Here is a 109989-nt window from a genome sequence, read left to right on the forward strand (position 1 = left end):
TACTGGCTGGCCGGCAGCGTCTTGGGCGGGCTGTCCGAGTCCTGCACCTGCACCGCCGAGACGTTTTGCATCGTGAGCGGATAGAGGTGCCCCGGCGTGACCGGGTTGGGCAAGGCTTCGCCGGTGACCGTGCCTGGCGTGACTTGAGTGCTGTGCCCGTAGAGCGCCAGCGCCAGGTTGACCGGGATGAGTTCCTCCAGCGTGCAGGCGAACTCGCCCTTCTTGGTCTTGATGAGCTGCAGGTCGGTCAGGCGCTGGCCGGACTGCGCCTCCTGGTGCTCGATGGTGTCCACCGACAGCGACACCTTCAGTTCCGGCACGTTGCCGACGAAGGTGAGGCCGGCCGGATTGCCGGCCGCATCGCGCGCGCCGATGTAGACGCGTCCCTGTCCAGAGAAGTAGGCCATGGTCAGTCTCCCGTGGAGCTTGCCGCGGCGGCAGGACCGTCACGGCGCGAGGATTTGAGGGATGGGATCGAGGACTCCGGCGTGACGAGCCGGGCCACGCCCTGGGCGATCAGCCAGCGGGCGCTGGTCTCGGGCAGGTCCAGCCGCGCGCCAGCGGGCAGGCGTTGGCCTGCGTGGGTGTGGGGTTGGAGCAGTTCGATGGAGAGATTGGGCATAAGGGGGTCATCCTGTCTGGGTGAGGTCGAGGGCATGGGTGCGGTAGCGGATTTCGTAACGGGCGGGCAGCGCGACGGCCCCGGCGTCGGCTTCGTCGAACTCCCATTCGCAGTCGATCTCGCGCACGGCGATGGCCAAACCGCCCAAATTCGGGTCGGCGAGCATGGCCGCGTGCGCCGCGGTGAGCAGCCGGTCGGCCACGTCGAAGGCATCCGCGCCGCGCGCCACCACGGCAAGCCGGACAGACAGCTGCCGGTCGACGAGATGGTTGGCGTGGGCCGTGATGCTGTCGCCCTCGACGAACAGCAGCAGCGCCGGACTGGCCTCGCGGGTAACCGGCACGGCCGGCATGCGCAGCACCGGGATCGGTGCAATCGCCGATGACAAGCGTGCGACGACCTCCCGCAAGAGGCGCTCGCGGATGGAGTTCATGGGGCATTCCTCAGAGCTGGGAGAGAAAGGCGCGATGCTCGGCGCCGTCGCCGATGGCGCGCACGTCGCGCACCTGATAGCTGCTGCCCGCCACCTCGACCGTGTCCCCGACGGCCAGCGTCATCCAAGACGCCGGGTAGTCGATCTGATAGTCCCGCGACAGTGCCAGCCCGTCGAGCACCGTCTCGTCCGGGGCGCGGAAGGCGCAATGCACCGTGGTGCCCGCGACCGTGACGACGGTCAGCAGTCCGGCATTGCGTGCCGCTTCGTACAGCGTTTCAACGTCCATCAGGACGCCAGCACCTTCACCAACACGGCCGGGCGATGGCACATCGGCAGTGGGTTGGACTGGGTGTGGATGTCGGTGCCGCGGTCGAACTTGCGCGGCTCCTGCTTGGCGTACAGCGGCTGGCCCAGCGTGTTGGCCGTCTCGTTGAAGTCGGCCGGCGCGAAGTAGGTGGCGAAGGTGTCCACCGTGCCCAGCGGGAAGGCGTGGCCCTCGCCGGCGGCGATGAAGCGGCGCGTGGTGTCGCCGTCGCTGGCCTCGCCCGAATATTCCTCGAAGGTGATGCCAGCGAAGGTAAAGCCCGCGCGCATGTCCGAGCGCAGGGCCAGGCTGTCCTGCCAGCGGTCGTAGGCGGCGACGACCTTCTCATGGCTGGTCAGCGCATCGAAGAACTCCTCGGACACCAGGCAGTGGATGCCGGTCATGCGCTCGCCCATGAGGTTCTTTTCCATGTAGCGCTTGAGCTCGAGACACTTCTTCTTGACGTCGGTGCCCGGGTTGCCGAGCTGAAAGTTGATGACCTTGGGCGAGATCTCGAACAAGTCGAACAGGTTGTAGAGCTCGGTGCCGTCGGCATCGAGGATGCTGCCTTTCAAGGCACCCATGCGCAGATGCTCCAGGGTGATGGCGTGCTTGTTGCGCATTGCCTGCAGGTGCTCGGCCATCACCGCCGCCACGGTCTGCACCTCGGTCTCCGAACCGAAGGCGCGGATGCCCTGCACTTCCTCGGGCAGCACCACGTCGTCGTGCGGGATGTGCGGGATGCCGAACGAGCGCAGCTTGCGCTTGCCGCGCTTGGCCACCGTGCCGGGCGAGCCCACCGGCATCGTCGGCAGCAGGGTGAGCACGCCGTTCTTCTCCTCCACGGCGACCGAGCGAAAGCGAACCGGCTTGGCTGGGAACAGACCCATCTCTTCCAGGCGGCCGTAGTTGTTGGGCAGGATGTTGATGGCGGCGGTCAGCGCCGACATCGAGAAGGCGGGGTTCTCGAAGGGGTTGTTCATCGTCAGACTCCTTTGCGCACGAGGATGCCCAGGCTCTTGAGCTGCGCGATGGCAGCCTGCTTTTCCGAGGCGGTGATGGCGGCGGGCCACGCCAGGGCGTGATCGGCGACGATGGCGTGGCGGGCCAGCATCAGCCCGTCCTCGCGGTCGATGAGCGTGGCGTCCACGGCTTGCATCAGCACGCCGGCGGCCACCTGGCTGCCATCGGTGGCCGATGGGTCGAGTCTCTTGACCTTGCCGGTGGCGGTGACCAAGCCGACGACCGCGCCCAGGGGCAAGTTCTGGCCCGCGCCGACCGTGACCTGGTCGCGGGAATAGAGATTGGGCGCTTCGTACTTCAGAAGATCGCCCAGGTTCAGTCCTTCGGTGATGGCGGGCATGTCACTTCTCCTTGCCGGCGCGGGCGCGGGCCGCCTGCACCAGGGGGTTGTCGTGGAGGGATGGGGGATTCGGCTTGGCCGCATCCGGCGCGATGTGGCTGTGGATCTCCTGCCCGCTGGCGCGGACAGCCAGCAGCTGGCTGCGCACCTGGGCGGGTGGCGTGCGTGCGGCGAGGTAAGCGGCGATGCGCTCGGGGCAGCCCGCCAGCGCGCACAGTTCGGCGATCTCCTGTGCGTCATCGATGCTCATCGGCGGATGCGCGCCAACAGCGCGATCAGGATCAGCACCAAGCCCAGGGTCAGCAGGGGTTCCGGGTTCATTCATGACATGCTCCAGTCGTGGTGAGTGAAGGTGTCCCGGCGGCGCGAAGGCACGCGTCGCCGGCGGTGAAAGTGCCGCGGTCAAATCGGCCAGCAGGTCGTCGAAGGTGCCGATGGCATCGGCCAGCCCTGCCGCGACGGCGTCCTGTCCGAAGAACACGCCGGCTTCGGTGGCACGCACCGCGTCCGCGCTCAAGCCGCGATGGCGGGCCACGGTGTCGACAAACAGGCCGTAGATCCGATCCACCTCGCGCTTGAGCAAGGCGTGGGCTTCGTCCGAGATCGGCTCGTGCGGGTTGAGGTCGTTCTTGCGTGCGCCGGCGAACACGGTCGTGTACCGGATGCCATCCTGGGCATCGCGCACCGACTGATCCGCGTGCATGGCGATGACGCCAATCGAGCCAACGCCTGCGGTCCGGGTAACCACGAGGCGGCTGGCAGCCGAGCCGATGGCGTAGGCCGCCGAGTAGGCCATGTCGTTGGCCAGCGCCCAGACTGGCTTGATCTGTGCGGCCGCACGCACGCGGTCGGCCAGGTCGAACACGCCACCGGACTCGCCGCCGGGTGAGTCGATGTCCAGCACGATGGCCGCGACCGCTGGGTCGGCGATCGCCGCATCCAGCTGCGCGGCGATGTCCTGGTAGCTGGTCAGCCCTGAGGCGGCTTCCAGCCCGCCAGTGCGCCGCACCAACGTGCCGTGGATCGGCAAGACGGCGATGCCCGCCTTGGCGGCAGGCGGGCTGCGCAGAGCGGGTGGCGGTAGCGTCGCTCCTCTATCCGCCAAACCGATGCGCGGCCCCAGCACGGCCAGGATGACCTCAAGTTTCGGGCGATGGATCAGCAGCGGCGCGCCAAATAGACGCGCCGCCAGATGCGGCAACGGGATCATGCGGGTTCCTTCAGGCGGCCGGCGCAGGGCTATCGGCGGCCTGTGCGTTGGGTTCGGCGCTGCCGCCGCCCTTGGTCGTGCGGCGCGGATCGGAGTCGAAGATCAGGCCGAGGTCATCGGCACGCTGGTTGTCGGCGGCGATCTCGCGGTCCACATCCTCGGCGTCGTAGCCAAAGGCCGAGATCGCTTCCGAGCGGCTCATGAGGCCCGCGCGGATCGCCAGCAGCATCGCCTTGAACTCTTTTTCGGGGTCGACCCACTGCCAGCCCTGGGGAATCCATTTGCAGGCCAGATACTCCCGCCGGCGGCGGGCATAGCCGGGCGCCGTGAGGCCGCCGGCCAGCACGGCCTGATCGAGCCAGGCGTTCCACACCGGGCGGCACAGCTGGTGCACCAGCACGCCGTGCTGGATCGCCTCGGTGCGGCGGCGGAATTCCAAGAGCCCCGCGCGGATGGAGGAGTAGTTCACGCCGGAGAGGTCTCCGGTCAATTGCTCGTAGGTCACGCCGATGGCCGCGGCGACCGCGCGAAACTGCGCGCGCAGGAACTCGCCGTAGCTGCCGCCCACATCGGCCGGATCGGAGAACTTCACGTCCTCGCCCGGCTCCAAAATCTGCAAGGTTCCGGGCTCCATCCCCGCCAGCGCGATGCCGGCATCGTTGGCCACGCCTTCGCCCATCAGGTTGTCCTCGGGAGCAAGCCGCGTGATGAAGCCGGCGAACATCGCCGCGGTTTTCTTGCGCACGAGCTCGGCGTCGTCGTACTGGTCCAGCTCGTTGAGCTTGACCAGCGCGCGCGCGAGCCACGGCTCGCCGCGGATCTGGCCAGGGCGCAGCACGCGGTAGAGGTGCATGATCTCGGTTGCCGGAACTCGCACCGTCTCCTGCCCGCCCTGGCCCGACATGGGCGCAAGCCGCCCATCTTCGGGGTGGGAGCGATACAGGTGGTAGGCCACGCGCCGCCCCAGGCTGTCGAACTCGATGCCGGCGCGCACGACGTTGCCCGAGGGCAGTTCCGTGTTGAGATGCAGCGGCAGATGCTCGGCTTCGAGAAGCTGCAATTGCAGCGGCACGATCAGGCCGTCCTCCGGACGCCGCCAGCGCAGCCGGATCAGGCACTCGCCCCCCTCGAGCATGGCCCGGCAGGCCAGCGCCTGCAGGCCGTAGAAATCGGTTTGCCCGGTGGTGTCGGCCACCTCCGTCCAGTCGCGCCACAGCGCCTGCACGTCGGCGCGGAAGGCTTCATCCTCGGCCATCGACTGCGGTTTGATGCCGGTGCCCACCGCGTTGGCGACGAACGCCTCGATACCGGCATTGGCCCAGGCGTTGCGCCGCACCAGGTCGCGGCTCTTGGTGCGCAGTTCGGCGCTCGTGGCCAGCATCGCCGCCACCGCGCCGGGGTTACCGGGCATCCACGCCAAGGAGCGACGGCCACGGCCGGCGGCCTCGTGCACCGGCGGCCCGCCGAACAGACTGCGGATCTTCGCGTACCAGGCCATCAGAACCCCTTGCTCGTGGTGATGCGGATCTGCCGCGGCGCCCCCGGCCACAGCCCCGTGGCCACGGCCTGCTCGAACAGGTCGCGCTTGACCGCCGCGATCGCAGCCTGCAGTTCCTCGACACTGCGGTACTCGACGGTCTTGTCGCCGAAGGTCACGCGTTTTTCGCCTTTGGCCAGCGCCGCTTCCAAGGCTTCGAGGTGGGCTTGGGTATAGGCCATCAGCGGTAGACCACGAGGTTGATTTCGGTGGAGTCGGCGAAGGACGCCGCGGTGGTCGCGCAGCCCACATCGACGTGCGTCGGCGTCTTCTCATCCAAGGTCGAGCGCACGATCAGCAGCCGCTGCGTGCCCGTGTTGGTGTTGCTGCGGGCCACACCCACCCAGCAGTAGTTCGCATCCGGCAGCGGGCTGGCGAAGCTCACGCGGTAGCGGCCGGCTGCGGTGCGGGTCACCGCGGCGACGTTGTGCGCGGCCCGCACGACGATCTGGCCGCCGACATGGCCAAAGCACACCCAGGCCCGCGCCAGCCCCGGATGGCCGGCATCGATCTTGGTCTGGACCTCGATCCCGATGCGGCTGGCCAAGGCGCCGATGCGCGAGGCCAGGCTCATCAGAGCAGCGCCCCTTCGAACACGGCGACGAAGTCGGCGTCGGTGTCGCCCACATCGCTGGCGGCCACCGCGCCGATGTTGCTGCGCGCCTGCGCGGCTTCGGCCGAGGTGAGCGTCTGCGCCGCATCGAAGCGCACCCGGTTGTTCACCGCCGCCAGCAAGGCATCCAGGCCGCTGGTGCCGTTTTGCAGCAGTTGCTGGATTTCCAGCAGGGTGTCATAGGCGGCATCGGCCCCGCCCAGGATCTCGGCTTTGAGCGCATCGAGCAGCGTGACGATCTTGCTCGACGAGTAGGTGCTGGTGGTGGCGACCTGGCTGTCGTCGATCGCGCCCGAGGCCAGCACCGCGGCCTTCAGTTCGTTGATGGCCGCCACCAGGCTGGATTTGTCGGTGGTGGTGAGGTTGGCGAGATTCCCGGCCTTGGCGCGGACGTCGTTGAACTCCTGCGCGACGCGGATGACCAGGCTTTCGAGGCGGGTGGCCAGACTCATGGGTTCTCCTTGCGGCGTCAGATCGGCCAGCGGGGATCAGCGCAGCCAGGGGCTGCGGATCACACGCCGGCCGGTGTTTCGGGTTGCAGAAACAGCGAGGCCACCTCGATGGGTGGCCTCGGGAGGTCGTTCGATGGGCATTTCGTTCGACGGCATGGACTCGCCGGGCGGCGGCAGCCCCAGTTGCCGCTCCAACTCGCGCCAGTGGCGCTCCTCGAAGCGGTCCAGCCCGGCGGCGCTGGCCGCCGCGCGGGCATAGACGTAGCAGTCCAGGGCTTCGTTGCGCTCGCGCATCTTCTGCCACTCGCGCACCGGGTAGCCGTTGCGGTCGCGGCGGGTGACGAGTTGCTCGGCGCAGAGCTGCTGGATGAACTCGGCGTCGATCTTGGGCAGGTGGACGTATCCGGCCGGATAGACCGGGGTCGCGCCGTCCTCGGCCACCTCAGGCATCTTCCGCAGGTTGTTGTAGAGCTCCAGCTTGGCCAGCCCTACCGCCACCGAATACACCTTGATGCCCCGGCGCAGCTTCTTGCCGGCGAGCGAGACGTCCACCGCGGTGGGCGTGCCGATCAAGGCTGCTCCGCGCGATACGCCTTTGACCGCCATCACACGCGGATCGCGGCAGGCGCGCACGAAGGCGTAGGCCTCCTGGGTCGCAAAGCCGGTATCCAGCGCGAAGCGGGCCAGCGGCATCGCCGCGCCCGAGGCGTGGGTCCAGGTCTCGGCGACCAGCTCGGCCAGGCGCTGCCACACCGCATCGCGGGCCGTATCGCCCATCAGCACCCGGTGCTCGACGAGCCAGCATTCCTTGCCGCGCCCGAAGGCCCAGATCGAGGCCTCGATGCGATCCTTCTGCACGTCGGCGCCGCCGACCAGCAGCAGGCCGCCTGCGGGCACCGTGCCGATGCGGTAATCCTCGCGCCGTTCCAGCAGGCGCTGCCAGTCGGGGGCTTCGCCTTCCTCGACCCAGGTCTCACCCAGTTCGGTGTTCTTGAAGGTCTTGATCGCCGCAGCCGACCCGGTTTCCTTGCTGACCGCCGCCTCCCAGGCCGCGGCGATGTCGCGCCAGGCGCGCCAGCCCAGCGGGCTGTACAGGGACGACAGGTGAAAGCCCGCCGTCTTGCCCTGCGCCGTCGCGCGCCACTGGCCGTGCTCGAGCATCCAGGTCTTGTGGTGCTCGGCAATGGGCGCCTCGCAGGATTCGCAGACGTAGGCCGCCGTCTCCGGACGGCCCTTCTCCCAGCGCAGCCGATCGAAACGCAGCCATTGCCGGTGGCCGCAGTGCGGACAGGGCACGAAGTAGCGGCGCTGGTCGCTGGCCTCGTACTCGCGTTCGATGGCCGAGGACCCCGCGATGGTGGGCGTCGAGACGATGAAGATCTTGCGTCGGGCAAAGGTGCGGGTGCGCGCCTCGGCGAGCGAGATCGCATCGCCTTCACCCTCGACATCGAGCGGATAGCCGTCCACCTCGTCGAGGAACAGATACCGCACCGGCATCGAGCGCAGGCCCACCGCGCTGTTGGCCCCGGTCATCACCAGCACGCCGCCGCGAAACTCCTTGGCCAGGATCGTGTTGCCCGAATCCCGGCTGCGTGCCGGTGCGATGAGTTCGGAGAGCACCGGCGACTCCTCGATCAGCGGGTCGATGCGCTGCTTGGAGTTGCGCTTGGCCATTTCCACCGTCGGCCACACCGCCATCATCGGCCCGGGGGCATGGTGGATCACGTAGCCGATCCAGTTCGAGCCCATCTCGGTCGCGCCGAGTTGGGCCGCCTTCATGAACACCACCCGCTCGACCGGCGAGGTCGGCGACAGGCAATCCATGATCGCCTTCAGGTACGGCGTGCGGCTGGTGCGCCAGCGCCCCGGCTCGCTCGAGGCCTTGCTGGACAGCACCCGGTGGCGGTCGGCCCACTCGGAGACCGTCAGCGGCGGATCGGGCGTGAGCCCTTCGCGCCAGGCGCGCTCGATCGCGTCGGCGCCGTCGTACTCGATCATCGTCAGTCCACGCGTGGCCGCAGTTCGCCCAGTTCCTGCAGGTGCTCGCGCACGGCCGCATCCAGCGCCACGTGCAGCGCGTGGGGATCGACGCCAAGCCGTGCGGCCATCTGCGCCGAGATGCGCGCCGGCCAGTTCAGCCACGCATCGCGCTCGCTGCGCGCGAGCTTGAACACATGCGCCACCGCCTGCGCGCGGTCGACGAGCTCGCCCTTGCGCTGCGCCAGCTCCACCTTGTGGAGCTGGGCCTTGAGCACCTCGTTGACCGTGCGCGCCTGCAGCAACGACGTGCCGCCGCTGGGCAACGGCGGGGGGACGGGGTCGGGGATCTCGCGCTCGGGCCGGGCCTGCGGCTTCTTGGTATCGAACTTCTGCGCTTCAGGCGTTCGCCGAGGCTGCACGGTGTTGCGCGCCCACTGCGCGTCGGCCGTCTCGGGGTCGATCGTGCCGTCGGGCAGCGGCGTGATCCGGCCGGTGTCGATGGCCTTTTTCACGGCCACGTGCGACACGCCCCGGTGGCGCGCGTAGGCGCGAATGGAAAGTCCCATCGTTGCCTTCTTCGATCATTTGTTCGTCATTCCTGCAGATCGAGCTTGGCTTCCATCGGGAACAGCGCGTTCATCACGTCACGCCAACCCACCATCGAAAGGATCCCCGATGAACGCCAACACTCTCGATACCCTGGCCACGAAGCTGGCCGAAGCGGCGCTGACCATCCTGGTGCGCAGCTGCCGCACCGAGGTGGCGGCCGCCAGCCGCGACGACCTGGAGGCCGCCTGCGCGGCGATGCGCGCCAAGGCCAGGCCGGTCATCGACCAGTTGCTCGACGACGCCCGCGCCGCCCCCTGGATCGGCGAGATGGCGTTCCATGCCGCGGCCTTGGAACTCGCGCAAGCCGGCATCGCGGTGCTGCGCAAGGCCTGACTCATCGCGTGAAGCCAAGCAGAAAGCGCTTGGCTTCACTGCCGAACAGCGCGTTCATCACGTCACGCCAACCACACCGAGAGGAACCCGCCATGCACCCCATCGACACCCTCCTGACCCAGATCGCCCAGCAGCATCTCGGCATCGAGACCTTGCAAACCCGCCACTCGGACAGCCTGGATTTCCACGACCTGGCGGTGTGGTGCCTCAAGGACGCACTGGAAGCGGCCTTCCAGGCAGGAGTCGAAGCCGGGACGTCTCGCCACAAAGCCTCGGGACCGGACGTCGCCCAGGACTGACCGGAAGGCGGCGAAGCCAAGCACGAAACGCTTGGCTTGGGCCCCGAACAGCGCGTTCATCCCGTCACCCGATCCACCCCTGCGAAGGAGCAAGCCCATGACCACCATCGCCCTGACCCCGACCCAGCACGCCATCCTGGCCTACGCCATCGAGCACAGCGGCGGCAAGATCGACTGGTTCCCCGAGCACATCAAGGGCGGCGCCCGCCAGAAGGTGCTGGACGGCCTCGCCAACCGTGCCCTGATCGCCCCCGCGGGGACCGACTGGTTCGTCGCCGCCGAGGGCTACGCCGTCCTGGGGCTGCCACGCCCGGGCGCGAAGACATCGCGCGTGGGCTCGTTCGAAGCCCAGCTCGATCGGATCATCGCCAACGCGGAGCAGGCAACCGCTGCGAGCGATCCCGAGCTGGAGGCGGCCGTGACCGCTGCCGAAGCCACGTGGACGCAGGCGAAGGACGATGCGCCGCGCCGCACCCGCGCCGACAGCAAGCAGGCGCAGGTGATCGCGATGCTGCGACGTCCTGGGGGCGCCACGATTCGTCAGATCATGGACGTCACCGGCTGGCAGGCGCACACCGTGCGCGGCGCCCTGGCCGGAGCGCTCAAGAAGAAACTGGGCCTGAGCATCGCGTCGGACAAGCCCCAGGGCGGCGAGCGCGTCTACAGGATCATCGAGCAGGACGCCGCCTGATCGAACGCCACGCCATCCGCCTCGCGGGTGGCTTGCTGGCCGGTGAAGTCCTCCCACCGGCGCACGATCACGTCCACGTACTTCGGATCGAGCTCGATCAGCCTGGCGATGCGGCCGGACTTTTCCGCGGCGATCAGCGTCGTGCCCGAGCCACCGAAGGGGTCCAGTACGACATCACCAGGGCGGCTCGAGTTTCGGATCGCCCGCTCGACGAGTTCCACCGGCTTCATCGTTGGGTGCAAGTCGTTCTTCTGCGGCTTCTTGATCTGCCACACATCGCCCTGGTCGCGGTCGCCGCACCAGTGGCGACTCGCCCCTTCCGGCCAGCCGTAGAGGATCGGCTCGTACTGGCGCTGGTAGTCGGAGCGGCCCAGCGTGAAGGTGTGCTTGGCCCAGATGATGAAGGTGGACCAGTGGCCGCCGGCGGCGCGAAAGGCCGATTGCAGCACGTCCAGCTCGCTGGAGGACATGGCCACATAGATCGCGCCGCGGCAGTGAGCGATGGTGGGCCTCAAGGCCGCCAGCAGGAAGTCGTGGAAGCCGTCACCCAGGTTGTCGTTGAGGATGGCGCGGTCCTTGCCGCGCAGCTTGTCTTTCGCTGAGTTCGCGTAGTTGACGTTGTATGGCGGATCGGTGAACACCATGTCCGCCACCGCGCCTTGCATCAGCCGCTCAAAGCTCTCGGCCAGGGTCGCGTCGCCGCACAGCAGCCGGTGCGGGCCCATGATCCAGACATCGCCGGGGCGTGAGATGGGCGTCTCGCCGACCTCGGGCACCGCGTCCTCATCGGTCTGGCCCTCAAAGTCTGGCTCGTCGCCCGCGATCAGTTCGGCCAGCGCGTCGGCGTCGAAGCCGGTCAGGTCCAGATCGAAGCCCTCGGCCTGCAGGTCTTGCAGCTCGATGCGCAGCAGTTGCTCGTCCCAGCCGGCGTTCTCCGCGATGCGGTTGTCGGCGATCACGAGCGCCCGGCGCTGGGTCGGCGTCAGATGATCGAGCACGACCACCGGCACCCGCTCCAGCCCGAGCTTGCGGGCGGCCGCGAGCCGCCCGTGTCCGGCGACGATCACCCCGTCGCTGCCTACCAGGATCGGATTGGTGAAGCCGAACTCGGCGATGGAAGCCGCAATCTGCGCCACCTGCTCCTCGGAGTGGGTGCGCGCATTGCGGGCGTAGGGGATGAGCTGGGCGGTCGGCCACTGCTCGATCCGCTCGGCCAGCCACGACGCGCTCATGCCGGGACTGCCTCCGTCGCCCGCCGCTCGGCCGCCACTTCCTCGAAGGACTGGCCGGTGGCGGCCAGCGTCACCGGCACGCCAGGGTGGTTCTGCCGGAAGCGCTCGATGGCCACGTCCACGTACTCCGGCGCGATCTCCACGCTGCGGCAGACGCGGCCGGTGCGCTCGGCGGCCAGCATCGTCGTGCCGCTGCCGCCAAAGGGCTCGAACACGACGTCGCCGGGATCCGTGTACGCCTCGATCACGAATTGCGGCAGCGCCACCGGGAACACGGCCGGGTGGTCGATGCCCTGGCCAATCCTGCCCTTGTGGCGCATCAGGCGAATCACCGAGTCGGGGATGCGCTTGTCCTGCGTGGGCTGGCCGGCATGGGTCCAGCCGCCCACTTCGCCGTCTTTGCCGCGCATCGCCGTCGATGACCCATCGGCGCGCAGGTGGGTCTCTTGCCCGGCGAACTTGCACGGCACGATCTTGTTCGGTTTGCGGCTGGTGCGGTTGAAGTGAAAGACGAACTCGAAGGCAGGCGCCAGCCGCCCCTGCCAGTCGCCGGGCATCCCCGGACCTTGATCCCAGACGTACCACGCGAAGCGCCGCCAGCCCTGCTGGCGCATCCAGGCCATCCACCCGTCCCAGTACGGGATCACTTCGTTGTCGCGGTGGATCAGGCCGAGGTTCACCAGCACCTGGCCGTCGTCTGCCATCGGCAGATGGGCGAAGACGCCGCGCATCAGGCCGTCCCAATCGGCAATGCCGCCGGTGGTGTAGTCGCGCTGGTTGCCGTAGGGCGGCGAGGTGAAGCACAACGCAGCCGTCTCGCCCTGCATCAGCGCAGCCACCACGTCCCGGTCGGTGGCATCGCCGCAGATGAGGCGGTGCTGGCCGAGCACCCAGAGGTCGCCGGTGCGGGAGACCGGCACGATCGGGGCCTCGGGTACGTCGTCTGCAGCGTCCGGCGACTCGGCTTCGGGCTCAGATTGGTCATCGACCGCCGCCTCGGCGAGCATCGCTTCGATCTCGGATCCGTCGAACCCGGTGAGCGCCAGGTCGTAGCCGGCTTCCGACAACTCGGCCAGTTCCAGCGCGAGCAGTTCCTCGTCCCAGCCCGCATCGAGCGCCAGGCGGTTGTCGGCCAAGACGAGGGCGCGCTTTTGCGCCGGGGTCAGGTGCGCCAGTTCGATGACCGGAACTTCGGTCATCCCCAGCTTGCGCGCAGCCAGCACTCGGCCGTGGCCGGCGATGATGCCGTTTGCGCCATCGACCAGGATCGGGTTGGTGAAGCCGAACTCCGCGATGGAAGCGGCGATCTTGGCGATCTGCGCCTCGGTGTGCGTGCGCGGGTTGCGCGCGTAGGGAATCAGCGCCTCGACCTTGCGGTACTCGACGTGCAGCGTGTTCAAGGGAGAAGTCCAAAAGCAAAACCCGCCGGGCCTTGCCGCCGGGCGGGTCATGTGAGTTCGGGTTCGGGTGAGGCGGTGACCGTTCTGCGGGGTGGTAACCGGGACCGGTAACCTGGCCGGGTGGTAACCTGCTTGGCGCCCTGACGCTAGGGCGATGCCGCGCTCGCGCCCCCCGCATCGCGCTTGGGCCAGGAAGGACCCGTGGATGTCCGGGCGGCTTCCTCGACCGTCACTGCTGTCCAGAAGATAGCTGAAATACTACCCCTGATCGGCCTGCGTTGTTGCAGGGGCAAAAGTCGCTGCTGGTTGCCAATGGCAGCGCATGACAGCCTATCCACGCCCATTCGCGTTCAAACACGATCCCTTGACGATGTGGCGGTTGAGATGGTCGGCTACTGTCTGCAAGGCCTTCTGCCACCGCCGCCATGCAGTCGTCCTGTCGCAGGCAAAGCGGATTGTGATGTCGCGCCAGCCGTAGCGCTTGGCCCGCATCCAAACCAGGTGGCGCTGCTCGACTTCCAGCCACTGCACCCAGCGCATCGTCTCCAGCATCCGGTCGATGGCCTCGGGGCTCGGTGGGTACGCGCGGTAGACCTTCTCGTCGGCTGCGAATGCCTCCCACTCTTGGCGGACGAAGGCCGGCCAAGTGTTGAAATAGCCTTGTACCCGCACCGGGGGCAGGCGTCGCCCAGTGCTGGCGGCCTCTTCGAAGCGGGCTGCCACGTCCTCAATCGTCCAGTGGTTGCGGGCCACATCACACCTCCTGACCAACGTCGTGGTGATGGACAGCCCAGGACAGCAGGGCCAGCGCGTCGGCTTCGTTGTCGTTGGCCGGGGCATGACCGCGAGCACGGGCGGACGCCACCATCTCGTCCTTGTTCGCGTTGCCCTTGCCGGTGGCGTGCTTCTTGATCGTGCCCACCGGGACGCCTTGGTACGGGATCTGGTGGTGCTCGCACCATGCGGTGAGGTGAGCCATGAACCCGCCGTAGGTGTGTGCCGCATCAACCCCGGCATGACGACGGACCTCCTCGAAGTACACGGCGTCGATACCGTCACAGGATTGCTTGATCTCGGTGAGCCAGCGTTTGAAGCGCAGAAAGCGCATGCCGCCGCCCTCGAAACGTTGTGGCCGGAAACTTTCCGATCCGCTGGTGATGTGGCCGTCGCTGCCGCGCAGCGCCCAGCCGGTGGTGGTGCCCAGATCGAGGGCAAGGATGGTCGTGGTCATAAGGTCAGTCCCGGTTTCTTGCCGATCTGACGCAACTGGCGCAGTCGCACATAACTTCTCTACACGTGCGTGCGCGCGCGTGTAGAGCGATTTAGTGCAAATGTGTCGGTTGTGTCAGGCGGCATGGTTTTCAGAGGAGTCATTCGTCCGCATAGGGCGTATAGGCAGGCATCGGCGGATGCTTGAGGCCAATGCCCCGGAATCCGCGCACGCCCATGCCGTTGCGCCACTTCTCGATTCCGCGGGTGATCAGCAGATCGGAGAAACGTCGCTGCGAGCCAATGAACTCGCCCGATGCCTCGGCCCACTGCTTCCAATCCGTGAACAGCTCTGCGGTCAGTGACTTGGCGTTGACCTCCCGCACACAGCGCTCGTCGATCCAGCGGCCCAGCGCGTCCTCGGACTCGAAATACTCCTCGGTCGCGGCTTGCACGCTGGCGGGCGGCTTCAATCCCTCGCGCTGCCAGGCAAGGCATCCGGCCACGGCCCATGCGAGGATGCCGTCCCGTTCGGCCAGCAGCTTTTCCGTCAAGCGCGGATCGCGCCGATCCGGCGGGATCGTCACCGTGAACGGAATCATGTGCAGCCGCCTGCGCATTGCCTCATCGATGTTGCGAATGGCGGGCTTGTGGTTGCCCACGATCACGGGCTTGAATTGCGGCGTGTATTCGAAGAAGTCCTTGTGCATGAAGCGCGCGGAGATCTTGTCGCCGCCGGTGATGGCCTTGACCTTGGATTCGTTCAGGCGTCGGCCTTGCTCGGTCTCGATGGCGGTCACGAAGCGCGCGCCACGTAGGCCTGCCAGATCGGTCGGATGGCGGTCTCCACGGGTTTCGACGAAAGTCTCCATCGATGCCGTGGCGGCGTAATTGCCGAGGATGGTGCTGATGACGTTGGCGAACACACTCTTGCCATTGGCTCCCGTGCCGTACAGGAAGAACAGCGCGTGGGCGCTGGTCACGCCGGTCAGGCAATAGCCGACCATGCGCTGCAAATACGACTGCAGATCAACATCGCCGCCCGTGATGTCGGACAGGAATGCCATCCACTGCGAACATTCGCCGTCCGGGGTGGCCGTGGTGATCTTGGTCATCCGGTCAGAGCGCTCATTTGGCCGCTTGCGTCCGGTCTTGAGATCGACCACGCCACCGGGCGTATTGAGCAGCCACGGATCGGCATCCCACTCGTCGGTGGTGGCCGCATGCCTGCGGTCGGCACGCGCCAGTCGCTCGACGCCGCCAACCGTGCTGGCGCTGGCCAACTTGGCCGCGATCTTGGGGTTGTCGGCGCGCACGGCGGTCTGGCGGCAGACGTTGCGGATCAGATCGGTGGCGGCCAGCGTGTCCTCGGTGCGCCAGCGTTGACCATCCCACACCAGCCAGCGGCCCCATGCCGCGACGTAGCGCCAATCCCGGTGGTAGCGGCGCGTGAAGGCCAGCGCCAGCGCATCCTCCGTACCCCAGACGGACTCGTCGCTGCCGACCACCGGCTCGTCGACATCGGCCACGTCGTGCATCTGCAGGCGCGGGCCGTGGGTGAGAAAGCTGGCGACGTCGAAGCTTTCGGCGATGGCGTCCGCCGCATCCCAACCTTCCGGCGCCTCCTCGGGCGGATAGAGGATGTGGCAGGACTTGGCCCCGGCGGCGAGTGCGGCCTGCGCGGCCGCCATCGCATACTCCCAGCCCGGCTTGTCGCGGTCGGGCCAGATCAGGACTGCCTTGCCCGCCAGCGGTGACCAGTCGGTCTTGTCGATGGGGGCGTTCGCACCGTGCATCGCGGTGGTGGCAGTGATGCCCGCATCAATCAATGCCTGCGCGCATTTCTCGCCCTCGACCAGTACCACCTGAGCGGCGCTGATCATCCCCGGCTGGTTGTACAGCGGGCGCGGCTCGGGCGGCGTCATCTTGCGCCGCTTGGCGTCCCAGGGCCGGAACTCCTTCTTGCGTCCCGGTGGGTCGTAGCGGTAGACGACGGCGATGAGACGGCCCGCCTCATCGAGGTAATCCCACTTGGCGGTGGCTGGGCCGAGTTCGTCCACCGGCGCATCCTTCTTGCGGGATCGGCGTACTGGCATCTCGCGGGCGCGACCGAGCAGATCAGCAGCCGCACCCAGAACAAGACTGAACTCGGTATGGATATTGAGGCCAGAATGCCCGGCGATTAGCGAAAAGATGTCGCCGCCATCGCCCGTCGCGCGATCCGTCCACAGTCCGGCCTTCTCGCCATCGAGCACCACCTCGAGGCTATCGCCAGGACTGCCCAGCACATCACCGATCAGGAATTTGCCACGGCGCTTCTTACCCGCCGGGAACAAGGTGGTCAGAACGGATTCAAGACGCGCGAGCAGTTCGGCACGCAGTTCTTCGCGTTTGCTGTCATCAAGGATGCGCGTGGGCTCGACTGGTTTTGGGGTGTCATTGAAGTCAAGCATCGGCAGCACCTCCGATCACATCGGCGACACCGGCCAGCTCCTGCGGGATGCGAGATTCGTGACGCAACTTGCGCAGTGCCTTCCCCTCGATCTGGCGGACGCGCTCGCGCGTAACCTTCATCTTCTCGGCGATCTCGTCGAGCGACGCTCCGGCAAAGAAGCGCTCGCGGATCACGTCCGCCTCACGCGGCGTTAGCGAATCGATGGCATCCTGAATGATGCGGCCTGCCTGCGCGTGGCTGGCCAGCCGCAGCGGGTCGGCAGACGCCGTTCCACAGGTCAGGGCTTGCACGCTGTCTGCATCCAGATCGATGCTGGAATGGTTCTTTTCCAGCGGCTGGAGCTGTGCATCCGACCACAGATCGGAGGGAGATGCATTCAGGAAGTCGCACAAAGCCCATGCGCACTCCCGCAACAGCCCATCCGGTGTCAGCGGAGAGCGCGTGAGATTGAGGTAGGGCAGCAGTGCGCCGTAGTAGCTGATGCCAACGGCAGCGGCGAACCGCGCGCCTGGTCGGTAGCCTGCCTGCTCGATGGCGCGCAATAGACGGGCATTGCGTACGGAGATGCGCACACGGTAGTCAGTCATGGGCTCCTCCTTCTGCCGCTGCCCACGCGGTGAGCTCTGACATTCGGAACCGAACCATCTGGCCGATCCGATAGTGCGGAATGCGCTTGGAGGCGCGGCACCGTGGCTTGGTGAAGTAGTACGTGGGCAGATTGAGCAAACGGGCGGCTTGCCGTGCCCCTACCATCGGTTCCGCCTCTGGTGCGTGTGATTCGATATGGTTCATTGCGTCCTCCAGCACCGGTCCTGCCAGGGGCACATCCGGCATTCGAAGTGGGTCGGATCGACAAAGGCGCGCGGCAGCAATTCGCCTGTTTCAGTCGCGGTGATGACTTTCACCGCCCGGTCGGACATGCGCTGCGCAAGCCCAGCGTCGAACGGCACCCGCTCGGCGTAGATCTCCATCGTGTCGGCGTTGAGCGCCGTGAAGATCGCCGGATGCTCGTGCAGTTCGAGATAGGCTTGGTAAATCGCCACTTGCGCGGCATAGATGGGCTTGGCGATGGCCAAGCCCTTTTTCTCCAGCTCGCGCCAGGACTTGTTGCTTAAGGCTTTGCACTCCCAGAGCGCTGGATAGGCAAAGCCCTCGGGGCCAGCGACGATGACGCCGTCGATGTGGCCCTGCAGTCGGCCATCGGCCACCGAGAAGCCGAACTGCTCGCCGTCCGCCTTGCGTGTGCGCAGGTCGAAGCCTGCGCCCCGCAGCCACGCGACCATGCAGTCCTCCATGACGTGGCCACGTTCGAAGATGCGCAGCATCCGGCCATCGGACTCGCGGCCCTGGTCGACGGGTGCTTGCGCGTACTCGAACTGCAGCGCGCGCTCACAGGCCACCCCGAGGCGCGAGGCCCCGAGGTACTGGCGCTCAGACTGGCGGGCGCGGGCCAACTGCAACCCGGCGTCGACCAGGGCGGTGACCTGGCCCGCGATACTCGATGAGGAATTGAAGTCGATCATGGCTTCTTCCCCTTCGGTTCATCCCAAGGCAGGTCGTCCTCCAGATCCGCGAAGGGATTGGCGGCATCAGGTGACAACGGATCAGGCGTGGGCGGCAAGCCCCGCACGGGCGGAAACTTGGTTTCCTCGTGGTGCGCGACCATTGCGTCCGACCAGCAAGTGACGATGGCGTCGATTACCCGCAGAGCTTCGGCTTCGGAGTAGTCGCCCAGCGGCTTGGTGAAGCCGATCTCGCTCGCTGCCTCGCCGAAGGCCTTGAGGCAATGACGCATTGCGGCCAGTTCGACATCAGACGGATCAATCATGGCGACCTCCGTCTTGTCGATGCGACCTTCCTTGGCCCGCTGCCAGTTGCCGTACAGCGCGTGAAATGCGTCCTGGCAGCGACGCGAGCAGAACACCCAGTCGATGGGATAGCGCCGGGGATCGCCCACACTGTGGCGGTTGTCGGTGTGGCCGTAGCCCCGGGCCTGTCGTTTGCAGACCCAGCATTTCATGCCCCCTCCTCGAGTTCATCGAGCAGCAGGCCCAACTGCAGGGCAGCGCCAGCAAAGGCGGCCTCGCAGCGGCGCTTGAAGTCGGGATAGCTCATCGAGCTGCGCGCAATCGCCGTGACCGCGTGAATCTGCGATTCCAAATGCGCGAGTCCCTGATCGGACAGCCACTGGTGATGCTTCTGCGAGATGCCCTTGCGATTGCGGATCTCATCCAGCAGCTCCTCTGGCAGCACCGGCCCGTAGACCCAGCGCAGCGTGATCTGGCCAACGACGTGCGGTGGGTTCTGGTCGTGGCCCTGGTACTTCCAGCCGAACAACCGATAGATGGCGCGGTAGTAGTCCGGGTGGAAGCGGCGCTCCCACGATGCGCAGGACTGGCGCAGCAACTTGGAGATCAGCTCCTGCAGCGCGTCCGGCGCACGGTGGTGCTGGTAGCCCGTGGCCTCGTCGATGAGAGCGACTTCGCCGGTGGTGGCCAGCGCCGAGAGAATCTTTCGGCAGTTGGGGATGATGTGCTGCCGCTTGGCATGCAAACGCCCCTGCAGCGCCGCGTCGATGATGCCCAGCGCCACATCGCTCAGGATGCCCGCCGGGAAGAACGTGCCGATCTGGCCGGACGGCAGGCGCACCTTTGCGTACCCTTTTTTTTCGAATACTGACAATGAGTTAGCGGAAAATTCGCGGATCAAAGCGCCGATTTGCGTACCCGGACTTTTGTCCCGCAGACCCAAGGCACGCGCCAGTTGGCGCTGGACATAGCCGCGCTCGCCGGTGGTGAGCACGACCGCCTCGCAGTCGAGATCTCCGAAATGCACGACGCCGTAGTGGCTGGCAGTGAGCATGGATGCGTTCATGACGGCCTCCCTCACTGTGCCCAGGACGGTTTGCCCGTCACGGGTGCGCGTTGCGTAGCCGAGGTCTGATACGCGGGTGCTGCCTGCGCCGGAGCGCCCGAGGTGCCGCCGCCGGTCTTGGCCTTGGGCGGCACGCCCATGAGCTTGGCGTACTCGGGGTGGTCGGGTTCGACCGCGAGCTTGACCACGTTGCGGTCCTGGCCCTTGGCGTCCTTATCGATGTCCACGCGGGCCAGAAACTCGATGCCGTCCAGTTCATGGAAGCCCTGGATGCGCCGCGCGGCGGCGGCCTGCGGACTCATGTCCTGCGGGTGGACGTTGCGCGCGCTGTTGAGCACGGCGCGGATGAAGCTGCGGCCCATCTGGCCCCAGGTCGGGCCCTTCTTGGAGTGCAGGCCGATGTTCGACCACATCTTGCGCTTGGCGTAGTCGCCTGCCGTGACCACGAACTCGGCGGCGAGGTAGATCGAGCCGGTCTCGAAGGATTCGGTGGCGTAGCCGCCCGTCCATCCCTGCGACGGGTCGTCATAACCGCCTGGCTTGAGAGTCATGCGCACCGGCACCAGCGTGCCCTTGGGAATGAGGTCGAAGCCCTGTTGCTGTTCCGCATCGTTGAAGTCGTTCCAGTTGGTGGTCATGGCGATTACTCCTGAGATTCGATAGGGGTGGCGGCGCGTGCAGGCGTGGCGGTTGCGCCCGCGCACTTGGCGATCAGCGCGCCGAGATGCGGCGGCTCCAGCAGGTCGAGGCGACCACTGCGGTCTTTGGCCGGAAAGCCGTAGGGGTTGACGGTGTGGGTGACGAACGCGCGGTAGGCGCTACCGTCCTCGGCCTTGATCTCGGCCAGCGTCACGACCTCATCGACGATGCCGGGCAGTTCGAGGGCGGTCTTGCTGCCCTCGATCTGGGGCACGAACACCTTGCGGTTGTAGTCATCGAGGCGTTCGTCGAGGATGGCCACGAACACCACGTTCTTGCCGCGTGCGTGCTGAAGGTGGGTCAGCGCGGCGATCATTTCCTGACCAAGCAGGCCATAGGCTGCGCGCAGGTCTGTCTTGCCGGTGCGGTCGCTGACGGAGCCCGGCTGCGTCTTGCACCACGCGAAGCACTGACGCGAGAGCTGCGTGATCGAGTCGAGGAAGAAGGTCTGGTAGCGGTCGAGTTGCGCCGGGTCGCCAAACTTCTCGACGACGTGGTCGTAGTGCGCCTGCGAGAACGCGGCCTCCGGCGGCAGCGACTTGTCGGGACCCGCGAGGAACACGAAGAAGTCGCGGCTCTCCGGCCACGATGCCGGGCGGATGGTGTCGCCCGGCCAGTCAGCCACGGCAAGATCGCCCGCCTCGATGTCGAGGAACAGCGTGGTGGCCGGGTCGAGGTCCTTGAGCCGGGTGGTCTTGCCAATGCCGGACTTGCCCAGCATCAGCAGCTTCACGCCCTTGCGCTCGGCCATCCGCTCGATAGCGGACACGATAGGGAGCTTCTTCATGCGGCCCCCCCATCGAGCGTCAGGGTGATGACCGGCTTGCCTTCCTCGACCGTGCGGGCAGCCGCGAACTGCTGCTGCAAGGCCTGCGGCCAGTTGCTGTAGCGGGTCTCGGACACCGAAAGCTTGATGTCGATGTAGTCCTCGACCTTGTCGCCCGCAGCGACGATGCGCTCGGCCATCTCCTTGAGGATGATCTGGTTCCAGGTCACCCTTTTGGGGAGTTCGTACTTGATGTGCAGCGCCCCGTCGCGAATGTGGGCGGTGCCGAAATCGCGGCCAGATGCGCGCAGGGCCGCTCGAGCCTGCTCGCCGTACCGCTGGAGCTTGGCGGCATCCAGCTTGGCGCGCAGGTTCTTGAGGTAAGCGACGGCCTCATCGACATTTCGTTCGGCTGCGACGAAGTCGCTGATCGGTAGCGCCGCCAACTGGGGCGTGCTCATGGCCGCGAGGTCGGCTGGGTAGAGGGTCAGTTCTTTCATGACTGACCTCCCTTCACCGGCACACGTTCGGACGTCGAGGCGTAGACGTGGCGTTTCTCGTAATCGAGCACCCCGTTCTCGCCATCGAGGGGGTAGGCCACCTTCTTCGAGAACTTGACGAAAAAGGGGCCCTTTCCCATCCCGCGCCACCTGGTGAGGGTCTTGGGGGACATGCCCCAGCGATTGGCGAGTTCGACCTCGCTCAGGAATCGCCGCTGGGACAGCGCCGTGGTTTCAGGGGTAGGCGTCGAACTGAAGCCGACGCCGGAATTGAGGCCCGGTGTACTACCGGAGCCTCCAGCCAGTGCCAATGAATAGGCCATTGCCGTGCTCCTTCCCGTTCAGGGATTGGGGCGCGACCGGTGGCCAGTCCTGTACTGGCCGTTGATGACCGATGCACGCCTTCATCGGGGAAGGCGCTACATCTGGCGTAGCAACAGCTACATTTGGCGTAGCGGAAAATTTTTTTGCTGGACCCTCCGCTACCCGAGGGAAGTGATCAAACGGCGTTGCTCATTCCAGTCCAAGGGCACCTTGGCACGCAGCAGGGCTTCCAAGGACACCGCCCGGGGCAGGCGTCCTTCGTAGGCGGCCTGGACAATGTCGGGGGCGAGAAGCGCCAGCCGCAGCAGATCGTTGACCGTGGAACGGTGGATGCGCTCCCGTTCGGCAATCTCGGCGCTGCTGGCCACCGTTCCGTTGTCGATCAACTGCTGCCAGTAGATACCGCGCCCCAGCGCCTTGAGCAGTGGGCGATCCTGTTCGGGGGTCAGTACCGGGGTATTGGTGATGGCAATTGGCTGGGTGACGCCTTCCGGGGCAACGATTACCTTTTTGATACCGCGCTTCTTGAAATGGAGGGGCACGAAAGTCGTGATCCGGACACCTCCCCCCTCCAGCGGATGGCGGCGCTCGTGGGGTATGCCATCGCCGATCAGCTTCTTGGACGTGCGGTTCATGGGGTCATCTCCATTTCCAGCAGTTCGCCGCCGATGCTGTCCGCCTGCAACTCACCGGCCAGTTCCCGCCATCCCGACTCGCGCCAGACGATATCGACGCCATCGGAGAGAAGCTGGACGCGCTCGATCAGCAGATTGACCAGCCGCACCTGCTCAGCGGGGAACAAGGCTTTCCAGACCTCTCCGAGACGGCGCATGGCCAGCAAGGTCGTGGGCTCGTCGATCTCCGGGTACTTGCTGCGCACCGCGTTCCAGACTCCCTGGATGCTTTCTGGCGACTGGAGCGCCCCCACAATCAGGTTCACCACCACCTCCTCGATTTGGTCGGCCGGGATCATCCCGGTGGCGCTGCTGCGGTAGCCGTAACGGCTGTCTGCCTTGGGGATGTAGTAGCGGTACTTCTTGCCGGATGGCTTCTTGCTGTAAGTGATGTGGTATTTGCCGCCATCAGGGCCGAACATCAGGCCACGCAACAAGGCATCGGTCTTGTGCCGGGTCTGGGTCTTGCCCATGCGCTGATGGGCATCTTCGGCAAGGATGGCCTGCACTCGGTCCCACAGCTGGCGCGTGATGATGGGCTCGTGTTGCCCGGCAAACACCGCTCCCTTGTGGCGAATTTCGCCGACGTAGATCGGGTTGCGCAGTACCTTGGAGATGTACTTCTTGTCCATTGGCGTGCCGTTACGCACGCGGCCATCCTTCAGGCGGTTGGGCTTGGTGGTGATTCCCTCCAAGGCCATTTCGCGGACGATGTCTGTGATGGAGCGTGTCTCGGTAAATCGCATGAAGATTCGCCGGATGACCTCCGCATCTTTTTCCACAACAACGAGCTTGCGGTCTCTGACCTCGTAGCCCAGCGGCGTGTATCCCCCCATCCATAGACCCTTGCGCTTGCTGGCGGCGATCTTGTCGCGGATGCGCTCGCCGGTGACCTCGCGCTCGAACTGGGCGAAGGACAGCAAGATGTTCAGCATCAGCCGCCCCATCGACGTGGTGGTGTTGAATTGCTGTGTCACCGACACGAACGACACCTTGTGGCGCTCGAAGAGCTCCACCAGCTTGGCGAAGTCGGCCAGGCTGCGTGTCAAGCGGTCGATCTTGTAGACGACCACAATGTCGATCTGGTCGGCCATGATGTCGGCCATCAGCCGTTTCAATGCCGGGCGTTCCATGTTGCCGCCTGAGTAGCCGCCGTCGTCGTAGTCATCGGCGACCGGCAACCAGCCCTCGGCACGCTGGCTCACGATGTAGGCATGGCCTGCTTCGCGCTGGGCATCAAGAGAGTTGAAGGATTGATCCAGGCGCTCGTCGGTGGAGACACGGGTGTAGACGGCGCAGCGCTTTTTGGTCACAACGCTATTCATTTCCCGCCTCCTCGCCGCTTGTTCTTGATAAGCCCAAAAAACAGGGGGCCCGACCACTGGGTGCCGGTGATGTGGCGGGCAACGGCTGACAGGCTTTTGAACCGGCGGCCTTCGTATTCGAAAGATCCGTCTGCCAGCGCGGTGACGCGATGTTCGCGGCTGTCAAACTCCCGCACCAACACAGTGCCGGGGATGACCTGAACTTCGACGCCGCGCTGCGTCTTGATCTTGGATTGGGCTTCGCCAATCCGCGCCATTTGTTTTTGGACAAGTAGCGTAGTGCACAGCGCTTCCTCTTGAATTTTGTAGGCGACGCGGCCTTCGACATAAGCCCGGTTATGGTGCGGCGGTCGCTGCGGGAAATACTTGTCCCAGATAGCCCACAGAGCTTTCATGGGCAGCTTCGGCAGATTAGCGATTTGCGCCGCCAGCGAGAGGGGTGTTGCGGGTGCGTTCATTTCAAAACTCCTTTTGTAGAGGGGTTCGTATGAACGCGCTCGGGTGCCGAGAAGCCAAGAGGAATGTCGCCATCTTTGGGGCGCGTGGAATGCAAGCGCGCGATGGCGGTTGCGATGATTTCCGCGGCCTCGCGCGCCCGTTGGCGAGGGGACATCAATTCAGGGAGTGTTTGTTCGACGGTCATTTCGGTAGCCAGTAAAGTTGTCAGACCGTTACGAAGAATATGCACACAGGGCGGTCGGGGTATCCCGTTTCAGCGTGCATCAGATAGGGAGAGCGAGATTTCGAGGAGATTTTTCTGGGCGACGTTGATCGCCCTGGCTGCGTGGAGTGCCAGCGCGGAGACCATCACGGGCAGAGTGGTTGGCGTGGCCGACGGGGACACGGTCACCGTGCTTGATGCTGATAGGACGCAGCACAAGATCAGGGTGGCTGGGATCGATGCGCCGGAGAAGAATCAGGCGTTCGGGCAGAGATCCAAGGCGTCAATGTCCGACCTCGTATTCGGCAAAGACGTCGTCGTGATGAGCAGCAAGCGCGACCGCTACGGGCGGCTCGTGGGCAAGGTGCTAGTCGCCGACCCCTCCTGCGCCGCAAGCACGTGTCCGAAGACACTCGACGCAGGGCTGGCCCAGATCACAGCTGGGATGGCTTGGTGGTACCGGCAGTACGCACAGGAGCAGTCCGCCGAGGATGCCGGTGCCTACGAGTTCGCCGAACAGGAGGCGCGCGGCCGCCACGCCGGACTGTGGCGCGATGCCGATCCGATAGCTCCTTGGGACTGGCGCCGCGCCTCGCGCCCGTAGTCAGACCAGAGATTTTCTGCGTTGGGTCGCCTCCATTGACCTGATGTTCATCAGGTCATATATTCTGCAAATCGGCAAGGAGCAATGCCATGAGCAAGCGAAAGACCGAAGGCATTACTGAGCCGCAGACCAGAACGCTGAGGGCGATTTGCCAAATCTTCGACAGCACAGGCCTGCCGCCTACCGTCAAGGAGTTGGCCCAGGCGCTGGGCATCAGCCACGCCAGCGCTCATGAACAAATCGCGCAGTTGGTACGCAAGGGGTATTTGAGAAAAGAAGAAAAAAAAGCCCGGAGCATCGTGATCGTGACACGGCACGAGTGATCGCGATGCACTGATCTCAACAAGGGGAATCCTGAATGGGGCACGTTCGGCTCGGGGTACTGCCAAGGACGAAAGCATGGAAGGAGGTCGTCGGCCTGATCGCCTCTGGCGCAGACGTGTCCCAAGTTGCCAACGCCACCATCGCCGCCGCAGAAAAGGCGTTCTCGTTCGTGATGGATGACAAGGGGTACACGGAGGCCGTGTGGCTGATGACGCAATTGGCCATTGCCGCCAAGAAGAATGATCTCTACGCCCATCTTCGATCCGTCGGCATTTCCTTGCCGGACGACGCAACACTGCCCGATGTGACGGCGAGCCTCACCGAGGCCTTGGATCGTGCCGTCGACCATTCTCGCAGGCGCTCCGATCTTGCCGAGATCGCCGGACGCGCGCTGGTCGGCGCGGTGGCCGACGCGCTTCAGCCCCACTTTAACGGTCTATTCCCAAACGACAAGGACACGATGCGCGCGGCGCTTTCCAAACTCGGAACGCAAAAGGAATTCGGCGATCTGTCGCGTTCGTTCTTCGACCGGCTGGCCAACCAGAGCCTCCAATATTTCCTGTCCAAGACGCTGGCGACCCATGTGGGTGAAGGAATGCGCTTTGCGACGATGAACCAGAAAGCGCTTTTCGATCACGCGCTGAGCACGCATACGTGGGAAGCATCGGTGATCGTTCGAGATTTCTCGTCCCAATGGTTTTCCAAACACCGCTACGAGGAAGGCGGTGACATTTCAAGAAAATCGTCCGACGGCTTTGCTGGCTTCGCGCTGAAGAAGATGAAGGATGAATTGAAGTTGGGGGCGCGCACCAGTGCAAACTAAGAAATTCGTCATTTGCGGAAACGCCTCGGCCAAGGGAATCAGCGACGATCCGAAGAACGAAATTCGCCTTCGGCTCTCTGGCGTGAAAGGAGAAGGCAACGTCACGCTGCGCATCGAGGACATCCACAGCAAGATGTTCGGCAGCGTGCCGACCAGGTTCCACGACCTGCTGGAGATCGCTACCTACGTCTACAGCGCCGATCAGGTGATTCTGCGCGGTGCGGACGATGTCGATAGCTTCGGCGATGGCTGGCGGCGCGACCTGCATTTCGTCGTGCCGGTGCGCAATCCGGATTTCTGGAACGGCGAGGAGGTGAAGAACGCGCTCACCTCGACGCTGGACTTCCTCTCGGACGACAACTACGCGTTCAGCTTCGTCAAGCTGGAACAGGATCATTCGTTCCAGGACTACCTGGAGTTCAACGACGCACAGACCATGTATGGCAAACCGGAGCAGGTGGTGATGTTTTCCGGTGGTTTGGACTCACTGGCAGGCGCGCTGGACGAAGTGCTGGGCCAGAGGCGGCGTGTGGTGCTGGTCACGCACAAGGCCACGCCCAAGCTCAACACCCGGCACAAGACGCTTCAAGAGCTGCTGGCGCAGAAAGCGGGAGACAACGCGCCGCATCAGATCAGCGTGCGCGTTCACAAGAAGAAGCCGCTGAACCGGGAATACACGCAGCGCAGCCGCTCGTTCCTGTTCGTCTCGATTGGCGCGACCATCGCCAAGATGCTCGGCCTGAGCAGCGTGCGCTTCTACGAAAATGGCGTGATCAGCCTGAATCTGCCGGTGTGCGCTCAAGTGGTCGGCGGCCGCGCCACCCGGACAACGCACCCCAAGGTGATGAAGGGTTTCCAGGACATCATCACACTGGTGGCTGAAGCGCCATTCACGGTCGAGAACCCGTATATCTGGAAGACCAAGGCCGAAGTCGTCGAACAGATCGTCAAGCTGGGCTGCGCCGACCTCATCAAGCACTCGATGACCTGCACCCACACGTGGGAGATGACGAATCAGCACACCCACTGCGGCCTATGCTCGCAATGCATCGACCGGCGTTTTGCGGTCATCGCCGCCAAGGCCGACCAGTACGATCCGATTGAGCATTACAAGACGGACGTGTTCACGCAGAGCCGGAACAAGGACGACGACAAGATCATGTCCGCATCCTACTTGGAGCGGGCCAACCAAGTGAGCTCGCTGGAGAACGTAGGGCAGTTCCTCGCCAAATACGCCGAGGTGAATCGGGTGCTGCGCTTCCTTGGCGGAAGCACTGCACAGGCTGCCCAGCTCGTTTTCGATCTCTACAAGCGGCACGCCAGCGAGGTGAACGCCGCGTTAGACGAGATGGTTCGCCGCCATGCCACGGCGATCCGGGAGCGCACCATGCCGGGCGATGCCTTGCTGCGCACCGTACATGAATCCGCATCGGTGATCTCGGTGCCAACGGTGTCGCCGAAGGAAAAGCAGCCAGATAACTTCTTTCGCAAGCGCGGAGGCGGTTGGGAGGCTCGGTTCAATCGAGGGAACACGATCAATATCATAGGCGTGGACAAGGGCGCGGAATACATCAACCTGCTGCTGGCGCATCCGGATCGGGAGGCATCTGTCTATGAAGTCGTTTGCGGCTATGCGCTGGGCGTCGCCGATCACGCGAATTCCGGGCTGGAGCACGATGACATTGAAGATGGTTTTCAGGTGACGACCGGAGCACCGCTGGGCAACGCGGGAGTCGTGGTGGACAGGAAGGCAGTCGAGCAATATCGAGCCAAGTACCAGTCGCTGGTTACCGAGAAGGCGGAAGCCGAGCAAGACGGCGATCACCAGCGTGTGGAGGAAATTGAGGACGAGATGGCCCAGATCGCTGATGCGATCACGGCAGGTGTCGGCAAGGGCGGCAAGCTTCGCAAGGCTGGCGACAAACGGAAAAACGTCCGGGACGCCTTCCGCAACGCCGTCAACCGGGCGATCAAGCAGATTGAGAAATGGGACAAGCCGCTGGCTGAACACCTGAAGGCCAGCATCAAATTTGGCAACGAGGTCGTCTACCGGCCCGGGGTGCCCATCACCTGGGATGTCCGCCCCATTGTGAATGAGTAGCCCTGTCCGGGGCGGGTCGCCTGCGTGAAGGCGGCTTCCGTGCCGAACAGGCCGCCGCAAACCCGCGCCAATGCAGGGCCGGGTGCGAAGTCCCCCTTCGCAGAAACAGAGAATAGGCGGGCACTGAGAACGAAAAACCACCCGAAACGGGGCTGTCCAGGCCGGTGGCGTCCGTCGCAGCGAGGCGCGAACCCGCGCCAAAACTGGCGTTCCGGGCAGAAAAAAACCCAACCGAGAGCGGTTGGGTTTTGAGTAAGTGGTGGAGCCGGCGGGAATCGAACCCGCGTCCGCAAGCCATCAACGGACAGTTCTACATGCTTAGCTGGCTGATTTGGATCTCGCGGAGCGGTCGCGCAGCAGCACTCTACTCACCCCGCCAGTCACGTGGTCTCGTTCGCCGCCGTGTGACCCAGCGACGAACCAGCCGATGTGCATGACCTCTCAGCCCTTGCGGGCCCGGCCCATCGGCCAACCGTTGAGAGGCTCACCGATGTTTAAGCGGCGAGAGCGAAACGTTCGTCGTTCGCAGTTAATTTGTTCCAGTGGATTTACGAGCGAACTGGTGCTCGACATGCCCTGTTCCGAATCCGCACCCACGTCGAAACCAGGTCGGCCCCGGGAATTGGGATCACTATTGTAGCCGGTATGTCGGGGGGCATTCGGCGGATTTCAAGACCGGCCCTCGATCACAGCCGCAACAGCTCGAGCAGTTGCAGCGGATGGGTGACGATGTGATCGGCCGACCAAGCGGCCACGTCCCCCTGTTCGCCGAGATAGCCGTAGGCAGCCGCCACACTGGGCATGCAGGCGGCTCGGGCCGCTTGGATGTCGCGCAGATCATCGCCCACATACACCGCACTCGCCGGGCTCATCTCCAAACGTCGACACGCCTCGAGCAAGGGCTCGGGATGCGGCTTGGCGTAAGGCGTGGTGTCGCCGGCAATGACCACCGCAGCGCGCTGCGACAAGCCCAGCCCCTCGAGCACAGGGCCCGTGAATCGCATGGCCTTGTTGGTCACGATGCCCCAGGGCAGCTCAGCCGCATCCAAGCGATCGAGCAGTTGCGGCACGCCCTCGAACAGGCGGGTCTCGATGTCGAGCGCTGCAGCATACTCGGCGAGAAATTCGTCTCGCAGAGCCTCGAAATCCGGGTCTGCGGGGCGGACCTCCAGCGCCACGCCGATCATGCCGCGCGCGCCTGCCGAAGCCACGGGCCGCAAACGTTCCACCGGCAAAGGGGGCAGCCCCCGGCGCTGGCGCATGCGGTTGGCCGCTCCTGCGAGATCGGGCGCCGTGTCGGCCAGAGTGCCGTCCAGGTCGAACAGCACCGCACGCACGCCTAGCAAAGTCGATGTCACGGCTTGCGACACCCGAACATGTAGTTGACGCTGATGTCACCCGACAACCAGTAGCGTCCGGTCAAGGGGTTGTACTCCAGCCCCCGGCTGGAGACCACATCGAGCCCCGCATCACGACACCACTGCGCCAGCTCGCGCGGCCGGATGAAGCGAGCGTATTCATGGGTGCCGCGCGGCAGCAGCTTGAGGACGTACTCCGCCCCGACGATGGCAAACAGGAAGGACTTGGGATTGCGGTTGATGGTGGAGAAAAACACCCAGCCGCCAGGCCGGGCCAAGGTGGCGGCGGCCCGGATGACGGAAGCCGGATCGGGCACGTGCTCGAGCATTTCCATGCACGTGACCACGTCGTACTGCCCTGGTTGCTCGGCCGCCAGGGCCTCGGCGGAGATTTCGCGATACTCAATGTTGGCGGTGCCGACTTCCAGTGCATGCAATTGGGCCACACGCAGCGGTTTGGCGGCCAAGTCGATGCCCAGCACATGCGCCCCCCGCCGGGCCATGGCGTCGCTAAGGATGCCGCCGCCGCACCCGATGTCCAGCACGCGCTTGCCTTTCAAGCCGGCCTGAGCCTCGATCCAGTCCAGCCGCAAAGGATTGATCTGGTGCAATGGCTTGAACTCGCTGTTCGGATCCCACCAACGGTGGGCCAGCTCACTGAACTTGGCCAGTTCTTGAGGGTCGGCATTGACGGTGGTGTCGCTCATGAAGCGCATTGTGCAGCACCGCGACGAGATCGGGTAGAAGACGCGGTCATGCCCCGGGTCGTCGTCCCAGGCCACCGGACGTGCGCTTCGCATCCGGCGGTTCATGTTCCACACGGCAAGCGCCGCAGAGCATCGACCAGCGACGTGCGCCCTGCCGGGCGCACCCAAGAAAAAACCCCGCCGAGGCGGGGTTTCGATGGCAGACCTCGAAGCTTCAGCGCTTGATGGTACGAGTGCCCACCACCTCGATCTCGACGCGACGGTTCTTCGCGCGGCCTTCGCGGGTGCTGTTGTCGGCCACGGGCTGCTTCTCACCCTTGCCTTCGGTGTAGACACGGTTTTGCTCGACGCCCTTGGACACCAGATAAGCCTTCACGGCTTCGGCGCGGCGCACCGACAGGCGCTGGTTGTAAGCGTCGTTACCGACGGAGTCGGTATGACCCACGGCAATGATGACCTCGAGGTTGATGCCCTTGATCTTGTCGACCAGGTCATCCAGACGGGCACGGCCTTCGGGCTTGAGCACGGCCTTGTCGAAGTCGAAGAACGCATCGGCCGCGAACGTCACCTTCTCACTGGTGGGGGCGGGGGCCGGAGCCGGGGCAGGGGCCGGGGCCGGTGCGGGGGCCGGAGCCGGGGCCGGTGCGGGGGCCGGAGCCGGGGCGGGAGCCGGCGCCGCGGGCTTCAACGCGCCGTCGCACTGCTGAACTGCCGTGGCCGGCGTCCAGCCGGCATCACGCCAGCACAGCTCGTTCGTGCCGTTCTTCCAGGCCGTGCCATCCGTGGCACGCCAGTTGTCGACCGTCTGGGCCAGCGCACCGGAGGCCAGAGCGGCCGATGCAAAAAGCGCCGCCACTTTGTTCAGTTTGTTCATGTTTCTCCTCGCAAGAAAAGCCGCAGACTGGCTGCGAAAAGTCCACCAAAACCAAAACGCATCAAGGAAACCCGCGGTAACGACGGGTTTTCACTATCGACGGTCGATTGTGCCATAGCGTGTCACTTGAACAAGTTTTTGTCGTCCGCCTTCCGACGCGCCTCAGCAGTTGTTGCGCCAGTGCGACATTTCCGCGCCAGTAGAATGCCTCCTTGTCGGACGTTGTCTGACATCTTCCCCCAACAACCGCCCGGTTGTCCCGCCGTTTCAGGGATCGCATGACTCAGTTCGCCAAAGAAACCCTCCCCGTCAGCCTCGAAGAGGAAATGCGGCGGTCGTATCTCGATTACGCGATGAGCGTGATCGTCGGCCGTGCCCTGCCCGACGCCCGTGATGGCCTCAAGCCCGTGCATCGGCGCGTGCTGTACGCCATGCACGAGCTCCACAACGACTGGAACCGGCCTTACAAGAAGTCGGCCCGTATCGTCGGCGACGTGATCGGTAAGTACCACCCGCACGGTGACTCTGCGGTGTACGACACCATCGTGCGCATGGCGCAGGATTTCTCACTGCGTCACATGCTAGTCGACGGCCAAGGCAACTTCGGTTCGGTCGATGGCGACAACGCCGCGGCCATGCGCTACACCGAGATCCGCCTGGCCAAGATCGCCCATGAAATGCTGGCCGACATCGACAAGGAAACCGTCGACTTCGGCCCCAATTACGACGGCTCCGAGAAAGAGCCGCTGGTGCTGCCCACGCGGCTGCCCAATCTGCTGGTCAATGGGTCGGCCGGCATTGCCGTGGGCATGGCCACGAACATCCCGCCGCACAACCTCAACGAGGTGGTCGATGCCTGCCTGCATCTGCTGAAGCACCCTCAGGCCAGCGTCGACGAATTGATGGAAATCATCCCGGCGCCCGATTTCCCCACCGCCGGCATCATCTACGGGCTGTCGGGCGTGCGGGATGGCTACCGCACCGGCCGCGGCAAGGTGGTCATGCGTGCACGCTGCCACTTCGAGGACATCGACAAGGGCACGCGCCAGGCCATCATCGTCGATGAGATTCCGTACCAGGTGAACAAGAAAAACCTGCTGGAGCGCATCGCCGAGCTGGTTCACGAGAAGAAGATCGAAGGCATCAGCCACATCCAAGACGAGTCGGACAAATCCGGCATGCGGGTGGTGATCGAGCTCAAGCGTGGCGAAGTGCCCGAAGTGGTGCTCAACAACCTGTACAAGCAGACCCAGCTGCAAGACACCTTCGGCATGAACATGGTCGCCCTGGTGGACGGCCAGCCCAAGCTGTGCAATCTGAAGGATCTGCTGGAAATCTTCCTGGAGCACCGCCGCGAGGTGGTGACCCGCCGCACGGTGTTCGAGTTGCGCAAGGCGCGTGAACGCGGCCATGTGCTCGAAGGTCTGGCCGTGGCGCTGGCCAATATCGACGAGTTCATCGCCATCATCAAAAACTCGCCCACACCGCCCATCGCCAAGCAAGAGCTGATGGCTCGCTCCTGGGACTCCTCACTGGTGCGCGAGATGTTGTCGCGCGCCGAGAGCCAGACCGTCGGCGGCCGTGCGGCCTACCGCCCTGAAGGATTGCCCCAGCACTACGGTTTGCAGCCCGATGGGCTGTACCGCCTGTCGGACGACCAAGCCAGCGAAATCCTTCAGATGCGGCTGCAACGCTTGACCGGCCTGGAGCAGGACAAGATCATCGGCGAATACAAGGACGTGATGGCCCAGATCGCCGATTTGCTGGACATCCTGGCCAAGCCCGAGCGGGTGACGGTCATCATCGGCGAGGAACTCACCGCGCTGAAGCAGGAATTCGGTCAGACCAAGGTGGGTGCACGCCGCAGCCAGATCGAGCACAACGCCCAGGAACTGGACACCGAAGACTTGATCACCCCGCAGGACATGGTGGTCACGCTCAGCCATGCGGGCTACATCAAGAGCCAGCCGCTGGCGGAATACCGCGCTCAGCGCCGCGGCGGCCGCGGCAAGCAGGCCACCGTGACGAAGGAAGACGACTGGATCGACCAGCTCTTCATTGCCAACACGCACGACTACATCTTGTGCTTCTCCAACCGCGGCCGGGTCTATTGGCTCAAGGTTTGGGAAGTGCCCCAAGGGGGGCGGGCCTCGCGGGGCAAACCCATCGTCAACATGTTCCCGCTGCAGCCGGGCGAGAAGATCAACGTCGTGTTGCCGCTCACCGGTGAGTTCCGCAGCTTCCCGGCCGATCACTATGTCTTCATGGCCACGGCCCAAGGCACGGTCAAGAAGACCGCACTGGACGAATTCAGCAACCCGCGCAAAGCCGGCATCATCGCGGTGGACCTGGACGAAGGCGACTACCTCGTCGGCGCAGCCCTGACCGATGGACATCACGACGTGATGCTCTTTTCCGATGGCGGCAAGGCCGTGCGCTTCGACGAAAACGACGTGCGGCCGATGGGCCGCCAGGCACGTGGCGTGCGCGGCATGATGCTGGAAGACGGTCAAAGCGTCATCGCGATGTTGGTGGCCGAAGACGAAACGCAAAGTGTGCTGACCGCCACCGAAAACGGCTATGGCAAACGCACGCCGATCACCGAGTACACGCGCCACGGTCGCGGCACCAAGGGCATGATCGCCATCCAGCAAAGCGAGCGCAACGGCAAGGTCGTCGCTGCCACGCTGGTGCGTCCCGAGGATGAAATCATGCTCATCACCGACCGCGGCGTGCTGGTGCGCACCCGCGTGGCCGAGATCCGCGAGCTGGGCCGCGCCACGCAAGGCGTCACCCTGATCGCCCTGGACGATGGGGCCAAGCTCTCGGGCCTGCAGCGCATCGTCGAAAACGATGCGGCCGAACGCGATGGCAGCGACGGCGACGCCAATCATTCCCAGGACGCATCCGACCCAAGCCCGTAATGCCCCCCGGCAGGCCTGCGCCTGCCGATGCGACCCTTGCCACCCCCGCCGACATGAAACGCCCCTACAACTTCTCCGCCGGCCCGGCGGCCTTGCCGCAGCCGGTGCTCGAACAGGCTGCCGCTGACATGCTGGACTGGCATGGCAGCGGCATGAGCGTGATGGAGATGAGCCACCGTGGCCGCGAGTTTGGCGACATCATCGACCGGGCCGAAGCCGATTTGCGTGAGCTGCTGAACGTGCCGGCGCATTTCAAGGTGCTGTTCATGCAAGGCGGCGGCCTGGCCGAAAACGCCATCGTGCCGCTGAACCTCTCCCGCGGCGGCGCCGTGGACTTCGTCGTCACCGGCGCCTGGTCGGCCAAGTCGTTCAAGGAAGCGGCTCGCTACTGCCACCCGGCGCTGGCCGCCAGCAATGAGTCCGACGGCCACACCCGCATACCGCCCCCCGCCTCATGGCAGCTGCGCCGCGATGCGGCTTATGTGCACATCTGCAGCAACGAAACGATCCACGGCGTGGAATACCACGAGCTGCCCGACCTGCAAGCCCTGGGCTGCGACGCCCCGCTGGTGATCGACTGCTCTTCGCACATCGCCTCGCGGCCGGTGGACTGGTCACGCGTGGGCCTGGCATTTGCCGGCGCGCAAAAGAACATCGGCCCAGCGGGACTGACGCTGGTCATCGTGCGCGAAGACCTGCTCGGCCGCGCCCTGCCCACTTGCCCCAGCGCCTTCGATTACCGCGTGGTGGCCGAGCATCGCTCGATGTACAACACGCCGCCCACCTACGCGATCTACATCGCCGGCCTGGTCTTTCAATGGATCAAGCGCGAGGGCGGCGTGGCCGAAATGGAGCGCCGTGCCATCGAGCGTGCCAAGCTGGTCTATGACTACATCGACGCCTCGGGCTGGTATGTCAACAAGGTCGATCCGGCCTGCCGCTCGCGCATGAACCTGCCATTTTTCCTGCCCGACGATCGGCTCAACGAAGCCTTCCTGGCCGGCGCCCGTGAGCGCGGGCTGCTGCAGCTCAAGGGCCACAAGAGCGTGGGTGGCATGCGCGCCAGCCTGTACAACGCGATGCCCGTGGAGGGCGCGCGCGCCTTGGTGGACTACATGCGAGAATTTGCCGCAAGCCATGGCTGAGACCCCAACCCCCGACGAGCTGCTGGCGCTGCGCAACCAGATCGACGCCGTCGATCGCGAGCTGCTGGCCCTGCTCAACCGCCGCGCCGGCCTGGCCCAGGCGGTGGGCGAACTCAAGAAAAAAGAAGGCTCGGTGGTATTTCGCCCCGAGCGCGAGGCCCAGGTCATCGATGGCCTGAAGGCCATCAATCCCGGCCCGCTGAAATCCGAATCGGTCGCCCCGATTTGGCGTGAAATCATGTCGGCCTGTCGTGCGCTGGAGACGCCCACCCGGGTGGCGTACCTCGGCCCGGCAGGCACCTTCAGCGAGTTGGCCGCTCTGGGCTACTTTGGCTCGTCGATCCAACGCGTGCCCTGCGCCAGCATCGACGAAGTGTTCCGCACCACGACGGCAGGGGCTGCCGACTTCGGTGTGGTGCCCGTCGAAAACTCCACCGAAGGCGTGGTGGCCCGTTCGCTCGACTTGTTCCTGACCACGCCGCTGTTCATCATCGGCGAAACCAGCCTGTTCGTGCGCCACAACCTGTTGCGCAAGGACAATTCGCTCGAAGGCATCGAAGCCGTGTGCGCCCATCCGCAGGCGCTGGCCCAATGCCATTTGTGGCTGAGCAACCATCTGCCCCATGTCGAACGTCGGCCCGTGGCCAGCAATGCCGAGGGCGCCCGCCTGGCCAGCGAGAATCCGCGCCTGGCCGCAATCGCCAGCGAGCGGGCGGCCAGCGAATACGGGTTGCATGTGGTCGCTCCGGCCATTCAAGACGATCCGCACAACCGCACGCGGTTTGCCATCGTCACCCACCCCGACCGCCACCCCCAGCCCAAGGCCTCGGGCCACGATTGCACCAGCTTGGTGGTGTCGGTGCTCAACCGCCCCGGCGCCGTGCACGACATGCTCGTGCCACTCAAGCAGTACGGCGTGTCGATGACGCGCTTCGAGTCCCGGCCGGCGCGCTCGGGCCAGTGGGAGTATTACTTCTACATCGACATCCAAGGCCACCCAGACCAGCCCCACGTGGCCCAAGCGCTGAAAGAGCTGCGCGACGCCTGCGCCTTCTTCAAGCTGTTGGGCACCTACCCGATCGACGTGCACTGACGCCGGCCAGGAGCCTATCGACTCATGTTCAACCAACTCGGTGTGATCGGCTGCGGCTTGATGGGCGGCTCGTTCGCCTTGGCGCTCAAGCGCGCCGGCCTGGTCAAGCGGGTCATCGGCTATAGCAAATCGCCCTCGACCACCGAAAAAGCGCGCCGTCTGGGGGTGATCGACCTCGCGGCCGAGTCCGCACTGCTGGCGGTCTCGGGCTCGGACATCGTGCTGATTGCCGTGCCGGTGGCCGCCACGGAAGCCACCTTCAAGGCCATCCGCCACCTGGTCGAGCCCGGCGTGCTCTTCATGGACGTGGGATCGACCAAGCGCGACGTGGTCGATGCGGCGCGACGCGTGCTGAAAGAACGCGTCGGCGCCTTCGTACCCGCGCACCCCATCGCAGGCAAGGAAGTCTCCGGCGTGGAGCATGCCGACGCCCAGCTCTACAGTGGGCGCCAAGTCATTCTCACGCCCCTGAAGCAGACCGACGCGGCGCTCATCCAGAAAGCCACCGATGTGTGGTCGGCCATCGGCGCGCAGGTGCTGCGCATGACGCCCGAAAACCATGATGCTGCCTTTGCCGCCGTCAGCCACCTGCCCCACTTGCTGGCCTTTGCCTACTTCAACGCCGTGCACAAACAGCCCGCCGGGGCCGATTTCCTCTCGTTGGCCGGCCCAGGCTTTCGCGACTTCACCCGCATTGCCGCCAGCGATCCGGCCGTCTGGCGTGACATCCTGCTGGCCAACCGGGAAGAAGTCCTCAAGCAATCACTGCGCTTCCGGCACACCCTGGATGCGCTGGAACACGTGATGAGAACCGGCAATGCGCAGGCCCTGGAAGACTTGATCCGCAGCGCCTCCGAAGCCCGCGCGAGCTGGCAGATGTCCACCCCCAAGCCCGCGGGCGGGCGCTGAGCCCCCCGCTCACATTGGCGCATGTACACCACCGCCTTCCTCGATCTGCCCCCACTGCGCTCGGCCGCCGGCACCGTGCGGCTGCCTGGGTCCAAAAGCATATCCAACCGCGTGCTGCTGTTGGCCGGCCTGTGCCAGGGCCGCACGCGCGTGTACGACCTGCTCGACTCCGACGACACGCGGGTAATGTTGGAGGCGCTGCGCCAGTTGGGTTGCGGCATCGAGCGCGAAGCAGACGCACTGGTGATCCACGGCCTGGGCGGCCGCTTGGCAGTGCATGAGGCCCAACTCTTTCTGGGCAATGCCGGCACCGCGATGCGGCCGCTGGTGGCCACGCTGGCCGTGCTCAGCGGCCTGCAAGGCGGATGCTTCGAGCTCAGCGGAGTGCCGCGCATGCACGAACGGCCGATCGGCGACCTGGTCGACGCACTGCGCGACCTGGGCTGCCAAATCGACTACCTCGGGCAAGCAGGCTACCCGCCCCTGCGGCTGACGGGCGGCCACCCTCGCGTCGATGCGCCGATCCGCGTGCGCGGCGATGTCTCCAGTCAGTTCCTCACCGCCTTGTTGATGGCCGCACCGCTGCTGTGTGCGCAAGCCCCTGTGCGCATCGAGGTCGTGGGCGAACTCATCTCCAAACCCTACATCGAGATCACGCTGCAGCTGCTGGCGCGCTTTGGCGTGCAAGTGCAGCGTGAGGGCTGGCGCGCCTTCACCATCGCCCAAGGGGCGACCTATCGGTCCCCTGGCGAGATCCATGTCGAGGCCGACGCCTCCTCGGCCTCGTACTTCATCGCGCTGGGCGCGCTGGCGGCCTCTGCGCAGGCGCCCGTGCGCATCGAAGGGGTGGGGGCCCACTCCATCCAAGGCGACATTCGCTTCATCGACGCCGCACAGGCCATGGGGGCCGTCGTGCAACAGGGCCCGAATTGGCTCGAAGTCCACCGCGGCCGCTGGCCGCTGCGAGCGATAGACCTGGACTGCAATCACATCCCGGATGCGGCAATGACCTTGGCCATCATGGCCTTGTATGCCGATGGCCCGTCCACCTTGCGCAACATCGCCAGCTGGCGCGTGAAGGAAACCGACCGCATTGCCGCCATGGCCACCGAGCTGCGCAAGCTTGGCGCCGAGGTGATCGAGGCCGCCGACAGCCTCACGGTGTACCCGCTGCGCCAAGTGCGTGCCGCGGCGATCCACACCTATGACGACCACCGGGTGGCCATGTGCTTTTCGCTGGCGGCCTTCCATGGTCTGATCGATGGCCTGTCGGCGCCGCAGCCCTTGCGCATCCTGGAGCCGCGCTGTGTGGCCAAGACCTTCCCCGATTACTTCGAAACTCTGTTCAGCGTGGCCCGCGCCGAGGTGGCCGACATCCCCGTGCTGACGATCGATGGCCCGACCGCCTCGGGCAAGGGCACTTTGGCCGCCGAAGTGGCCAAAGCCCTGGGGTATCACCTGCTCGACTCGGGCGCGCTGTACCGAGCCGCGGCCTTGGCGGCCCAGGAAGCCGGCCTGGACGCGCAAGACGAAGCCGCGCTGGCCGCCTTGGCCGCCCAGTTGCCGCTGCGCTTCGAGCCGGGCCGCATCTGGCTGGGGGACCGTGACGTGAGCGAGGCCGTGCGCCGCGAAGACATCGGGGCCCTGGCCTCGCAGATCTCGGCCCATGCGGCCGTGCGCGACGCCCTGCGCCAGCGCCAACTCGAGTTTCGCCGTCTGCCGGGCCTGGTGGCCGACGGCCGCGACATGGGCACCGTGATTTTCCCGGATGCCACCTTGAAGGTCTTCCTCACCGCCAGCGCCGAAACACGCGCCCAGCGACGGCATAAGCAATTGATTTCCAAGGGAATTTCTGCTAACCTTGATACCCTTTTGCAGGCCTTGAAGGCGCGCGATGCGCGAGACCAGAGTCGCCGCACAGCGCCATTGAGGCCTGCACAAGATGCGCAGTTGCTCGACAACTCAGCACTTTCCATCGAGGCTTCGGTGCAGCAGGTGTTGGTGTGGTGGGCACAGCGCCGGCCGTTTAAGTGAACGGCCAAAAACCCTGACCGGTCCTGCGAGCCGGCCAGGGTGGTGGGCCCGGTTTTCTCCCTCCTGTGCCGTGCAGGCACGCTGGAAGGCCGGATTCGTCAACCCAACCCGCGGTCGTCCCGGCCGCGCTTTGCCGGTCGCAGGTCGGCACCAGGAATCTTTTCATGTCTGAAACCGCTGCTGCCGCCTCTCAAGGCCAGGAATCCTTCGCCGCTCTGTTCGAAGAGTCTCTCAAGCGCTCGGAAATGCGCGCTGGCGAAGTGATCACCGCCGAAGTCGTTCGTATCGACTACAACTTCGTCGTCGTGAACGCCGGGCTCAAGTCCGAGGCTTACATCCCCATCGAGGAATTCAAGAACGACCAAGGCGAACTCGAAGTCCAAGTCGGCGACTTCGTGGCAGTGGCCATCGACGCCGTCGAAAACGGCTATGGCGACACCATTCTGTCGCGCGACAAGGCCAAGCGTCTGGCCTCTTGGCTGCAGCTGGAGCGCGCCCTCGAGTCGGGCGACTTCGTCACGGGCACCGTCTCCGGCAAGGTCAAGGGCGGCCTGACCGTGCTGGTCAACGGCATCCGCGCCTTCCTGCCGGGCTCCCTGATCGACACCCGTCCGGTCAAGGACATGAGCCCGTACGAGGGCAAGACGATGGAGTTCAAGGTCATCAAGCTCGACCGCAAGCGCAACAACGTGGTGCTCAGCCGCCGCGCGGTCATCGAGGCGTCGATGGGCGAAGAACGCGCCAAGCTGCTCGAGACCTTGCACGAAGGCGCCATCGTCGATGGCGTGGTCAAGAACATCACCGAGTACGGCGCTTTCGTCGACCTGGGCGGCATCGACGGTCTGCTGCACATCACCGACATGGCCTGGCGTCGTGTGCGCCATCCTTCCGAAGTGGTCAGTGTCGGCCAAGAAGTGCGCGCCAAGGTGCTGAAGTTCGACGCCGAGAAGAACCGTGTCTCGCTGGGCCTGAAGCAATTGGGCGACGATCCCTGGGTGGGCGTGGCGCGCCGCTACCCGGCTGGCACCCGCCTGTTCGGCAAGATCACCAACATCGCCGACTACGGCGCCTTCGTCGAGATCGAGCCGGGCATCGAAGGCCTGGTGCACGTCTCCGAAATGGATTGGACCAACAAGAACGTCGCCCCCAGCAAGATCGTCGCGCTGGGCGACGAAGTCGAGGTCATGGTCCTGGAGATCGACGAGGACAAGCGTCGCATCTCCTTGGGCATGAAGCAGTGCAAGCCCAATCCCTGGGAAGAGTTTGCTCAGAATTACAAGCGTGGCGACAAGGTCAAGGGGCCTGTCAAGTCGATCACCGACTTTGGTGTCTTCATCGGCCTGGCCTCCGGCATCGATGGGCTGGTGCATCTGTCCGACCTGTCGTGGAACGAGCCGGGCGAAACCGCCGTGCGCAACTACAAGAAAGGCCAGGAAGTCGAAGCCGTCGTGCTGGCCATCGACGTGGAGCGCGAGCGCATTTCGCTGGGCATCAAGCAACTCGATGCCGATCCGTTCAGCAACTACACCGCAGTGCATGACCGTGGTGCGACCGTCACCGGCACGGTCAAGAGCGTGGACGCCCGCGGCGCCGAGATCCAGCTCGCCGACGATGTGGTGGGTTACCTGCGGGCCTCGGAAATTTCCCGCGACCGTGTGGAAGACGCCCGCAACGTGTTGAAGGAAGGCGACGAAGTCACCGCGCTCATCATCAATGTCGACCGCAAGGCCCGCAGCATCCAGCTGTCGATCAAGGCCAAGGACAGCGCCGAGCAGCAAGAAGCGCTGCAGCGCCTGTCGGCCGAGAGCGCCGGCAATGCCGGCACGACCAGCCTGGGCGCCCTGCTCAAGGCCAAGCTCGACACCCAAAACAGCAACAACGGCTGATGCCAAGGTCGGCGTCCTGGCGGGCCCGCCAGGACGCCGCACGCAACCCCGCGGGGTTGTGGTGAGGGGCCGCCGGCATCGCTGCCCTTCATCCCAGCCTCGAGCCCGTGCACCCAGGACGAGCGCACCATGACCCGATCCGATCTCGTGAACCAGTTGGCCGAGCGTTTCAGCCAGCTCACCCATCGCGACACCGAGTTTGCGGTCAAGACCATGCTCGACGCCATGGCCGAGGCCCTGGCACGCGGCCACCGCATCGAGATCCGCGGCTTCGGCAGCTTCTCGATCAACCGCCGCCCGCCGCGCATGGGTCGCAACCCGCGCTCGGGCGAGCAGGTGCTGATCCCCGAAAAACTCGTGCCGCACTTCAAGCCCGGCAAAGCCCTGCGTGAGGCCGTGGACCGCCAGCCGATCGACGCCCCGGATACGCCCACCCCCCAAGAGCCCACGGCCGTTTGAGACCTTGGCGGCGGCCGCTGCGGCGCCGATAGAATCTGGTCGATGCGAGCCCTGACCTGGCTGTTCCGAGCCTTCCTCTTCTTCGTTCTGTTCGCCTTCGCGCTCAACAACCAGCACGAGGTGGAACTGAAATGGTTTTTCGGCCACGAGACACGCGCCCCGATGGTGCTCGTCGTGCTTGCGGCCTTCGTGCTGGGCTGCGTGTTCGGCGTGCTGGCGATGGTGCCGAGTTGGTGGCGCCAGCGCCGGGCAGCGCGGGCCTCGCGTCCGGTGGCTGCCGAGCTGGCCTCAGCGGCGCCTTCTGCCCACTCGTCGGCCACGGCCGAGAGCCTGCGCCTGACCCATCCGCCGCGCGATGGAATTTGACTACCAGTGGTTGCTGCTGGGGCTGCCCCTGGTCTTTGGCCTGGGTTGGCTGGCCTCTCGTCTGGATCTGCGCCAATGGCGTCGTGAGCAGCAATCTTCACCCAAAGCCTATTTCAAGGGCCTGAACCTGCTGCTCAATGAGCAGCAGGACAAGGCCATCGATGCCTTCATCGAGGCCGTCCAGCACGATCCGGACACCACGGACCTGCATTTCGCCTTGGGCAATCTCTTCCGTCGCCGGGGGGAATACGAGCGCGCGGTGCGCGTGCACGAACACTTGCTCAGCCGCGCGGACTTGCCGCGTGCCGAGCGCGAGCGCGCCCAATACGCCTTGGCCCAGGATTTCATGAAAGCCGGTCTGTTCGATCGGGCCGAGGCAGCCTATCGGGCGCTCGAGAACACCGCCTTCGCCACCGAAGCCCGACTGGCGCTGCTGGCGCTGTACGAACGCTCGCGGGACTGGCCCGCCGCCATCGAGACGGCCACCAAGCTCGAGGCCGCCGCCACGGGTTCCTTCGCGCAGCGCATCGCCCACTACCATTGTGAGCTGGCCCATGAAGCCGATGCGCGCGGAGACAGTGCCGCGGCCGAGCAGGCCCTGGCCCGCGCACGTCAAGCGGCCGCGCATGCGGCGCGGCCCATCGTGATGCAAGGCGAACGCCTGGCCCGCCAGGGGCGACATGAGGACGCCCTGGCCACCTGGGGGGATCTGATGGCCGTGCAGCCAGAGCGTTTCGCGCTGGTGGCCCAGGCTTACGCCACCAGCGCCCAGGCCGCCGGCCAAGTACCGCAGGCACTGCGCCGATTGCAGACGCTGTACGACCAGCAGCCGAGCACGGCCCTGCTGCGCGCGCTGCTGCAACTCGATGCCGATCCGGCGGCACGGCGCCGGCGGCTGGCCGAGCATCTGGAGCGTCAGGCATCGGTGGGCGCCGCGGCCGGACTGGTGGAGGAATGCCTGCACCGACAAGACGTCTTGAGCCCGCAGGAGCTGCAGTCGATGCACAAAGTGCTGGCCGCCACCGCCCGTCCGCTGCAACGCTACCGCTGCGCCGCGTGTGGCTTCGAGGCCCAGCACTACTTCTGGCAATGCCCCGGCTGCCACAGCTGGGACAGCTACCCGCCGCGCCATCTCGATGAACTATGACTGAACCCGCTCGCCCCAGCCCGCGCGACTCGGACCGCGTGATCCTGTGCATGAAGTGGGGCACGAAGTACGGTCCTGAGTACGTCAACCGGCTCTATGGGATGGTGCGCCGTCACCTGAGCGGGGATTTCCGCTTCGTCTGCCTCACCGACGACCCGCAGGGGCTGCGGGCCGAGGTGGAATGTCACCCCATCCCGGAGCTGGCGCTGCCCGCAGGCATTCCCGAGCGCGGCTGGAAAAAGCTCACCACCTTCGAGCCGGACCTGTACGGGCTGAGGGGCACGGCCCTGTTCCTGGATGTCGATGTGGTGATCGTCGGTTCGCTCGATGCCTTCTTCGAGCACCCCGGCGAGTTCCTGATCATTCACGACTGGAAGCGCCCTTGGCGCATCACGGGCAACTCTTCGGTGTACCGTTTCCGGCTGGGCCAACTGGGAGGGGTGCTGTCTCACTTCCGCGCCCATCAGGCCGACATCCGCCGCCGCTACCGCAATGAACAGGCCTATCTCTCGGCCTATCTGCACGAGCGCGGCCTGTTGGCCTATTGGCCGCGCCAGTGGTGCGCGAGCTACAAGTACCATTGCCTGCCCCGCTGGCCCAGCAACTATTGGCGCCAGCCGCAAGCGCCCGCCGATGCGCGGGTCTTGGTGTTCCACGGCACGATCAACCCGCCTGACGCGATCGTCGGCACCCCGTGGCGCTGGCGCCGCTATGCCCGCCCCGCGCCCTGGGTGGCCGAGCATTGGCGGGAGTGAACCGCCCTGCCCCCGCGGCGCGACGCGCACCAGAGACTCGCTGCGCCTGGCGCCCCCCCTTTTCGCGGGAAGACGCCAAGGTCTTCCCTCCTTAGACTTTGCCCCGTACGCGCCGGCACGGACCGGCGGCGACCGCTTCGGGAGGATGTCATGCGCACTGGCTGGACTGGCGCGCTGATGGCGCTTTGCTTGACCCTGCTTTCCCCTGGCGCCCATGCCGTGGGCGACGTCAATCGGCTCGATGCCACCGGCTTGCAGTCGGTCAAGGGCATCGGCCCGAAGTTGGCCGAGCGCATCGTCACGGAACGGCGCCGCTCGCCGTTTCGCGATTGGGACGACTTCATCGATCGCATGCCCGGCGTGGGCGAGCGCAAGGCACGTCAGTGGTCGGCCCAAGGACTGACAGTCAATGGCGTGAGCCTGGCACAGCATCAGGCCCTTGGGCGCCGGCTGGACCCGCCAGCTCGGGCCGCCGCGCGTTGATCTGCCCCCGACGGCCGGGTTCAAATCGCCGCCTCGGAGGCCTGCGCGCCCGCCAGCCCGAGGAAATGCTCCACCTCGGCGCGGCGCGCCAGTGTGTCCTGGCGGCCCAGTTCCATCAACGCGTGCACATAGCCCGGTTCAAACAATAGGTAGCTGACCAGTGCCGCCCCTTCCCCTGGCGACTGCCCATCGCTGTGCACGCCCAAGGCCCGCAGCAAGGCGCGGATCGGAGCGGGCAGCTCGGCCACGTGGCCGGCGGCCAGATCGTCCAGGCGCTGGCTTGGAGCGATCACCAGCAGGTCCAAGGGACGCAGGCTGGTGCGCTCACGGGCCTCGGGGCTGAGCAAGGACAGTGTGTGATTGATGCGGCGCGCGCGCTCCACATCCACCGCCAACGCATCGAGAAAGATGTTCGACAGCGCATGGCCGGCGATCTGGGCCAGCGAAGGATAGTCGCCACAGACGGCCCGCGGCCCCGGGGGCTCCTGCAGGCGCCCTGCGCCAATCACGAGGATGCGCTGCGCCCCGAGGTGCACGGCCGGCGAGATGGGGGCGGTCTGGCGCATCGAGCCATCGCCGAAGTATTCCCGCTGCCCCTGCACCTGCAAAGGCACCGCCGGAAAGACGAAGGGAATGGCCGCAGAGGCCAGCAGATGCGAGTGCGTCAGGCGTGTGGATTCGGCCAGGCGCTGCGAGCGGGACCAGGGCTCGATCGGACGGCAGGCCTGGTAGAAGGTGACATGCTGGCCCGAGGAATAGCTCGACGCCGTCACGGCCAGGGCATGCAAATGATGATGACGCAAGGCCCAGTCGATGCGACGCAGGTCCAGGCGGCGATGCAACAGCGCGGCCAGCGGCCGGTTGTCCAGCAGGCTGCGGGGACGCTGGCGCCACCAGCGGGTCAGCAACCAGCCCAGCGAAAGCAGCGTCAGCCAGCGCGCCCCGCTACGAATGACCCCGAGGGAATCGGCCCGAAACACCTGCTCGACCCGCAGCTGCGACCACACCGCGGCCAACTCTTCGACCGCAGCCACGAAATCGGCCGCCCCGCAGGCCAGCGCGCTGGCATTGATGGCACCGGCCGAGGTGCCCACCACGATGGGAAAGGGAGTGCGGCGAGCCGCGTTGCGTTCTTTCAGCAGGCCCGCCATGGCTTGCAGCACGCCGACTTGATAGGCCGCACGGGCGCCTCCGCCCATCAGCACGAGGCCGGCCAGGGAACTTGACCTCATGCACCGCAGTGTAGGGCGGCCGGGGCCGCGCGTGCACGCAGGCCCCGGCGTCCGCCGCGCGAACTCAGTCGCGGCCGCGCCCCGGGTGGTCGGGCCGGCCGTGCCCGCCCTTGTGCTCGTGGCCGCCCTTGTGCTTGTGCTTCTTCTTCTCTTCCCAGTAGCGGCGCTCACGGTCCTCGTCGTACTTCACGAAGTACACCGGGGTGCTGCAAGCGTTGTATTCGTGGCAGTGCTTGTGCCAATGCTTCGCATGCCCCGGCGGCACCCGCAGGTAAATGGGCCGCTGAGGCACCACCACGGCCGGCGGCGCAATGAGGACCGGTTGCGGATAAATCACCGCCGGCGGCGGCCCATGACCGATGTCGACGCGACCGTAGAAGCCCGGCTCGTGGATGCTGACCGACACCCCCACGCTGGTGCTGCCGGCTGCGGCCAAGACAGGGGCGGCAGCCAGGACGGCGGCCGCCAGGCCAGGACGTGCTTTCATGAGGAACGACTCCTTGAAGCCCGGGGCCGAAGCGCCCCCAAGGCTCCCTGATGGAACGGAATTCTCATCCTAGCGGGAATGCTGGCCCGAAAATGGGAAACGTTGCCAGATGTGCATCAATTTCTGACACTCCGTCGCCCAAACCGCGGGGCGCAGCTGCCGACCCTTACAAAGAGTTACAAACACCGCGGCTGCGTGGAGGCGTGGGCTCAGTCATACACGATGCTCGCCTGCCCTTCATGGGCTCCGCGTCGCCAGTGCTCGAGGGCTTCGTCGGTGGGATAGAAGCGCGCGGCATCGCCCAGGTCGATCTCGCCATAGGCCCGCGGGCGGTGCACGGCCAGGCGCACCGACAGCCCTTGCACCAGCTCGCCATGTTCGGTGAGCAGGCGTCGCGGTGGATGGGCTTGTAGCAGTTCACGCACGGGCAAGGCCTGACCGTTGACGGCCACGCGCAGGTAGCGGCCGAAACGGCAGCGCGCGGCCGCCAGATCCCAGACCTGCTGCACGTTCAGGCGCAGCCCGCCGGAGAAACGGTCGGGCTGGACCTTGCCTTGCACGATGAGCAGTTCGTCGTCCTGCAGCCATTCACGGTGGGCTTCGAGCAATTCCTCGTTGACCACGGCCTCGATGACCTCGGTCTTGTCGTCGAGCTTGAAAATCGCCACCCGGCCGCGCTGGCCGTTGACCACGCGCAGCTCGCTGACGATGCCCGCGAGCAATTGGGGCTCGCGGCTGTCTTGCACGTCGGCGATGCGTTGCCGTACGAAGCGGCGCACTTCGGGGGCGTATTCATCGAACAGGTGGCCCGACAGATAAAAGCCGATGGCCGGCTTTTCGTGCATCAGACGCGCCTTGATGCTCCATGGCTCGACATTCACGAGCGCGGGTTCCTGCATGGACGAACCATGGGTGTCGCCAAAGTCGAACAAGCCGCCTTGGTCGGCATGCGCAGCCTGGGTGTCGGCATATTCGAAGCCCAGGGACACGCTGGCCAGCAAGGCGGCACGGTTGGGCTCGATGCCATCGAAGGCACCGGCTTTGATGAGGGCCTCGACCACGCGCTTGTTGATGCGTGACCGATCCACGCGCGCGCAGAAATCGAAAAAGCTCTTGAAACGCCCGCCGGCCTGCCGGGCCTGGACGATGGCCTCGATGGCGCCTTGGCCCGTGCCCTTGATGGCGCCCAGGCCATAGCGCACGCGGCGATCCCCGATGGGCTCGAAGCGGTAGACGCCGGTGTTGACATCGGGCATCTCGAAACTGATCCCAAAGTTCTGCACCGCGTCGTCGAAGAAGACTTTGAGCTTGTCGGTGTCGTCGATGGACACGCTCATGTTGGCCGCGAAAAACTCGGCCGGGTAATGCACTTTGAGCCAAGCGGTGTGATAGGCCAGCAGCGCGTAGGCCGCAGCATGCGACTTGTTGAAGCCGTAGCCGGCGAACTTCTCCATCAAGTCGAAAATCTCGTTGGCCTTGGCCGCGTCGATGCCGTTTTTGGCCGCCCCCTCGGCGAAGATGACGCGGTGTTTGGCCATCTCCTCGGGCTTTTTCTTGCCCATGGCACGGCGCAGCAAGTCGGCGCCACCGAGCGAGTAGCCGCCGACGATCTGAGCCACCTGCATCACCTGCTCTTGGTAGACCATGATGCCGTAGGTCTCCTTGAGCACGCTTTCCATCAGCGGGTGGGGATACTCCACCGGCTCGCGCCCGTGCTTGCGCGCGCAGAACGAGGGGATGAGATCCATCGGCCCCGGTCGGTACAAGGCCACCAGCGCAATGATGTCTTCGAACACGCTGGGCTTGGCATCGCGCAGCATGCCCTGCATGCCACGCGATTCCAGCTGGAACACGGCCACCGTCTTGCCTTCGGACAGCAGCTCGTAGGCGGCCTTGTCGTCCAACGGGATCTTGGCGAAATCGAAATCCTTCTGGTCGGGATGGCGCGCGACGATGAATTCCTTGGCCATCTCCAGGATGGTCAGCGTGGCCAGGCCCAGGAAGTCGAACTTGACCAGACCGATGGCTTCCACATCGTCTTTGTCGTATTGGGACACCGCCGCATCGCTGCCTGGCTGCATGTACAGCGGACAAAAATCGGTGATCTTGCCCGGGGCGATCAGCACGCCGCCGGCATGCATGCCGATGTTGCGCACCAGGCCTTCGACCCGTTCGGCCAAGGCCAGCAGTTCGGCCACTTCTTCTTCGTTCTTCTCGCGCTCTTCCAGCTCGGGCGCTTCCTTGCGGGCATAGATCAGGTTCGGGTCGGGCTTGTCGCCAGGGCGCTTGAGCGTGACGGTCTTGCCCGGCGGTGCCGGCACGAGCTTGGCGATGCCGTCCACATGGCCGTAGCCCATGCCCAGCACGCGGCCCACGTCGCGCAGCGCAGCTTTGGCGGCCATGGTGCCGAAGGTGGCGATTTGTGAGACCGCCTCGCGTCCGTAGCGCTCCTTCACGTAGTCGATGACGCGGTCACGGTTGGCCTGGCAGAAGTCGATGTCGAAGTCGGGCATCGACACACGTTCGGGGTTCAGGAAGCGCTCGAACAGCAGGTTGTAGCGCAGCGGGTCGAGGTCGGTGATTTTCAACGCATAGGCCACCAGCGACCCGGCCCCCGAGCCGCGCCCCGGACCGACCGGGCAGCCGTTGTTCTTGGCCCAGTTGATGAAATCGGCCACGATGAGAAAGTAGCCCGGAAAACCCATCTTCAAGATGGTGTCGATCTCGAAGTCGAGTCGTTGCACATAGGCCGGGCGTTGCCGCTGTCGCTCGGTCTCATCCGGGTAGAGGTGGGCCAACCGTTCTTCCAGTCCGGCGAGCGAGACCTGCCGGAAGTACTGCGCCATCGTCAGCCCCTCGGGGATGGGGAAGTCGGGCAGCTGCGGCTTGCCCAGCACCAAACTCAGGTTGCAACGCTTGGCAATCTCCACCGAGTTGGCCAGCGCCGAGGGAATGTCGGCGAACAAGGCTTCCATCTCGGCCTGGGTCTTGAAATACTGCTCTCGCGTGAAGCGTTTGATGCGCCTTGGGTTGGTGAGCGTTTCGCCTTCGGCGATGCACACGCGGGCTTCGTGCGCCTCGAAATCCTCCGGGCTGAGGAACTGCACCGGATGGGTGGCCACCACCGGCAGTCCCAACTCGGCTGCCAGAGGCACTGCTGAACGCACATGGGCTTCATGGCCGGGCAAGCCGGCACGTTGCAGCTCCAGATAGAAGCGCGCGGGAAACAGCGCGGCCAGACGTTGCGCAGCCGCTTTGGCGCGCGGCAGGTCGCCAGCCAGCAAGGCCTGACCGACCAAGCCTTGGTCGGCCCCGGACAGCGCGATGAGCCCTTCGCCCAGGGACTCCAGCCACTCCCAGCGCAGCCACGCCTGCGCGCGCTGCACGTTGCGGGTCCAGCCGCGCGCCAGCAACTCGCACAGATTCAGATAGCCCTGACGGTTCTGGATCAGCAGCAACAGTCGGCTGGGCTGGCGATCATGACCCAGGCCAGCCAGCGGCTCGATCCACACGTCGGCCCCGAGGATGGGTTTGACACCCGCCTCGCGGGCGGCTTTGTAGAACTTGATCGCGCCAAAGAGGTTGGACAAGTCCGTGATCGCGACTGCGGCTTGTCCATCGGACACGGCGGCCTGGACCATGTCATCGATGCGCAAAGTGCCATCGACGACGGAGTATTCGGTGTGGGTGCGCAGGTGGATGAAGGCCATGCGGGTCATTTTAGGCAGCCGCCTGCCTACAATCCGGCGCCGTGAGCTCCATACTGAACATTTCGGCTTATCGCTTCGTCGCGTTGGACGACTGCCAGCGCCTGCGCGAGCGCATCCACGCGCATGCCAGCGGTCTGGGGCTGCGCGGCACCGTGCTGCTGGCCGAGGAGGGCATCAACCTCTTTCTGGCCGGCCCCGTGCAGGCCGTGCGCGACTTCGTGCAATGGCTGCGCTCGGACGACCGCTTCGCAGACCTGAACCCCAAGGAAAGCCTGTCGGACGGCGTGCCCTTCCGGCGGCTGAAGGTGAAGGTCAAGCGCGAAATCATCCGCATGAACCAACCCACCATCCGTCCGCACCAAGGCCGCGCCCCAGCGGTGGATGCCCCCACGCTGGCTCGCTGGCTGGAGGCAGGCCACGATGACCAGGGGCGCCCGGTGGTGACGCTGGACACCCGCAATACCTTCGAGGTGGACCACGGCACGTTCGACGGGGCGATCGATTGGCGGCTGGCAAAGTTCAGCGACTTTCCCAAGGCGGCGAAGGCCCATCGAGACGAGCTCGTCGGCAAGACGGTGGTCAGCTTTTGTACCGGCGGTATTCGCTGCGAAAAAGCCGCGCTCTACCTGCGTGAGTGCGGGCTGGAGCACATCTACCAGCTCGATGGTGGCATTTTGAAATACTTCGAGCTGATGGGCTCGCGCCATTTCCACGGCGGCTGCTTCGTCTTCGACGAGCGCCAGGTGCTGGCTGCGGACCTGCAACCCCTCAAGACTTGAGCACGGCCAGCACGTCGGAGCGGAATTCGCGCTGGTACAAGACCCAGATCACGCCGGCGGTGAGCACCGCAAACACCAGGGGTGAGAAAAACCAGCCGATCAGTGCAAACGCCATGTAGTAGGCCCGCAAACCGTCGTTGAAGGTTTCGGCCGCCAGCCCCACGACACGACCGGCCCGCTGCGCGAACTCCTGGCGTGCGGCTTCATCTTTGGCGAACTCGCGATAGTCGGGCGCCGAGGCGATCATCAAGGCCCCGAAGGTGTATTGACGCAGCGACCAGGTGAAGCGAAAAAAGGCGAACACGAACACGCCCGTGAGCACCAAGACCTTCAGGTCGAACACCAGCACCGAGGTGCGCGCCGCAAAGGGAATCTCGGCCACCAGCTCGGTGGCCTTCTCGCTGGTTCCCAGCACGGCCAGCAAGCCGCCGATGATCAGGATGGTGGTGGATGCGAAAAATGACGGGCTGCTGGACAGGCTCTGGATCACGATGCCATCGATCACGCGCACGTCGCGATGGGTGGTCTGCAGCATCCATTGGCGGCGCAGCCGGTTGGTCACCCCCAGCACGGTCATTTCCGTTTGGCCCCGATGGCGAGCAAACAGCGCATAGGCCGCCCAAGCCGCGAAGAACCAGGCCAGGGCCAGCCAGTCGGCCCAGGGCAGCAAGGTGATGATGTCGAGTACGGCGTCCATGGGCGGCACTGTAGCCCAGCGCGCGGCAACCGACTGCCCGGCCCGACCCAGGGCATGAACGGCGCGTGCGTGCCGCCTCGATGGCATCATTCCAAGCATTGGAACCCGAGTCGATGAACGACCGACGCAATGCCCTGACCCCCGAAGCGCTGGCCATGATCGAGGCGATCGCGCGCAGCGGCAGCTTTGCTGCGGCCGCACGCGAGCTCGGCAAGGTGCCCTCGGCATTGACCTACAGCGTGCGTCAGCTCGAACAGGCGCTGGACGTGCTGCTGTTCGACCGTCGCTCCCGCCAGGCCCAGCTCACCCCGGCCGGTCAAGAGCTGTTGGCCGAGGGGCAACGCTTGCTGCAAGCCATCGATGCCGTGGCCCACCGGGTGCGCCGAGTGGCTTCGGGCTGGGAGCCCCAGCTCAGTATCGTGGTGGACAGCATCTTGTCGAGCCCGACGGTGTTCGACTTGTGTGAAGCCTTTTACGCCATCAATCCCCCCGCGGGGCCGGGCCCGCGCCTGCGCCTGCGCAGCGAGGTGCTGGCCGGCACCTGGGAAGCCCTGGTGCAGGGCCAAGCCGACCTGGCCCTGGGCGTGGTCGGCGAGCCCGCACCGGTGGCCGGCATCGCCATGCTGCCGCTCGGACGCTTAGAGATGGACTTCGTCGTGGCGCCGCACCATCCGCTGGCCGGCGCCACCGAGCCGATCACCGATGCCCAGTTGGAGCGCCATCGGGCTGTTGCCGTGGCCGACACGGCCCAGCGTCTGGCCCCGATGACGATCAACCTGTTGCCGGGTCAGGATGTGCTGACCGTCCCCAGCGTGCCGGCCAAGCTGGAAGCCATTCTGCGCGGGTTGGGCTGTGGGTTTCTGCCGCGCGGCCTGGTGAGCCCGCAGGTCCAGGCCGGCCGCCTGGTGGTCAAGGCCGTGGCGCGCCCCCGCCATCCCCCGGCCATGTACTACGCCTGGCGCTGTCCGCCGGGCCTGGGTTGCGACCCCGCCAACCGGCAGGGCCTTGGGCTGGGACTGCGCTGGTGGCTCGAGCAACTGGACCGGCCTGCCACCCGCAGCGCCTTGCTGCAGCGCCACCACGGCGCGGCGGTGCTCGCATGAGCGCGCCCTATGTCGGGCGCTTTGCGCCCTCGCCCACCGGCCCCTTGCATGCCGGATCCCTGGTGGCCGCCTTGGCCAGCTGGCTCGACGCCCGTGCTCATGGCGGGCGCTGGCTGGTGCGCATCGAGGACATCGATGCGCCTCGCTGCGTGCCTGGCGCCGATGACCTCATCCTTGCGCAACTCGCCCGCTGCGGCCTCGTGCCCGATGCCCCGCCGGTGTGGCAATCTCGGCGCCAGCACTTGTACGAGCAGGCGCTCGAGCGGCTGAAAGCCGCTGGCTGGTGCTATCCCTGCGGCTGCAGCCGCAAGGAGATCGAACAGACCTTGGCCGCGCAAGGCCTGGCGCATGCCCGCCATGGCGAGCGCATCTACCCGGGCACCTGCCGCGGCGGTTTGGCAGGCAAACCTCCACGGGCCTGGCGGCTGCGCACCGTGCATGCCAGCGGCCAGGGGGTCCAGATCGACTGGACCGACCGCCGTCTGGGACCCCAGCATCAGGATCTGAGCCGTGCGGTGGGCGACTTCGTGCTCAAGCGGGCCGATGGCCTGTGGGCCTATCAGCTGGCCGTGGTGGTGGACGATGGCGAGCAAGGCATCACCCATGTCGTGCGCGGCGAGGACCTGGCCGACAACACGGCGCGTCAAATCCACTTGCAGCGACTGCTGGGTCTGCCCACCCCGCGCTACCTGCACACGCCGCTGGTGCTGGGGCCCAGCGGGGAAAAGCTGTCGAAGCAAACCGGGGCTCGAGCACTGGACACCAGCGACCCACTGTCCGCAGTGGGGGCCGCCGCCCGCGTGTTGGGCCTGTCGGCCCAGGGACGCGATCTGCCCAGCCTGTTGGCCGCCCTGGTGGAGGCCTGGCGCGCCCGCTGGCTGTGACACACTGCGGCGCAGGAGACACAGACCCATGCGCATCCTGCTGGTGGAAGACGAGCCCGAACTGGCCCGCTGGTTGGCCAAGACGCTGGCCCAGCATGCCGGCATCGTCGTCGATTGGGCGCATGACGGCGTGCTGGCCGACCGCCGCTTGTCCACCGAGAGCTTCGACGCCGTGGTGCTCGACCTGGGGCTGCCCGGACTGGACGGCCGCGGGGTGATCGCCCGCATGCGTGAGCGCGACGACCGCACCCCGGTGCTGGTGCTCACCGCGCGCGACTCGCTGGCCGAGCGGGTGGGCACCTTGCACGAAGGCGCCGACGATTTCTTGCCCAAGCCCTTCATGGTCGAAGAACTCGAAGCCCGGCTGCTGGCCCTGGTGCGGCGAGCCCGCGGCAAGGAGCATCCGCGTCTGGCCTGTGGGCCGCTGCACTTCGACGCCGCCTCGCAACGCTTCACGGTGGGCGCAGAGGTGCTGCCGCTGTCTCCGCGCGAGCATGCCGTCTTGCGCGCCCTGATCCAAAAAAGTGGCGAGCCTTTGAGCAAGCAGCACATCCTCGATCGCGTCTTCGCCGACGAGGCCGATGTGAACCTGGAAGCCATCGAGGTCTATGTCCACCGCTTGCGCAAAAAGCTGGCCGGCACGGGCGTGCACATCGTCACCTTGCGCGGCCTGGGCTATTGCCTGGAAGCCGATGCACCGTGAAACGCGTTCGCAGTCTCAAATCGGCCCTGTTGTGGTGGCTGGTGCCCGGCTTGGCGTTCATCATGGGGGCCAGCTTGTGGTTCTCCAACCAATGGCTGCGCGACCAGGTGGATGCCGCCTACGATCGGGCGCTGGCCGGGGCGTTGCGCGCCATCGACCTCAATGTGTCCACCGCCAGCGGCGGCTTGGCCGTGGAGCAGCCGTTTTTGCTGCTGGAGTTCTTCGAGCTGACCACCGACGCGCGGGTGTACTTCCGCGTCTCGACCGAAGACGGCCTGGCCGAAATCGGCAGTCCGTTCTTGCCGCTGCCGCGTGAGCCCTTGATCACGGGCGAGCCGCGTTTTTATTACGCCATGCACGAAGACACGCCGGTGCGGGTGGCCGCGATGGCCCGTCTGGCCTCGCCCCCGCTGCCGAACAACCCCCACACCCGCATCATCGTGCAAGTGGCCGAAAGCCTGGGCACGCGAGAGGTGTTTTTGCACCACGTGTTGCGCCGCTCGATCGAGCGCGATCTGTTGGGCATCGCCATGAGCATGGTGCTGTTGATCAGCGGCATCGTGATGACGCTGCGGCCGCTGACACGCCTGCAACGTGAACTCGAAGCCCGACCGGCCGATGACCTGCGCCCCATCGACGACGCAGACCTGCCCTCGGAAGTGCGCCCCTTGGTGGCGGCGGTGAATCGGCACATGGCTCGCTATGCCGACATGGCGCGCACCCAGCGCCAGTTCCTCGACGATGCCTCGCATCAGTTGCGCACCCCTTTGAGCGTGCTGCGCACCCAGGTGGACTTTGCGCTGCGCGAGACCGACCCGGCCGAGGTGCGCCGCGCCTTGCAGGCCATGCATGAAGGCCTGGACCGCGCCGTGCGCATGGCCAACCAGATGCTGGCCTTGGCGCGCGCCCGCGAAGCCTCGCTGGCCGAAGGCGGGCTGGCCATGGAGCCGGTGGATCTGGTGGCGCTGGCGCAAGGCGTCGCGCGTCAGCTCGTGCCCCACGCACGCGCCAAACGACTCGACTTTGGCGTGGAAGCCCCCCAAGCGCCCGTGGTCGTCGGCGGCAGCGAGTGGCTGCTGCGCGAAGCGCTGATCAACCTGGTGGACAACGCCATCCGCTACACACCCGCCGGCCGTGCCGTGACCCTGCATGTGCTCCAGGACGCGCGCCATGCCGTGCTGCAGGTGGAAGACCAAGGCCCCGGCATGAGCGCGCAAGACATCGAGCGCGCCGGGGTGCGCTTTCGGCGTGGGCAGGCAGGCAAACAGCACACCGGCGCCGGGCTGGGCCTGGCCATCGTGCACACCATCGCCCAGGTGCACGGCGCCCACCTGCGACTGGAATCGTGCGACCCCCCACCGGGCTTGCGCGCCAGCCTGGTGTTTCCCCTAGGTCCTGGTCCTGCGGCTGAAAGCCTTCCGAAAGCTGCGACTTCTTAGCCTTGGTCTGTTCGCCGCGGCCCTGTCGGCCGCTACTTCATGACCCTCAGGAGACAGACCATGACCTCCCGCTTTCGATCGACCGCAGCGGCCTGGCTGGCCACCACCGTGTTGAGTATTGGCACCCTCGCGCAGGCCGAACCCGCCCGCCCCGAATGCGTGGCCCCGGCCCAACCCGGCGGTGGCTTCGACCTGACCTGCCGCTTGGCCCAAACCGCGCTGGCCGACAGCGGCGCACTCAAAACCCCGCTGCGCATCTCCTACATGCCCGGCGGCGTCGGCGCCGTGGCCTACAACAACATCATCACCCAGCGACCGGCCGAAGCCGGCACCATCGTCGCCTTCTCCGGCGGCTCGCTGCTGAACCTGGCCCAAGGCAAGTTTGGCAAGTACACCGTGGACGACGTGCGCTGGCTGGCCGCCGTGGGTGCCGACTATGGCGTGGCCATGGTGCGCGAAGACTCGCCCTACAAGGACCTCAAGGGCCTGATGGCTGCGCTCAAAGAAGACCCGAGCAAGATCGTGCTGGGCGGTGGCGGCTCGGTCGGCAGCCAAGACTGGATGAAAGCCGCGCTGACGGCCAAGGCCGCCGGCGTGGACTACAAGCGCATGCGGTATGTGGCCTTCGAAGGCGGCGGCGAGGTGCTCACCGCGCTGCGCGGCGGCCACATCCAGGTGCAAATGGGCGATGCGTCGGAAGCCGCCCAAGCCTTGGAGGGTGGGGCCCCGGTGCGCGTGCTGGCCGTCTACAGCAAGAAGCGCCTGCCCGGCCGCTTGGCAGCCGTGCCCACCGCGATCGAGCAAGGCTTCGAGATCGATTGGCCCATCATCCGCGGCTTTTATGTCGGCCCCAAGGTGTCGGATGCCGACTACCAATGGTGGGTCGATGCCTTCAAAAAGGCCATGAGCGCGCCCGGCTACGCCGCCTTGCAGCAACAGCGCGGCTTGTTCCCCTTCGACATGGCGGGCCCCGAGCTGGACCGTTTCGTCAAAGAACGCACCCGCGCCTACGCCGAACTGGTCAAGGACTTCGGCTTGGCCAAGTAACCCCCGTCCCGACCGCCCAATCCCACCCCCGACCCCGGTGCGCCGGCCGCGAGCCTGGCCACGGGGTTCGTCTGCCGACTTCCTGGAGTGTTCCCATGATGCTCAACGACCGCGTGCTGGGCGTCTTTGCCCTGCTGCTGGCCGCCTTGCTGACCTGGCAGGGCTGGGGCCTGGAAGCCCCATTTTCGTATGAACCCGTGGGCCCGCGCGCGTTTCCGCTGCTGCTGGCAGCCGTCATGGCCCTGTGCGGGCTGTGGCTGCTGGTGCGCGGGCGCGAGCGCGCCGAGCCCAACCCGCGCGGGGCCAACGCGCGCATTGCCACGATGGCGGCGCTGGTGGCCGGCTATGCAGCGGTCTTCGTGAGCCTGGGCTTCATCGTGTCCACCGCCTTGATGGCCGTCTTCGTCGGCCGCCTCTTCGGTGGCCGCTGGCACCAATGCGCCATCGGCGGCGTGGGCCTGGGGCTGGGGCTGTACTTGCTGTTCGACAAGGTCTTCGACGTGGTCTTGCCCACGGGACTCTTGAGCTTCGGGGGCTGACATGGACATCCTGCAACATCTGGGGCTGGGCTTTGGCGTGGCCTTTTCTCCGCTGAACCTGCTGGTGGCGGCCATCGGGGCTTTTCTGGGCACGGTCGTGGGCGTGTTGCCCGGCCTGGGGCCGATCAACGGCGTGGCCATGCTGGTGCCGATCGCCTTCGCGATGAATCTGCCGCCGGAAACCGCCCTCATCCTGTTGGCGGCCGTCTACGTGGGCGCCGAATACGGTGGGCGCATCACCTCCATCCTGATCAACGTGCCTGGCGAGGCCGCCGCGGTGATGACCACCCTGGACGGCTACCCGCTGGCCCGGCAAGGCCTGGCCAGCGTGGCCTTGTCGCTGTCGGCCTGGGCCTCGTTCATCGGCTCGACCGTGGCCATCCTGGGCGTGGCGGCCTTCGCGCCCCTGGTGGCCCAATGGGCCTTGGCCTTCGGTCCGGCAGAGTATTTCGTCCTGATGGTCTTTGCCTTTTGCGCCTTGAGCAGCCTGCTGGGCGACAAACCGGTCAAAGGCTTGTTGGCTGCCGCCATCGGTCTGGCCATCTCCACCGTCGGCGTGGATGCCAACTCCGGGGTGTACCGCTACACCTTCGACCTGCCGGAGCTGGCCGATGGCATCGACTTCGTGGTGGTGGTGATTGGCCTGTTCGCCATCGCCGAGATGCTGCAGATGCTGGAAAACCTGCTGGCAGGCCACAAAGTCGAAGTCCCCCCTGGGGAGCGCAAGCTGTTCAACCTGAAGGAGCTGCGCCTGACCTGGTGGTCCACGATCCGCGCTTCCTTGCTGGGCTTTGGCATCGGCGTGCTGCCCGGCGCTGGCGCCAGCGTGGCCTCGGCCGTGGCCTATGCCAACGAGAAGCGCCTGCACGAAGGCAAGGATCCGCAGGCCAAGTTCGGCCAGGGCGATTTACGCGGACTGGCCGCCCCCGAGGCGGCCAACAACAGCGCGGCCACGGGCTCCTTCATTCCCATGCTCACGCTGGGCGTGCCCGGCTCGGGCACGACGGCGGTGATGATGGGGGCGCTGACGCTCTACAACATCACCCCCGGTCCGGTGCTCTTCGATGCCCAACCCGCACTGGTGTGGGGCTTGATCGCCTCGCTGTTCATCGCCAACGTGATGCTGTTCGTGATGAACGTGCCGATGGTGCGCGTGTTTGCCTCGATGCTGTCCATTCCCGGCTGGCTGCTGGTACCCGGCATCCTGGCCGTGAGCTTCATCGGCGTGTACGCGCTCAGTTCCAGCACCTTCGACCTGCTGATGATGGTGGGCATCGGCGTGATCGGCTATGCCTTGCGCAAGATGAGCCTGCCCATGGCACCGATGGTGTTGGGCGTGGTGTTGGGCAATTTGATGGAGCAAAACCTGCGCCGCGCGCTGTCCATCACCAATGGCGAGCTGCACATCCTGTGGTCCAGCCCGGTGGCCGTCTCGCTGTGGGTGCTGGCCGCCGCCGTGCTGGTGATCCCACCGCTGCTGCGCCAACGCCGCGCGCTGCGGGTGCAACGCGCCTGAGGCCGAGCCCTGGCGCCGCCGGAGGCGTCCGGCGGCGCCCTGTCATGGGGTGCAGGCGCCCCCTGCGTTGGCACCCGCCCTCCCTACAATGCAGGCGCCCACAGAACATGCAACGCAAAGGGAGGAACCGATGATGTGGATCGGGTGGTTGTTCGGCGTGGTGGCCGCTTGGCTCCTGGCCGAGACCCTGGGCAGCGACCTCGGCCTGGCGGCCCTGGGGGGCTTGACCGGGATGCTGCTGGCGCAACTGAACCGCCGCGTGCGCACCCTGGAGCAGCAACTCCAGCGACCCCAGCCTGCCCCCGCTGCGGGCGCCGTGCCCGCCATGGCCAAGCCCCCACGCCCCTCCGAGACACCACCGGCTCCCCATCCAGCGCCCTCCGTCCCACGAGCCCTGGCCGCTCCTGCGGCCGCCGCAGAGGCCCGTGTCAAAGATGGGGTCAAAGATGGGGCCGCCCCGGTGCCGCCCGCGTCATCGCCTGCACCGGCGGCGCCAGCACCGGCCGCACGGACCTTGCCCGCCCCGCCCGATGAACGCAGTGTGGCCGTCACCACCTCGCTCGGCCAGACCGCCTTGGCCTGGCTGCGCGGCGGCAACACCATCGTGCGCGTGGGCGTGCTGATCCTGTTCTTCGGCGTGGCCTTCTTGCTGCGCTATGCGGCCGAGCATGCCTTGCTGCCCATCGAACTGCGCCTGGCTGCAGTCGCCCTGGGCGGGTTGGGGTTGTCCGTCATCGGCTGGCGCCTGCGCGAACGCCGCCGCGGGTACGGTCAGAGCCTGCAGGGAGCGGGCATCGGTGTGCTCTATCTCACCATCTTCGCAGCCTTCCGGCTCTATGGTGTGGTACCAGCCGGCCTGGCCTTTGCCCTGCTGCTCGCCCTGTCGGCCACCGGGGCGGTGATGGCCGTCGTGCAACGAGCGTTGCCGCTGGCCGTGCTGGGCTTTGCCGGTGGCTTCCTCGCACCGGTCGTGGCCTCCACCGGGCAGGGCAGCCATGTGGCGCTGTTCAGCTATTACCTGGTGCTCAACCTGGCCATCGCCTGGATCGCCTCGCGCCAGGCCTGGAAGCTGCTCAACCTGGTGGGCTTCGTGTTCACCTTCAGCATCGCCAGCCTGTGGGGCTGGCGCTCGTGGCGGCCCGAGCATTTCGCCACCACCGAACCCTTCCTGATCGCGCATTTCGCGCTTTACCTGTACATCTGCGTGCAGTACAGCCGCCAACTCCTGCGTGAAGACGCCCCGCGCGGCTTGCCAGTGGTCGACGGGGGCCTGCTCTTTGGCCTGCCCCTCGTCGCCTTCGGGCTGCAGGCCGGTCTCGTGAGCCACTGGCCCTATGGCCTGGCCGTCTCGGCCGCCGTGCTTTCGGGCGTGTACCTGGTGCTGGGCCGCTGGCTGTGGCAGCGCAGCGGCGGCCGGCTGTTGCTGCTCATCGAGGGGCTGTTCGCGCTCGGGGTGGTGTTCCTGCTGCTGGTCACCCCGCTAGCACTGGGTGGATCATGGACCAGCGCCGCCTGGGCCGTACAAGGCGCTGGCATCGTCTGGCTCGGCCTGCGCCAGCGGCGCTGGTGGGCCACGGGCCTGGGTCTGCTGCTGCAACTGGTGGCCGCAGCCTGGTTCTGGGACTTCTCCGTGCGCCCGTACGAGGCCCCTGTATTCGCCAACGCATTCTGGCTGTCCACGCTGATGTTGGGCGGATCGGCCCTGGTGTCCGCCTGGCTGCTACACCGCCATGCCCCCGCGCCAGCGTCGGACGAGACCGCGCTGCCCGTGTGGAACCGCACCCCGCCGGCCGGGCTGTGGCAAGCGGTGCACTGGGGCCTGCTGGCGCTGGGCCTGCTGCAGTGTCTGACGGGCCTGTGGTCGGAGGTGCAAGAGGCCTACTGGGCATGGCCCAACCCGGACACGCAACTCGTGCTGCTGTGGCTGGCCACGGCTGTTGGACTCGAACTGGCCCATCGACGCCTGGCTTGGCCGGCGCTGCGCCTCCCAGCCCGGCTGCTGTGGGCGGGGGCCTCGCTGGTGGCCATGGGCGGCGTGGCCGGCTGGATCTTCAACGCCTGGTATCCCTGGGAGCATGTCATCCATCAGGGCGGCTGGCTGGCCACGGCCGGCGTGCTGGCCGTGGGTGTGTGGCTGTTGCGCCGCCTGCACGACGCCCATGGACTGGGCCGCGCCACATTCGCCGAGCGTCTGTGGCTGGCTTGGTTTGCGATGCTGCAAGGCGCAATACTGCTGCACGCCCTGGCCTCCATGCAGATCGGCCCGCACCTGGCCTGGACCGCGGTAGCCCCCATCGTGGGGCCCACGATCCTGGCCTGGGTGCTGTGGAACCGCACCGAACCGGCTGCCCTGTGGCTGCGCGGGCTGCATGCACCTTGGCTGTTGCTGCTGGTGCTGTGGAGCGCATGGGTCAACCTGACCCATGCGGCGGACATGGCGCCACTGCCCAACCTCCCCCTGCTCAACCCGGTGGACCTCGGTCATGCGCTGGGGCTGCTGTATGCCTGGCGCCTGTGGCGCGGCGCCGGCCCGCTGCCCCCGTGGTGGCAGCGGCCCGTGGTCGGCGTGACGGCTGCGGTCGTGTTCGCCTGGATCAACACCATGCTGGTACGCAGCCTGCACCATTGGAGCGACACGCCGATGTGGCTGGACGGCGCGCTGTATAGTGACATCGTGCAGATGGCGTTGACCATCTTGTGGACGCTGATGGCGCTGACGGCCATGCTCTGGGCCACCCGCAAAGCCGGCCCCTCGGTGGCGCGCCCTTTGTGGCTGGCCGGCGCCGGCCTGTTGGCCGTGGTCGTGCTCAAGCTCTTCTTCGTCGATCTCGCCAGCCTCGACACGCTGCGCCGCATCGTCACCTTCCTCGGCGTGGGCCTGCTGATGCTTGTGATCGGCTATGTGTCCCCGCTGCCACCGGCAGCCTCGGTTCGGGAGGCCCGCCAATGACTCGGTGGCGACGCATGGTTGGGGCGGCTGCCGCCGCGGGGCTGTGGGCGGTGGCGGCATCGGCCACGCCCGCGGCCCAAGCGCCCCTGCAACTGACGGCCGGCGAAGGCCTGCAGCGGGTGGAAATCCCGCTGGAGCTGCTGCGCGCCTCCCGCCGCGCGGACTGGTCCGACCTGCAGGTGCTCAACGCCCAGGGCGAGGTCGTGCCCCAGGCCTGGGCCCTGCCGCCGCCCGAGCTGGAACGCGAACGCAGCGCCCCACTGCCCCGCTTCGCATGGCCCGACCCCGGCACCGGCGGCCGCGACCAGACCGCGGTGCAGGTGCAGGTCGATGCCCAAGGGGCCGTCGTGCGCATCCAAGGCCCGTCCGCGCCCTCCCCCCAAGGCAGCGCCTCCGCGCGCTGGCTGCTCGACCTCGGCCCGGACATCCATCGCAGCGCCGAGTGGCTCGCCGCACTCGAACTGGCCTGGGAGACGCCCGGCGAAGGCAGCCACCTGCGCGTTGGCGTGGAATCCAGCGCCGACCTGCGGCAATGGCACACCGTCACCGAAGCGGCCTTGCTCGACGTGCCGGGGGTGGGCGCGGCCTCGGGCGAACGTCTGGTGCAGCGCCGCATCGAGTGGCCGGCGGCCGCCCCAGCCCTGCGCTACCTGCGCCTGAGCCTGCAGCCCGCCGCCCGGCTGACCGGGGTGCAAGCCCTGTGGCGCACCCGCGAGGCCAGCGCGGCCAGCGCGACCACGCCGCTGCATTTCGAGCCCGAGGCCGGCACGAGTCCGCCGCGCGCCTGGTCGCTCGACCTCGGTGGTGCCGTGCCTCTGCGAGAGCTGCGACTGGAGCTGCCGCAGCGCAACAGCGTCGCCCGCCTGGTGCTCGAACAACGCGATCGCGACGAGGCGGCCTGGCAGCCGGTGGCCCGCTTCACGGCCTTCCGGCTGGACCGCGACGGCCAAGAATGGCGATCGCCCCCCGTGCGCTGGACCGCCCCGGCCGCGCGCCACTGGCGATTGCGCCTGGAAGAGCGCAGCCCGGCACTGGGCAACGGCGCCCTGGAGGCCCTTGCCGTCTGGACCCCACCGCAGCTGGTCTTTGCGGCACGCGGCGAGCCGCCGTTCCGGCTGGTGGCCGGTGGGCCCGTGGCCCCGTCGCTGACGCTGCCGCAGCTCCTGCCCCATTACGAAGCCGGCCAAGAGTACCGCCTGCCCCAGGCCGTGGCCGGCCCGGTGACCCTCGCACCCGCCCCTGCCCAGGGCTGGCATGCGCGACTCGCCCAGGCCAGCGCGGCCGACTGGCGACGCTGGGCGCTGTGGGCCGTGCTGGCCCTGGCCGTGATCGTGCTGGCGCTGCTGGCCCGGCGGCTGTCGCGCGACATCCGGTCGCCCTAGGGCGGCGGCAGCGGCGGCAGGCCGTGGCGCTGACGCGCGCGGTTGCAGCGCTCGTTCGGCTCGCCCTGCTCGCCATGCCAGTTGAACTCCCGGCACGGCGAGGGTCTGAGCGCGTAGATGCGACAGGCCACCGAGCGGCCGATCTCGCCGTCCAAGGCCACGCAGCGCGGCGTGGCCCGGTCGGTGCCACGCATGGCCAGGCGCATCGGAGCCACCGCCGTGGTCAAGGCCGAGGGCACCGTCCCGCCGGGATGCTCATCGGCCTCGGCCCAATAAAACGACACACGAAACGTCGCGCAGCATGCCCCACATGTCAGGCATGGGGATGCCTGCGTCGAAGCAGGCTCAGACCTTGAGCAAGTGCTCCCGGTAGTAGCGCAGCTCATCGATGGACTCATGGATGTCGGCCAGCGCGGTGTGCTTCTGGGCTTTCTTGAAGCCTGCCAGCACTTCGGGCTTCCAACGTCGCGCCAGCTCCTTCAAGGTGCTGACGTCCAGGTTGCGGTAGTGGAAAAACGCTTCCAATTCAGGCATGTGCTTGGCCAAGAAGCGGCGGTCTTGGCAGATCGAGTTGCCGCACATGGGCGAGGTGTTCTTCGGCACATAGCGCTTCAGGAACTCGATCACGTCATGCTGGGCCTGCCGTTCATCCACCGACGACGCCTTGACCCGGTCGATCAGGCCCGAGCGGCCATGGGTGCCCTTGTTCCATGCATCCATCGCATCGAGCACCTCGTCGCTCTGGTGAATCGCGTAGACCGGGCCTTCCACGCGCAGTTGCAGCTGTGCGTCCGTGACCACCACCGCCACTTCGATGATGCGATCACGCTCGGGTGACAAGCCGGTCATCTCCAGGTCGATCCAGACCAGATTGGTGTCGCTGTGGGCCAGGGCCACGGTGTCGGCAGCGCAGGCGGTGTCATTCATAAAAGCTCCTCGTGTTGGGCCGCGATTTTCGGTGATTCAGCCAAGGTCTTGCCGGCGTCCTACACTGTGGCCCCATGCAATCCGACACGCTGGCCCTGCTTTTTGCTGCCGTCCTCATCGCTCACTGGGTGGTGAAGGTCTGGCTCGCGTCCCGGCAGATCCGGCACGTGGCGCGCCATCGCGCGCGCGTCCCGGCCGGCTTCGAAGCCACCATCCCCCTCGAAGCTCATCGCCGCGCGGCCGACTACACCATCGCCAAAACCCGCTTCAGCCTCCTGTCCGATGCCTTCGCGGCGGCGGTGCTGCTGGGCTGGACGCTGCTGGGCGGCCTGGATGCGCTCAACGTCATGGTGCGCGATGCGGTGCAGCCAGTCTGGGGCGACCTCGCCTACCAACTGACCCTGCTGGCCGCGGTGGCCGTGATCGGCTGGCTGCTGGACCTGCCCTTCGATGCCTGGGCCACCTTCCGCATCGAGCAACGCTTCGGCTTCAACCGCATGAGCGTGGGCTTGTTCCTGGCCGACTTGGTCAAGGCCGCCTTGGTCGGCGCCCTGATCGGCCTGCCGCTGGCCGCCCTGGTGCTGTGGCTGATGGGCGCGGCCGGGCCCAGTTGGTGGCTCTGGGCCTGGGCCGTCTGGGTGGGCTTCAACCTGCTGATGCTGGTGCTCTATCCGACGCTCATCGCCCCGCTGTTCAACACCTTCGAGCCGCTGGCCGACGAGGGCTTGCGCCAGCGCGTCGAAGGCCTGATGGCGCGCTGCGGCTTTGCCGCCAAGGGCCTGTACGTGATGGACGGCTCCAAGCGCAGCGCCCACGCCAATGCGTATTTCACCGGCTTTGGCGCCGCCAAGCGTGTGGTGTTCTTCGACACCCTGCTGAACAAGCTCTCGCCCGGCGAGGTGGAAGCCGTGCTGGCGCACGAACTGGGCCACTTCAAGCGCCGCCATGTGCTCAAGCGCATGGTGGGCCTGTTTGGCCTGAGCCTGCTGGGCTTTGCGTTGCTGGGTTGGCTGTCGGGCCAGGCCTGGTTCTACACCGGCCTGGGCGTGCAGCCCAATCTGGCTGCCCCCAATGATGCGCTGGCCCTGCTCTTGTTCATGATGGTGGCTCCCGTGGTCGGCACCTTCCTCTTGCCATGGATGGCCGCCGTCTCGCGCCGCCACGAGTACGAGGCCGATGCCTATGCATGTGCCCAGGCCAGCGGGCAGGATCTGTCCCGTGCGCTGCTCAAGCTCTACGAGGACAATGCCTCGACGCTGACGCCAGACCCCTGGTACGTGCGCTTTTACTATTCTCACCCGCCGGCGGCGCAACGCCTGGCGGCCATGCGGGCCCTGACCCGAAACCTCACCGCTTCGACACCATGAACCCACTGCTGACCCAAAAATGCAAGCCCCTGGAGGGCGGCCAGGCCATGAGTGACAGCGAGATCCAGGCCTATTTGCGTCAGGCCGAAGGCTGGACGCTCAAAGACGGCGCCATCGAGAAGACTTACGGCTTCAAGAACTACCATGAGACCCTGGCCTTCGTGAACGCACTGGCCTGGATCGCCCACACCGAGGACCATCATCCCGACTTGCTGGTCAAGTACAACAGCTGCCAGGTACGCTTCAACACCCACTCCGTCGGCGGCATTTCGATCAACGACTTCATCTGCGCAGCCAAGGCCGACGCCTTGCTCGCCTGATCCGCCTTGGTTCAACACGCTGAACTCGATCTGGGACTCGTGGTGGCCAGCCATGGCCGCCACTATGTCATCGAAACCCCGGAAGGCAGACGCCTGACCTGCCACCCGCGCGGCAAGAAGAGCGACTATGTGGTCGGCGACCGCGTGCGCTGGCAGGCCGCGCTGTCCAACACTGGCGACCAAGGCGTGATCGAGGGGCTGGAGCCGCGCCGCAACCTGCTGTACCGGCAGGACGAATGGAAAACCAAGTCCTTCGCGGCCAACCTCGACCAGGTGCTGCTGCTGGTGGCCAGCGAGCCGGTCTTCAGCGAGTCCCAACTCAGCCGCTCGCTGATCGCCGCCGAGCATGCCGGCATCCCGGCGCTCATCGTGCTCAACAAGACCGACCTGCCCCACACAGGAGCCGCTCGTGAACGCCTGGCCCCCTACCGCGCGATGGGCTACCCGGTGCTGGAACTTTCGCTCCAGGCCCGCCCCGACGAGGCGCGCGCCCTGCTCGGTCCGCAACTGCAGGGTCGCACCAGCTTCGTGATGGGGCCCTCCGGCACGGGCAAAAGCACGCTCATCAACCTGATGGTGCCGCAGGCCCAGGCTCAGGTGGGCGAGATCTCGCGGGCACTCAACTCCGGCCGCCACACCACCACCCACACCCAGTGGTACTGGCTGGACGAAGGTCGCCAAAGCGCGCTCATCGACTCGCCCGGTTTCCAGGAATTTGGCCTGCGTCACCTCGAGGCCGCCCAACTGCCGGCCTACATGCCCGACCTGCGCGAGCACGTGGCCGGCTGCCGCTTCTACAACTGCACCCATCGTCACGAACCCGGCTGCGCCGTGCGGGCGGCCGTGCAAGCGGGGCACATCACCGAGAACCGCTACCGGATCTACACCGAGATTTACGAGGAACTGAGCCAGCCGCGCTGGTAGTCCTGCGGCCCATCCTCGTTGGCCGCATATCCATCGTCGCATTGCTTCGTTCCCTCTGCAGGGGCGAGTTCCTAGCATCGGGGCCATTGTCCAATGGCTTTCGATCGAGGATTCTCCATGCACCTGCTCCACCGTCTTCGCCTGCTGGCTGCCGGGCTGGCCTTGGCCGGCGCCATGCCCACGGCATTCGCCAAGGACCTGGCCCTGCTCAACGTCTCCTACGACCCCACGCGCGAGTTCTACGCCGAGTTCAACAAGGCCTTCGCCGCCCACTGGAAGGCCAAGACCGGCCACACCGTGACGGTACGCCAGTCCCATGGCGGCTCGGGCCGTCAGGCCCGCTCGGTCATCGACGGGCTGGATGCCGACGTCGTGACCCTGGCGCTGGCCTATGACATCGACGAGCTGCATGCCAAGGCTCAACTCATCCCGGCCGACTGGCAAAAACGCCTGCCTCACAACAGCTCGCCCTACACCTCCACCATCGTCTTCCTGGTGCGCAAGGGCAACCCCAAGGGCATTCGGGACTGGGATGACCTCGTCAAGCCCGGCATCACCGTCGTCACCCCCAACCCCAAGACCTCCGGCGGCGCGCGCTGGAACTATCTGGCCGCCTGGGGCTACGCCTTGAAGAAGCCCGGCGGCAACGAGGCCAAGGCGCGCGAGTTCGTCACCGCCTTGTACAAGAACGTCCCCGTGCTCGACTCCGGCGCCCGCGGCGCGCTGACCACCTTCACCGAACGCGGCATCGGTGACGTGCTGCTTTCCTGGGAGAACGAAGCCTTTCTGGCGGTCAAGGAACTGGGGCCAAACAAGTTCGACCTCGTCGTCCCCTCGGTCAGCATCCTGGCCGAGCCGCCGGTGACCGTGGTGGACAAGGTGGTCGACCGCAAGGGCACCCGCGAAGTGGCCACCGCCTACCTCGAATTCCTCTACTCGCCACAGGGTCAGGACATCGCCGGGCGCCACTACTACCGTCCTGTCGATCCGGCGGTCGCGAAGAAATACGCCTCGCAGTTCGCGAAAGTCTCGCTCTTCACCATCGACGAGGTCTTCGGCGGCTGGACCAAGGCCCAGGCCACCCACTTCAACGATGGGGGCGTCTTCGACCAGATCTTCACGCGCCGCTGAGTTGCCACCATGGTGTTCTCGCGCCTGCTGCTCAAGCGCCACAGCGTGCTGCCCGGTTTCGACCTGGCGCTGGGCGTCACCCTGCTCTACCTGAGCCTGGTGGTGCTCATCCCGCTGTCGGCGGCCTTCCTCAAGACCTTCACGCTCACCTGGGACGCCTTCTGGGAGGCCGTCGGCAGCCCGCGCGTGCTGGCCTCCTACCGGCTCAGCTTCGGCACCTCGCTGGCTGCCGCGCTGGTCAACGCGGTATTCGGCTTCATCGTCGCCTGGGTCCTGGTGCGCTACCCCTTGCCCGGCAAGCGCGTGGTCGATGCCCTGGTGGACCTGCCCTTTGCCCTGCCCACCGCGGTGGCGGGCATCGCGCTCACGGCGCTCTACGCGCACACCGGCTGGATCGGCCAGTGGCTGCCCTTCCAGGTGGCCTTCACCCCGCTGGGCGTGTTCGTGGCGCTCACCTTCATCGGCCTGCCCTTTGTGGTGCGCACCGTGCAGCCGGTGCTGGAAGACCTGCACCAGGAACTGGAGGAGGCGGCCGCCACACTCGGCGCGAACCGCTGGCAGACCTTTTCACGCGTGATCCTGCCCATCGTGGCACCGGCGCTGCTCACCGGCTTTGCGCTGGCGTTTGCGCGCGCTCTGGGCGAGTACGGCTCGGTGATCTTCATCGCCGGCAACATGCCGATGCTCTCGGAGATCACTCCCCTGCTCATCGTCACCAAGCTCGAGCAGTACGACTATGCCGGCGCCACCGCGATAGCCGTGGTGATGCTGGTGGCTGCCTTCGTGCTGCTGCTCATCATCAACCTGCTGCAGGCCTGGGCGCGACGACGCCAGGGCCAGGCGAGCTGAAGGAGACCCCACGTATGTCGGCCATTGCGCTGCACCCCTCGGTCGCTTCGACCCCCAAGACCCATCGGCGCGCCACCGAGGAAGCGCCCTGGGTGCGCTGGACGCTGATCGGCGTGGCGCTGGGCTTTCTCACGCTGTTCCTCTTCATCCCGCTGGTCACCGTCTTCGTCGAGGCCTTGCGCAAGGGCTGGGAGGTGGCCGCGGCCGCCGTGGTCGAGCCCGATGCACGCGCGGCCATCCGGCTGACGCTGCTCACCGCTGCGATCGCCGTGCCGCTGAACCTGGTGTTCGGCGTGGCCGCCGCCTGGGCGATCGCGAAGTTCGACTTCCGCGGCAAGAACGTGCTGCTCACGCTCATCGACCTGCCGTTTTCGGTGTCGCCGGTGATCGCGGGCCTGATCTATGTGCTGGTCTTCGGCCTGCAAGGCTGGTTCGGCGAGTGGCTGCGCGAGCACGACCTGAAGGTGATCTTCGCCGTGCCCGGCATCGTGCTGGCCACGGTCTTCGTGACCTTCCCCTTCGTCGCGCGCGAGCTCATCCCGCTGATGCAGGCGCAGGGCCAGGAACAGGAAGAAGCCGCCCGCGTGCTCGGGGCTTCCGGCGGGCAGATCTTCTGGCGCGTGACCCTGCCCAATGTGAAATGGGCGCTGCTGTACGGCGTGATCCTGTGCAATGCGCGGGCCTTTGGCGAGTTCGGAGCGGTCTCGGTGGTGTCCGGCCACATCCGCGGCGAGACCAACACGATGCCGCTGCACATCGAGATCCTCTACAACGAGTACCAGTTCGCCGCCGCGTTTGCCGTGGCCTCGCTGCTGGCGATGCTGGCCCTGGTGACGCTGGTGCTGAAGTACCTGGTCGAGCAGCGGGTCAAGGGCCAGAAGGCCCTGGCGCAAGACGGCCGCTGACTCAGATCTCGAAGCTCGCCCCCGGCGCGGCGGCCATCGCTTGCTCGACCACGGCGCGGGAGAGCGTCGGGGCGAACGATTCGATGAAGGCATACACATAGCCGCGCAGAAAAGTGCCGCGACGGATGGCCAGCTTGGTCATGTTCATCGCGAACAGATGGCGCGCATCGATGGCCCGCAACTGCCGGTCGCGCTCTTCGTCATAGGCGATGGAGGCCACGATGCCCAACCCCAGTCCGAGCTCGACATAGGTCTTGATGACGTCGGCATCCATCGCGGTCAGCACGATATTGGGTGTCAGGCCGGCACGCGCGAACGCCTCGTCGATGTGAGAGCGGCCGGTATAGCCCTCGTCATAGGTCACGATGGGATAGCCTGCGATGCGCTCCAGCGTCAGCGGCCCCCCCTCCAGCAGCTCGTGACCCGGGGGCACGAGCAGGCAGTGCGTCCAGCGGTAGCACGGCAGGGCCACCAAGTCCTCGTAGAGTGCCAACGCCTCGGTGGCAATGCCGATGTCGGCCTCGCCCGACAACAGCATCTCGGCCACTTGCCGCGGCGAGCCCTGATGCAGATGGAGCATGACCTCGGGGAAGTGCCGACGGAACTCGCTGACCGCCGGCGGCAATGCGTAACGCGCCTGAGAATGCGTGGCTGCAATCGACAGCCGGCCTCGCGACTGCTGCACGAAGTCCTCTGCCGCGCGGCGCAGGTTGTCCGCATCCTGCAGCATGCGCTCGATGATGGGCAGCACCTGCCGCCCGGCCGGGGTGAGCCCTGTCAGCCGCTTGCCAGCACGCACGAAGATCTGCAGCCCCAACTCCTCCTCCAGTTCGCGGATCTGCCGGCTGACCCCGGGCTGTGAGGTGTGCAGCGCCTGGGCGACGTCCGTCAGGTTGAAGCCCCGCCGCGCCGCCTCCCGTACCGAGCGCAATTGCTGAAAGTTCATGGCCCAGATGCTGAGGCCAGCCGAACCTGCCCTGCAACGAATAAAAAGTTGTTTATTGCTTCAAAAACCTCATAAAGCCGGTGATTCGCAGCTCAACCGATCAGGTTGGCCAAGGTCAACAAGGCCAGCAACAACATCCACAAGACCACCGAGCGCCACACCAGGCCGACGATGCTACGCAGATGGCCCAGCGCGGGCGGCTGGCCGCCGGTGTCGCCCTCGGCCTCGGTGGCACCCACAGGGGCCCCGGCCTCGAAGGTCTTGCTGCGATCGACACTCAGCCCCGGAGCGCTGCTGCCCCCCAAACGCACACCCACGGCACCGGCGGCGGCCGCCAGGATGATGCCGTCGCTGGTGTGCTGCCACAGCCCGGCATGACGGCGCCAGCTGTCGATGGCATCCTCGAAGTTGCCCACCACGGCAAAACCGAAGGCCGTCAGCCGCGCCGGCAGATGGTCCATCCCATCGAACAAGCGCTGCGCCAAGGCCATCAAGCTGGGATTGGTCGGCACGCCCACGGTATGGCTGCGGTAGGCCCAGTAGCGACTCGAAAACTCGGCCATGCGGTACAGCACCGCTCCGGCCGGCCCCAGCCCCACGGCGGCCAACACGATGAACCAGAAAAACACGCCGAACACATGGCGATGGGCGGCCAGCAGCGAATGCTCGATCACGTGCCGCAGCAGCTCGGCATGCGGCAGCTCGCTCGTGTCCATGTGGCGCCACTGGGCGAACAGCTGGCGGGCACGCAGCTCGTCGCCGCGTTCCAGCGCATCGCGGATGTCGGTGAAGTAATGGCTGAACTGCCGGAAGCCCAGCGTCAGATACAGCACGACCACGTTCCAGGCCAGCGCGACGAGCAAACTGTGCCGGGCCATCGACAGATAGATCCCAAAGGCCAGCAGCGCAGGCACGATCACCGTGATGCACCACACCACCCAGGCATGCACCGGCCGGCCGGCGTCGAAATTGCGGCCGGCCCAATGGACCCAGCCGACCAACGTGTCATGGATCAGATTGCCGCCGCGCAGCGGTTTCAATTGCTCCAGCAGCAGCGCCAGCAGGACGGAAAAGAAACTCATGGCCGGCATGATAGCGGCCACCCACTGCCGCTACGCTGCGAGAAAGCGATAGAAGTTGCGCAGCATCGCCGCGGTGGCGCCCCAAATGAAGTAGGGGCGGTCGCGGCCGGGCGGCTGCCAGGGCATCGAGAAGAACTCCCGCCGCTCGCCGGCGAACTCCACCGCATGGCGCTGGTGGTGGGCCGGGCTCATCAGAAAGGCCAGTGGCACCTCGAACACTTCGGCCACTTCGCTGGGGTCCACCCGCAGCTCGAAGACAGGCTGCACCAGCGCCACCACCGGCGTCACCGAAAAGGCAGTGACCGTTTTGTACACCGGCAACTGGCCGATGACCTCCACATGCCGACGGTCCAGCCCCACCTCCTCCTCGGCCTCGCGCAAGGCCGTCTCGGCTGCATCCCGGTCCGTGGGTTCGCAGCGTCCGCCAGGAAAGCTGATCTGCCCGGGATGGTCGCTCAAGTGCTCGGTGCGCTGCGTCAGCAGCACGGTCAGGCCTTGCGGGCGCTGCACCAAGGGCACCAGCACGGCCGCGTGGGCCGGCTCTCGGGCGACCAAGCGCCGCTCGACCAACACCTCGGGCGTCCACACGGGCGGACGCGCAAAGCGCTCGCGCAGGGCTTGCGGCGTCAGACAGGCCTCGGCCACCGGGGGCAAGTGCGCATCGACGCCCACCACCGGAAACGCCTGCGGATCACGAATGAAGGCCATAGGAGGACGCCTTCATGGAAAAGCCGCCTGGGCGACCATGCGCGCAGGCGGCTTGCCAGAGGGGGCTTTGGGGGGCCACCCGTTGATCCAGATCAGGACAGCTTCTCTTTGATCCGGGCCGACTTGCCGCTGCGTTGACGCAGGTAGTACAGCTTGGCGCGGCGCACATCACCGCGGCGCTTGACTTCGATCGAGGCGATCAACGGGCTGTAGAGCTGGAAGGTGCGCTCCACGCCCTCCCCGCTGGAGATCTTGCGCACGATGAAGCTCGAATTCAAGCCGCGGTTGCGCTTGGCAATCACGACACCTTCGTACGCCTGCACGCGCTTGCGGTTGCCTTCGACCACATTGACATTGACCACCACGGTGTCACCGGGGGCAAACTCTGGGATGGTCTTGTTCAGGCGAGCAATCTCTTCTTGCTCGAGCGTCTGGATGAGGTTCATGGTCACTCCAAGGATCGTGCGCGGGGGGGGTTGTTCATCGGTGTAAAGGCCCCGATTGGATCGAAGGGGCCGGCCCGGCAGAGGATCACCAAAACCCGTGATTATAGCCCCAGAGAGGCCAAATAGCGCTCGTCCTCGGGGCTGAGGCGCCCGGCGGCGCGGGCCGCGGCGATCAGGTCGGGGCGGCGCTCGGCCGTCAGACGCAGCGACTGCTGACGCCGCCACTGGGCAATGCGAGCATGATGGCCCGATCGCAACACCTCGGGCACGGCCAGCGGCCCCTCGGGCGTGTGCAGCACTTCGGGGCGGCTGTAATGCGGGCAATCGAGCAGCCCGTCGCTGAAGCTGTCTTGCTCATGGGAGGCCGGATCGTTCAGCACCCCGGGTTGGAGCCGGGCCACCCCATCGAGCAGGGCCAGCGCCGCGATCTCGCCGCCGGACAGCACGAAGTCGCCCAGGCTCAGCTCCAGATCCACATGACGGTCGATGAACCGCTGATCCACGCCCTCGTAGCGACCACACACCAAGATGGCGCCCGGCCCATGCGCCCACTGGCGTAACAGCGCCTGATCGATGCGCCGACCCGCCGGCGAAAACCACACCACCGGCGCACGGGGCGCTGCCTGCGCGCTGCGACGCTGCTGCACGGCCGTCAGCGCCCGCTGCAAGGGCTCCACCAGCATCACCATGCCCGGCCCGCCGCCATAGGCGCGGTCATCCACGCGGCGATAGGCGTCCTCGGCGAAGTCGCGCAGCGGCCACAGGTGCACATCCACCTGGCCGGATTCATAGGCGCGGCGGGTCACGCCCTGGGTCAGAAACGGCGGGAAGAGATCCGGAAACAGCGTGATGACGTCGAAGCGCATGGACGGGCGGGCGCTTCAGTAATCCAAGCCCCAGTCAACGAGGATGCGGCCAGCCGCGGTATCGACCTGATCGACATACACCGCCACGAAGGGGATCAGCCGCTCGGTCGGCGCATCGGTGGAGTCGTCCACCACCCTCAAGATGCTGTGGGCCCCGGTGTCCATCAAGTCGACCACGCGGCCCAGGGTCTGACCCTGGCGGTTGACGACCGCCAGCCCGATGAGATCGACCCAGTAGTACTCTCCCTCGCCGGCCGTGGGAAAACTCGCGCGCGAAACGAAGATGCGCGCGCCTTTGAGCACTTCAGCGGCGTTGCGGTCCGGCAGCTCACGAGCTTGGGCCACGACCGCATCGCCATGCTCACGCACCGCGGTGATGCGCAGCGAGCGAGGCATCGGCCGCGCGGCCGGACGTGGCCCTTGGGGCGGTTCGATGAACCAGCGCCTGGAAGAGAACAAGGCCTGCGGATCGGCCGAATACGGCAACACCTTGATCCAGCCTTTGACCCCCCAGGCATCGAGCACACGGCCGACTTCCACGGCATCCGAGGGCCATGCCAGATCGTCATCGGCCACGGCACTCATGGGGCAGGCGGCAGCAGACTGTGCAGCCGCAAGCGGCTCAGGCCGCCGCCTTGGCTTGCTTGATCAGGCGGGCCACCGTGGGCGAGACCTGGGCGCCATGGCTGACCCAATACTCCACCCGATCATGCGCCACGCGCAGGGCCTCGGCAGCCCCGGAAGCCACGGGGTTGTAAAAGCCCACGCGCTCGAGGAACCGGCCGTCGCGGCGGTTGCGGGCATCGGCCGCCACGATGTTGTAGAAGGGGCGCTTCTTGGAGCCGCCACGGGCAAGACGAATCACGACCATGCTGAGTCCTTGTACCCGGCCTGCGCGGATTCCCTGGCCACTGGAGACACTCAGGGCAGTCGGAAGGTGCACACGGCCTAACGTAGGTAAATGTTCCGCCCCAACGCCGTAGATACGCCTGCCACCCGGCTAGGCCAGCGTCGGGAACCCGAAATTATAGCCAGATCGACCCGAAGCGGTCGAGCCTTGGGCGCCCCCCTTGCCGGACACCCCAAGGCAGCGCGCGCCCTGGCCCCTGTCCGCGGTACAGTGGCGCCCCATGACGACGCCTCCCGAATCTGCGGCCCTGGCCCCAGCCGGGCCCTACAAATCCAAGACCCTGGCCACCTGGATCGCGCTGCTGGCGGGCTCCCTGGGGCTGCACCGTTTGTACCTGTACGGATGGCGGGACTGGCTCGGCTGGCTGCACCCCGTGCCGACGACGCTCGGGGTGTTCGGTGTGCAGCGCATGCTGACCTTCGGTCAGGACGATCGCCTGTCGTGGCTGCTGATCCCGCTGCTGGGCTTGATGGTCTCGCAGGCGATGCTGATGGCCATCCTGTACGGACTGACCCCGGACGACCAGTGGAATGCCCGCTTCAATCCGCATGGCCCCGAGCACCGCAGCGGCTGGGCCGTGGTCATCGGCGTGATCGCGGCGCTGATGATCGGCGCGGCCGTGCTGATGGCCACGCTGGCCTTCGGTTTCCAGCACTACTTCGAACTGCAAGTCGAAGCCGCGCGGCAAATCAGCCAGTGAACGCCGCCCTCAGGACCGGAAGATGAAGTAGACGGCGGCCACCAGGCACAGCCCCGCCCAGACGAAGTCCCACTTGAAGGGCACTTTCATGTAGAGCATGGCAAACGGCACGAAGACCGTGAGCGTGATGACCTCTTGCATGATCTTGAGCTGCGGCAGCGTGAACACACCGCTGCTGTAGCCAATGCGGTTGGCTGGCACTTGCAAGAGGTATTCGAACAACGCGATGCCCCAGCTCGCCACGGCAGCGATGTACCAGGGCTTGGCCGCCAGGTCCTTCAGGTGGGCGTACCAGGCAAAAGTCATGAACACATTGGCAATCGTCAGCAGGCCCATGGTCTGCAGCGACACCGTCCACGCGTGCGCACCGTTCATGGCAATCCTTCTTTTTTACAGAGAGTCGTCCAGACGTTCGATGCCCTGGTCGGGCAGGCTCGTCAACAGTAAACGCACCTCTCCCCGCCCGGGGATGACCAGCCCCGGCGCCAGATCGGCCAGCGGAGCCAGCACGAATGCGCGTTCGTGCATGCGAGGGTGCGGCAACACCAGCTCGGGCTGCTCCAACTGCAAGGCATCGATCAGCAGCAAATCCAGATCCAGCGTGCGTGGCGCATTGCGGTAGGGACGCTGGCGCCCATGCGCCCGCTCCAGGGCCTGCAAGGCGTGCAGCAGCGATTGCGGGGTTTCAGCGGTGTCGAAGGCGACGACCGCATTCAAGTAGTCCGGGCCGTCGGCATCCAGCGGCCGGGTGCGGTAGATCGGCGAAGCCGCCCAGCCCGACACCCCGGCACGAGCGCGCAAGGCAGCAGCCGCCCGGCGCAAGCTGTCCAGAGGATCGCCCAAATTGGCTCCCAACCCGACGTAGGCGCGTCGCACGCAGCGGTCAGGGCTCATGCGACGCATCGCCCGCCGGGGCGGCTGCTGCGGCAGCGCTCTTGCGACGGCGACGCCGGCGCTTGCGCGCTGGCGCAGCCTCCTCGCCCGAAGGCGCCACCGACGCACCAGCGCCCTGCGCTTCGACCAGCGCATCGCCATGAGCCTCTAAGTGCGCCGGCTTGCGGCGGCCCCGGCTGCGCTGGGCGGCGCGCTGCTGCTCGCGCACCGCCTCCAGCAGGCTGTGCCGGCCCGACTCGTCGGCCTGGGAGAACTCTTCCCACCAGCGGGCCAGCGCCGGGTCGACCTCGCCAGCCTCTGCACGCAATCTGAGGAAGTCAAAGCCCGCTCGAAAACGCGGCTGCTGCACCAGCGTGAAGGGGCCATGGCCGCTGCGCCGCTCGAAGCGCGGCTGCATCATCCAGATCTCGCGCATGTCCGCCGCCAGCTTGCCGCGGCCGGAAATGTCGCCGATGCGGGCATCGAAGACCTCATCGATGGCCAGCCCCAAGGCCTGGGAGGCCGATTCGCCCTGTGCCTGGCGACGCTGCCAGCGGTCCAGCACGTCATGCCAGAGCATGCAGGCCAACATGAAACTGGGCGCCACCGGCTTGCCTTCGGCCACACGGCGATCGGTGTCGGCCAGCGCCAGCTGCACGAACTTTTCGCGCCCATCGTGCCGTTGCTGCTCATCGAGCACCACATCGAGAATGGGAAAGACGCCGCGGTGCAAACCATGTTTGCGCAGCTCCTGCAGGCTGGCCAGCGCATGGCCGGTCTGCAGCAGCTTGATCATCTCGTCGAACAGGCGCGAGGCCGGCACATTGTCGAGCAGGTGGGCCATGCGCTGAATGGGCTCGCGCGTTTTGGGTTCGATCTCGAAACCCAGCTTGGCCGCAAAGCGCACCACACGGATGATGCGCACCGGATCCTCGCGGTAGCGGGTGGGCGGATCGCCAATCATGCGCAGCACTCGCTTTTTCACATCGGCAATGCCGCCGTGGTAATCGACCACGATCTCGCGCTGCGGGTCGTAGTACATCGCGTTGATCGTGAAATCGCGGCGCGCGGCGTCTTCGATCTGCGGACCCCAGACATTGTCGCGCAGCACCCGCCCGCTGGCATCGACCACGTGGTTTTTGTCGGCGATCTGTGATTTCGATGTTTTTTCATTGCCCTGCACTTGCTCGGCAGAGGCGGCATCGACATAGGCGCGAAATGTCGAGACCTCGATCACCTCGTGGTCGCGCCCGCGGCCGAACACCACATGCACGATGCGAAAGCGCCGACCGACGATGAAAGCGCGTCGAAACAGCGCCTTGACCTGCTCCGGCGTGGCATTGGTGGCCACATCGAAATCCTTGGGACGCAAGCCCAGCAGCAAGTCGCGCACGGCACCGCCGACGATATAAGCCTCGTAGCCCGCCTCGGTGAGCGTGCGCACCACCTTCACGGCGCGCTCGTCCACCCACGCAGGGTCGATGCCGTGCACGGACTTGGGCACTTCCACCCGTCGGCCCAGCACCGGCATGCCCGGCCGGGGGGCGGCCTGCCGGCCGCCGGTCTTGCCCAGCAGCTTGTCGATCAGCTTTTTGATCATTCGAAAAGTTTCAATATGCGCCAGCCCCGCTGGCGGGCCAGGGATTCCAGCGCCGGCGACGGATTGGTCGCCACCGGGTCGCTGGCCCGCTCCAGGAGGGGCAAATCGTTGGGCGAATCGCTGTAGAAGCTCGTGCGCTCGAACTGCGACCAGTGCGCCCCCAGACCGGCCAGCCACTGATCCACACGGGTCACCTTGCCTTCACGGTAGGACGGCACACCCTGGATGCGGCCCGTGATGGTACCGCTTGCATCGCGTTCCAGCTGCACGGCCAACAGATGCTCCACGCCGAAGGCCGCCGCAATCGGCGTGGTGACGAACTCGTTGGTCGCCGTCACGATGGCCACCAAGTCGCCGCGCGCCTGATGCTCACGCACCAGCGCCACAGCCTTCGGATGCAGCATCGGCCGCACCACCTCCTCGACGAAGCGCTGCTGCACGGCCCGCTGCTCCTCAGGTCGGCGGCAGCGCCATGGCGCCGTGCTGAAGTCGATGTATTCGTCCAAGTTCAGGCGGCCGGCCAGGTATTGGGCGTAGTAGTGGTCATTGCCACGCCGGAAGGTGTCGCCGTCGGCCCAGCCGATGCGCACCAAGAACTCCCCAAAGGCATGGTCTGAATCGATCGGCAACAACGTGTGATCCAGATCGAACAGGCACAAACTGCGGAAATGCGTCACAAGGCCTCCTCGGCCAGCATGCGCTTGAGCAAAGGAATGGTCACGCCCCGCTGCTGCGCCAGCGCGAAACGATCCAGACGATCGAGCAGACTCATCAGGCTGCCCAGGTCGCGCTCGAAGCGCGTCATCAGATAGCTCATCACTTCGTCGGACAGAAAAATGCCCCGGCGGTCGGCCTCGCGCCGCAAGGCCGCGCGGCAATGCTCCTCGGGCAAGGCTTGCAGCTGAAACACGGGGCCCCAGCCCAGGCGGCTGCGCAAATCCTCTCGCACGGCCAAGTCCACCGGCGGCACGGCGCCGGCGGCCACGACCTGCTGCCCCATGGCAGTGGCCTGCGCGAACAAGACGAACGCGGCGTGCTGGCGGCCCGCGTCGAATGCGTGCACGCCATCGAACACCACGCCCCGCCAATCCTCGTCGTGCTCCCAAGGCAGCGGGGTGGTCGCATCGAACCAGCCCACCCGACCGCCCGGCGCACTCACCGCTTCGGTCCAGGCACGCAGCAAATGGGTCTTGCCCGTGCCGCGCGCCCCCCAAAGATAGACCGGCGCGCTGGCCACTGGCGCGTTGGCCAGCGCGCGCAGATGCGCCACCACGGCCTCGTTGCCGAGCGCATGAAAGTTATCGAAACTGCAGGGGTCGGCGGGCCCCAGGCCCAGGGGCAGCTGCCTCATGGACGCGCACACGCCAACAGGCAAGGACGCAAGGTCATCTCAGACTCGCAGGGGATCCAACATCAAAGACGGCCAGCGCCACACCTTCGGTGTCGGGGCTGGCCGGTAAAATCCGCCCAAATTCTATCGGGCCGGCACGACGCCGCCCGCGCACCGACCATGTCCCACACCTCCCTGTCTTACCGTGACGCCGGCGTCGACATCGACGCGGGCGATGCCCTCGTCGAACGCATCAAACCCCTGGCGCGCCGCACGCTGCGCGAAGGCGTGCTCGGCGGCATTGGGGGCTTCGGCGCCCTGTTCGAGATCCCCAAGCGTTACCGCGAGCCCGTGCTCGTCTCCGGCACCGACGGGGTGGGCACCAAGCTCAAACTGGCGTTCGAGTGGGGGATGCACGACACCGTGGGCATCGATCTGGTGGCCATGAGCGTCAATGACGTGCTGGTGCAAGGCGCCGAACCGCTGTTCTTCCTCGACTATTTCGCTTGCGGCAAGCTCGACGTGGACACCGCCGCCCGTGTGGTGGGCGGCATCGCCCGCGGCTGTGAGGAATCGGGCTGTGCGCTCATCGGCGGTGAAACCGCCGAGATGCCGGGCATGTACCCCCCGGGCGAGTACGACCTTGCCGGTTTTTGCGTCGGGGTGGTCGAAAAGAGCGGCATCGTCGACGGGCGCGACATCGCCCCGGGCGACGTGGTACTGGGCCTGAGCTCCAGCGGCGTCCATTCGAACGGCTACTCCTTGGTGCGCAAGATCGTCGAGCGCGTGGGCCCCGCGGGACTGCCGGCCACCTTGGACGGCCAGCCCTTCCGCGACCGCGTGATGGCCCCCACGCGCCTGTACGTCAAGCCCGTACTCCAGGCCATGAAGACCGTGCGCATCAAGGGCATGGCCCACATCACCGGCGGCGGTCTGCTGGAAAACATCCCGCGCTGCCTGCCCGCCCACACCAAGGCCGTGCTGCAAGGCGATGCTTGGCCGCGGCCCGAAATCTTCCAGTGGCTGCAGCGCGAAGGCGCCGTGGCCGAATCGGAAATGCACCGCACCTTCAACTGCGGCATCGGCTTCGTCCTCGTCGTGGCGCCCAGCGAGGCAGCCCGCGCGGCCGAGGTGTTGCGCCAGCAGGGCCAGACGGTCTACACCATCGGCCGCATCGAAGCGCGCCAAGGCGACGAGCCGCCCACCCAGGTGGTCTGACCCCGCCTTCCCCCGCTCAATGCCAGCGCGGCCCCGTGCCGCGCAGCGCCTCCAGCCGCTGGGCGATGGCCATGCGGTCGCTGGCCTGCTGGGCCTTGTGGACGTAATCGGCCAAATCGGCCATGGCCTCCTCGCGTCTGCCCAGCTCGGCATAGACCAGCCCACGGTCGCGCAACTCGTCCAAAGCATCGGGCAGCAGGATCACCAAACGCTGCATCACCGCCAGCAGGCGCGGCCAGTCTTCCTGGGTGCGATGAATCTCCTTGAGGTTGCGCAGCATGCGCGCGATCACCTCCCGCCCCGAAGCGGCTTGCAGGAACAGCCCCAGCGGCAGGTCGAATTCACCCATCAACCCCTGCTGACGCTTGTACGGTGCCAAGCGCTCCTCCAAGTCCTCGCGCGACAGCGACACCCCACTGAACGGGTCGATCACGACGTCGCCGCCGGACATGCGCAGCTTCACGAGGAAATGCCCGGGAAAGGACACCCCTTGGGCCGGCAAGCGCACCTGGTGAGCCAGCTCGATGTACAGCACCGCCAGGGAAATGGGAATGCCGCGGCGTGACTGCAGCACGATGTTCAAACAGCTGTTGTAGGGGTCGTAGTAATCATTCACATTCCCCGCGAAACCCAACTCTCCAAAGAAGTAATGGTTGAGCATGCGCAGGCGATGCAGCGCAGAACTGTCGGCCGGCAAGCGACGCTTGAGCCGCTCGGCCAGTGCGTCGATCTCGGCCAAGACCCCTTGGACGTCCAAATCGGGAAACTCGTCCTGGGCCAAGGACAGCGCCGCCTCGGTCAAGGGAAAGGCGGCATCGTCGGCCACCAAGGTCGCGAAGTAGTCCAGCGCGGTCGAAGGGCCATAGTGCATGACCTCAAGTGTAGGCCGACGCATCGGCCGCGCCGACCCCCAAGGCCCTCCCATCACGAGGGCCGCGGCGTTCAAGCCCGCCGGGCGAACTGACGCAGTTGCACGCCCACGGCCGCCAGCGTGCCAAAGTACGCCACGGCCGCCACGCCCAGGCACAGCACCATCCAGCCCACGCGCAGCCACGGCGTGGCGCGCAGCGCGGCCCAGTCCAGCCCCTCGGCGGCGCCGGCCAACCCGACCCCCAGCACGGCGCAGCCGGCCATGACCTGCACGACGAAGCGCCGCCAGCCCGGCCGAGGCGCGTAGGCCCCCTGGCGCTGCAAGCCCCACAGCAGCCAGCCGGCATTGATCAGGGCCGCCACACCGATCGACAGGGCCAGTCCTGCATGCCCCAGCCACGGCACGAACACGAGGTTCATGGCCTGTGTGAGCACGAGCACCACGATCGCGATGCGCACCGGCGTGCGGATGTCCTGGCGGGCATAAAAGCCCGGCGCCAACACTTTGATGCCGATGAGGCCGACCAAGCCCACGCCGTAGCCCATCAGCGCCAGACTGGTCTGGCGCAAATCGCCATCGTCGAAGGCCCCGTAGTGGTAGAGCACCGACACCAGCGGCCGACCAAAGACCAACAGCGCCACGGCGCTGGGCAAGGCCAGCAGCAACACCAAACGCAAGCCCCAGTCGAGCAACTCACTGTAGCGGCGCGTATCGCCCACGGCTTGCGCGGCCGACAGCTGAGGCAGCAGCACCACGCCCAGGGCCACCCCGAGCAACGCCGTGGGGAACTCCATCAGGCGATCCGCATACGTGAGCCAAGACACCCGGCCCTCGCCGAGAAAGGAGGCGATCTGCGTGTTGATGAGCAGCGAGACCTGGGCCACGGCCACCCCCAGCACGGCAGGGGCCATCATCAGCAGCAGGCGCTGCACCCCGGCATGCCGCCAAGCCGTGCCCAGCCCGCACCAGCGTGGCAGCATGCCGATGCGCGCCAAGGCCGGCACCTGCACGGCCAGTTGCAGCGCGCCGCCCAACATCACGCCCGCGGCCATCGCATAAATGCCCGGCAGCCCCCAAGCCTCGAAGCGCGGCGTCAGCCCCCAGGCGGCGGCGATCATCGCCACATTGAGCAACACCGGCGTGGCCGCCGGCACTGCAAAACGCTTCCAGGTGTTCAGGATGCCGGCCGACAGTGCCACCAGCGACATGAAGCCGATGTAGGGAAACATCCAACGGGTCATCACGACCGCCGCCTCGAAACCTTGGGCCGACTGCCGCAGCCCGGCAGCGATCGCATACACCAACACCGGCGCGGCTGCCACGCCCAGCACGCAGGTCAACAGCAAGACCCAGATCAGCACCGTGGCCACGGCATCGACCAAGGATCGGGTGGCCTCGTCGCCCTGGCGCGCGCGGCTTTCAGCCAAAAGAGGCACGAAGGCCTGGGAGAACGCCCCTTCGGCAAACAAGCGGCGCAACAGGTTCGGCAGGCGGAAGGCCACGTTGAAGGCGTCGGTCCAGGCCGAGGCGCCGAAGATGGTCGCCATCAACAGCTCGCGCACCAATCCGGTGATTCGCGAGGCCAGGGTCAGCAAAGAGACGGTGGAAGCGGCGCGCAGCAGATTCATGTGAGCAGCGCAGCGCTGGACGCGCGCCTTCGGGAAAACGCGCCGCGATTATAGAGAGCCCCACCGCCGAGAGCCCGCCGTCGAGAGCCCCGCAGACGGCCGCAGCAGCGATGCCTTGCCCCTCCTGCGGGATGCGGCCACCCCTGGGCACGGACCATGGGCATGCGGGCTCGTCCATGCTATACTTCGAGTTTCGCTCAACCCGAATCAGATCCATCCGTCCATGGCCACTTCGTCCAAAGCCAAGAAGACCGTCCGTATCGCGTCGGGCCGCAAGCGCGCCCGCCAGAATGTCAAACTCAACGCCGCGAACACGGCACTGCGGTCCAAGTTCCGCACGGTCATCAAGAACGTTCAGAAGGCCGTGGCGGCCGGCGACAAGGCCCGCGCCGCCGAACTGTTCAAGCACGCCCAAAAAGTGATCGATTCGATCGCGGACAAGGGCATCTTCCACAAGAACAAGGCCGCTCGTCACAAGAGCCGCCTGTCGGCATCGATCAAGGCCCTGGCCGCCTGAAGCGCCAACCGGGTTGAGATCGCAAAGGGCTCGCATGGCGAGCCCTTTTTCATGCCTGGCTGGGGTCATGCCTGGGGCGTGCCATGGGGCACCTCTGGCGGGCATCCCCCACCGTTGCGGGCCTTCAGTCTCGAGGCGAGTCCGGCGGATCGGGAATCAGACAGGCTTCGACCATCTGCAGGTCGTTGTCGCGGGCAAAGTTCATCACGAAGTCCCAGGCCATGGGCTCGATTTGCCGGATGGCCTCGTTGACCACCACGCACTTGACGCCCCCCACCACGGTGGGCACGCAATAGGGCGAATACCCCAAAGGCCCCGAGCGGCCCGGCTGCCCCCCGGCCGGTCGAAAACACGACATCACACCGGCCAGACGCTCGGCCCAGTCGCTGGGACGGAAGATGCGGCCGTCGCGGGTGATCCCCTGAATGAAGATCTCACGGGGTTTGGGGTGGGTCATGCGGTACAGACTCTCGATATGCCGCTTGTGGCGGCCGCGCTGAGCTGAGAAGTGTAGGCGGGTTCCTGCAGCGACAGGTCTTGCGAATGATATCTTATATAAGACTTGCCCGAGGTTCCGTCGGATTCCTGCCGCCGCGATGATGGCACGGCCGAGCTGTCGTGCGGCTTTCATGCCGCTGGGGCAGCGCCTGCCCTAGAATGGGATGGCCGACGCGGTGGGGGGGCCCTGCGGGTGCAGGGCTTGCTGCCGCGATTTTCTTTTGCAAAAGACGCCATGAACGCTCCCCAGACCGCAAACTCGTCGATGCCTCATGTGATGAACACCTACGGTCGGCTGCCGATCGCGTTGTCGCATGGACGAGGCTGCCGGGTCTGGGACACCGACGGACGAGAGTACCTCGACGCCTTGGGCGGTATCGCGGTCAACACCCTGGGGCACGCCCATCCACGGCTCGTTGCGGCCCTGCAGGACCAGGTCGCCCGCCTGATCCATTGCTCGAATTACTACCAAATACCCTTGCAGGAGCAGCTGGCCGCCAAGCTGGTCGCCCTGTCGGGCATGACGAATGTCTTTTTCTGCAACTCCGGTCTCGAGGCCAATGAGGCCGCGATCAAGATCGCACGGAAGTTCGGGCACGACCAGGGCATCGACCTGCCCGAGATCGTGGTCTATGAAAAGGCGTTCCACGGCCGCTCGATCGCCACGTTGTCGGCCACCGGCAACCCCAAGGTGCAGGCCGGATTCGGCCCCCTGGTGCCGGGCTTCGTGCGCATCCCGCTCAACGATGCGGCCGCTCTGGAAGACGTGGCCAAGACCCGCCCCAACGTGGTGGCAGTGTTCCTGGAAACCATTCAGGGTGAAGGCGGCGTCAACCCGGCCCGTGCCGAATACCTCAGGCAAGTCCGCCGCGTGTGCGACGAGCGCGGCTGGTTGCTGATCATCGATGAGGTGCAGTGTGGCATCGGTCGCACCGGCAAATGGTTTGCGCATCAGTGGGCCGGCATCGTGCCCGATGTGATGCCCTTGGCCAAGGGCTTGGGCTCGGGCGTGCCCATCGGCGCCGTGGTGGCCGGCCCGAAAGCCGCGCACGTCCTGCAACCGGGCAACCACGGCACGACCTTCGGGGGCAACCCCTTGGCCATGCGCGCTGGCCTCGAAACGCTGCGCATCATGGAAGAAGAAGGCTTGCTGGACCAAGCCACGCGCGTGGGCGCGGCGCTCAAAGCCGGCCTCATCCGTGAACTCGGCGCCGTGCCCGGCGTGGTCGAGATCCGCGGACAGGGCCTGATGCTGGGCATCGAGTTGGACCGCCCCTGCGGCGCCCTGCTCGGCCAGGCGATGGACGCCGGCTTGCTGATCAGTGTGACGGCCGACAAGGTGATCCGCATCGTGCCCCCGCTCATCCTCACCGAGACCGAAGCCGAGGAAATCGTTGCCAAGCTCGCCCCGCTGGTGAAGTCCTTTCTGACGGCCCCTGCAGCATGAGGTCGGCCATGAAACCCGGAGACTCGCTGATGAAGCACTACTTGCAGTTCAAGGACTTCCGCGCCGAGGAATATGCCTACCTCTTCGAGCGCGCCGCAGTGATCAAGAAGCGCTTCAAGAACTATGAAAAATACCAGCCGCTCGTCGATCGCACCTTGGCGATGATTTTCGAGAAGGCCAGCACCCGCACGCGCGTGAGCTTCGAAGCGGGCATGTACCAAATGGGCGGCTCGGTGGTGCACCTGACCACCGGCGACAGCCAGCTCGGCCGTGCCGAACCGATCGAAGACACCGCGCGCGTGATCAGCCGCATGGTGGACTTGGTGATGATCCGCACCTACGAGCAAGCCAAGCTCGAAGCGTTTGCGGCGCATTCGCGCGTGCCGGTCATCAACGGGCTGACCAACGAATTCCACCCTTGCCAGATCCTGGCCGACATCTTCACCTACATCGAGCACCGCGGCTCGATCCAAGGCAAAGTGGTGGCCTGGGTGGGCGATGGCAACAACATGGCCAACACCTGGCTGCAAGCGGCCGAGGTCCTGGGCTTTACGGTGCATGTGAGCACGCCCAGCGGCTACGAAGTCGATCCGGCCGTGGCCGGCATCCGCGATGCGAGCTGCTACAAGACCTTCAAAGACCCGATGGATGCCTGCCGCGGTGCCGACCTGGTCACCACCGACGTGTGGACCAGCATGGGGTTCGAGGCCGAGAACGAACAACGCCGCCAAGCCTTCGCCGACTGGTGTGTGGACGCCGAGATGATGGCCGTGGCCAAGCCCGATGCCCTGTTCATGCACTGCCTGCCGGCGCACCGCGGTGAAGAAGTCGCCGCCGAGGTCATCGACGGCCCACAATCGGTCGTTTGGGACGAGGCGGAGAATCGGATGCACGTGCAAAAAGTCCTCATGGAGTACCTGTTGCTCGGTCGGATCGGCTGAGACGCCGCCACGCCCAGAGGCCATAAGCCAGCGCGTTGATGGCCATCACGCCGATGCCCAGCCAGGCTTGGACGGCCGGCGTGAGCCCCACCGGATACAGCAGTGGCATCACGTAGTGCTCGACGAATGACGTGGTGTAGCCCGCCTGACCGCCAGCCTGGCGCAGATGGTTCTCCAAAGGCGTGAGCGGGCAGATGCCTGCGCTCAATTCGATCCAGGCGCCCCAGGCGGCCGCCGGCAGGTGGGCCCAGACCAGGCGAGGCCAGCGCCACACCAGAAAGCCGCCCAGCACCACGAACACGACGAAGCCCAGGTGCAACAGGACCAACAGATCGGCAAGCGCGCGGTAGATCATGACCACAGACTACAACGACGAACGCAACCATGCCGAGGTGGGCGCGGTGGGCGACAACCCCTGCACCCGCTGTGGCGCCTGCTGCGCCAGCTTCCGCGTGGACTTCGCGCGCGATGAGCTCGACGAGGCTGGCGGCTGCGTGCCCGCCGGGCTGACGGTGGAGGTGACCGACACCATCCGCCGCATGCGCGGCACCGACCACGCCCGCCCCCGCTGCGCGGCCCTGGTGGGCCAGGTGGGCGTGAACGCGTACTGCGGCATCTACGAGTGGCGGCCCTCGCCCTGCCGCGAGTTCGGCGCTTTGGCCCCTGTGGGGCTGCCGGACGAGGCTTGCACACGCGCTCGCGCTCGTCATGGCCTTCCCCCTTTGGCTGGAATCGGCTAAGAATTTGGTGTGGCGTTGGAAATAACCGACACCACACCGCGGTCGGCGGTGCTGAAATTTCGGCTTCTCCAATGCCAAGCGCTCGCCATGAAACGCCTGTGGGACATCTCCCCGCCTCTGCATTCGCGCAGTCCGGTGTTTCCCGGGGATACGCCTTACGCTCAGGTCTGGAGCGCCACGCTCGGGCCGGGCTGTCCGGTCAATGTCAGCTGCATCACCACCTCGCCGCATGCCGGCGCCCATGCCGATGCGCCGCTGCACTATGCCAACGGCGCGGCGCCCATCGGCGCCTTGGACCTGGCGCCGTACTTGGGCCCGTGCCGGGTGATCCACGCCATCGGCGTGGGGCCGCTGGTGCGTCCGGAGCACTTGGCGCATGCGCAAGCGCAGCTGCCGGCGCGCGTGCTGGTGCGTACCTACGCGCGGGCGGTGGTCGACCGTTGGGTCGATGACTTCAGCGCCTTTGCGCCGCAGACGCTGGAATGGCTGGCCGACCAAGGGGTGCGGCTCGTGGGCATCGACACGGCTTCGGTGGACCCGGCTTCGAGCAAAACCCTGGATGCCCACCAGGTGCTGCTCAAGCGTGATTTGCGCGTGTTGGAGAACCTCGTGCTCGACGAGGTGCCCGAGGGCGATTACGAGCTGATCGCCTTGCCCCTGAAATGGATGGAAGCCGATGCCAGCCCGGTGCGCGCCGTGCTGCGCGAGCTGCCCTGACCGGACACGCCGACATGATCACACGACAAGACTGCCTGGCACTGGACGCCCAAGACCGCCTTGCCCCTTTGCGTGAGTGGTTCGACATTCCAGAAGGCTGGATCTACCTCGACGGCAATTCGCTGGGCGTGCTGCCGCGTGCCACGCCTGGGCGGCTGCAGCAGGTGCTGCGCGAGGAATGGGGGCGCGATCTGATCCGCAGCTGGAATTCCGCGGGCTGGATCGACCTGCCGCGGCGCGTCGGCGACAAGATCGCGCGGCTCATCGGCGCGCGCGCCGGCGAGGTGGTGGCCGCCGACTCGACCTCGGTGAACCTCTACAAGGTGCTGATGGCCGCCAGCCACATCATGGGGCAAGACCATCCGCGTCGGCGGGTGATCCTGTCCGAGCGCAGCAACTTCCCGACCGACCTCTACATCGCCGAAAGCCTGGCCCACGAACGCGGCTGGAGGCTCGAGCTCGTCGAAGCCGAGGAGCTGCCCGCGGCGCTGACCGAGGAGGTGGCCGTGCTGCTGCTGACGCACGTGAACTACCGCACCGGTCACATGCACGACATGGCGGCGCTCACGCGCGCGGCGCACGCTGCCGGCGCCCTCGTGGTGTGGGACTTGGCGCATTCGGCCGGGGCCGTGCCGGTGGACCTGCATGGGGCCGACGCCGACTTCGCCGTGGGCTGCGGCTATAAATATCTCAATGGCGGTCCAGGCGCACCGGCCTTCGTGTGGGTCCACCCGCGCCATGTGCAGCGCTTCTGGCAACCGCTGGCGGGCTGGATGGGACATGCCGAGCCCTTCCGCTTCAGCCCCTCTTACGAGCCCGCGCCGGGCATCGCGCGCTACTTGTGCGGCACGCCGGCGGTGATCGCCATGAGCGCGCTGGAGTGCGGAGTGGATACCGTGCTGGCGGCCGAACCCTTGGGGGGCATGGCAGCCTTGCGCGAGAAGTCGATCGCGCTGACCTCCTTGTTTGCGGAACTCGTCGAGGCGCGCTGCGCGGGGCATGGCCTGACCGTGGTGTCCCCGCGCGAGCCCGAGCATCGCGGCAGCCAAGTCTGCCTGACCCGCTCGGAAGGGGGTTACGCCATCGTGCAGGCGCTGATCAGTCGACAGGTGGTGGGCGACTTCCGCGCCGGCGACCCGCGCATGCCCGACATCCTGCGCTTCGGCTTCACGCCGCTGTACACCCGCTTCGTCGATGTATGGGATGCGGTGGAACAGTTGGTTCAGGTGATGGACAGCGGGCAATGGCGTGAAGCCCGCTTCCATCAGCGTGCCGCGGTGACCTGAGGACGTCCCCATGACCGAGCGACCCGAAGACATCGTGCGCGCCGAAGGCGCCCAGCTCGATTTCTCCAAAGACATGAGCTATGGCGACTACCTGCACTTGGACGAGATCCTCAGTGCTCAGCATCCACTGTCGCCCGACCACAATGAAATGCTGTTCATCGTGCAGCATCAAACCAGCGAGCTGTGGATGAAGCTGATGCTGCACGAGCTGCACGCGGCCATCGCCTGCGTGGCCCGTGACGAACTGCCTGCGGCCTTCAAGATGCTGGCGCGGGTAAGCAAGATCATGGAGCAGCTCGTGCATGCGTGGGACGTGTTGGCCACGATGACCCCGCCGGAATATTCGGCCATCCGCCCGTATCTGTCGAACTCCAGCGGCTTTCAGAGTTGGCAGTACCGCTGCATCGAGTTTGCGTTGGGCAACAAGAACGCGGCCATGCTCAAGCCGCATGCCCACAACCCGCGCCGTCTGGCCGAGGTGGAAGCGGCTTGGCGGGCGCCGTCCCTGTATGACGAATCGCTGCGCTTGCTGGCGCGGCGCGGCTTGCCAGTGCCGGCCAGCCACGTCGAGCGCGACTGGACCCAGCCTTACGTGGAAAGTGCCCAGGTCGAACAGGCCTGGCTGCAGGTCTATCGCCAACCTGCGCAGCACTGGGATCTGTACCAACTCGGCGAAGAACTCACCGATCTGGAAGACGCCTTCCGCTTGTGGCGCTTTCGCCATGTGACCACGGTCGAGCGCGTGATCGGCTTCAAACGCGGCACGGGCGGCACCTCGGGCGTGGCTTACTTGCGCAAGATGCTCGACGTGGTGCTTTTCCCCGAGATCTGGAAGCTGCGGACCGACCTATGATCTTGCCCCCCCGAGGACATTGCCCGCCGTGGAAACGAAATGGCTTGAAGACTTCGTGAGCCTGGCCGAGACACGCAGCTTCTCGCGCTCGGCACAGTTGCGACACGTGACACAACCGGCCTTCTCGCGCCGCATCCAAGCGCTGGAGGCATGGATCGGCGTGGACTTGGTGGACCGATCCTCGTACCCGACGCGGCTGACGCCGGCCGGAGAAACTTTTCTGGCGCAGGCCTTGGAGATTCTCGGCACGCTGCAAGCCACGCGCAACCTGATGCGCGCGCACCGCGCCACGGGGCAGGACCTGATCGAGTTTGCCGTGCCCCACACCTTGGCCTTCACCTTCTTTCCGCATTGGATCACCCGCCTGCGCGAGCGCTTCGCGCCGATCAAGAGCCGACTGATCGCCCTCAACGTGCACGACGCGGTGCTGCGCTTGACCGAAGGCAGCTGCGATCTGCTGATTGCCTACCACCATGCCTCGCAGCCCTTGCAGATCAACCCCGAGCGTTACGAAATGCTGACCTTGGGGGTGGAGACGCTGGCACCGTATGCCAAAGCCGGCCCGGACGGTCGGCCGCTGTTCCTGCTCACTCAGGGCACACCGCAGCGGCCCGTGCCCTTGCTCGGATATGCCGCTGGCGCCTACCTGGGCCGCCTGGTCGAATCGATCAAGCAGCGCTCGCCCGTGCCGCTGCACCTGGAAACCATTTACGAGACCGACATGGCCGAGGGCCTGAAGGCCATGGCGCTCGAAGGCCATGGGCTGGCCTTCCTGCCTGGCAGTTCGGTGCGCAAAGAAGCCCGCAGCCGACGTCTGGTCAGCGCAGCGACCGACCCGGCCCTCTATGAAGTGACCATGGACGTGCGGATTTACCGCGAGCGCCCTGAAGCCGCCAAACATGTGCGGCCCGCGGCCCAAGCCTTGTGGGAATATCTGAAGCTGACGCATCCGGCCTGATGCGGCCATCGACGAGCGCGCACGGACCACACCGAGGAGCGAGCATGAGTTGGGCAGTGTTGGCAGTGGCCATCGCGGGGATCGGGTTGCTGGCGCCGGTGGTGGCCAGGATCCGTGCGTTGGCCAGCCTGCGGCTGCCCAGCCACTTGAGGCGCCGCCCCGCCCCACCGAGGCTGCAGGCGGCGATCGAGGACTTGTTCAGCCCGATCGAAGCCGAACTGGCCGAGCTGGGCTTTCGCTTCTCCCATGCGGCGCAAGCGCTGGCCACCCCCAGCGAATGGACCCCCTGGCAGCCGATACGGGTATTTCGCCACTTCCACTTCCCCATCGTCGCGCAGCTGACCGGCCCCAGCCTGCCGGAGTTGCCCAATGTGCCCATCCTGAGCTTGCTGGCCGAATTGAAAGACGGGCCGATGGTGCTCACCTCGAACGTGCCGATGCATTTGTTCCCGGCCGATCCCAAGGTGCAGCGCCTCGCAGGCGACAGCTTCCCGTCGGTGAAAGACCAGTATGCAGCCCAGCTCGATGCCATGCGCGCCGAAGGCTTGCAGGACTTCCTGCCCTGGGGCGACCCCGAGGACATCGAGGCCCGGCTCGGGGCCTATGAGCAGCGCTGCCTGCAGGCTGTGGTGCAAGCCGGTTGGTGCGAGCCCGAAGGCGAGTCCTTGCGCATCGCACCGCGCAAGCTGCCGGCTCTGGGGTATTTCCTGACCCGCCAGATCAAGCGCCTGGTGCACACCCTCCAGCAACTGCCGCCGCAGTCGCCGGCGCGAAAGACCTCGGCGCCGCTGGAGCGCAGCCTGATGCTCTACATCGCCACGCATGCGCGGCCCAAGCACAGCCCTCCTGCGGTGGTGCAGTGGACGCTGTACGGCCTGAGCCTCGCGCTGTGCCTCGTGCTCGGAGGAGGGCTGTTGGGCTGGCCCTTCGCGGGTCTGCTGCTGGTGGTCATTGCGCTGCACGAAGCTGGCCACTATCTGGCCCTGCGCGCTCTGGGCTACCGCCACATGCAGATGCTGATGCTGCCACTGATCGGTGGCGTGGCCTTCGGCGAGTCGAGTCACCCCCCTGCCTGGCACCGAGTCATCGTGAGCCTGGCCGGCCCGCTGCCGGGCTTGCTGCTGGGCGCTGCGCTGCTTGGCTGGCCGCCGGCACGCCCCGAGCTCGTGCAACTGGGCTGGCTCCTGTTGCTGGTCAATGCCTTGAACCTGCTGCCCTTGCACCCCTTCGATGGCGGGCGCGTCCTCGAAGCCCTGCTGCCGGCGCGCCATGTGGTGGTGCGCATCGCGCTGGAAGGCTTGGCCGTGCTGGGTCTGCTGGCGCTGTGGTGGTTCGTCGGCTGGACCATCGCCTGGGCGCTGATCCTGCTCAAAGCGCTGAGCTGGCGAGGTCTGTGGCGCCAAATGCGCTTCGAGCGGCTCTATGCCCGCACGGCCCGCGCGCGCAAGCCCGCCGATGCTCGCGCCCTGGCACGACTGGCGTTCCAAACCCTGGAGCGAGTGGTGCCTGCCCGGGCCTCGCTGCGGCAGCGCATCGGCATGGTCGACGAGTTGATCACCCAGCTGAGGTCACGGCCCCTGAAGGGCCCTTGGGCGCTGGGCGTGGCGGCCCTTCATCTGGCCGCGCTGGCCTTGCCTTTGGCCCTTGGCCCGCAGCTGGTGCAGGTCGGCCGCGCCGCCTTCATGAGCGAACCCGAACGGCAGGCGCTGCGCTCACGAGAGCACGAAGCCTTGGTGCGTCAGTGGAGCGTGGGTGAGCTGGTCTTGGCACTGTCACCGACCGATCCCACCGCCCGCCACGCGGCCACGCCTTTGGGCCTGGCCACCTTGCAACAGCGCCTGGGCGCCTCCCTGCCCACGGAGCTGATCGAGGTGTATCGCACGCGCGATGGCTTGAGCGTCGATCCCTGGCTGCAGCTGGCGCCCATCGGCGACGTCCTCCCGTTGCGCCAGAGCCGACCGCGTTTGGCTGCACGACTTGCGCCACAGCAGTCCCCCGATGGCAGCCCCACCCGCGCCAAGATCGTCGTCGAATGCGCCTCGGCCCCCGGCTTGCCCTGTGAAGTCCGTATCGACGAGGTCTTGGGCTGGTGGCACGTGGGTCACATCGAGGGCCAGCCCTTGTTGTTGATGCCCGGCCGCGACGGGGCCACGGCGCATTGGGTCCGCTTGGACATCGAGGCTTTGCGGGTGCACCCGCAGGCGTCTTTGCGCGAGCTGTTGTCGCAAGCCTATCTGCGCCTGCACCCCGCGAGCCCTGCCCCCAAGCCTCGATGAGCGCATCCCCGCAGGCACGTGTTCGCGCTTCGGTATACTGCGCGCGATCGACCGTTGTCCGTGGCTGCCGAGCAAAGTCGGGGCCCCTGTATCGGCCGCTAGCCCCCAGAACGGGTCAACCTCCATCACCATCCGCGCTGGCGCGCTTTCTCGTCTTCCACTCTTACGCGTGACGCTATGACTTGCCGTCGTTTGTGGCTGGCCGCATGCCTGCTCGGTGCCTGGTTGAGCCCCGCCATGGGTGCCGAGTCTCATCCGGTGCTCGACCGCATCGCCCAGCGGGGACACATCGTCATTGCCCACCGGGAATCGTCGGTGCCGCTGTCCTATGTGGATGCCAAGGGGCAAGCGCTGGGCTATGCGGTGGATCTTTGCCTGCGCATCGCCGAAGCGGTGCGCAAAGCCTTGGACCTGAAGTCCTTGGGGGTGCAGTACCACCTGGTGACCCCGGCCAATCGCATGGCCGCCATCATCGAAGGCCAAGCCGATCTGGAATGTGGTTCGACCACCAACAACGCCGAACGCCGCAAAAGCGTGGCCTTCACGGTGCCCCACTACATCACCGGAGCGCGCTATCTCGTGCGAGCCGACAGCCCGATCGACGATCTCAACGGCTTCGGCGGCAAGCGTCTGGTCTCGACCAAGGGCACCACGCCGATGCGGGCCATCGACCAAGCCAACCGTGAACGGCTGCTGCGCATAACGATTCTGGAAGCGGCCGACCATGCTCAAGCTTTGCAAATGGTGGAGCAAGGCCAGGCCGACGGTTTTGCCATGGACGATGTCTTGCTCTACGGCTTGATTGCCTCGGCGCCGGACCCGTCCCGCTTCAAAGTGGTGGGCAAGTTTCTGACCATCGAGCCGCTGGCCATCATGCTCAGCAAAGACGACCCGGCGTTCAAGCAGATCGTCGATGCCGAGATGCGCCGCCTGATTCTGTCCGGCGAAGCGCAGCGCATCTACGACAAGTGGTTCATGCGGCCCATCCCGCCCAAAGGGCAGAACCTGAACGTGCCGATGAGCTATTTGCTCAAGGATTTCTGGAAATACCCCACGGACCAAGTGCCGTTTTGAGGCGATCGGGCCGAGGCGCATCACATCGCCAAGGCACTGACGCCTTTGTCTGGCCCTCACGGGCTTTTCCCTTGATTGGAGACTGTCGATGAAGAAGTCGCTGCTGACCGTTGCAGCCCTCGTCCTGGCCCTGGGCGCCGCCCAGGCCGACACGCTGAAAAAAATCAAAGACACCGGCAAAGTCGTGATGGGCGTGCGTGACTCGTCCATCCCGCTGTCTTACACCCTTGGTGGCGGTAAGTACACCGGCTACCATGTCGAGTTGTGCGAACGAGTGCTGGCGGACATCGGCAAGCAATTGGGCATCAAGCCCACCATCGAGTACACCCCCGTGACCTCGCAGAACCGCATTCCGCTGGTGCAAAACGGCACGGTGGACATCGAATGCGGCTCGACCACCAACAACCGCGCGCGGCAAGAACAGGTGGCCTTTGCGTTGACCACTTATGTGACCGAAGTCCGCATGGCCGTCAACACGAAGTCCAACATCGACTCCATCGCCGACTTGGACCGCCGTACCGTGGTGACCACCACCGGGACCACCTCGGTGCAGCACCTGCGTCGCCACAAGCGCGCCGAAAACATCCAGTTCAATGAGATCCTCGGCAAAGACCATGCCGACTCCTTCCTGATTCTGGAGTCCGGCCGTGCACACGCGTTCGTGATGGACGACAACCTGCTTGCGGGCTTGATCGCCAATTCGCGCAACCCGGCGGACTTCAAAATCGTTGGCGAGGTGCTGTCGGTCGAGCCCATCGCCATCATGCTGCGCAAGGACGATCCGGCCTTCAAGAAGGCAGTGGACGACTCGATCCGCGGCTTGATGAAGAGCGGGGAACTCACCAAGCTTTACAACAAGTGGTTCACCCAACCCATCCCGCCGAAGAACGTCAACGTCAACCTGCCCATGGGCGACACGTTGAAGGCGCTGTTCGCCAACCCCAACGACAACCCGATGGAGTCGTACGCGGCGAAGTAAGCCCCGGCACGGCTTCGGCTCAACGCGCGGCCCGCCTTCTTGGCGGGCCGTTGTCTTGCACGCTGCTCGACCCTGGCGTGGCGCTTGCGGCGCGATGCGCGGGGGTCGTGGAGACTGGACTATGGCATATCAATGGGACTGGCAGGTCTTTTGCCGTGACACCTTGGACAACACCATCGTGTCCGGCTGTTTCGGCCAGGACGGCGGCCACACCTACCTGGATTGGATGATCTCGGCATGGGGCTGGACTCTCGCCGTGGCTGGCTGTGGCTGGCTCATCGCCCTGATGGCCGGCATCGTGGTGGGCACCCTGCGCACCACCGGCCCCCGGTGGATTCAATGGGCAGCCACCGCCTGGGTGGAGCTGTTTCGCAACATTCCACTGTTGGTGCAAATCTTCATGTGGTATCACGTGGTGCCCGCCTTGGTGCCCGCGATGCGTGAGGTGTCGCCTTTCGTGCTGGTCATCGTCGGCTTGGGTCTGTTCACCTCGGCACGCGTGGCCGAGCAAGTGCGCGCGGGCATCCAGGCGTTGCCGCGGGGTCAAGTCATGGCCGGCGCCGCCCTGGGGTTGACGACGGTGCAAACCTACCGTTACGTGATCCTGCCGATGGCCTTGCGGTTGGTGCTGCCGCCTTTGACTTCCGAGGCCATGAACATCATCAAAAACTCCTCGGTGGCCTTTGCGGTGTCGATCGCTGAGCTGACCTTGTTTGCGATGCAAGCACAGGAAGAAACCTCCCGAGGCATCGAGATCTACCTGGGCGTGACCGCGCTTTACGTCGTCTCGGCCTTCGGCGTCAACCAATTCATGGGCTGGTTGGAGCGCCGTGTTCGCGTTCCTGGTTTGGTGGGAGCCGGCAAATGATCACGCTGGATTGGTCGTTCTACAACTGGGATCTCATCAGCCAGTTCGTGTGGAAAGGTCTGCTGTTCAGCATCGAGCTGACCTTGGTGGCCATGGTCGGCGGCATCGTCTTGGGCACCGTGCTGGCCCTGATGCGTTTGTCCGGCCGGGCTTGGCTGGCCGTGCCGGCCACCATCTACGTCAATGGCATGCGGTCCATCCCGCTGGTGATGGTGATCCTGTGGTTTTTCCTCTTGATGCCTTTCGTGCTGGGGCGTCCCATCGGGGCCGAACTGTCGGCAGTGATCACTTTCACCTTGTTCGAGGCCGCCTACTATTCGGAAATCATGCGGGCGGGGATTCAGTCCATTCCACGCGGGCAGGTCTACGCCGGCCAGGCCATGGGCTTGACCTATGCCCAAAACATGCGCTTCGTGATCCTGCCGCAGGCCTTGCGCAACATGCTGCCGGTGTTGCTGACGCAAACCATCATCCTGTTCCAGGACACCTCGCTGGTCTACGCCATCGGCGCGTATGACATGCTCAAAGGCTTCGAGACCGCGGGCAAGAACCTGGGGCGCCCGGTCGAAGCGTATTTGTCCGCGGCGGTGCTGTATTTCGTGATCTGCTTTGCGCTGTCGCAGTGGGTCAAGCGGCTTCAGAAGAAAATCGCCATCGTGCGCTGAGCGCGATGCCTTTGCAGGAGAGACGACATCATGTCGGCAATGATCGAAATCAAGAACGTCAGCAAGTGGTATGGCAACTTCCAGGTGCTGACCGACTGCACCACCACCGTCAACAAGGGCGAAGTGGTGGTGGTCTGCGGCCCATCAGGCTCGGGCAAGTCCACACTGATCAAAACTGTCAATGCCCTGGAGCCCATCCAGAAAGGCGAGATCCTGGTCGATGGGGTGGCCGTCAACGACCCCAAGACCAACCTGCCCAAGCTGCGCTCGCGCGTGGGCATGGTGTTCCAGCACTTCGAGCTCTTCCCGCACCTGTCGGTGACCGACAACCTCACGCTGGCGCAGGTCAAGGTCTTGGGTCGCAGCAAGGACGAAGCGCGCGAGCGTGGCTTGAAGATGCTCGACCGCGTGGGCCTGATGGCTCACAAGGACAAGTTTCCCGGCCAGCTCTCGGGGGGGCAGCAACAGCGTGTGGCCATTGCTCGCGCGCTGAGCATGGACCCGATCGTGATGCTCTTCGATGAACCCACCTCGGCGCTCGACCCCGAGATGGTTGGCGAGGTGCTCGATGTGATGGTGCAACTCGCACAGGAAGGCATGACCATGATGTGCGTCACGCACGAGATGGGCTTTGCGCGCAAGGTCAGCCACCGCGTGATCTTCATGGACCAGGGGCGCATTCTGGAAGACTGCGCCAAGGACGACTTCTTCGGTCAGCCCGAACGCCGCACACCGCGCGCGCGGGAGTTCCTCTCGAAGATCCTGCAGCACTGAGCGGCCCGTGGCGCCGCGTGGCGCCACAGCCGGCAGGCCCGGGCTACAGCAAGTTGCGCACCTGGGCCTGCACTTGCAGCAAGGCAGGCAGGCAGCGATCCTGCAGCTCGCTCATCGACATGCGTGCGGCATGCACACTGACGTTGATCGCCGCCACCGTATCGCCGCGCAGGTTGCGCAAAGGCACGGACAGCGTGCGCAGGCCCAGCTCCAGTTCTTGATCGACCGCGGCAAAGCCCTGGGCGCGGGCCCGGGCGATTTCGATGCGCAGCCGGTCTTTGTGCGTGATGGTGTGCGGCGTGAGCGGCTCGAGCCGCTGCTCGTCCAGCCAGGCATCGACCTTCTCCTGCGGCAAAGCCGCCAGCAACACGCGGCCATTGGCAGTGCAGTAAGCCGGCACACGCGTGCCCGGCTGCAGCGTGGCCGACACCACCCGACCGGCGGTGGTGGCCGCAATGCAGATGACATCGTTGCGATCCAGCACCCCGGCGGAGGACGCCTCTTGCAGCGCATGCGCCAGCTTGTGCAACTGTGGATGCACGATGCGCGGCAGTCGGGCCGAATGGATGTAGGACTGGCCCAGGCGCAGCACCTTGGGCGTGATGGAGAACATGCGCCCGTCGTAGGCCACATAGCCCAGGTGGGTCAGCGTCAGCAGATAGCGCCGCGCCGCCGCACGGGTCAAGCCGGTGCGCTGAGCCACTTCGGTCATCGACAGGCGTGACTGCTCTTGATCGAAAGCCTCGATCACCGCCAAGCCCTTTTCCAGCCCCGCGATGAAATCGCGCTTTTGCACTTGAAACTCAGGCCCGGACATGGCTGTGAGCGACATCGTTGCCCCTTTCTGATGACCACACATCGCGCGCTTGCCGCACACAAGGATCGATCACCGCATCCTTCGGCACGGAAGGCTTGTTCTGCGCGGCAATATAGCCTAGATTGCCTGTCGTTGTTCGTTCAACAACCAACAGTGCGACTATCGCCCTGATTGAAAATCTCTAAACCCCTGCCGTCGTGCCGCGCACGGCCGCGGCGACGGCCCTCACCTCATGTCCACGGTCCTCTTCGAAGGCTTTTTGTCCACCACCGAGATGCTCGAGCTCTTTGGCGAGTCCTCGGTGATTCAAGCCATGATGGATTTCGAAGCCGCGCTGGCTCGCGCGCAGGCCGAGGAGGGCTTGATGCCCATGGCTTGCGCGCAAGCGATCGCCAGCGTGTGCAAAGCCGACCTGTACGATCTGCCCGGGCTCATCGCCGACGGCCGTCGCAGCGGCAGCTTGGCCATCCCGCTGGTGAAGAAGCTGACCGAAACGGTGGCCCTGTTCGACAAAGCCGCCGCTGCCTATGTGCACTGGGGCAGCACCAGTCAAGACGTGATCGACACCGGCATGGTGCTGGTGACCCGCCGTGCGCTGGGCGCCATCGATCGCGACCTTGCGCGCTTGATCGGCGCCTTGCTGAGCCGCGCCCGCACGCACGCGCGCAGCCCGGTGCTCGCCCGCACTCTGATGCAGCCGGCCCAGGTCGTGACCCTGGGCTACAAGCTGACGGGCTGGGTGGCGCCGCTGTTGCGCGCCCAACAGCGGCTGCGCGAGGCGGCCGCCCGTGCGCTGCGGCTGCAACTCGGCGGGGCCGTGGGCACGCTGTCGGCCATGGGGCCGCAAGGCCCCGCGGTGGCGCGGCGCATGGCGCAAGCGCTGGGTTTGCCCTGGTCTTCGCTGGCTTGGCACACCCAGCGTGACGAATGGGCGGCGCTGGGCGCGGAGCTCGGCGTGCTGTGCGGCAGCCTGGGGAAGATCGCGCGCGATCTCTCGCTGATGGCCCAAGGCGAGATCGGTGAATTGGCCGAACCCTCGGGCAGCGGACGCGGCGGATCTTCGGCCATGCCGCACAAGCGCAACCCGGTCTCCAGCATGGCCGCCTTGGCGGCGGCCACGCGCGCGCCGCAACGGGTGGCGGCCTTGCTGGCCAGCATGACACAAGAGCACGAGCGGGGGCTGGGCAATTGGCAAGCCGAGTTGGCCGAATGGGCGGGGCTGTTCCTCAGCGCCCATGGCGCGCTGGCCGCGCTGGCCGAGGCCGCCGAAGGGCTCATCATCGATCCCGAGCGCATGCGTGCCAACATCGAGGCCTTGCAAGGCCTGGTGCATGCCGAGTCCGTCTCGATGCTGCTGGCGACCTCCATGGGCAAGGCCGCGGCCCACGCCCTGATGGAAAGCCTCACGCAACGGGCGCTGGCCTCCAAGCGCCATCTGCGCGACCTCACGCTGGAAGCCCTGGCCCAAGATGCGGCCCTGAGCGGCCTGCGCGACCGCATCGACCCGCTGTTCGACATCGACCAAGCCGCCGAGCCGGCCGCACGCATTGCGCTGGAGCAGCTCGACAGCCTGGAGGCCCAAGCTCAACGCCTACAACGCACCCCCCGACCCTTTTGAACACCGACGCCTGATGATGGATACCCCCACCGGTCACGACCATACCGATGCCTTCGACCATGGTCTGCGCAACCGCCGTGCCGTGCTCGGCGATGCCTGGGTCGAACGCTCCCTCGCTCAAGCCAATGCTTTCAATGCCGACTTCCAATCGCTGATCACGCGCTACGCCTGGCACGAGATCTGGGGCCGCCCCGGTCTGGACCCTCGCACGCGCCGCTTGCTGGTGCTGGGCATGACGATCGCCCAAGGCCGCTGGGAAGAGTTCGAGCTGCATTTGCGCGCGGCCGTGGCCGGCGGGCTGGCGCCGGACGAGATCAAAGAGACCTTGCTGCAATCGGCCATCTACTGCGGGGTGCCGGCGGCCAATACCGCGTTCAAGCTCGCCGTCGATGTGCTGCGTCAGATGGGCGTGAGCCTGGAGCCTCGCCCGCTGGACCCTGCGCACCGGGTGAGTCAGCACCGCACCTTCAGCACGCCCGAGTTGCATGTCTTGCGGCAGGGCCGCGGCACACCCGTGGTGCTCAGCCATGCGCTGGGCATGGACGTGCACATGTGGGATGCCCTGGCCCGCTCCCTGGCCGAGCACGGCTGTGAAGTGCTGCGCTACGACCACCGTGGCCATGGCCAGTCGGCTTGCCCGCCTGGGCCTTATGCGATGGACGATTTGGTGGCCGATGCCGCGCGCGTGGTGCGCGAATGGGGCCGTGGCCCAGTGGTGTGGGTCGGCCTGTCGATGGGGGGCATGGTGGGACAGGGTTTGGCCGCCGGCCACCCCGACCTGGTGCGCGCTTTGGTGATCGCCAATTCCACGGCCTGGTATCCCGAGGCGGCCCGGGCCTCGTGGGCCCAGCGCATCGCCACCGTGCAAGCCCAGGGTCTGGAGGCCATTGCCGAGATGGTGATGGGCCGCTACTTCCATGAGGGATTCCGCGCCGCACACCCCGAGGTGGAAGCCGCCGCGCGCGCCACCTTGCTGCGCACCGATCCACAGGGCTATGTCGCGTGCTGCCATGCGGTCTCGCAGGTCGATTGGCGCAAGGCGCTGCCGTCCATCGCCTGCCCGGTGCTGGTGATCGCCGGGGCGCGGGATCAAGGCACCCCGGTGGCAATGGCCGAAGCCATCGTGCAAGCTCGCCCAGGCGCCAAGCTGGTGGTGCTCGAGGAAGCCTCGCACATCAGCGTGTTGGAGCAGCCCCAGGCCTTCGAACAAGCGGTGCGAGAGTTTCTCGGGTCGATCTGATGCGCAGGCCCGACCGGATGATCGGGTATGGTCGGGCCTCATGACGGATCTATCTTTTTTCTGGCACGACTACGAGACCTTCGGCCGCGTGCCCCGCCGAGACCGCCCCGCCCAATTCGCCGGCATCCGCACCGATGCCGACTTGAACGAGGTGGGCGAACCGGTGATGCTGTACTGCCAACCCAGCCCGGACTACCTGCCCGACCCCGAATCCTGTTTGCTCACGGGCATCGTGCCGCAGCACTGCCGAGAGCACGGCTTGCCCGAACATGCCTTTGCGGCCGCGGTGGAGGCCGAACTGGCCCGTCCCGGCACCGTGGGCGTGGGCTACAACACCTTGCGCTTCGACGACGAAGTCACGCGCTTTCTGTTTTGGCGCAATCTGATCGATCCCTACGCGCGCGAGTGGCAGAACGACTGCAGCCGCTGGGATCTGCTGGACGTGGTGCGTGCCACCTGGGCCCTGCGCCCCGAAGGCATCGAGTGGCCCACCCTCGACGACGGCCGGGTCAGCTTGCGACTCGAACATCTGAGCGCGGCCAACGGTCTGGCACACCAGTGCGCCCACGATGCGCTGTCGGACGTGCGCGCCACCATCGCGCTGGCGCGCTTGATTCGCGCCCGTCAGCCGCGGCTATGGGACTTTTGTCTGAAGTTGCGCAAGAAAGACGCCGTATTGGCCGAAATCGGCGTGGGGCGCCCGTTCGTGCATCTGTCGGGCATGTATGGTGCCGAGCGCGGCTATTTGGCCATCGTCTGGCCGCTGGCGCCGCACCCCTTGCACAAGAACGAGATCATCGTCTGGGATCTGGCCCAAGACCCGGCCGAGCTGTTCGAGCTCAGCAGCGCGCAGGTGCGCCAGCGCCTGTACAGCCGCAGCGAAGACTTGCCCGCCGGCGTGCAGCGTTTGCCGATCAAGACCCTCCACCTCAACCGCTGCCCCATCGTGATCGGCAATCTCAAGACACTGACGCCACCGGTGCTCGAACGTTGGCGCATCGACATCGACCAAGCGCTGCGCCATGCCGAAACCGCCGCACGCCACGGCGCCACGCTCGCCGGCCTGTGGCCCGAAGTGTTCGCACGGCCTGAAGCGCCGGGCCCGGTGGACGTGGACGAAGATCTCTATGGCGGCTTCATCGGCAGCGAAGACCGCCGCCGCCTGCAGCGGGTACGCGCCACCGAGCCCGAAGCGCTGGCCGAGCGTCTGCCTGGCTTCGATGACGAGCGCCTGGACGAACTCGTGTTCCGCTACCGGGCGCGCAACTTCCCGCACACGCTCAGCCCTGCCGAACAAGCGCGCTGGCGCCAACATTGCCATGCCCGGCTGCATGCGGGCCAGGACGGTTGGCCGACGCTGGCCCAATACTTCGAACGCATCGACGCCCTGGGCGAAGCCTTGGCCGACGATGACGAACGCGGCCAGCGCATCCTGGGCGCGCTCTACGACTACGCCGAAGAACTGGCGGAATTCAGCGCTGCGGACTGATCACACACGCTCCAGGATCACCGCAATGCCCTGCCCCACGCCGATGCACATCGTGCACAGGGCATAGCGGCCTTTGATGCGGTGGAGTTGATTCACTGCGGTGGTGGCCAGCCGCGCCCCCGAGGCCCCCAACGGATGCCCCAGCGCGATCGCCCCGCCATTGGGATTGACGCGCGGGTCGTCGTCTTTCAGCCCCAGCTCACGCAACACCGCCAACGCCTGGGCAGCGAAGGCTTCGTTGAGTTCGATCACGTCCATCTGGTCCAGCGACAGCCCGGTCAGCGCCAGCACCTTGCGGGTGGCCGGCGCCGGGCCAATGCCCATCACCCGCGGCGGCACGCCGGCCGTGGCCATGCCCACCACACGCGCCTTGGGAGTGAGGCCATGCTTTGCGGCGCTGGCCTCGTCGGCCAACAACAGCGCACAAGCGCCATCGTTCACGCCCGAGGCATTGCCCGCGGTGACGGTGCCATCGGGACGCACCACCCCCTTGAGCTTGGCCAAGGCCTCCAGCGAGGTTTCGCGCGGATGTTCATCACGACTGACGACCAGGGGCTCGCCTTTCTTCTGGGGAATGCTCACTGGCGTGATCTCGGCCTCGAAAAATCCGGCCTGCTGCGCGGCCACCGCCTTGAGCTGCGAGGCCAGCGCCATCTTGTCCTGGTCTTCGCGGCTGATCTTCCAATCGGTGGCCACGTTCTCGGCGGTCTCCGGCATGGAGTCCACGCCGTACTGTGCCTTCATCAGCGGGTTGATGAAGCGCCATCCGATGGTCGTGTCGTAGACCGCGTTGTTGCGCGAGAACGCGCTTTCCGCCTTGGGCATCACGAAGGGGGCGCGGCTCATGCTCTCGACGCCGCCGGCAATCATCAAGCCGGCCTCCCCACTGCGAATCGCCCGGGCGGCCGTGCCCACGGCATCCAAACCCGATCCGCACAAGCGGTTGACCGTGCTGCCCGGCACATCCAAGGGCAGGCCCGCCAGCAAGGCGGCCATGCGCGCGACATTGCGGTTGTCCTCGCCGGCTTGGTTGGCGCAGCCCAAGATCACATCGGTGACGGCCGCCCAATCCACGCGAGGGTTGCGTTCCATCAACGCCTTGATCGGCACGGCCGCCAGATCGTCGGTGCGCACCGACGACAAGGACCCGCCGTAGCGGCCGAAGGGAGTGCGGATGGCGTCGCAGATGAAGGCTTGCGTCATGGTGGAAGGTCTCTTTCGTTCGGGTAAAGGGGGGCGCGATCAGGCGCGCCGCAGCGCAATGGCCGTCAGCGCCTGGAGCTCTTCGAAGGCCAGGCCCTCGACCATGTCGATCACCTGGGCACCATCGGGCGTCAGATCGATGACGGCCAAGTCGGTATAGACCCGACTGACACAGCCCACGCCGGTCAACGGGTAGGTGCACTGTGGCACCAGCTTGCTCTGCCCGGTCTTGGTGAGGTGCTCCATCATCACGTAGGTCTTCTTGGCGCCGATGGCCAAGTCCATCGCCCCGCCCACCGCGGGAATCGCATCCGGTGCCCCGGTATGCCAGTTGGCCAGATCGCCCTTGGCCGACACCTGGAACGCCCCCAACACGCACACGTCCAGATGGCCGCCGCGCATCATGCCGAAGCTGTCGGCATGGTGGAAATAGCAACCGCCGGGCAGCAGCGTCACCGGCTGTTTGCCGGCGTTGATCAAGTCATAGTCTTCTTCGCCGGCCGCCGGCGCCGGGCCCATGCCCAGCACGCCGTTTTCGCTGTGCAGCACCACTTCACGATCGGGCGGAATGTGATTGGCCACCAGCGTGGGCAGCCCAATGCCCAGGTTGACGTAGGCGCCATCGGGAATGTCGATCGCCACGCGCCGGGCCATCTCGTCGCGGGTCCATTTCTTCATCACGCAGCCTCCTTCTTGAAACCGCCGGCCTGGGTGATGCGGCGCGGCACCCGCACCACACGGTGCACGAAGATGCCCGGGGTGACGACCGCCTCCGGATCGAGCGCACCGAGCTCGACGATCTCGGGCACCTCCACCACCGTACACTTGGCGGCCATGGCCATGATGGGCCCGAAGTTGCGCGCGGTCTTGCGGTACACGAGATTGCCCCAGCGGTCGGCCCGCTCGGCTTTGATCAAAGCCACATCCGCATGGATGGGATACTCCAGCACATAGTGCCGGCCGTTGATTTCGCGGGTTTCCTTGCCGCGGGCCAGCTCGGTGCCATACCCCGTGGGGGTGTAGAACGCGCCTATGCCTGCGCCGGCGGCGCGGATGCGCTCGGCCAAATTGCCCTGCGGCACCAATTCGAGCTCGATCTTGCCGCTGCGGTAGAGCTCGTCGAACACATACGAATCGACCTGGCGCGGAAAGGAGCAAATGATCTTCCTCACCCGCCCGGTCTTGAGCAATGCGGCCAGCCCGGTGTCGCCGTTGCCCGCGTTGTTGTTGACCACCGTCAGATCCCGGGCCCCCTGGGCAATGAGACCCTCGATCAAGTGGTCCGGGATGCCGGCGGTGCCGAAACCGCCGATCATCACGGTCGAGCCGTCACGCACATCGGCCAGGGCGGCCTCGACCGAGGCACAGATCTTGTTGATCATAGAACGCCTATCGAACAGATGATGGAATAAACCAGGAAATGTTCTAATATTGAACAATGGTTCTTCTTGTGAACACTCACTGTACTCGACCATGAGCCCGAACTCAAGCTCGCGCCCGACGCAGCGCATCCAGCCCGGCGACAGCTATGTGCAATCCTTTGCCCGCGGCCTGGCCGTGGTGCGCACCTTCAGTGGCGAGGCGCCGGCGCAAACCATTTCGGAAGTGGCCGAACGGGCCGGCCTGACCCGTGCCGGGGCGCGGCGCATCCTGCTGACGCTGCAGCACCTGGGCTATGTGCAAGCCGAGGGACGGCTGTTTCGCCTGACGCCCAAGATTCTCGACCTGGGTTTTGCCTACCTGAGCTCGCTGCCCCTGTGGAACCTGGCCGAGCCGGTGATGGAAGACCTGGTGGCCGACATCAAGGAATCCTGCTCGGCCGCCGTCCTGGACGACACGGACATCGTCTACGTGCTGCGCGTGCCCACGCACAAGATCATGGCCATCAACCTGGGCGTGGGCAGCCGCCTGCCAGCCTACTGCACCTCGATGGGGCGGGTGTTGCTGGCCGGGCTGCCCGACGCGGAGCTGGACGACCGCCTGGCCGCCAGCGAATTGCTCAAACGCACGCCCAAAACCGAAACCGATCCGACCCGCCTGCGTGCCTTGATCGAGCAAGTGCGCGTGCAAGGCTGGGCGCTGGTGGCCGAAGAATTGGAAGAGGGCCTGGTGTCGCTGGCCGCGCCGATCCGCGGCCGCAACGGTGAGGTGGTGGCGGCCATCAATGTGAGCGGCCAGCAACACCGCACCCCACCGGTGGTGATGTTGGAACGCTTCTTGCCCAAACTGCTGGCCGCCGCGCAGCAGATCAGCTCGATGATCGGCGGCGCCAAGTAAACGCCGTGGCTAAGTGCTGCGCGCCCCCAGGCGCTGCGAGACCGTGCGCGCGCAGTCGCGCAGGGCCTGCGCGAGCGGGCCATCCCAGCGGGTGTCGAACACGCCGGACGGCCCGATGGCGGTGATGGCCATCACCATCTGGCCCGCGTGATCGAACACCGGCGCGGACATGGCACTCACCCCCTGGATCACCGCCCCTTCGGAGCGGCTCATGCCGTGGGCACGCACCTCGGCCAACGTCGGCTCGAAGTCCTCCCAGCGGGGCAAAGGCCGGGGCGCGGGCATGCCGGGCTGAGCGCGCAGTCCCAGCACCTGCTCGCGTGCGCGCTCCTCCTCCAGGGCCGCACGCACCACCTCGGCCGGCAGATACGCCGAAAACAGACGTCCCGACGCGGTTCCGGGCAGGGACTCGACGGTGCCATGGCGCATGTTCACATGCACGGCCGCCGGCGACTCCTCGATGCGCACGATGGTGGGCCCCCGGGAGCCCCACACCGCCACGGCCACGGTGTGCCCGATGCGCTGCGCCAGCTCGGCAATCAGAGGCGTGGCGATGCGCACTGGATCGGCCTGTTGCAGCGCAATCAGGCCCAATTGGAGCGCCAAGGGCCCTAGCCCATAGTGACCGCTGACGTCGTCTTGCTCGATCAGCCCGATCTTGCCGAAGCTCACCAGATAAGGATGCGCCTTGGCCGGGCTCATGCCGGCCTCGCGCGCCAGCTCCTTCAGCGGCAGCGCCCGCCCAGCATGGGCCAGGGCCCGCAGCAACTGCCCTCCGACCTCCACGCTTTGAATGCCGCGCCGGTCGCGTTCGGCCCTCGCAGAGTTGTCATCCACGGTCTAAGTTCTTTCTATCGCCACGGGTCATGGCGATTCAGGGTTTGTACTTATCAAATTGATTAGACATTAGCAAACAAGTTGACTACGATCAAGCCAAGTTCAGCCATGTCGAATTTGTTTGCTTACGTATAACAGGGTCCCCCACCCCTCAGGAGCTTCCATGAGCCAGAAAGCCTTTGCCAGCCAAGCCGACTTGGCGGACAAGCAAGTGAGTTTCACCCGCTTGTCCGAGCATGCCTATGCCTACACCGCCGAGGGCGATCCCAACACCGGTGTGATCGTCGGCGACGATGCCGTGATGGTGCTCGACACCCAAGCCACGCCGGCCATGGCACAAGACGTGATTCGGCGCATCCGCGAAGTCACCGACAAGCCGATCAAATACGTCGTGCTGACCCACTACCATGCCGTGCGGGTGCTGGGAGCCTCGGCCTACCAGCCCGAACACATCATCGCCAGCCACGACACCTTGGAGCTCATCCGCGAGCGTGGCGAGCAGGACAAAGCCAGCGAAATCGGCCGCTTCCCGCGCCTGTTCCGCAATGTCGAGAGCGTGCCGCCGGGCCTGACCTGGCCCACACTGGCCTTCAGCGGCCGCATGACCATCTGGCTGGGGCGCCTGGAGGTGCAACTGCTGCAACTGGGCCGCGGCCACACCAAGGGCGACACGGTGGCCTGGTTGCCGCAAGAGCGCATCCTGTTCTCCGGGGACTTGGTGGAGTTCGACGCCACCCCCTACGCCGGCGATGCCTACTTCAAGGACTGGCCGCAGACGCTGGACCGCATCGCCGCGCTCGGGCCCGAAAAGCTCGTGCCCGGCCGCGGCGCGGCATTGACCACCCCTGAACAGGTGCAAGCGGCCCTGTCGGGCACACGCAGCTTCATCGCCGACATGTATGCCAGCGTGCAAGAAGGCGTGAAGGCCGGCAAGGATCTCAAAACCATCTACAAGGACACCTACGCCAAACTCAAGCCCAAGTATGGCCACTGGGTGATCTTCGATCACTGCATGCCCTTCGATGTCACGCGCTGCTACGACGAAGTGACGCAGTACCCCGACCCGCGCATTTGGACGGCCGAGCGCGACCGGCAGATGTGGGAGGCGCTGGAGTCATGAAGCTTCGTAACTTGGCCCGCGCCCGCGGCGAGGGCATCGACTACCAAACGGTGAGCTTCGATTACGAGCGCTGCGCCGACCAGGACGCCGGCACGGTGGTGCGTCACCCGGTGGTGGTGGTGGGCGCCGGCCCGGTGGGCATGAGCCTGGCCATCGACCTGGCGCAGCAGGGGGTGCGCGTGGTGCTGCTGGACGCCGACCACAAGCTGTCCGTGGGCTCGCGCGCGATCTGCTTTGCCAAACGCACGCTGGAAATCTTCGACCGCCTGGGTTGCGGCGACCGCATGGTGGCCAAAGGCGTCTCGTGGAACGTGGGCAAGGTCTTCTTCCGCAATGAACAACTCTATGCCTTCGATCTGCTGCCCGAATCGGGCCACGAGCGCCCGGCCTTCATCAACCTGCAGCAGTACTACGTGGAGGGCTACCTGGCCGAGCGCATCGCCGAGCTGCCCTTGATCGAGCTGCGCTGGAGGCATGCGGTCACCGCCGTGCAGCCGCACGGCGACCACGTGATCGTGACCGTGGACACGCCCGAAGGCCCCTACACCCTGCACGCTGACTATCTGATCGCCTGCGACGGCTCGCGCTCGCCGGTGCGCCACATGATCGGGCAGGAAAGCCATGGACGGGTCTTCCATGATCGCTTCCTGATCGCCGATGTGAAGATGCACGCAGACTTCCCGCCCGAGCGCTGGTTCTGGTTCGATCCGCCCTTCCATCCGAACCGCAGCGTGCTGCTGCACCGCCAGCCCGATGATGTCTGGCGCATCGACTTCCAACTCGGTTGGGAGGCCGACCCCGAAGCGGCCAAGCGGCCTGAGAACGTGATCCCGCTGGTCAAGGCGCTGCTCGGCCCGGACGTGCCCTTCGAGTTGGAATGGGTCAGCGTATACACCTTTTCCTGCTCGCGCATGGACCGCTTCCGCCACGGGCGGGTGATCTTCGCCGGCGATGCGGCCCATCTTGTCTCGCCCTTCGGTGCACGCGGCGCCAACTCCGGGGTGCAAGACGCCGAGAACCTGGCCTGGAAGCTGGCGGCCGTGCTGCGGGGCCAAGCCGGCGAGGCCCTGCTCGACAGCTACGGCACCGAGCGCGAATATGCGGCCGACGAGAACATTGGCCACTCCACGCGCGCCACCGACTTCATCACACCCAAGAGCGAGGTCAGCCGTCTGTTCCGCGACGCCGTGCTCGACCTGGCCAAAGACCATGCGTTCGCGCGCCGCCTGGTCAACAGCGGGCGCTTGTCGGTGCCGGCCACGCTGCGGAACTCGCCGCTGAACACCCCCGATGCCGCCCCCTTCGAGGGCCACATGGTGCCTGGGGCGCCGGCCACCGACGCGGCGGTGACCGTGGACGGCCGCCCCACGTGGCTGCTGCGCCAGCTCCATGGCTCGCGCTTTGCCGCCCTCGTGTTCGACGCACCCGATGCGCCGCAGCGCCTGGCCGCAGTGCGCGATGCCGCCGCAGGCCTGGCCGAGCTGGACCTGCTGCTGGTGAGCGACACCGTGCGCCGCATCGAAGGCGCGCGCTGCCTGATCGATACCGAGGGCTTGCTGGCACGGCGCTACGACGGCCGCGCCGGCACCGTGTACCTGCTGCGCCCCGACCAGCATGTGTGCGCCCGTTGGCGCGAGCCCTCCAGCGCGTCGGTGCGCGCCGCGTTACGCCGCGCGCTGGCCCTGCATTGAGGAGGCGCAACACCATGTCCCTCATCACCACCCCGAACCTCGAGGCGCCCGACGACTTCTACCAAGCCTTGATCGAGGCGCACCGCGATCTCAGCACCGCGCAAAGCCACGAACTCAACGCCAAGCTCGTGCTGCTGCTGGCCAACCACATCGGCCACACCGACGTGCTGCGCCAAGCCCTGCAGGCCGCGCGCCACAGCGTACTTTCCTCGACCCACAGCGCAGGATGATGCCCATGAACGACGCCCCCCTGTCTTACCTCAGCGGCTTCGGCAACGAATTCGCCACCGAAGCGATCCCCGGTGCGCTGCCCATCGGGCGCAACAGCCCGCAGCGCGCGCCCTTCGACCTGTATGCCGAGCTGATCTCCGGCACCGCCTTCACCGCGCCGCGTGCCGCCAACCGGCGCACCTGGATGTACCGCCGCCAGCCCTCGGTGGTGACCGGCGCCTACCGGCCCTACGAGCAGCCCTAC

Annotated in this window: 118 protein-coding genes, 1 other RNA gene and 1 pseudogene (1 of these 120 only partly in view); 59 read left to right on the top strand and 61 right to left on the bottom strand. The window is 66.2% G+C overall.

The genetic code is table 11. The features are described 5' to 3' along the window. From F615_RS0104815 to F615_RS0104875, 13 genes are all read right to left on the bottom strand, one after another. Positions 1-407 (bottom strand): phage tail tube protein (locus F615_RS0104815; RefSeq protein ID WP_019560045.1); only part of this gene is annotated, 407 nt, incomplete at its 3' end. A 2-nt stretch (positions 408-409) separates the two neighbouring features. Next, complete coding sequence (locus tag F615_RS0104820) at positions 410-622, bottom strand: DUF7210 family protein (protein WP_019560046.1); 213 nt, start codon at positions 620-622, stop codon at positions 410-412. 7 nt (positions 623-629) lie between these two features. After that, positions 630-1055 (bottom strand): hypothetical protein, encoded by a 426-nt coding sequence (locus tag F615_RS0104825; protein WP_009518236.1) that lies wholly within the window; start codon positions 1053-1055, stop codon positions 630-632. A gap of 10 nt (positions 1056-1065) precedes the next feature. Continuing rightward, on the bottom strand, positions 1066-1344 hold the full coding sequence (locus F615_RS0104830; protein WP_009518237.1) for a head-tail joining protein: 279 nt from the start codon (positions 1342-1344) through the stop codon (positions 1066-1068). Beyond that, positions 1344-2345 (bottom strand): major capsid protein, encoded by a 1002-nt coding sequence (locus tag F615_RS0104835; protein WP_009518238.1) that lies wholly within the window; start codon positions 2343-2345, stop codon positions 1344-1346. Before F615_RS0104835 ends, F615_RS0104830 begins: the two co-directional genes overlap by 1 nt. Before the next feature lie 2 nt (positions 2346-2347). Next, positions 2348-2725, bottom strand: coding sequence for a head decoration protein (locus F615_RS0104840; RefSeq protein WP_019560047.1), 378 nt, complete (start codon positions 2723-2725; stop codon positions 2348-2350). A gap of 1 nt (position 2726) precedes the next feature. After that, positions 2727-3935: a S49 family peptidase gene (locus F615_RS0104845; RefSeq protein ID WP_019560048.1), complete on the bottom strand. Its 1209-nt coding sequence runs from the start codon at positions 3933-3935 to the stop codon at positions 2727-2729. A 10-nt stretch (positions 3936-3945) separates the two neighbouring features. Beyond that, positions 3946-5433, bottom strand: coding sequence for a phage portal protein (locus tag F615_RS0104850; RefSeq protein ID WP_019560049.1), 1488 nt, complete (start codon positions 5431-5433; stop codon positions 3946-3948). Further along, positions 5433-5654: a phage head-tail joining protein gene (locus F615_RS0104855; RefSeq protein ID WP_019560050.1), complete on the bottom strand. Its 222-nt coding sequence runs from the start codon at positions 5652-5654 to the stop codon at positions 5433-5435. The genes F615_RS0104850 and F615_RS0104855 overlap by 1 nt, the downstream gene beginning before the upstream one ends. Beyond that, the gene (locus F615_RS0104860; RefSeq protein ID WP_019560051.1) at positions 5654-6046 is read right to left on the bottom strand and encodes a hypothetical protein; all 393 of its coding nucleotides are present in this window, start codon (positions 6044-6046) and stop codon (positions 5654-5656) included. Before F615_RS0104860 ends, F615_RS0104855 begins: the two co-directional genes overlap by 1 nt. Then, positions 6046-6537, bottom strand: a complete 492-nt coding sequence (locus tag F615_RS0104865; protein WP_009518244.1) for a hypothetical protein — start codon at positions 6535-6537, stop codon at positions 6046-6048. Before F615_RS0104865 ends, F615_RS0104860 begins: the two co-directional genes overlap by 1 nt. 36 nt (positions 6538-6573) lie before the next feature. Continuing rightward, positions 6574-8535, bottom strand: coding sequence for a phage terminase large subunit family protein (locus tag F615_RS0104870; protein ID WP_019560052.1), 1962 nt, complete (start codon positions 8533-8535; stop codon positions 6574-6576). Between the two features lie 2 nt (positions 8536-8537). Further along, the gene (locus F615_RS0104875) at positions 8538-9083 is read right to left on the bottom strand and encodes a hypothetical protein (protein WP_019560053.1); all 546 of its coding nucleotides are present in this window, start codon (positions 9081-9083) and stop codon (positions 8538-8540) included. A 109-nt stretch (positions 9084-9192) separates the two neighbouring features. On the opposite strand from F615_RS0104875, the gene F615_RS0104880 reads away from it, so the two are divergent. From F615_RS0104880 to F615_RS0104890, 3 genes are all read left to right on the top strand, one after another. Next, a complete protein-coding gene (locus F615_RS0104880) occupies positions 9193-9459 on the top strand; it encodes a hypothetical protein (RefSeq protein ID WP_009518247.1) in 267 nt (88 codons plus the stop codon). Between the two features lie 92 nt (positions 9460-9551). Beyond that, a complete protein-coding gene (locus F615_RS0104885; protein WP_009518248.1) occupies positions 9552-9758 on the top strand; it encodes a DUF6900 domain-containing protein in 207 nt (68 codons plus the stop codon). A 97-nt stretch (positions 9759-9855) separates the two neighbouring features. Further along, entirely contained in the window at positions 9856-10449 is a 594-nt protein-coding gene (locus F615_RS0104890; RefSeq protein WP_009518249.1) for a DUF3489 domain-containing protein, read from the top strand. Here the strand turns inward: F615_RS0104890 and F615_RS0104895 are convergent. From F615_RS0104895 to F615_RS20140, 17 genes are all read right to left on the bottom strand, one after another. Continuing rightward, positions 10419-11681, bottom strand: a complete 1263-nt coding sequence (locus F615_RS0104895; RefSeq protein WP_019560054.1) for a site-specific DNA-methyltransferase — start codon at positions 11679-11681, stop codon at positions 10419-10421. The genes F615_RS0104890 and F615_RS0104895 overlap by 31 nt on opposite strands. Further along, positions 11678-13081 (bottom strand): site-specific DNA-methyltransferase, encoded by a 1404-nt coding sequence (locus F615_RS0104900; RefSeq protein ID WP_019560055.1) that lies wholly within the window; start codon positions 13079-13081, stop codon positions 11678-11680. Before F615_RS0104900 ends, F615_RS0104895 begins: the two co-directional genes overlap by 4 nt. A gap of 330 nt (positions 13082-13411) precedes the next feature. Next, positions 13412-13834: a DUF6362 family protein gene (locus F615_RS0104905; protein ID WP_019560056.1), complete on the bottom strand. Its 423-nt coding sequence runs from the start codon at positions 13832-13834 to the stop codon at positions 13412-13414. A 1-nt stretch (position 13835) separates the two neighbouring features. Next, positions 13836-14312 carry a crossover junction endodeoxyribonuclease RuvC gene (locus tag F615_RS0104910; RefSeq protein WP_019560057.1) on the bottom strand — a complete coding sequence of 159 codons (477 nt, stop codon included), beginning with the start codon at positions 14310-14312 and terminating at the stop codon, positions 13836-13838. A 139-nt stretch (positions 14313-14451) separates the two neighbouring features. Further along, positions 14452-16743, bottom strand: coding sequence for a phage/plasmid primase, P4 family (locus tag F615_RS0104915; RefSeq protein ID WP_026330033.1), 2292 nt, complete (start codon positions 16741-16743; stop codon positions 14452-14454). Then, positions 16736-17332 carry a sigma-70 family RNA polymerase sigma factor gene (locus tag F615_RS20640; protein WP_019560059.1) on the bottom strand — a complete coding sequence of 199 codons (597 nt, stop codon included), beginning with the start codon at positions 17330-17332 and terminating at the stop codon, positions 16736-16738. Before F615_RS20640 ends, F615_RS0104915 begins: the two co-directional genes overlap by 8 nt. Before the next feature lie 201 nt (positions 17333-17533). Then, positions 17534-18268: a PD-(D/E)XK nuclease family protein gene (locus F615_RS0104925; RefSeq protein WP_019560060.1), complete on the bottom strand. Its 735-nt coding sequence runs from the start codon at positions 18266-18268 to the stop codon at positions 17534-17536. After that, complete coding sequence (locus F615_RS0104930; RefSeq protein WP_019560061.1) at positions 18265-18765, bottom strand: DUF6511 domain-containing protein; 501 nt, start codon at positions 18763-18765, stop codon at positions 18265-18267. Before F615_RS0104930 ends, F615_RS0104925 begins: the two co-directional genes overlap by 4 nt. Continuing rightward, entirely contained in the window at positions 18762-19619 is an 858-nt protein-coding gene (locus tag F615_RS0104935; protein WP_026330034.1) for a P63C domain-containing protein, read from the bottom strand. The genes F615_RS0104930 and F615_RS0104935 overlap by 4 nt, the downstream gene beginning before the upstream one ends. Positions 19620-19630: 11 nt before the next feature. Continuing rightward, positions 19631-20257 carry a hypothetical protein gene (locus F615_RS0104940; RefSeq protein WP_019560063.1) on the bottom strand — a complete coding sequence of 209 codons (627 nt, stop codon included), beginning with the start codon at positions 20255-20257 and terminating at the stop codon, positions 19631-19633. Positions 20258-20262: 5 nt separating this feature from the next. Beyond that, positions 20263-21105, bottom strand: a complete 843-nt coding sequence (locus F615_RS0104945; RefSeq protein WP_026330035.1) for an ATP-binding protein — start codon at positions 21103-21105, stop codon at positions 20263-20265. Beyond that, complete coding sequence (locus tag F615_RS0104950; protein WP_019560065.1) at positions 21102-21584, bottom strand: hypothetical protein; 483 nt, start codon at positions 21582-21584, stop codon at positions 21102-21104. The genes F615_RS0104945 and F615_RS0104950 overlap by 4 nt, the downstream gene beginning before the upstream one ends. Continuing rightward, the gene (locus tag F615_RS0104955) at positions 21581-21907 is read right to left on the bottom strand and encodes a helix-turn-helix transcriptional regulator (protein WP_019560066.1); all 327 of its coding nucleotides are present in this window, start codon (positions 21905-21907) and stop codon (positions 21581-21583) included. Before F615_RS0104955 ends, F615_RS0104950 begins: the two co-directional genes overlap by 4 nt. Positions 21908-22066: 159 nt before the next feature. After that, positions 22067-22543, bottom strand: coding sequence for a ParB/RepB/Spo0J family partition protein (locus F615_RS0104960; protein WP_019560067.1), 477 nt, complete (start codon positions 22541-22543; stop codon positions 22067-22069). Then, positions 22540-23907: a recombinase family protein gene (locus F615_RS0104965; protein WP_019560068.1), complete on the bottom strand. Its 1368-nt coding sequence runs from the start codon at positions 23905-23907 to the stop codon at positions 22540-22542. The genes F615_RS0104960 and F615_RS0104965 overlap by 4 nt, the downstream gene beginning before the upstream one ends. Beyond that, entirely contained in the window at positions 23904-24365 is a 462-nt protein-coding gene (locus F615_RS0104970; RefSeq protein WP_026330036.1) for a DUF2924 domain-containing protein, read from the bottom strand. Before F615_RS0104970 ends, F615_RS0104965 begins: the two co-directional genes overlap by 4 nt. Beyond that, on the bottom strand, positions 24362-24550 hold the full coding sequence (locus F615_RS20140; protein WP_146126055.1) for a hypothetical protein: 189 nt from the start codon (positions 24548-24550) through the stop codon (positions 24362-24364). Before F615_RS20140 ends, F615_RS0104970 begins: the two co-directional genes overlap by 4 nt. Before the next feature lie 124 nt (positions 24551-24674). Between F615_RS20140 and F615_RS0104975 the strand changes: the two genes are divergently transcribed. From F615_RS0104975 to F615_RS0104990, 4 genes are all read left to right on the top strand, one after another. Continuing rightward, positions 24675-25172 carry a thermonuclease family protein gene (locus F615_RS0104975; RefSeq protein ID WP_019560070.1) on the top strand — a complete coding sequence of 166 codons (498 nt, stop codon included), beginning with the start codon at positions 24675-24677 and terminating at the stop codon, positions 25170-25172. 89 nt (positions 25173-25261) lie between these two features. Beyond that, positions 25262-25495: a LexA family protein gene (locus F615_RS0104980; RefSeq protein WP_019560071.1), complete on the top strand. Its 234-nt coding sequence runs from the start codon at positions 25262-25264 to the stop codon at positions 25493-25495. A gap of 116 nt (positions 25496-25611) precedes the next feature. After that, a complete protein-coding gene (locus F615_RS0104985) occupies positions 25612-26319 on the top strand; it encodes a hypothetical protein (RefSeq protein WP_245558324.1) in 708 nt (235 codons plus the stop codon). Then, the gene (locus tag F615_RS0104990; RefSeq protein ID WP_026330037.1) at positions 26309-28420 is read left to right on the top strand and encodes a 7-cyano-7-deazaguanine synthase; all 2112 of its coding nucleotides are present in this window, start codon (positions 26309-26311) and stop codon (positions 28418-28420) included. Before F615_RS0104985 ends, F615_RS0104990 begins: the two co-directional genes overlap by 11 nt. 257 nt (positions 28421-28677) lie before the next feature. Here the strand turns inward: F615_RS0104990 and ssrA are convergent. From ssrA to ompA, 4 genes are all read right to left on the bottom strand, one after another. Continuing rightward, positions 28678-29037: a transfer-messenger RNA gene (gene ssrA, locus F615_RS19625) on the bottom strand. Between the two features lie 69 nt (positions 29038-29106). Then, positions 29107-29778: a phosphoglycolate phosphatase gene (gene gph / locus F615_RS0104995; RefSeq protein WP_245558325.1), complete on the bottom strand. Its 672-nt coding sequence runs from the start codon at positions 29776-29778 to the stop codon at positions 29107-29109. Then, a complete protein-coding gene (gene ubiG / locus F615_RS0105000) occupies positions 29775-30485 on the bottom strand; it encodes a bifunctional 2-polyprenyl-6-hydroxyphenol methylase/3-demethylubiquinol 3-O-methyltransferase UbiG (RefSeq protein ID WP_026330039.1) in 711 nt (236 codons plus the stop codon). Before ubiG ends, gph begins: the two co-directional genes overlap by 4 nt. A gap of 214 nt (positions 30486-30699) precedes the next feature. Next, a complete protein-coding gene (gene ompA, locus F615_RS0105005; protein WP_019560076.1) occupies positions 30700-31359 on the bottom strand; it encodes an outer membrane protein OmpA in 660 nt (219 codons plus the stop codon). 278 nt (positions 31360-31637) lie between these two features. Between ompA and gyrA the strand changes: the two genes are divergently transcribed. The 12 genes and pseudogenes from gyrA (at position 31638) to F615_RS17805 (ending at position 44560) form a co-directional block, all read left to right on the top strand. Continuing rightward, on the top strand, positions 31638-34283 hold the full coding sequence (gene gyrA, locus F615_RS0105010) for a DNA gyrase subunit A (protein ID WP_026330040.1): 2646 nt from the start codon (positions 31638-31640) through the stop codon (positions 34281-34283). Positions 34284-34336: 53 nt separating this feature from the next. Then, positions 34337-35428, top strand: a complete 1092-nt coding sequence (gene serC / locus F615_RS0105015) for a 3-phosphoserine/phosphohydroxythreonine transaminase (RefSeq protein ID WP_019560078.1) — start codon at positions 34337-34339, stop codon at positions 35426-35428. Next, positions 35421-36521, top strand: a complete 1101-nt coding sequence (gene pheA / locus F615_RS0105020; protein ID WP_026330041.1) for a prephenate dehydratase — start codon at positions 35421-35423, stop codon at positions 36519-36521. Before serC ends, pheA begins: the two co-directional genes overlap by 8 nt. Positions 36522-36545: 24 nt before the next feature. Further along, positions 36546-37046 (top strand): annotated as a pseudogene (locus F615_RS20715) (prephenate dehydrogenase); the annotation flags it as partial. Positions 37047-37064: 18 nt separating this feature from the next. Next, entirely contained in the window at positions 37065-37430 is a 366-nt protein-coding gene (locus F615_RS20720; RefSeq protein ID WP_371326102.1) for a prephenate dehydrogenase, read from the top strand. Positions 37431-37451: 21 nt separating this feature from the next. After that, positions 37452-39464: a bifunctional 3-phosphoshikimate 1-carboxyvinyltransferase/cytidylate kinase gene (locus F615_RS0105030; protein ID WP_019560081.1), complete on the top strand. Its 2013-nt coding sequence runs from the start codon at positions 37452-37454 to the stop codon at positions 39462-39464. 164 nt (positions 39465-39628) lie between these two features. Beyond that, positions 39629-41350 (top strand): 30S ribosomal protein S1, encoded by a 1722-nt coding sequence (gene rpsA / locus F615_RS0105035; protein WP_019560082.1) that lies wholly within the window; start codon positions 39629-39631, stop codon positions 41348-41350. 90 nt (positions 41351-41440) lie between these two features. After that, positions 41441-41809, top strand: a complete 369-nt coding sequence (locus F615_RS0105040; RefSeq protein WP_259371328.1) for an integration host factor subunit beta — start codon at positions 41441-41443, stop codon at positions 41807-41809. A 42-nt stretch (positions 41810-41851) separates the two neighbouring features. Further along, entirely contained in the window at positions 41852-42175 is a 324-nt protein-coding gene (locus F615_RS0105045) for a lipopolysaccharide assembly protein LapA domain-containing protein (protein WP_019560084.1), read from the top strand. Continuing rightward, positions 42165-43322: a lipopolysaccharide assembly protein LapB gene (gene lapB / locus F615_RS0105050; RefSeq protein ID WP_019560085.1), complete on the top strand. Its 1158-nt coding sequence runs from the start codon at positions 42165-42167 to the stop codon at positions 43320-43322. Before F615_RS0105045 ends, lapB begins: the two co-directional genes overlap by 11 nt. Continuing rightward, complete coding sequence (locus tag F615_RS0105055) at positions 43319-44077, top strand: hypothetical protein (protein WP_019560086.1); 759 nt, start codon at positions 43319-43321, stop codon at positions 44075-44077. The genes lapB and F615_RS0105055 overlap by 4 nt, the downstream gene beginning before the upstream one ends. A gap of 189 nt (positions 44078-44266) precedes the next feature. Next, positions 44267-44560 (top strand): ComEA family DNA-binding protein, encoded by a 294-nt coding sequence (locus tag F615_RS17805; protein ID WP_169452416.1) that lies wholly within the window; start codon positions 44267-44269, stop codon positions 44558-44560. Between the two features lie 20 nt (positions 44561-44580). Here the strand turns inward: F615_RS17805 and F615_RS0105065 are convergent, their stop codons facing one another. From F615_RS0105065 to dnaE, 3 genes are all read right to left on the bottom strand, one after another. Next, positions 44581-45792: a patatin-like phospholipase family protein gene (locus F615_RS0105065; RefSeq protein WP_033370971.1), complete on the bottom strand. Its 1212-nt coding sequence runs from the start codon at positions 45790-45792 to the stop codon at positions 44581-44583. 64 nt (positions 45793-45856) lie between these two features. Next, the gene (locus F615_RS0105070) at positions 45857-46279 is read right to left on the bottom strand and encodes a hypothetical protein (protein WP_019560089.1); all 423 of its coding nucleotides are present in this window, start codon (positions 46277-46279) and stop codon (positions 45857-45859) included. A 209-nt stretch (positions 46280-46488) separates the two neighbouring features. Then, positions 46489-49989, bottom strand: coding sequence for a DNA polymerase III subunit alpha (dnaE, locus tag F615_RS0105075; RefSeq protein WP_026330043.1), 3501 nt, complete (start codon positions 49987-49989; stop codon positions 46489-46491). Positions 49990-50030: 41 nt separating this feature from the next. Between dnaE and F615_RS0105080 the strand changes: the two genes are divergently transcribed. Continuing rightward, positions 50031-50768, top strand: a complete 738-nt coding sequence (locus tag F615_RS0105080; RefSeq protein ID WP_019560091.1) for a sulfurtransferase — start codon at positions 50031-50033, stop codon at positions 50766-50768. Here F615_RS0105080 and F615_RS0105085 read toward each other — a convergent pair. Further along, a complete protein-coding gene (locus tag F615_RS0105085; protein WP_019560092.1) occupies positions 50758-51465 on the bottom strand; it encodes a DUF599 domain-containing protein in 708 nt (235 codons plus the stop codon). The genes F615_RS0105080 and F615_RS0105085 overlap by 11 nt on opposite strands. A gap of 113 nt (positions 51466-51578) precedes the next feature. Between F615_RS0105085 and F615_RS0105090 the strand changes: the two genes are divergently transcribed. The 9 genes from F615_RS0105090 to F615_RS0105130 all read left to right on the top strand — a co-directional run bounded on the left by F615_RS0105090 (position 51579) and on the right by F615_RS0105130 (position 63028). Then, positions 51579-52568 (top strand): LysR substrate-binding domain-containing protein, encoded by a 990-nt coding sequence (locus F615_RS0105090; protein WP_019560093.1) that lies wholly within the window; start codon positions 51579-51581, stop codon positions 52566-52568. Further along, positions 52565-53452 (top strand): tRNA glutamyl-Q(34) synthetase GluQRS, encoded by an 888-nt coding sequence (gluQRS, locus tag F615_RS0105095; RefSeq protein WP_019560094.1) that lies wholly within the window; start codon positions 52565-52567, stop codon positions 53450-53452. Before F615_RS0105090 ends, gluQRS begins: the two co-directional genes overlap by 4 nt. Positions 53453-53480: 28 nt before the next feature. Next, positions 53481-54155, top strand: a complete 675-nt coding sequence (locus F615_RS0105100) for a response regulator (protein WP_019560095.1) — start codon at positions 53481-53483, stop codon at positions 54153-54155. A 62-nt stretch (positions 54156-54217) separates the two neighbouring features. Further along, positions 54218-55594: a sensor histidine kinase gene (locus tag F615_RS0105105; protein ID WP_051090190.1), complete on the top strand. Its 1377-nt coding sequence runs from the start codon at positions 54218-54220 to the stop codon at positions 55592-55594. A gap of 60 nt (positions 55595-55654) precedes the next feature. Continuing rightward, positions 55655-56641, top strand: coding sequence for a Bug family tripartite tricarboxylate transporter substrate binding protein (locus F615_RS0105110; protein WP_019560097.1), 987 nt, complete (start codon positions 55655-55657; stop codon positions 56639-56641). 95 nt (positions 56642-56736) lie between these two features. Then, complete coding sequence (locus F615_RS0105115) at positions 56737-57180, top strand: tripartite tricarboxylate transporter TctB family protein (protein WP_019560098.1); 444 nt, start codon at positions 56737-56739, stop codon at positions 57178-57180. Position 57181: 1 nt separating this feature from the next. Then, entirely contained in the window at positions 57182-58696 is a 1515-nt protein-coding gene (locus F615_RS0105120) for a tripartite tricarboxylate transporter permease (protein ID WP_019560099.1), read from the top strand. A 130-nt stretch (positions 58697-58826) separates the two neighbouring features. Then, complete coding sequence (locus F615_RS0105125; protein WP_211211783.1) at positions 58827-61646, top strand: DUF2339 domain-containing protein; 2820 nt, start codon at positions 58827-58829, stop codon at positions 61644-61646. Between the two features lie 14 nt (positions 61647-61660). Continuing rightward, positions 61661-63028, top strand: coding sequence for a DUF3999 family protein (locus tag F615_RS0105130; RefSeq protein WP_019560101.1), 1368 nt, complete (start codon positions 61661-61663; stop codon positions 63026-63028). Here F615_RS0105130 and F615_RS17810 read toward each other — a convergent pair. Both F615_RS17810 and orn read right to left on the bottom strand, forming a co-directional pair. After that, the gene (locus tag F615_RS17810) at positions 63025-63426 is read right to left on the bottom strand and encodes a YkgJ family cysteine cluster protein (protein ID WP_310731997.1); all 402 of its coding nucleotides are present in this window, start codon (positions 63424-63426) and stop codon (positions 63025-63027) included. The genes F615_RS0105130 and F615_RS17810 overlap by 4 nt on opposite strands. After that, on the bottom strand, positions 63374-63955 hold the full coding sequence (gene orn, locus F615_RS0105140; RefSeq protein ID WP_019560103.1) for an oligoribonuclease: 582 nt from the start codon (positions 63953-63955) through the stop codon (positions 63374-63376). The genes F615_RS17810 and orn overlap by 53 nt, the downstream gene beginning before the upstream one ends. A gap of 74 nt (positions 63956-64029) precedes the next feature. Between orn and F615_RS0105145 the strand changes: the two genes are divergently transcribed. The 6 genes from F615_RS0105145 to cysW all read left to right on the top strand — a co-directional run bounded on the left by F615_RS0105145 (position 64030) and on the right by cysW (position 69451). Then, positions 64030-65322 carry a M48 family metallopeptidase gene (locus tag F615_RS0105145; protein WP_019560104.1) on the top strand — a complete coding sequence of 431 codons (1293 nt, stop codon included), beginning with the start codon at positions 64030-64032 and terminating at the stop codon, positions 65320-65322. Next, a complete protein-coding gene (locus F615_RS0105150; protein ID WP_019560105.1) occupies positions 65319-65642 on the top strand; it encodes a 4a-hydroxytetrahydrobiopterin dehydratase in 324 nt (107 codons plus the stop codon). The genes F615_RS0105145 and F615_RS0105150 overlap by 4 nt, the downstream gene beginning before the upstream one ends. Before the next feature lie 6 nt (positions 65643-65648). Beyond that, positions 65649-66566 (top strand): ribosome small subunit-dependent GTPase A, encoded by a 918-nt coding sequence (gene rsgA / locus F615_RS0105155; protein WP_026330045.1) that lies wholly within the window; start codon positions 65649-65651, stop codon positions 66564-66566. Between the two features lie 117 nt (positions 66567-66683). Beyond that, a complete protein-coding gene (locus F615_RS0105160) occupies positions 66684-67697 on the top strand; it encodes a sulfate ABC transporter substrate-binding protein (protein ID WP_019560107.1) in 1014 nt (337 codons plus the stop codon). 9 nt (positions 67698-67706) lie between these two features. After that, positions 67707-68546 carry a sulfate ABC transporter permease subunit CysT gene (gene cysT, locus F615_RS0105165; protein WP_019560108.1) on the top strand — a complete coding sequence of 280 codons (840 nt, stop codon included), beginning with the start codon at positions 67707-67709 and terminating at the stop codon, positions 68544-68546. A gap of 14 nt (positions 68547-68560) precedes the next feature. After that, complete coding sequence (gene cysW, locus F615_RS0105170; protein ID WP_019560109.1) at positions 68561-69451, top strand: sulfate ABC transporter permease subunit CysW; 891 nt, start codon at positions 68561-68563, stop codon at positions 69449-69451. Between the two features lies 1 nt (position 69452). On the opposite strand, the gene F615_RS0105175 is transcribed toward cysW, so the two are convergent. From F615_RS0105175 to rpsP, 7 genes are all read right to left on the bottom strand, one after another. Further along, positions 69453-70397, bottom strand: a complete 945-nt coding sequence (locus F615_RS0105175) for a CysB family HTH-type transcriptional regulator (RefSeq protein WP_019560110.1) — start codon at positions 70395-70397, stop codon at positions 69453-69455. Positions 70398-70489: 92 nt separating this feature from the next. Next, positions 70490-71479 carry a CobD/CbiB family protein gene (locus F615_RS0105180; protein ID WP_026330046.1) on the bottom strand — a complete coding sequence of 330 codons (990 nt, stop codon included), beginning with the start codon at positions 71477-71479 and terminating at the stop codon, positions 70490-70492. Positions 71480-71509: 30 nt separating this feature from the next. Further along, positions 71510-72187 carry a CoA pyrophosphatase gene (locus F615_RS0105185; RefSeq protein WP_019560112.1) on the bottom strand — a complete coding sequence of 226 codons (678 nt, stop codon included), beginning with the start codon at positions 72185-72187 and terminating at the stop codon, positions 71510-71512. Positions 72188-72279: 92 nt separating this feature from the next. Further along, positions 72280-72633, bottom strand: coding sequence for a 50S ribosomal protein L19 (gene rplS / locus F615_RS0105190; RefSeq protein WP_019560113.1), 354 nt, complete (start codon positions 72631-72633; stop codon positions 72280-72282). Positions 72634-72734: 101 nt separating this feature from the next. Then, on the bottom strand, positions 72735-73499 hold the full coding sequence (trmD, locus tag F615_RS0105195; RefSeq protein WP_019560114.1) for a tRNA (guanosine(37)-N1)-methyltransferase TrmD: 765 nt from the start codon (positions 73497-73499) through the stop codon (positions 72735-72737). Between the two features lie 15 nt (positions 73500-73514). Next, positions 73515-74084: a ribosome maturation factor RimM gene (gene rimM, locus F615_RS0105200; RefSeq protein ID WP_019560115.1), complete on the bottom strand. Its 570-nt coding sequence runs from the start codon at positions 74082-74084 to the stop codon at positions 73515-73517. Positions 74085-74121: 37 nt separating this feature from the next. Beyond that, positions 74122-74370, bottom strand: a complete 249-nt coding sequence (rpsP, locus tag F615_RS0105205; protein WP_019560116.1) for a 30S ribosomal protein S16 — start codon at positions 74368-74370, stop codon at positions 74122-74124. A gap of 259 nt (positions 74371-74629) precedes the next feature. On the opposite strand from rpsP, the gene F615_RS0105210 reads away from it, so the two are divergent. Then, entirely contained in the window at positions 74630-75109 is a 480-nt protein-coding gene (locus F615_RS0105210; RefSeq protein WP_019560117.1) for a TM2 domain-containing protein, read from the top strand. Between the two features lie 9 nt (positions 75110-75118). On the opposite strand, the gene F615_RS0105215 is transcribed toward F615_RS0105210, so the two are convergent. Genes F615_RS0105215 through hda form a run of 5 tightly spaced genes read right to left on the bottom strand, consistent with a single transcriptional unit; the run spans position 75119 to position 78933 of the window. Next, on the bottom strand, positions 75119-75484 hold the full coding sequence (locus tag F615_RS0105215) for a DMT family protein (protein ID WP_019560118.1): 366 nt from the start codon (positions 75482-75484) through the stop codon (positions 75119-75121). A gap of 15 nt (positions 75485-75499) precedes the next feature. Beyond that, the gene (gene folK, locus F615_RS0105220) at positions 75500-76003 is read right to left on the bottom strand and encodes a 2-amino-4-hydroxy-6-hydroxymethyldihydropteridine diphosphokinase (RefSeq protein WP_019560119.1); all 504 of its coding nucleotides are present in this window, start codon (positions 76001-76003) and stop codon (positions 75500-75502) included. Further along, positions 75993-77582: a polynucleotide adenylyltransferase PcnB gene (gene pcnB, locus F615_RS0105225; protein ID WP_019560120.1), complete on the bottom strand. Its 1590-nt coding sequence runs from the start codon at positions 77580-77582 to the stop codon at positions 75993-75995. Before pcnB ends, folK begins: the two co-directional genes overlap by 11 nt. Beyond that, positions 77579-78259: a histidinol-phosphatase gene (locus F615_RS0105230; RefSeq protein ID WP_019560121.1), complete on the bottom strand. Its 681-nt coding sequence runs from the start codon at positions 78257-78259 to the stop codon at positions 77579-77581. Before F615_RS0105230 ends, pcnB begins: the two co-directional genes overlap by 4 nt. Further along, a complete protein-coding gene (gene hda / locus F615_RS0105235; RefSeq protein WP_019560122.1) occupies positions 78256-78933 on the bottom strand; it encodes a DnaA regulatory inactivator Hda in 678 nt (225 codons plus the stop codon). The genes F615_RS0105230 and hda overlap by 4 nt, the downstream gene beginning before the upstream one ends. A gap of 159 nt (positions 78934-79092) precedes the next feature. Between hda and purM the strand changes: the two genes are divergently transcribed. Beyond that, positions 79093-80130, top strand: a complete 1038-nt coding sequence (purM, locus tag F615_RS0105240) for a phosphoribosylformylglycinamidine cyclo-ligase (protein WP_019560123.1) — start codon at positions 79093-79095, stop codon at positions 80128-80130. Between the two features lie 16 nt (positions 80131-80146). On the opposite strand, the gene F615_RS0105245 is transcribed toward purM, so the two are convergent. Both F615_RS0105245 and murJ read right to left on the bottom strand, forming a co-directional pair. Beyond that, complete coding sequence (locus F615_RS0105245; RefSeq protein ID WP_019560124.1) at positions 80147-81001, bottom strand: SirB1 family protein; 855 nt, start codon at positions 80999-81001, stop codon at positions 80147-80149. A gap of 71 nt (positions 81002-81072) precedes the next feature. Then, positions 81073-82629 carry a murein biosynthesis integral membrane protein MurJ gene (gene murJ / locus F615_RS0105250; RefSeq protein ID WP_019560125.1) on the bottom strand — a complete coding sequence of 519 codons (1557 nt, stop codon included), beginning with the start codon at positions 82627-82629 and terminating at the stop codon, positions 81073-81075. A 223-nt stretch (positions 82630-82852) separates the two neighbouring features. On the opposite strand from murJ, the gene rpsT reads away from it, so the two are divergent. Next, complete coding sequence (gene rpsT / locus F615_RS0105255) at positions 82853-83146, top strand: 30S ribosomal protein S20 (protein ID WP_019560126.1); 294 nt, start codon at positions 82853-82855, stop codon at positions 83144-83146. Positions 83147-83270: 124 nt separating this feature from the next. Here rpsT and F615_RS0105260 read toward each other — a convergent pair whose 3' ends face one another. Then, positions 83271-83603, bottom strand: a complete 333-nt coding sequence (locus tag F615_RS0105260) for a DUF3579 domain-containing protein (RefSeq protein ID WP_019560127.1) — start codon at positions 83601-83603, stop codon at positions 83271-83273. A 276-nt stretch (positions 83604-83879) separates the two neighbouring features. Between F615_RS0105260 and F615_RS0105265 the strand changes: the two genes are divergently transcribed. Both F615_RS0105265 and argF read left to right on the top strand, forming a co-directional pair. Further along, a complete protein-coding gene (locus tag F615_RS0105265; protein WP_026330048.1) occupies positions 83880-85091 on the top strand; it encodes an acetylornithine transaminase in 1212 nt (403 codons plus the stop codon). Between the two features lie 8 nt (positions 85092-85099). After that, positions 85100-86032: an ornithine carbamoyltransferase gene (argF, locus tag F615_RS0105270; protein WP_019560129.1), complete on the top strand. Its 933-nt coding sequence runs from the start codon at positions 85100-85102 to the stop codon at positions 86030-86032. Here argF and F615_RS0105275 read toward each other — a convergent pair. Continuing rightward, positions 85998-86387 carry a DUF2784 domain-containing protein gene (locus F615_RS0105275; RefSeq protein WP_019560130.1) on the bottom strand — a complete coding sequence of 130 codons (390 nt, stop codon included), beginning with the start codon at positions 86385-86387 and terminating at the stop codon, positions 85998-86000. The two genes, argF and F615_RS0105275, sit on opposite strands and share 35 nt — an antisense overlap. On the opposite strand from F615_RS0105275, the gene F615_RS0105280 reads away from it, so the two are divergent. The 11 genes from F615_RS0105280 to F615_RS0105330 all read left to right on the top strand — a co-directional run bounded on the left by F615_RS0105280 (position 86386) and on the right by F615_RS0105330 (position 97222). Continuing rightward, entirely contained in the window at positions 86386-86772 is a 387-nt protein-coding gene (locus tag F615_RS0105280) for a YkgJ family cysteine cluster protein (RefSeq protein WP_019560131.1), read from the top strand. The genes F615_RS0105275 and F615_RS0105280 overlap by 2 nt on opposite strands. A gap of 87 nt (positions 86773-86859) precedes the next feature. Continuing rightward, positions 86860-87489 carry an arylformamidase gene (gene kynB, locus F615_RS0105285; protein ID WP_019560132.1) on the top strand — a complete coding sequence of 210 codons (630 nt, stop codon included), beginning with the start codon at positions 86860-86862 and terminating at the stop codon, positions 87487-87489. Positions 87490-87503: 14 nt separating this feature from the next. Then, a complete protein-coding gene (gene kynU, locus F615_RS0105290; RefSeq protein ID WP_019560133.1) occupies positions 87504-88775 on the top strand; it encodes a kynureninase in 1272 nt (423 codons plus the stop codon). A gap of 10 nt (positions 88776-88785) precedes the next feature. After that, the gene (kynA, locus tag F615_RS0105295; RefSeq protein WP_019560134.1) at positions 88786-89628 is read left to right on the top strand and encodes a tryptophan 2,3-dioxygenase; all 843 of its coding nucleotides are present in this window, start codon (positions 88786-88788) and stop codon (positions 89626-89628) included. Positions 89629-89656: 28 nt separating this feature from the next. Further along, positions 89657-90586: a LysR family transcriptional regulator gene (locus F615_RS0105300; RefSeq protein ID WP_019560135.1), complete on the top strand. Its 930-nt coding sequence runs from the start codon at positions 89657-89659 to the stop codon at positions 90584-90586. Positions 90587-90630: 44 nt separating this feature from the next. After that, on the top strand, positions 90631-92862 hold the full coding sequence (locus tag F615_RS0105305; protein ID WP_019560136.1) for a site-2 protease family protein: 2232 nt from the start codon (positions 90631-90633) through the stop codon (positions 92860-92862). A gap of 177 nt (positions 92863-93039) precedes the next feature. After that, positions 93040-93936, top strand: coding sequence for an amino acid ABC transporter substrate-binding protein (locus tag F615_RS0105310; RefSeq protein ID WP_026330051.1), 897 nt, complete (start codon positions 93040-93042; stop codon positions 93934-93936). A gap of 88 nt (positions 93937-94024) precedes the next feature. After that, entirely contained in the window at positions 94025-94915 is an 891-nt protein-coding gene (locus tag F615_RS0105315; protein WP_019560138.1) for a transporter substrate-binding domain-containing protein, read from the top strand. Between the two features lie 121 nt (positions 94916-95036). Beyond that, a complete protein-coding gene (locus F615_RS0105320) occupies positions 95037-95783 on the top strand; it encodes an amino acid ABC transporter permease (protein ID WP_019560139.1) in 747 nt (248 codons plus the stop codon). Continuing rightward, positions 95780-96448, top strand: coding sequence for an amino acid ABC transporter permease (locus tag F615_RS0105325; RefSeq protein WP_019560140.1), 669 nt, complete (start codon positions 95780-95782; stop codon positions 96446-96448). The genes F615_RS0105320 and F615_RS0105325 overlap by 4 nt, the downstream gene beginning before the upstream one ends. A gap of 39 nt (positions 96449-96487) precedes the next feature. Further along, entirely contained in the window at positions 96488-97222 is a 735-nt protein-coding gene (locus F615_RS0105330) for an amino acid ABC transporter ATP-binding protein (RefSeq protein WP_019560141.1), read from the top strand. 43 nt (positions 97223-97265) lie between these two features. Here F615_RS0105330 and F615_RS0105335 read toward each other — a convergent pair whose 3' ends face one another. Continuing rightward, on the bottom strand, positions 97266-98039 hold the full coding sequence (locus tag F615_RS0105335; RefSeq protein ID WP_026330053.1) for an IclR family transcriptional regulator domain-containing protein: 774 nt from the start codon (positions 98037-98039) through the stop codon (positions 97266-97268). A gap of 232 nt (positions 98040-98271) precedes the next feature. Here F615_RS0105335 and pcaB point away from each other — a divergent pair, with 232 nt between their 5' ends. The 3 genes from pcaB to sbcB are packed head-to-tail and all read left to right on the top strand — an operon-like array spanning position 98272 to position 102386. Next, positions 98272-99657 (top strand): 3-carboxy-cis,cis-muconate cycloisomerase, encoded by a 1386-nt coding sequence (gene pcaB, locus F615_RS0105340; protein WP_019560143.1) that lies wholly within the window; start codon positions 98272-98274, stop codon positions 99655-99657. Positions 99658-99670: 13 nt separating this feature from the next. Next, a complete protein-coding gene (gene pcaCD / locus F615_RS0105345) occupies positions 99671-100897 on the top strand; it encodes a bifunctional 4-carboxymuconolactone decarboxylase/3-oxoadipate enol-lactonase PcaCD (RefSeq protein WP_019560144.1) in 1227 nt (408 codons plus the stop codon). Positions 100898-100937: 40 nt separating this feature from the next. After that, positions 100938-102386 (top strand): exodeoxyribonuclease I, encoded by a 1449-nt coding sequence (sbcB, locus tag F615_RS0105350; protein WP_019560145.1) that lies wholly within the window; start codon positions 100938-100940, stop codon positions 102384-102386. Here the strand turns inward: sbcB and pcaF are convergent, their stop codons facing one another. From pcaF to F615_RS0105365, 3 genes are read right to left on the bottom strand one after another with little or no spacing between them, the layout of a single operon-like run. Next, positions 102387-103589: a 3-oxoadipyl-CoA thiolase gene (pcaF, locus tag F615_RS0105355; protein ID WP_019560146.1), complete on the bottom strand. Its 1203-nt coding sequence runs from the start codon at positions 103587-103589 to the stop codon at positions 102387-102389. 39 nt (positions 103590-103628) lie between these two features. Beyond that, positions 103629-104267 (bottom strand): 3-oxoacid CoA-transferase subunit B, encoded by a 639-nt coding sequence (locus F615_RS0105360; protein WP_019560147.1) that lies wholly within the window; start codon positions 104265-104267, stop codon positions 103629-103631. Beyond that, a complete protein-coding gene (locus F615_RS0105365) occupies positions 104267-104971 on the bottom strand; it encodes a 3-oxoacid CoA-transferase subunit A (protein ID WP_019560148.1) in 705 nt (234 codons plus the stop codon). The genes F615_RS0105360 and F615_RS0105365 overlap by 1 nt, the downstream gene beginning before the upstream one ends. 91 nt (positions 104972-105062) lie before the next feature. Between F615_RS0105365 and F615_RS0105370 the strand changes: the two genes are divergently transcribed. Beyond that, entirely contained in the window at positions 105063-105866 is an 804-nt protein-coding gene (locus tag F615_RS0105370) for an IclR family transcriptional regulator (RefSeq protein WP_019560149.1), read from the top strand. Between the two features lie 9 nt (positions 105867-105875). Here the strand turns inward: F615_RS0105370 and F615_RS0105375 are convergent, their stop codons facing one another. Further along, positions 105876-106703, bottom strand: coding sequence for an IclR family transcriptional regulator (locus F615_RS0105375; RefSeq protein ID WP_019560150.1), 828 nt, complete (start codon positions 106701-106703; stop codon positions 105876-105878). Between the two features lie 163 nt (positions 106704-106866). Between F615_RS0105375 and F615_RS0105380 the strand changes: the two genes are divergently transcribed. The 4 genes in view from F615_RS0105380 to hmgA are tightly spaced (at most 14 nt apart) and all read left to right on the top strand, a layout consistent with a single transcriptional unit that may run on beyond the window. Further along, complete coding sequence (locus F615_RS0105380; RefSeq protein WP_019560151.1) at positions 106867-107823, top strand: MBL fold metallo-hydrolase; 957 nt, start codon at positions 106867-106869, stop codon at positions 107821-107823. Then, a complete protein-coding gene (locus F615_RS0105385; protein ID WP_019560152.1) occupies positions 107820-109514 on the top strand; it encodes an FAD-dependent oxidoreductase in 1695 nt (564 codons plus the stop codon). Before F615_RS0105380 ends, F615_RS0105385 begins: the two co-directional genes overlap by 4 nt. 14 nt (positions 109515-109528) lie before the next feature. Then, positions 109529-109744 (top strand): DUF2783 domain-containing protein, encoded by a 216-nt coding sequence (locus F615_RS0105390; RefSeq protein ID WP_019560153.1) that lies wholly within the window; start codon positions 109529-109531, stop codon positions 109742-109744. Between the two features lie 5 nt (positions 109745-109749). After that, positions 109750-109989, top strand: partial view of a homogentisate 1,2-dioxygenase gene (gene hmgA / locus F615_RS0105395; RefSeq protein ID WP_019560154.1) — the 5' portion only. Its footprint extends 1065 nt past the window's final position; only the first 240 of its 1305 coding nucleotides appear in the window; it begins with the start codon at positions 109750-109752; its stop codon lies beyond the right edge, outside the window.

Source organism: Caldimonas manganoxidans ATCC BAA-369, assembly GCF_000381125.1.
Lineage (GTDB): Bacteria > Pseudomonadota > Gammaproteobacteria > Burkholderiales > Burkholderiaceae_C > Caldimonas > Caldimonas manganoxidans.

What these genes read in the sequence shown, in the direction of transcription:
- pheA (WP_026330041.1), top strand. Translation starts at nt 35,421, where the DNA reads ATGGCTGAGACCCCAACCCCCGACGAGCTGCTGGCGCTGCGCAACCAG.
- pcnB (WP_019560120.1), bottom strand. Translation starts at nt 77,582, where the DNA reads ATGATCAAAAAGCTGATCGACAAGCTGCTGGGCAAGACCGGCGGCCGG.
- F615_RS0104820 (WP_019560046.1), bottom strand. Translation starts at nt 622, where the DNA reads ATGCCCAATCTCTCCATCGAACTGCTCCAACCCCACACCCACGCAGGC.
- F615_RS0104910 (WP_019560057.1), bottom strand. Translation starts at nt 14,312, where the DNA reads ATGACCACGACCATCCTTGCCCTCGATCTGGGCACCACCACCGGCTGG.
- F615_RS0104850 (WP_019560049.1), bottom strand. Translation starts at nt 5,433, where the DNA reads ATGGCCTGGTACGCGAAGATCCGCAGTCTGTTCGGCGGGCCGCCGGTG.
- F615_RS0104840 (WP_019560047.1), bottom strand. Translation starts at nt 2,725, where the DNA reads ATGCCCGCCATCACCGAAGGACTGAACCTGGGCGATCTTCTGAAGTAC.
- rpsT (WP_019560126.1), top strand. Translation starts at nt 82,853, where the DNA reads ATGGCCACTTCGTCCAAAGCCAAGAAGACCGTCCGTATCGCGTCGGGC.
- F615_RS0104835 (WP_009518238.1), bottom strand. Translation starts at nt 2,345, where the DNA reads ATGAACAACCCCTTCGAGAACCCCGCCTTCTCGATGTCGGCGCTGACC.
- F615_RS0105110 (WP_019560097.1), top strand. Translation starts at nt 55,655, where the DNA reads ATGACCTCCCGCTTTCGATCGACCGCAGCGGCCTGGCTGGCCACCACC.
- F615_RS0105390 (WP_019560153.1), top strand. Translation starts at nt 109,529, where the DNA reads ATGTCCCTCATCACCACCCCGAACCTCGAGGCGCCCGACGACTTCTAC.
- F615_RS0105265 (WP_026330048.1), top strand. Translation starts at nt 83,880, where the DNA reads ATGAACGCTCCCCAGACCGCAAACTCGTCGATGCCTCATGTGATGAAC.
- F615_RS20140 (WP_146126055.1), bottom strand. Translation starts at nt 24,550, where the DNA reads ATGACCGTCGAACAAACACTCCCTGAATTGATGTCCCCTCGCCAACGG.
- F615_RS0104825 (WP_009518236.1), bottom strand. Translation starts at nt 1,055, where the DNA reads ATGAACTCCATCCGCGAGCGCCTCTTGCGGGAGGTCGTCGCACGCTTG.
- F615_RS0105305 (WP_019560136.1), top strand. Translation starts at nt 90,631, where the DNA reads ATGAGTTGGGCAGTGTTGGCAGTGGCCATCGCGGGGATCGGGTTGCTG.
- F615_RS0105085 (WP_019560092.1), bottom strand. Translation starts at nt 51,465, where the DNA reads ATGGACGCCGTACTCGACATCATCACCTTGCTGCCCTGGGCCGACTGG.
- F615_RS0104855 (WP_019560050.1), bottom strand. Translation starts at nt 5,654, where the DNA reads ATGGCCTATACCCAAGCCCACCTCGAAGCCTTGGAAGCGGCGCTGGCC.
- F615_RS0105330 (WP_019560141.1), top strand. Translation starts at nt 96,488, where the DNA reads ATGATCGAAATCAAGAACGTCAGCAAGTGGTATGGCAACTTCCAGGTG.
- ompA (WP_019560076.1), bottom strand. Translation starts at nt 31,359, where the DNA reads ATGAACAAACTGAACAAAGTGGCGGCGCTTTTTGCATCGGCCGCTCTG.
- F615_RS0104885 (WP_009518248.1), top strand. Translation starts at nt 9,552, where the DNA reads ATGCACCCCATCGACACCCTCCTGACCCAGATCGCCCAGCAGCATCTC.
- F615_RS0105365 (WP_019560148.1), bottom strand. Translation starts at nt 104,971, where the DNA reads ATGATCAACAAGATCTGTGCCTCGGTCGAGGCCGCCCTGGCCGATGTG.
- F615_RS0104830 (WP_009518237.1), bottom strand. Translation starts at nt 1,344, where the DNA reads ATGGACGTTGAAACGCTGTACGAAGCGGCACGCAATGCCGGACTGCTG.
- F615_RS0104980 (WP_019560071.1), top strand. Translation starts at nt 25,262, where the DNA reads ATGAGCAAGCGAAAGACCGAAGGCATTACTGAGCCGCAGACCAGAACG.
- F615_RS0105260 (WP_019560127.1), bottom strand. Translation starts at nt 83,603, where the DNA reads ATGACCCACCCCAAACCCCGTGAGATCTTCATTCAGGGGATCACCCGC.
- F615_RS0105160 (WP_019560107.1), top strand. Translation starts at nt 66,684, where the DNA reads ATGCACCTGCTCCACCGTCTTCGCCTGCTGGCTGCCGGGCTGGCCTTG.
- kynU (WP_019560133.1), top strand. Translation starts at nt 87,504, where the DNA reads ATGATCACACGACAAGACTGCCTGGCACTGGACGCCCAAGACCGCCTT.
- F615_RS0105115 (WP_019560098.1), top strand. Translation starts at nt 56,737, where the DNA reads ATGATGCTCAACGACCGCGTGCTGGGCGTCTTTGCCCTGCTGCTGGCC.
- F615_RS0104875 (WP_019560053.1), bottom strand. Translation starts at nt 9,083, where the DNA reads ATGGGACTTTCCATTCGCGCCTACGCGCGCCACCGGGGCGTGTCGCAC.
- rplS (WP_019560113.1), bottom strand. Translation starts at nt 72,633, where the DNA reads ATGAACCTCATCCAGACGCTCGAGCAAGAAGAGATTGCTCGCCTGAAC.
- gluQRS (WP_019560094.1), top strand. Translation starts at nt 52,565, where the DNA reads ATGAGCGCGCCCTATGTCGGGCGCTTTGCGCCCTCGCCCACCGGCCCC.
- F615_RS0105030 (WP_019560081.1), top strand. Translation starts at nt 37,452, where the DNA reads ATGTACACCACCGCCTTCCTCGATCTGCCCCCACTGCGCTCGGCCGCC.
- rpsA (WP_019560082.1), top strand. Translation starts at nt 39,629, where the DNA reads ATGTCTGAAACCGCTGCTGCCGCCTCTCAAGGCCAGGAATCCTTCGCC.
- F615_RS0105325 (WP_019560140.1), top strand. Translation starts at nt 95,780, where the DNA reads ATGATCACGCTGGATTGGTCGTTCTACAACTGGGATCTCATCAGCCAG.
- F615_RS0105335 (WP_026330053.1), bottom strand. Translation starts at nt 98,039, where the DNA reads ATGTCCGGGCCTGAGTTTCAAGTGCAAAAGCGCGATTTCATCGCGGGG.
- F615_RS0105210 (WP_019560117.1), top strand. Translation starts at nt 74,630, where the DNA reads ATGACGACGCCTCCCGAATCTGCGGCCCTGGCCCCAGCCGGGCCCTAC.
- F615_RS0104870 (WP_019560052.1), bottom strand. Translation starts at nt 8,535, where the DNA reads ATGATCGAGTACGACGGCGCCGACGCGATCGAGCGCGCCTGGCGCGAA.
- F615_RS0105175 (WP_019560110.1), bottom strand. Translation starts at nt 70,397, where the DNA reads ATGAACTTTCAGCAATTGCGCTCGGTACGGGAGGCGGCGCGGCGGGGC.
- F615_RS0105215 (WP_019560118.1), bottom strand. Translation starts at nt 75,484, where the DNA reads ATGAACGGTGCGCACGCGTGGACGGTGTCGCTGCAGACCATGGGCCTG.
- gyrA (WP_026330040.1), top strand. Translation starts at nt 31,638, where the DNA reads ATGACTCAGTTCGCCAAAGAAACCCTCCCCGTCAGCCTCGAAGAGGAA.
- F615_RS0104965 (WP_019560068.1), bottom strand. Translation starts at nt 23,907, where the DNA reads ATGAATAGCGTTGTGACCAAAAAGCGCTGCGCCGTCTACACCCGTGTC.
- F615_RS0105370 (WP_019560149.1), top strand. Translation starts at nt 105,063, where the DNA reads ATGAGCCCGAACTCAAGCTCGCGCCCGACGCAGCGCATCCAGCCCGGC.
- F615_RS0105245 (WP_019560124.1), bottom strand. Translation starts at nt 81,001, where the DNA reads ATGCACTATGGCCCTTCGACCGCGCTGGACTACTTCGCGACCTTGGTG.
- argF (WP_019560129.1), top strand. Translation starts at nt 85,100, where the DNA reads ATGAAACCCGGAGACTCGCTGATGAAGCACTACTTGCAGTTCAAGGAC.
- F615_RS0104865 (WP_009518244.1), bottom strand. Translation starts at nt 6,537, where the DNA reads ATGAGTCTGGCCACCCGCCTCGAAAGCCTGGTCATCCGCGTCGCGCAG.
- F615_RS0105120 (WP_019560099.1), top strand. Translation starts at nt 57,182, where the DNA reads ATGGACATCCTGCAACATCTGGGGCTGGGCTTTGGCGTGGCCTTTTCT.
- F615_RS0104860 (WP_019560051.1), bottom strand. Translation starts at nt 6,046, where the DNA reads ATGAGCCTGGCCTCGCGCATCGGCGCCTTGGCCAGCCGCATCGGGATC.
- F615_RS0104845 (WP_019560048.1), bottom strand. Translation starts at nt 3,935, where the DNA reads ATGATCCCGTTGCCGCATCTGGCGGCGCGTCTATTTGGCGCGCCGCTG.
- F615_RS0105065 (WP_033370971.1), bottom strand. Translation starts at nt 45,792, where the DNA reads ATGAGGTCAAGTTCCCTGGCCGGCCTCGTGCTGATGGGCGGAGGCGCC.
- dnaE (WP_026330043.1), bottom strand. Translation starts at nt 49,989, where the DNA reads ATGGCCTTCATCCACCTGCGCACCCACACCGAATACTCCGTCGTCGAT.
- rimM (WP_019560115.1), bottom strand. Translation starts at nt 74,084, where the DNA reads ATGAGTGCCGTGGCCGATGACGATCTGGCATGGCCCTCGGATGCCGTG.
- F615_RS0104955 (WP_019560066.1), bottom strand. Translation starts at nt 21,907, where the DNA reads ATGGCCTATTCATTGGCACTGGCTGGAGGCTCCGGTAGTACACCGGGC.
- purM (WP_019560123.1), top strand. Translation starts at nt 79,093, where the DNA reads ATGTCCCACACCTCCCTGTCTTACCGTGACGCCGGCGTCGACATCGAC.
- F615_RS0105180 (WP_026330046.1), bottom strand. Translation starts at nt 71,479, where the DNA reads ATGAGTTTCTTTTCCGTCCTGCTGGCGCTGCTGCTGGAGCAATTGAAA.
- F615_RS20720 (WP_371326102.1), top strand. Translation starts at nt 37,065, where the DNA reads ATGACGCCCGAAAACCATGATGCTGCCTTTGCCGCCGTCAGCCACCTG.
- F615_RS17810 (WP_310731997.1), bottom strand. Translation starts at nt 63,426, where the DNA reads ATGAGTCCATCGATGAGCTGCGCTACTACCGGGAGCACTTGCTCAAGG.
- F615_RS0105360 (WP_019560147.1), bottom strand. Translation starts at nt 104,267, where the DNA reads ATGAAGAAATGGACCCGCGACGAGATGGCCCGGCGCGTGGCGATCGAC.
- F615_RS20640 (WP_019560059.1), bottom strand. Translation starts at nt 17,332, where the DNA reads ATGACTGACTACCGTGTGCGCATCTCCGTACGCAATGCCCGTCTATTG.
- F615_RS0105380 (WP_019560151.1), top strand. Translation starts at nt 106,867, where the DNA reads ATGAGCCAGAAAGCCTTTGCCAGCCAAGCCGACTTGGCGGACAAGCAA.
- F615_RS0105310 (WP_026330051.1), top strand. Translation starts at nt 93,040, where the DNA reads ATGACTTGCCGTCGTTTGTGGCTGGCCGCATGCCTGCTCGGTGCCTGG.
- cysW (WP_019560109.1), top strand. Translation starts at nt 68,561, where the DNA reads ATGTCGGCCATTGCGCTGCACCCCTCGGTCGCTTCGACCCCCAAGACC.
- F615_RS0105185 (WP_019560112.1), bottom strand. Translation starts at nt 72,187, where the DNA reads ATGGCCTTCATTCGTGATCCGCAGGCGTTTCCGGTGGTGGGCGTCGAT.
- orn (WP_019560103.1), bottom strand. Translation starts at nt 63,955, where the DNA reads ATGAATGACACCGCCTGCGCTGCCGACACCGTGGCCCTGGCCCACAGC.
- F615_RS0105385 (WP_019560152.1), top strand. Translation starts at nt 107,820, where the DNA reads ATGAAGCTTCGTAACTTGGCCCGCGCCCGCGGCGAGGGCATCGACTAC.
- kynB (WP_019560132.1), top strand. Translation starts at nt 86,860, where the DNA reads ATGAAACGCCTGTGGGACATCTCCCCGCCTCTGCATTCGCGCAGTCCG.
- pcaB (WP_019560143.1), top strand. Translation starts at nt 98,272, where the DNA reads ATGTCCACGGTCCTCTTCGAAGGCTTTTTGTCCACCACCGAGATGCTC.
- serC (WP_019560078.1), top strand. Translation starts at nt 34,337, where the DNA reads ATGAAACGCCCCTACAACTTCTCCGCCGGCCCGGCGGCCTTGCCGCAG.
- F615_RS0105090 (WP_019560093.1), top strand. Translation starts at nt 51,579, where the DNA reads ATGAACGACCGACGCAATGCCCTGACCCCCGAAGCGCTGGCCATGATC.
- trmD (WP_019560114.1), bottom strand. Translation starts at nt 73,499, where the DNA reads ATGCGCTTCGACGTCATCACGCTGTTTCCGGATCTCTTCCCGCCGTTT.
- F615_RS0104915 (WP_026330033.1), bottom strand. Translation starts at nt 16,743, where the DNA reads ATGCTTGACTTCAATGACACCCCAAAACCAGTCGAGCCCACGCGCATC.
- F615_RS0105130 (WP_019560101.1), top strand. Translation starts at nt 61,661, where the DNA reads ATGGTTGGGGCGGCTGCCGCCGCGGGGCTGTGGGCGGTGGCGGCATCG.
- F615_RS0105145 (WP_019560104.1), top strand. Translation starts at nt 64,030, where the DNA reads ATGCAATCCGACACGCTGGCCCTGCTTTTTGCTGCCGTCCTCATCGCT.
- F615_RS0104930 (WP_019560061.1), bottom strand. Translation starts at nt 18,765, where the DNA reads ATGAAATGCTGGGTCTGCAAACGACAGGCCCGGGGCTACGGCCACACC.
- rpsP (WP_019560116.1), bottom strand. Translation starts at nt 74,370, where the DNA reads ATGGTCGTGATTCGTCTTGCCCGTGGCGGCTCCAAGAAGCGCCCCTTC.
- F615_RS0105045 (WP_019560084.1), top strand. Translation starts at nt 41,852, where the DNA reads ATGCGAGCCCTGACCTGGCTGTTCCGAGCCTTCCTCTTCTTCGTTCTG.
- pcaCD (WP_019560144.1), top strand. Translation starts at nt 99,671, where the DNA reads ATGATGGATACCCCCACCGGTCACGACCATACCGATGCCTTCGACCAT.
- pcaF (WP_019560146.1), bottom strand. Translation starts at nt 103,589, where the DNA reads ATGACGCAAGCCTTCATCTGCGACGCCATCCGCACTCCCTTCGGCCGC.
- F615_RS0104895 (WP_019560054.1), bottom strand. Translation starts at nt 11,681, where the DNA reads ATGAGCGCGTCGTGGCTGGCCGAGCGGATCGAGCAGTGGCCGACCGCC.
- F615_RS0104970 (WP_026330036.1), bottom strand. Translation starts at nt 24,365, where the DNA reads ATGAACGCACCCGCAACACCCCTCTCGCTGGCGGCGCAAATCGCTAAT.
- F615_RS0104945 (WP_026330035.1), bottom strand. Translation starts at nt 21,105, where the DNA reads ATGAAGAAGCTCCCTATCGTGTCCGCTATCGAGCGGATGGCCGAGCGC.
- F615_RS0105105 (WP_051090190.1), top strand. Translation starts at nt 54,218, where the DNA reads ATGGGGGCCAGCTTGTGGTTCTCCAACCAATGGCTGCGCGACCAGGTG.
- F615_RS0104960 (WP_019560067.1), bottom strand. Translation starts at nt 22,543, where the DNA reads ATGAACCGCACGTCCAAGAAGCTGATCGGCGATGGCATACCCCACGAG.
- hda (WP_019560122.1), bottom strand. Translation starts at nt 78,933, where the DNA reads ATGAGGCAGCTGCCCCTGGGCCTGGGGCCCGCCGACCCCTGCAGTTTC.
- F615_RS0104880 (WP_009518247.1), top strand. Translation starts at nt 9,193, where the DNA reads ATGAACGCCAACACTCTCGATACCCTGGCCACGAAGCTGGCCGAAGCG.
- folK (WP_019560119.1), bottom strand. Translation starts at nt 76,003, where the DNA reads ATGAGCCCTGACCGCTGCGTGCGACGCGCCTACGTCGGGTTGGGAGCC.
- F615_RS0105315 (WP_019560138.1), top strand. Translation starts at nt 94,025, where the DNA reads ATGAAGAAGTCGCTGCTGACCGTTGCAGCCCTCGTCCTGGCCCTGGGC.
- murJ (WP_019560125.1), bottom strand. Translation starts at nt 82,629, where the DNA reads ATGAATCTGCTGCGCGCCGCTTCCACCGTCTCTTTGCTGACCCTGGCC.
- ubiG (WP_026330039.1), bottom strand. Translation starts at nt 30,485, where the DNA reads ATGAGCGACACCACCGTCAATGCCGACCCTCAAGAACTGGCCAAGTTC.
- F615_RS0105280 (WP_019560131.1), top strand. Translation starts at nt 86,386, where the DNA reads ATGACCACAGACTACAACGACGAACGCAACCATGCCGAGGTGGGCGCG.
- lapB (WP_019560085.1), top strand. Translation starts at nt 42,165, where the DNA reads ATGGAATTTGACTACCAGTGGTTGCTGCTGGGGCTGCCCCTGGTCTTT.
- F615_RS0104935 (WP_026330034.1), bottom strand. Translation starts at nt 19,619, where the DNA reads ATGAACGCATCCATGCTCACTGCCAGCCACTACGGCGTCGTGCATTTC.
- cysT (WP_019560108.1), top strand. Translation starts at nt 67,707, where the DNA reads ATGGTGTTCTCGCGCCTGCTGCTCAAGCGCCACAGCGTGCTGCCCGGT.
- F615_RS0104925 (WP_019560060.1), bottom strand. Translation starts at nt 18,268, where the DNA reads ATGATCGACTTCAATTCCTCATCGAGTATCGCGGGCCAGGTCACCGCC.
- F615_RS0105125 (WP_211211783.1), top strand. Translation starts at nt 58,827, where the DNA reads ATGATGTGGATCGGGTGGTTGTTCGGCGTGGTGGCCGCTTGGCTCCTG.
- F615_RS0105275 (WP_019560130.1), bottom strand. Translation starts at nt 86,387, where the DNA reads ATGATCTACCGCGCGCTTGCCGATCTGTTGGTCCTGTTGCACCTGGGC.
- kynA (WP_019560134.1), top strand. Translation starts at nt 88,786, where the DNA reads ATGACCGAGCGACCCGAAGACATCGTGCGCGCCGAAGGCGCCCAGCTC.
- sbcB (WP_019560145.1), top strand. Translation starts at nt 100,938, where the DNA reads ATGACGGATCTATCTTTTTTCTGGCACGACTACGAGACCTTCGGCCGC.
- F615_RS0104940 (WP_019560063.1), bottom strand. Translation starts at nt 20,257, where the DNA reads ATGACCACCAACTGGAACGACTTCAACGATGCGGAACAGCAACAGGGC.
- F615_RS0105100 (WP_019560095.1), top strand. Translation starts at nt 53,481, where the DNA reads ATGCGCATCCTGCTGGTGGAAGACGAGCCCGAACTGGCCCGCTGGTTG.
- F615_RS0104890 (WP_009518249.1), top strand. Translation starts at nt 9,856, where the DNA reads ATGACCACCATCGCCCTGACCCCGACCCAGCACGCCATCCTGGCCTAC.
- F615_RS0105150 (WP_019560105.1), top strand. Translation starts at nt 65,319, where the DNA reads ATGAACCCACTGCTGACCCAAAAATGCAAGCCCCTGGAGGGCGGCCAG.
- F615_RS0105070 (WP_019560089.1), bottom strand. Translation starts at nt 46,279, where the DNA reads ATGAAAGCACGTCCTGGCCTGGCGGCCGCCGTCCTGGCTGCCGCCCCT.
- F615_RS0105055 (WP_019560086.1), top strand. Translation starts at nt 43,319, where the DNA reads ATGACTGAACCCGCTCGCCCCAGCCCGCGCGACTCGGACCGCGTGATC.
- F615_RS0104950 (WP_019560065.1), bottom strand. Translation starts at nt 21,584, where the DNA reads ATGAAAGAACTGACCCTCTACCCAGCCGACCTCGCGGCCATGAGCACG.
- F615_RS0105320 (WP_019560139.1), top strand. Translation starts at nt 95,037, where the DNA reads ATGGCATATCAATGGGACTGGCAGGTCTTTTGCCGTGACACCTTGGAC.